At 71.1% G+C, this 108,988-nt stretch carries 126 protein-coding genes, 1 tRNA gene and 3 pseudogenes (1 of these 130 cut by a window edge); 45 read left to right on the forward strand and 85 right to left on the reverse strand.

Translation table 11 applies throughout. The features are described from left to right. The 32 genes from IE178_RS12325 to IE178_RS12480 all read right to left on the reverse strand — a co-directional run. A partial coding sequence (locus tag IE178_RS12325) for a hypothetical protein (protein WP_318279996.1) occupies positions 1-412 on the reverse strand: 412 nt, incomplete at its 3' end. Then, positions 412-678, reverse strand: a complete 267-nt coding sequence (locus IE178_RS12330; protein WP_193512263.1) for a hypothetical protein — start codon at positions 676-678, stop codon at positions 412-414. The genes IE178_RS12330 and IE178_RS12325, both read right to left, overlap by 1 nt. 2 nt (positions 679-680) lie before the next feature. Beyond that, complete coding sequence (locus IE178_RS12335; protein WP_193512264.1) at positions 681-1,475, reverse strand: peptidoglycan recognition protein family protein; 795 nt, start codon at positions 1,473-1,475, stop codon at positions 681-683. Positions 1,476-1,537: 62 nt separating this feature from the next. Next, entirely contained in the window at positions 1,538-2,035 is a 498-nt protein-coding gene (locus IE178_RS12340; RefSeq protein ID WP_193512265.1) for a hypothetical protein, read from the reverse strand. Positions 2,036-2,070: 35 nt separating this feature from the next. After that, positions 2,071-5,868 (reverse strand): hypothetical protein, encoded by a 3,798-nt coding sequence (locus tag IE178_RS12345; RefSeq protein WP_193512266.1) that lies wholly within the window; start codon positions 5,866-5,868, stop codon positions 2,071-2,073. Positions 5,869-5,878: 10 nt separating this feature from the next. Beyond that, positions 5,879-8,077: a phage tail protein gene (locus tag IE178_RS12350; protein WP_193512267.1), complete on the reverse strand. Its 2,199-nt coding sequence runs from the start codon at positions 8,075-8,077 to the stop codon at positions 5,879-5,881. Positions 8,078-8,237: 160 nt separating this feature from the next. Beyond that, entirely contained in the window at positions 8,238-8,735 is a 498-nt protein-coding gene (locus IE178_RS12355; protein WP_193512268.1) for a hypothetical protein, read from the reverse strand. Beyond that, on the reverse strand, positions 8,732-9,157 hold the full coding sequence (locus IE178_RS12360) for a phage tail tube protein (RefSeq protein WP_193512269.1): 426 nt from the start codon (positions 9,155-9,157) through the stop codon (positions 8,732-8,734). The genes IE178_RS12355 and IE178_RS12360 overlap by 4 nt, the downstream gene beginning before the upstream one ends. A 70-nt stretch (positions 9,158-9,227) precedes the next feature. Beyond that, a complete protein-coding gene (locus IE178_RS12365; RefSeq protein ID WP_193512270.1) occupies positions 9,228-9,650 on the reverse strand; it encodes a minor capsid protein in 423 nt (140 codons plus the stop codon). After that, positions 9,643-9,993 carry a minor capsid protein gene (locus IE178_RS12370; RefSeq protein WP_193512271.1) on the reverse strand — a complete coding sequence of 117 codons (351 nt, stop codon included), beginning with the start codon at positions 9,991-9,993 and terminating at the stop codon, positions 9,643-9,645. Before IE178_RS12370 ends, IE178_RS12365 begins: the two co-directional genes overlap by 8 nt. 10 nt (positions 9,994-10,003) lie before the next feature. After that, positions 10,004-10,333, reverse strand: coding sequence for a GAF domain-containing protein (locus IE178_RS12375; RefSeq protein WP_193512272.1), 330 nt, complete (start codon positions 10,331-10,333; stop codon positions 10,004-10,006). After that, positions 10,330-10,734 carry a hypothetical protein gene (locus tag IE178_RS12380; RefSeq protein WP_193512273.1) on the reverse strand — a complete coding sequence of 135 codons (405 nt, stop codon included), beginning with the start codon at positions 10,732-10,734 and terminating at the stop codon, positions 10,330-10,332. The genes IE178_RS12375 and IE178_RS12380 overlap by 4 nt, the downstream gene beginning before the upstream one ends. Positions 10,735-10,737: 3 nt before the next feature. Beyond that, positions 10,738-10,938, reverse strand: coding sequence for a hypothetical protein (locus IE178_RS12385; RefSeq protein ID WP_193512274.1), 201 nt, complete (start codon positions 10,936-10,938; stop codon positions 10,738-10,740). Continuing rightward, complete coding sequence (locus tag IE178_RS12390; protein ID WP_193512275.1) at positions 10,938-11,462, reverse strand: hypothetical protein; 525 nt, start codon at positions 11,460-11,462, stop codon at positions 10,938-10,940. The genes IE178_RS12385 and IE178_RS12390 overlap by 1 nt, the downstream gene beginning before the upstream one ends. 14 nt (positions 11,463-11,476) lie before the next feature. Further along, entirely contained in the window at positions 11,477-12,481 is a 1,005-nt protein-coding gene (locus IE178_RS12395) for a major capsid protein (RefSeq protein WP_193512276.1), read from the reverse strand. 15 nt (positions 12,482-12,496) lie between these two features. Then, on the reverse strand, positions 12,497-13,279 hold the full coding sequence (locus IE178_RS12400) for a hypothetical protein (RefSeq protein WP_193512277.1): 783 nt from the start codon (positions 13,277-13,279) through the stop codon (positions 12,497-12,499). Positions 13,280-13,342: 63 nt separating this feature from the next. Continuing rightward, complete coding sequence (locus tag IE178_RS12405; protein WP_193512278.1) at positions 13,343-14,539, reverse strand: DUF3560 domain-containing protein; 1,197 nt, start codon at positions 14,537-14,539, stop codon at positions 13,343-13,345. A gap of 21 nt (positions 14,540-14,560) precedes the next feature. Continuing rightward, a complete protein-coding gene (locus tag IE178_RS12410) occupies positions 14,561-15,703 on the reverse strand; it encodes a phage minor capsid protein (protein WP_193512279.1) in 1,143 nt (380 codons plus the stop codon). Continuing rightward, positions 15,663-17,192 carry a phage portal protein gene (locus IE178_RS12415; RefSeq protein WP_193512280.1) on the reverse strand — a complete coding sequence of 510 codons (1,530 nt, stop codon included), beginning with the start codon at positions 17,190-17,192 and terminating at the stop codon, positions 15,663-15,665. Before IE178_RS12415 ends, IE178_RS12410 begins: the two co-directional genes overlap by 41 nt. Further along, on the reverse strand, positions 17,179-17,382 hold the full coding sequence (locus IE178_RS12420; RefSeq protein WP_193512281.1) for a hypothetical protein: 204 nt from the start codon (positions 17,380-17,382) through the stop codon (positions 17,179-17,181). Before IE178_RS12420 ends, IE178_RS12415 begins: the two co-directional genes overlap by 14 nt. Continuing rightward, positions 17,382-18,665, reverse strand: a complete 1,284-nt coding sequence (locus IE178_RS12425) for a PBSX family phage terminase large subunit (protein ID WP_193512282.1) — start codon at positions 18,663-18,665, stop codon at positions 17,382-17,384. The genes IE178_RS12420 and IE178_RS12425 overlap by 1 nt, the downstream gene beginning before the upstream one ends. Continuing rightward, positions 18,655-19,185 (reverse strand): helix-turn-helix domain-containing protein, encoded by a 531-nt coding sequence (locus tag IE178_RS12430; protein ID WP_193512283.1) that lies wholly within the window; start codon positions 19,183-19,185, stop codon positions 18,655-18,657. Before IE178_RS12430 ends, IE178_RS12425 begins: the two co-directional genes overlap by 11 nt. An 18-nt stretch (positions 19,186-19,203) precedes the next feature. Further along, positions 19,204-19,374, reverse strand: a complete 171-nt coding sequence (locus IE178_RS12435; protein ID WP_193512284.1) for a DUF7218 family protein — start codon at positions 19,372-19,374, stop codon at positions 19,204-19,206. 300 nt (positions 19,375-19,674) lie between these two features. Then, positions 19,675-19,848 (reverse strand): hypothetical protein, encoded by a 174-nt coding sequence (locus tag IE178_RS12440; RefSeq protein WP_193512285.1) that lies wholly within the window; start codon positions 19,846-19,848, stop codon positions 19,675-19,677. A gap of 86 nt (positions 19,849-19,934) precedes the next feature. Next, positions 19,935-20,090, reverse strand: coding sequence for a hypothetical protein (locus tag IE178_RS12445; protein WP_193512286.1), 156 nt, complete (start codon positions 20,088-20,090; stop codon positions 19,935-19,937). Positions 20,091-20,215: 125 nt separating this feature from the next. Next, entirely contained in the window at positions 20,216-20,824 is a 609-nt protein-coding gene (locus IE178_RS12450; protein ID WP_193512287.1) for a hypothetical protein, read from the reverse strand. After that, positions 20,821-21,333: a hypothetical protein gene (locus IE178_RS12455; protein ID WP_193512288.1), complete on the reverse strand. Its 513-nt coding sequence runs from the start codon at positions 21,331-21,333 to the stop codon at positions 20,821-20,823. The genes IE178_RS12450 and IE178_RS12455 overlap by 4 nt, the downstream gene beginning before the upstream one ends. Next, positions 21,330-21,962, reverse strand: coding sequence for a hypothetical protein (locus IE178_RS12460; protein ID WP_318279997.1), 633 nt, complete (start codon positions 21,960-21,962; stop codon positions 21,330-21,332). Before IE178_RS12460 ends, IE178_RS12455 begins: the two co-directional genes overlap by 4 nt. Positions 21,963-22,127: 165 nt before the next feature. Then, a complete protein-coding gene (locus IE178_RS12465) occupies positions 22,128-23,240 on the reverse strand; it encodes a hypothetical protein (protein WP_193512289.1) in 1,113 nt (370 codons plus the stop codon). A gap of 67 nt (positions 23,241-23,307) precedes the next feature. Further along, positions 23,308-23,490, reverse strand: coding sequence for a hypothetical protein (locus IE178_RS12470; protein ID WP_193512290.1), 183 nt, complete (start codon positions 23,488-23,490; stop codon positions 23,308-23,310). Then, the gene (locus IE178_RS12475) at positions 23,490-23,669 is read right to left on the reverse strand and encodes a hypothetical protein (RefSeq protein WP_193512291.1); all 180 of its coding nucleotides are present in this window, start codon (positions 23,667-23,669) and stop codon (positions 23,490-23,492) included. The genes IE178_RS12470 and IE178_RS12475 overlap by 1 nt, the downstream gene beginning before the upstream one ends. Beyond that, positions 23,666-23,899 carry a hypothetical protein gene (locus tag IE178_RS12480; protein WP_193512292.1) on the reverse strand — a complete coding sequence of 78 codons (234 nt, stop codon included), beginning with the start codon at positions 23,897-23,899 and terminating at the stop codon, positions 23,666-23,668. The genes IE178_RS12475 and IE178_RS12480 overlap by 4 nt, the downstream gene beginning before the upstream one ends. Before the next feature lie 199 nt (positions 23,900-24,098). Here IE178_RS12480 and IE178_RS12485 point away from each other — a divergent pair, with 199 nt between their 5' ends. From IE178_RS12485 to IE178_RS12495, 3 genes are read left to right on the forward strand one after another with little or no spacing between them, the layout of a single operon-like run. Further along, positions 24,099-24,401 carry a hypothetical protein gene (locus IE178_RS12485; protein WP_318279998.1) on the forward strand — a complete coding sequence of 101 codons (303 nt, stop codon included), beginning with the start codon at positions 24,099-24,101 and terminating at the stop codon, positions 24,399-24,401. After that, on the forward strand, positions 24,394-24,861 hold the full coding sequence (locus IE178_RS12490; RefSeq protein WP_193512293.1) for a DUF6221 family protein: 468 nt from the start codon (positions 24,394-24,396) through the stop codon (positions 24,859-24,861). Before IE178_RS12485 ends, IE178_RS12490 begins: the two co-directional genes overlap by 8 nt. After that, positions 24,858-25,037, forward strand: coding sequence for a hypothetical protein (locus tag IE178_RS12495; protein WP_193512294.1), 180 nt, complete (start codon positions 24,858-24,860; stop codon positions 25,035-25,037). The genes IE178_RS12490 and IE178_RS12495 overlap by 4 nt, the downstream gene beginning before the upstream one ends. 108 nt (positions 25,038-25,145) lie before the next feature. On the opposite strand, the gene IE178_RS12500 is transcribed toward IE178_RS12495, so the two are convergent. The 23 genes from IE178_RS12500 to IE178_RS12605 all read right to left on the reverse strand — a co-directional run bounded on the left by IE178_RS12500 (position 25,146) and on the right by IE178_RS12605 (position 36,694). Next, positions 25,146-25,304, reverse strand: coding sequence for a hypothetical protein (locus tag IE178_RS12500; RefSeq protein ID WP_193512295.1), 159 nt, complete (start codon positions 25,302-25,304; stop codon positions 25,146-25,148). Further along, positions 25,301-26,017 carry a hypothetical protein gene (locus tag IE178_RS12505; protein WP_193512296.1) on the reverse strand — a complete coding sequence of 239 codons (717 nt, stop codon included), beginning with the start codon at positions 26,015-26,017 and terminating at the stop codon, positions 25,301-25,303. Before IE178_RS12505 ends, IE178_RS12500 begins: the two co-directional genes overlap by 4 nt. 96 nt (positions 26,018-26,113) lie before the next feature. After that, positions 26,114-26,368: a hypothetical protein gene (locus IE178_RS12510; RefSeq protein ID WP_193512297.1), complete on the reverse strand. Its 255-nt coding sequence runs from the start codon at positions 26,366-26,368 to the stop codon at positions 26,114-26,116. Then, positions 26,365-27,108: a hypothetical protein gene (locus IE178_RS12515; RefSeq protein WP_193512298.1), complete on the reverse strand. Its 744-nt coding sequence runs from the start codon at positions 27,106-27,108 to the stop codon at positions 26,365-26,367. The genes IE178_RS12510 and IE178_RS12515 overlap by 4 nt, the downstream gene beginning before the upstream one ends. Further along, positions 27,105-27,383, reverse strand: a complete 279-nt coding sequence (locus IE178_RS12520) for a hypothetical protein (protein WP_193512299.1) — start codon at positions 27,381-27,383, stop codon at positions 27,105-27,107. The genes IE178_RS12515 and IE178_RS12520 overlap by 4 nt, the downstream gene beginning before the upstream one ends. Next, positions 27,380-27,583, reverse strand: a complete 204-nt coding sequence (locus IE178_RS12525) for a hypothetical protein (protein WP_193512300.1) — start codon at positions 27,581-27,583, stop codon at positions 27,380-27,382. Before IE178_RS12525 ends, IE178_RS12520 begins: the two co-directional genes overlap by 4 nt. After that, positions 27,580-27,939, reverse strand: a complete 360-nt coding sequence (locus IE178_RS12530; protein WP_193512301.1) for a hypothetical protein — start codon at positions 27,937-27,939, stop codon at positions 27,580-27,582. The genes IE178_RS12525 and IE178_RS12530 overlap by 4 nt, the downstream gene beginning before the upstream one ends. A 384-nt stretch (positions 27,940-28,323) precedes the next feature. Next, complete coding sequence (locus tag IE178_RS12535) at positions 28,324-29,136, reverse strand: phosphoadenosine phosphosulfate reductase (RefSeq protein WP_318279999.1); 813 nt, start codon at positions 29,134-29,136, stop codon at positions 28,324-28,326. Continuing rightward, a complete protein-coding gene (locus IE178_RS12540) occupies positions 29,133-29,807 on the reverse strand; it encodes a zinc finger domain-containing protein (RefSeq protein ID WP_193512302.1) in 675 nt (224 codons plus the stop codon). The genes IE178_RS12535 and IE178_RS12540 overlap by 4 nt, the downstream gene beginning before the upstream one ends. Further along, a complete protein-coding gene (locus tag IE178_RS12545) occupies positions 29,804-30,667 on the reverse strand; it encodes a helix-turn-helix domain-containing protein (RefSeq protein ID WP_193512303.1) in 864 nt (287 codons plus the stop codon). Before IE178_RS12545 ends, IE178_RS12540 begins: the two co-directional genes overlap by 4 nt. Before the next feature lie 76 nt (positions 30,668-30,743). After that, a complete protein-coding gene (locus IE178_RS12550; protein ID WP_193512304.1) occupies positions 30,744-31,127 on the reverse strand; it encodes a hypothetical protein in 384 nt (127 codons plus the stop codon). After that, positions 31,127-31,333, reverse strand: a complete 207-nt coding sequence (locus tag IE178_RS12555; RefSeq protein WP_193512305.1) for a hypothetical protein — start codon at positions 31,331-31,333, stop codon at positions 31,127-31,129. The genes IE178_RS12550 and IE178_RS12555 overlap by 1 nt, the downstream gene beginning before the upstream one ends. Beyond that, positions 31,330-32,364 (reverse strand): DNA cytosine methyltransferase, encoded by a 1,035-nt coding sequence (locus IE178_RS12560; protein WP_193512306.1) that lies wholly within the window; start codon positions 32,362-32,364, stop codon positions 31,330-31,332. The genes IE178_RS12555 and IE178_RS12560 overlap by 4 nt, the downstream gene beginning before the upstream one ends. Beyond that, positions 32,361-32,573, reverse strand: a complete 213-nt coding sequence (locus tag IE178_RS12565; protein WP_193512307.1) for a hypothetical protein — start codon at positions 32,571-32,573, stop codon at positions 32,361-32,363. Before IE178_RS12565 ends, IE178_RS12560 begins: the two co-directional genes overlap by 4 nt. Next, positions 32,570-33,502: a hypothetical protein gene (locus IE178_RS12570; RefSeq protein WP_193512308.1), complete on the reverse strand. Its 933-nt coding sequence runs from the start codon at positions 33,500-33,502 to the stop codon at positions 32,570-32,572. The genes IE178_RS12565 and IE178_RS12570 overlap by 4 nt, the downstream gene beginning before the upstream one ends. Next, entirely contained in the window at positions 33,499-34,389 is an 891-nt protein-coding gene (locus IE178_RS12575; protein WP_193512309.1) for a PD-(D/E)XK nuclease-like domain-containing protein, read from the reverse strand. The genes IE178_RS12570 and IE178_RS12575 overlap by 4 nt, the downstream gene beginning before the upstream one ends. Next, the gene (locus tag IE178_RS12580; RefSeq protein ID WP_193512310.1) at positions 34,386-34,646 is read right to left on the reverse strand and encodes a hypothetical protein; all 261 of its coding nucleotides are present in this window, start codon (positions 34,644-34,646) and stop codon (positions 34,386-34,388) included. The genes IE178_RS12575 and IE178_RS12580 overlap by 4 nt, the downstream gene beginning before the upstream one ends. After that, the gene (locus tag IE178_RS35855) at positions 34,643-34,777 is read right to left on the reverse strand and encodes a hypothetical protein (RefSeq protein WP_318280000.1); all 135 of its coding nucleotides are present in this window, start codon (positions 34,775-34,777) and stop codon (positions 34,643-34,645) included. The genes IE178_RS12580 and IE178_RS35855 overlap by 4 nt, the downstream gene beginning before the upstream one ends. Beyond that, a complete protein-coding gene (locus IE178_RS12585; RefSeq protein WP_193512311.1) occupies positions 34,774-35,010 on the reverse strand; it encodes a hypothetical protein in 237 nt (78 codons plus the stop codon). The genes IE178_RS35855 and IE178_RS12585 overlap by 4 nt, the downstream gene beginning before the upstream one ends. After that, the gene (locus IE178_RS12590; protein WP_193512312.1) at positions 35,007-35,633 is read right to left on the reverse strand and encodes a hypothetical protein; all 627 of its coding nucleotides are present in this window, start codon (positions 35,631-35,633) and stop codon (positions 35,007-35,009) included. The genes IE178_RS12585 and IE178_RS12590 overlap by 4 nt, the downstream gene beginning before the upstream one ends. Beyond that, complete coding sequence (locus IE178_RS12595; protein ID WP_193512313.1) at positions 35,630-36,145, reverse strand: DUF6197 family protein; 516 nt, start codon at positions 36,143-36,145, stop codon at positions 35,630-35,632. The genes IE178_RS12590 and IE178_RS12595 overlap by 4 nt, the downstream gene beginning before the upstream one ends. 11 nt (positions 36,146-36,156) lie before the next feature. Further along, complete coding sequence (locus tag IE178_RS12600) at positions 36,157-36,396, reverse strand: hypothetical protein (protein WP_193512314.1); 240 nt, start codon at positions 36,394-36,396, stop codon at positions 36,157-36,159. Then, positions 36,380-36,694 carry a helix-turn-helix domain-containing protein gene (locus tag IE178_RS12605; protein ID WP_193512315.1) on the reverse strand — a complete coding sequence of 105 codons (315 nt, stop codon included), beginning with the start codon at positions 36,692-36,694 and terminating at the stop codon, positions 36,380-36,382. The genes IE178_RS12600 and IE178_RS12605 overlap by 17 nt, the downstream gene beginning before the upstream one ends. A 282-nt stretch (positions 36,695-36,976) precedes the next feature. Between IE178_RS12605 and IE178_RS12610 the strand changes: the two genes are divergently transcribed. From IE178_RS12610 to IE178_RS12620, 3 genes are all read left to right on the forward strand, one after another. After that, positions 36,977-37,351 (forward strand): helix-turn-helix domain-containing protein, encoded by a 375-nt coding sequence (locus IE178_RS12610; protein WP_318280002.1) that lies wholly within the window; start codon positions 36,977-36,979, stop codon positions 37,349-37,351. A gap of 209 nt (positions 37,352-37,560) precedes the next feature. Continuing rightward, positions 37,561-37,812, forward strand: coding sequence for a hypothetical protein (locus IE178_RS12615; RefSeq protein ID WP_193512317.1), 252 nt, complete (start codon positions 37,561-37,563; stop codon positions 37,810-37,812). A gap of 29 nt (positions 37,813-37,841) precedes the next feature. Beyond that, a complete protein-coding gene (locus IE178_RS12620) occupies positions 37,842-39,143 on the forward strand; it encodes a tyrosine-type recombinase/integrase (protein ID WP_318280003.1) in 1,302 nt (433 codons plus the stop codon). 476 nt (positions 39,144-39,619) lie between these two features. Here IE178_RS12620 and IE178_RS12625 read toward each other — a convergent pair whose 3' ends face one another. Continuing rightward, positions 39,620-39,988, reverse strand: coding sequence for a winged helix-turn-helix transcriptional regulator (locus IE178_RS12625; RefSeq protein WP_318280004.1), 369 nt, complete (start codon positions 39,986-39,988; stop codon positions 39,620-39,622). Positions 39,989-40,076: 88 nt separating this feature from the next. On the opposite strand from IE178_RS12625, the gene IE178_RS12630 reads away from it, so the two are divergent. Further along, a complete protein-coding gene (locus tag IE178_RS12630; RefSeq protein WP_193512318.1) occupies positions 40,077-41,654 on the forward strand; it encodes an MFS transporter in 1,578 nt (525 codons plus the stop codon). 262 nt (positions 41,655-41,916) lie between these two features. Here the strand turns inward: IE178_RS12630 and IE178_RS12635 are convergent, their stop codons facing one another. Next, positions 41,917-42,618, reverse strand: a complete 702-nt coding sequence (locus IE178_RS12635; protein ID WP_193512319.1) for a DUF5324 family protein — start codon at positions 42,616-42,618, stop codon at positions 41,917-41,919. Positions 42,619-42,956: 338 nt separating this feature from the next. On the opposite strand from IE178_RS12635, the gene IE178_RS12640 reads away from it, so the two are divergent. Then, on the forward strand, positions 42,957-43,484 hold the full coding sequence (locus IE178_RS12640; RefSeq protein ID WP_193512320.1) for a peptidylprolyl isomerase: 528 nt from the start codon (positions 42,957-42,959) through the stop codon (positions 43,482-43,484). Positions 43,485-43,589: 105 nt separating this feature from the next. Further along, positions 43,590-44,477: a rhomboid family intramembrane serine protease gene (locus IE178_RS12645; RefSeq protein ID WP_193512321.1), complete on the forward strand. Its 888-nt coding sequence runs from the start codon at positions 43,590-43,592 to the stop codon at positions 44,475-44,477. Positions 44,478-44,758: 281 nt separating this feature from the next. Here the strand turns inward: IE178_RS12645 and crgA are convergent, their stop codons facing one another. Beyond that, complete coding sequence (gene crgA / locus IE178_RS12650) at positions 44,759-45,013, reverse strand: cell division protein CrgA (RefSeq protein ID WP_142194295.1); 255 nt, start codon at positions 45,011-45,013, stop codon at positions 44,759-44,761. A gap of 141 nt (positions 45,014-45,154) precedes the next feature. Here crgA and IE178_RS12655 point away from each other — a divergent pair, with 141 nt between their 5' ends. The 5 genes from IE178_RS12655 to IE178_RS12675 all read left to right on the forward strand — a co-directional run bounded on the left by IE178_RS12655 (position 45,155) and on the right by IE178_RS12675 (position 48,873). Continuing rightward, entirely contained in the window at positions 45,155-45,934 is a 780-nt protein-coding gene (locus IE178_RS12655) for a DUF881 domain-containing protein (protein ID WP_193512322.1), read from the forward strand. A 237-nt stretch (positions 45,935-46,171) separates the two neighbouring features. After that, positions 46,172-46,333 (forward strand): hypothetical protein, encoded by a 162-nt coding sequence (locus tag IE178_RS12660; protein WP_184764307.1) that lies wholly within the window; start codon positions 46,172-46,174, stop codon positions 46,331-46,333. Next, complete coding sequence (locus IE178_RS12665) at positions 46,330-46,968, forward strand: aminodeoxychorismate/anthranilate synthase component II (protein WP_184764306.1); 639 nt, start codon at positions 46,330-46,332, stop codon at positions 46,966-46,968. The genes IE178_RS12660 and IE178_RS12665 overlap by 4 nt, the downstream gene beginning before the upstream one ends. Then, positions 46,965-48,104, forward strand: coding sequence for a class E sortase (locus IE178_RS12670; RefSeq protein WP_193512323.1), 1,140 nt, complete (start codon positions 46,965-46,967; stop codon positions 48,102-48,104). Before IE178_RS12665 ends, IE178_RS12670 begins: the two co-directional genes overlap by 4 nt. A 13-nt stretch (positions 48,105-48,117) precedes the next feature. Beyond that, positions 48,118-48,873, forward strand: a complete 756-nt coding sequence (locus IE178_RS12675; protein ID WP_184764304.1) for a class E sortase — start codon at positions 48,118-48,120, stop codon at positions 48,871-48,873. A 129-nt stretch (positions 48,874-49,002) separates the two neighbouring features. Here IE178_RS12675 and pknB read toward each other — a convergent pair whose 3' ends face one another. The 6 genes from pknB to IE178_RS12705 all read right to left on the reverse strand — a co-directional run bounded on the left by pknB (position 49,003) and on the right by IE178_RS12705 (position 57,187). Further along, complete coding sequence (gene pknB / locus IE178_RS12680) at positions 49,003-51,003, reverse strand: Stk1 family PASTA domain-containing Ser/Thr kinase (RefSeq protein WP_193512324.1); 2,001 nt, start codon at positions 51,001-51,003, stop codon at positions 49,003-49,005. 169 nt (positions 51,004-51,172) lie between these two features. After that, positions 51,173-52,645: a peptidoglycan D,D-transpeptidase FtsI family protein gene (locus IE178_RS12685; protein ID WP_193512325.1), complete on the reverse strand. Its 1,473-nt coding sequence runs from the start codon at positions 52,643-52,645 to the stop codon at positions 51,173-51,175. Next, entirely contained in the window at positions 52,642-54,090 is a 1,449-nt protein-coding gene (locus IE178_RS12690) for an FtsW/RodA/SpoVE family cell cycle protein (protein WP_184764301.1), read from the reverse strand. Before IE178_RS12690 ends, IE178_RS12685 begins: the two co-directional genes overlap by 4 nt. Before the next feature lie 27 nt (positions 54,091-54,117). Then, a complete protein-coding gene (locus IE178_RS12695) occupies positions 54,118-55,659 on the reverse strand; it encodes a Stp1/IreP family PP2C-type Ser/Thr phosphatase (protein WP_184764300.1) in 1,542 nt (513 codons plus the stop codon). A 141-nt stretch (positions 55,660-55,800) separates the two neighbouring features. Then, complete coding sequence (locus IE178_RS12700; protein ID WP_184764299.1) at positions 55,801-56,319, reverse strand: FHA domain-containing protein FhaB/FipA; 519 nt, start codon at positions 56,317-56,319, stop codon at positions 55,801-55,803. A 10-nt stretch (positions 56,320-56,329) separates the two neighbouring features. Further along, positions 56,330-57,187, reverse strand: coding sequence for an FHA domain-containing protein (locus IE178_RS12705; RefSeq protein WP_184764298.1), 858 nt, complete (start codon positions 57,185-57,187; stop codon positions 56,330-56,332). 516 nt (positions 57,188-57,703) lie between these two features. Here IE178_RS12705 and IE178_RS12710 point away from each other — a divergent pair. Beyond that, positions 57,704-57,787 (forward strand) — tRNA-Leu (locus IE178_RS12710). A 427-nt stretch (positions 57,788-58,214) separates the two neighbouring features. Here IE178_RS12710 and IE178_RS35860 read toward each other — a convergent pair. The 3 genes and pseudogenes from IE178_RS35860 to IE178_RS12720 form a co-directional block, all read right to left on the reverse strand. Beyond that, on the reverse strand, positions 58,215-58,754 hold the full coding sequence (locus IE178_RS35860; protein WP_318280005.1) for an NAD-dependent epimerase/dehydratase family protein: 540 nt from the start codon (positions 58,752-58,754) through the stop codon (positions 58,215-58,217). Positions 58,755-58,833: 79 nt separating this feature from the next. Continuing rightward, a pseudogene (locus IE178_RS35865) lies at positions 58,834-59,127 on the reverse strand (NAD-dependent epimerase/dehydratase family protein); the annotation flags it as partial. Then, entirely contained in the window at positions 59,124-60,095 is a 972-nt protein-coding gene (locus IE178_RS12720) for a ScbA/BarX family gamma-butyrolactone biosynthesis protein (protein WP_318280006.1), read from the reverse strand. The pseudogene IE178_RS35865 and the gene IE178_RS12720, both read right to left, overlap by 4 nt. Positions 60,096-60,318: 223 nt before the next feature. Here IE178_RS12720 and IE178_RS12725 point away from each other — a divergent pair, with 223 nt between their 5' ends. The 4 genes from IE178_RS12725 to IE178_RS12740 all read left to right on the forward strand — a co-directional run bounded on the left by IE178_RS12725 (position 60,319) and on the right by IE178_RS12740 (position 63,916). After that, the gene (locus IE178_RS12725; protein ID WP_184764295.1) at positions 60,319-60,972 is read left to right on the forward strand and encodes a ScbR family autoregulator-binding transcription factor; all 654 of its coding nucleotides are present in this window, start codon (positions 60,319-60,321) and stop codon (positions 60,970-60,972) included. A gap of 252 nt (positions 60,973-61,224) precedes the next feature. Next, positions 61,225-62,601: a DUF2252 domain-containing protein gene (locus IE178_RS12730; RefSeq protein WP_318280036.1), complete on the forward strand. Its 1,377-nt coding sequence runs from the start codon at positions 61,225-61,227 to the stop codon at positions 62,599-62,601. A 90-nt stretch (positions 62,602-62,691) separates the two neighbouring features. Further along, positions 62,692-63,534 (forward strand): J domain-containing protein, encoded by an 843-nt coding sequence (locus IE178_RS12735; protein ID WP_193512328.1) that lies wholly within the window; start codon positions 62,692-62,694, stop codon positions 63,532-63,534. A 52-nt stretch (positions 63,535-63,586) separates the two neighbouring features. Continuing rightward, on the forward strand, positions 63,587-63,916 hold the full coding sequence (locus tag IE178_RS12740) for a rhodanese-like domain-containing protein (RefSeq protein WP_184764480.1): 330 nt from the start codon (positions 63,587-63,589) through the stop codon (positions 63,914-63,916). A gap of 187 nt (positions 63,917-64,103) precedes the next feature. On the opposite strand, the gene IE178_RS12745 is transcribed toward IE178_RS12740, so the two are convergent. From IE178_RS12745 to paaA, 5 genes are read right to left on the reverse strand one after another with little or no spacing between them, the layout of a single operon-like run. After that, the gene (locus IE178_RS12745) at positions 64,104-65,162 is read right to left on the reverse strand and encodes a 2Fe-2S iron-sulfur cluster-binding protein (protein ID WP_193512329.1); all 1,059 of its coding nucleotides are present in this window, start codon (positions 65,160-65,162) and stop codon (positions 64,104-64,106) included. Next, positions 65,162-65,701: a 1,2-phenylacetyl-CoA epoxidase subunit PaaD gene (gene paaD, locus IE178_RS12750; protein WP_184764291.1), complete on the reverse strand. Its 540-nt coding sequence runs from the start codon at positions 65,699-65,701 to the stop codon at positions 65,162-65,164. Before paaD ends, IE178_RS12745 begins: the two co-directional genes overlap by 1 nt. Continuing rightward, positions 65,695-66,429: a 1,2-phenylacetyl-CoA epoxidase subunit PaaC gene (gene paaC / locus IE178_RS12755; protein ID WP_193512330.1), complete on the reverse strand. Its 735-nt coding sequence runs from the start codon at positions 66,427-66,429 to the stop codon at positions 65,695-65,697. Before paaC ends, paaD begins: the two co-directional genes overlap by 7 nt. After that, positions 66,426-66,713: a 1,2-phenylacetyl-CoA epoxidase subunit PaaB gene (gene paaB, locus IE178_RS12760; RefSeq protein ID WP_093764322.1), complete on the reverse strand. Its 288-nt coding sequence runs from the start codon at positions 66,711-66,713 to the stop codon at positions 66,426-66,428. Before paaB ends, paaC begins: the two co-directional genes overlap by 4 nt. Continuing rightward, a complete protein-coding gene (gene paaA / locus IE178_RS12765; protein ID WP_193512331.1) occupies positions 66,710-67,723 on the reverse strand; it encodes a 1,2-phenylacetyl-CoA epoxidase subunit PaaA in 1,014 nt (337 codons plus the stop codon). The genes paaB and paaA overlap by 4 nt, the downstream gene beginning before the upstream one ends. 312 nt (positions 67,724-68,035) lie before the next feature. Here paaA and IE178_RS12770 point away from each other — a divergent pair, with 312 nt between their 5' ends. From IE178_RS12770 to IE178_RS12780, 3 genes are all read left to right on the forward strand, one after another. Further along, entirely contained in the window at positions 68,036-68,959 is a 924-nt protein-coding gene (locus IE178_RS12770; RefSeq protein WP_193512332.1) for a DUF5819 family protein, read from the forward strand. After that, positions 68,956-70,308, forward strand: coding sequence for an HTTM domain-containing protein (locus tag IE178_RS12775; RefSeq protein ID WP_193512333.1), 1,353 nt, complete (start codon positions 68,956-68,958; stop codon positions 70,306-70,308). The genes IE178_RS12770 and IE178_RS12775 overlap by 4 nt, the downstream gene beginning before the upstream one ends. Before the next feature lie 115 nt (positions 70,309-70,423). Continuing rightward, positions 70,424-71,248 carry a TrmH family RNA methyltransferase gene (locus tag IE178_RS12780; RefSeq protein ID WP_438874376.1) on the forward strand — a complete coding sequence of 275 codons (825 nt, stop codon included), beginning with the start codon at positions 70,424-70,426 and terminating at the stop codon, positions 71,246-71,248. Positions 71,249-71,254: 6 nt separating this feature from the next. Here IE178_RS12780 and paaN read toward each other — a convergent pair whose 3' ends face one another. Continuing rightward, positions 71,255-72,946 (reverse strand): phenylacetic acid degradation protein PaaN, encoded by a 1,692-nt coding sequence (gene paaN, locus IE178_RS12785; protein WP_193512334.1) that lies wholly within the window; start codon positions 72,944-72,946, stop codon positions 71,255-71,257. 161 nt (positions 72,947-73,107) lie between these two features. Between paaN and IE178_RS12790 the strand changes: the two genes are divergently transcribed. Together IE178_RS12790 and IE178_RS12795 are read left to right on the forward strand one after the other, a co-directional pair. After that, on the forward strand, positions 73,108-74,622 hold the full coding sequence (locus IE178_RS12790) for a 3-hydroxyacyl-CoA dehydrogenase (RefSeq protein WP_193512335.1): 1,515 nt from the start codon (positions 73,108-73,110) through the stop codon (positions 74,620-74,622). After that, positions 74,619-75,209: a TetR/AcrR family transcriptional regulator gene (locus tag IE178_RS12795; protein WP_184764284.1), complete on the forward strand. Its 591-nt coding sequence runs from the start codon at positions 74,619-74,621 to the stop codon at positions 75,207-75,209. Before IE178_RS12790 ends, IE178_RS12795 begins: the two co-directional genes overlap by 4 nt. A 26-nt stretch (positions 75,210-75,235) precedes the next feature. Here IE178_RS12795 and IE178_RS12800 read toward each other — a convergent pair whose 3' ends face one another. Next, on the reverse strand, positions 75,236-75,721 hold the full coding sequence (locus IE178_RS12800) for an Lrp/AsnC family transcriptional regulator (RefSeq protein ID WP_184764478.1): 486 nt from the start codon (positions 75,719-75,721) through the stop codon (positions 75,236-75,238). 189 nt (positions 75,722-75,910) lie between these two features. Here IE178_RS12800 and pdhA (IE178_RS12805) point away from each other — a divergent pair, with 189 nt between their 5' ends. The 6 genes from pdhA (IE178_RS12805) (at position 75,911) to IE178_RS12830 (ending at position 83,408) form a co-directional block, all read left to right on the forward strand. Next, positions 75,911-77,053 (forward strand): pyruvate dehydrogenase (acetyl-transferring) E1 component subunit alpha, encoded by a 1,143-nt coding sequence (gene pdhA / locus IE178_RS12805; RefSeq protein ID WP_193512336.1) that lies wholly within the window; start codon positions 75,911-75,913, stop codon positions 77,051-77,053. Continuing rightward, entirely contained in the window at positions 77,050-78,054 is a 1,005-nt protein-coding gene (locus tag IE178_RS12810) for an alpha-ketoacid dehydrogenase subunit beta (RefSeq protein WP_193512337.1), read from the forward strand. The genes pdhA (IE178_RS12805) and IE178_RS12810 overlap by 4 nt, the downstream gene beginning before the upstream one ends. Beyond that, positions 78,054-79,574: a dihydrolipoamide acetyltransferase family protein gene (locus IE178_RS12815; protein ID WP_193512338.1), complete on the forward strand. Its 1,521-nt coding sequence runs from the start codon at positions 78,054-78,056 to the stop codon at positions 79,572-79,574. The genes IE178_RS12810 and IE178_RS12815 overlap by 1 nt, the downstream gene beginning before the upstream one ends. A gap of 356 nt (positions 79,575-79,930) precedes the next feature. Next, positions 79,931-80,914 carry an NTP transferase domain-containing protein gene (locus IE178_RS12820; RefSeq protein ID WP_193512339.1) on the forward strand — a complete coding sequence of 328 codons (984 nt, stop codon included), beginning with the start codon at positions 79,931-79,933 and terminating at the stop codon, positions 80,912-80,914. Beyond that, on the forward strand, positions 80,911-82,314 hold the full coding sequence (locus tag IE178_RS12825) for a molybdopterin molybdotransferase MoeA (protein WP_193512340.1): 1,404 nt from the start codon (positions 80,911-80,913) through the stop codon (positions 82,312-82,314). Before IE178_RS12820 ends, IE178_RS12825 begins: the two co-directional genes overlap by 4 nt. Further along, entirely contained in the window at positions 82,311-83,408 is a 1,098-nt protein-coding gene (locus IE178_RS12830) for a potassium channel family protein (protein ID WP_184764278.1), read from the forward strand. The genes IE178_RS12825 and IE178_RS12830 overlap by 4 nt, the downstream gene beginning before the upstream one ends. A gap of 174 nt (positions 83,409-83,582) precedes the next feature. Here IE178_RS12830 and IE178_RS12835 read toward each other — a convergent pair whose 3' ends face one another. Together IE178_RS12835 and IE178_RS12840 are read right to left on the reverse strand one after the other, a co-directional pair. Continuing rightward, the gene (locus tag IE178_RS12835; RefSeq protein WP_184764277.1) at positions 83,583-84,431 is read right to left on the reverse strand and encodes an ABC transporter permease; all 849 of its coding nucleotides are present in this window, start codon (positions 84,429-84,431) and stop codon (positions 83,583-83,585) included. Next, positions 84,428-85,456, reverse strand: coding sequence for an ATP-binding cassette domain-containing protein (locus tag IE178_RS12840; protein WP_193512341.1), 1,029 nt, complete (start codon positions 85,454-85,456; stop codon positions 84,428-84,430). The genes IE178_RS12835 and IE178_RS12840 overlap by 4 nt, the downstream gene beginning before the upstream one ends. Positions 85,457-85,582: 126 nt before the next feature. Here IE178_RS12840 and IE178_RS12845 point away from each other — a divergent pair, with 126 nt between their 5' ends. After that, complete coding sequence (locus IE178_RS12845) at positions 85,583-86,566, forward strand: NAD(P)H-quinone oxidoreductase (RefSeq protein ID WP_184764275.1); 984 nt, start codon at positions 85,583-85,585, stop codon at positions 86,564-86,566. 145 nt (positions 86,567-86,711) lie between these two features. On the opposite strand, the gene IE178_RS35870 is transcribed toward IE178_RS12845, so the two are convergent. Then, positions 86,712-87,044 carry a hypothetical protein gene (locus IE178_RS35870; RefSeq protein ID WP_318280009.1) on the reverse strand — a complete coding sequence of 111 codons (333 nt, stop codon included), beginning with the start codon at positions 87,042-87,044 and terminating at the stop codon, positions 86,712-86,714. Positions 87,045-87,138: 94 nt separating this feature from the next. Here IE178_RS35870 and IE178_RS35875 point away from each other — a divergent pair, with 94 nt between their 5' ends. Together IE178_RS35875 and IE178_RS12855 are read left to right on the forward strand one after the other, a co-directional pair. Next, entirely contained in the window at positions 87,139-87,414 is a 276-nt protein-coding gene (locus IE178_RS35875) for a hypothetical protein (protein WP_318280010.1), read from the forward strand. Between the two features lie 303 nt (positions 87,415-87,717). Further along, positions 87,718-88,257: a bacterial proteasome activator family protein gene (locus IE178_RS12855; protein ID WP_184764274.1), complete on the forward strand. Its 540-nt coding sequence runs from the start codon at positions 87,718-87,720 to the stop codon at positions 88,255-88,257. Between the two features lie 119 nt (positions 88,258-88,376). Here IE178_RS12855 and IE178_RS12860 read toward each other — a convergent pair whose 3' ends face one another. After that, positions 88,377-90,017, reverse strand: a complete 1,641-nt coding sequence (locus IE178_RS12860) for a protein kinase domain-containing protein (protein WP_193512343.1) — start codon at positions 90,015-90,017, stop codon at positions 88,377-88,379. Positions 90,018-90,375: 358 nt separating this feature from the next. On the opposite strand from IE178_RS12860, the gene IE178_RS12865 reads away from it, so the two are divergent. The 4 genes from IE178_RS12865 (at position 90,376) to IE178_RS12880 (ending at position 95,974) form a co-directional block, all read left to right on the forward strand. Then, positions 90,376-92,019, forward strand: a complete 1,644-nt coding sequence (locus tag IE178_RS12865) for a protein kinase domain-containing protein (RefSeq protein ID WP_184764272.1) — start codon at positions 90,376-90,378, stop codon at positions 92,017-92,019. Between the two features lie 350 nt (positions 92,020-92,369). Then, positions 92,370-93,575 (forward strand): pyruvate dehydrogenase (acetyl-transferring) E1 component subunit alpha, encoded by a 1,206-nt coding sequence (gene pdhA, locus IE178_RS12870; RefSeq protein WP_184764271.1) that lies wholly within the window; start codon positions 92,370-92,372, stop codon positions 93,573-93,575. 1 nt (position 93,576) lies between these two features. Beyond that, a complete protein-coding gene (locus IE178_RS12875; RefSeq protein ID WP_184764270.1) occupies positions 93,577-94,554 on the forward strand; it encodes an alpha-ketoacid dehydrogenase subunit beta in 978 nt (325 codons plus the stop codon). A 19-nt stretch (positions 94,555-94,573) separates the two neighbouring features. Then, the gene (locus tag IE178_RS12880) at positions 94,574-95,974 is read left to right on the forward strand and encodes a dihydrolipoamide acetyltransferase family protein (protein ID WP_193512487.1); all 1,401 of its coding nucleotides are present in this window, start codon (positions 94,574-94,576) and stop codon (positions 95,972-95,974) included. A 78-nt stretch (positions 95,975-96,052) separates the two neighbouring features. Here the strand turns inward: IE178_RS12880 and IE178_RS12885 are convergent. Together IE178_RS12885 and IE178_RS12890 are read right to left on the reverse strand one after the other, a co-directional pair. Next, a pseudogene (locus IE178_RS12885) lies at positions 96,053-97,030 on the reverse strand (BRO-N domain-containing protein). Positions 97,031-97,230: 200 nt separating this feature from the next. Further along, a complete protein-coding gene (locus tag IE178_RS12890) occupies positions 97,231-98,130 on the reverse strand; it encodes a D-alanyl-D-alanine carboxypeptidase family protein (protein ID WP_184764268.1) in 900 nt (299 codons plus the stop codon). A 194-nt stretch (positions 98,131-98,324) separates the two neighbouring features. Here IE178_RS12890 and IE178_RS12895 point away from each other — a divergent pair, with 194 nt between their 5' ends. Together IE178_RS12895 and IE178_RS12900 are read left to right on the forward strand one after the other, a co-directional pair. Next, positions 98,325-98,978, forward strand: a complete 654-nt coding sequence (locus IE178_RS12895) for a GntR family transcriptional regulator (RefSeq protein WP_193512344.1) — start codon at positions 98,325-98,327, stop codon at positions 98,976-98,978. Further along, positions 98,975-100,285, forward strand: a complete 1,311-nt coding sequence (locus tag IE178_RS12900; RefSeq protein WP_193512345.1) for an MFS transporter — start codon at positions 98,975-98,977, stop codon at positions 100,283-100,285. The genes IE178_RS12895 and IE178_RS12900 overlap by 4 nt, the downstream gene beginning before the upstream one ends. A 358-nt stretch (positions 100,286-100,643) precedes the next feature. Here the strand turns inward: IE178_RS12900 and IE178_RS12905 are convergent, their stop codons facing one another. Continuing rightward, complete coding sequence (locus tag IE178_RS12905; RefSeq protein ID WP_184764265.1) at positions 100,644-101,468, reverse strand: maleylpyruvate isomerase family mycothiol-dependent enzyme; 825 nt, start codon at positions 101,466-101,468, stop codon at positions 100,644-100,646. A gap of 182 nt (positions 101,469-101,650) precedes the next feature. On the opposite strand from IE178_RS12905, the gene IE178_RS12910 reads away from it, so the two are divergent. Further along, positions 101,651-102,445 (forward strand): carbon-nitrogen family hydrolase, encoded by a 795-nt coding sequence (locus tag IE178_RS12910; protein WP_193512346.1) that lies wholly within the window; start codon positions 101,651-101,653, stop codon positions 102,443-102,445. Positions 102,446-102,631: 186 nt separating this feature from the next. Here the strand turns inward: IE178_RS12910 and IE178_RS12915 are convergent, their stop codons facing one another. From IE178_RS12915 to IE178_RS12925, 3 genes are all read right to left on the reverse strand, one after another. After that, entirely contained in the window at positions 102,632-103,126 is a 495-nt protein-coding gene (locus IE178_RS12915) for an LURP-one-related/scramblase family protein (protein WP_184764263.1), read from the reverse strand. A gap of 130 nt (positions 103,127-103,256) precedes the next feature. Then, on the reverse strand, positions 103,257-103,508 hold the full coding sequence (locus tag IE178_RS12920; RefSeq protein WP_184764262.1) for a DUF6458 family protein: 252 nt from the start codon (positions 103,506-103,508) through the stop codon (positions 103,257-103,259). Between the two features lie 81 nt (positions 103,509-103,589). Further along, positions 103,590-104,888 (reverse strand): M18 family aminopeptidase, encoded by a 1,299-nt coding sequence (locus IE178_RS12925; protein ID WP_184764261.1) that lies wholly within the window; start codon positions 104,886-104,888, stop codon positions 103,590-103,592. Between the two features lie 49 nt (positions 104,889-104,937). Here IE178_RS12925 and IE178_RS35880 point away from each other — a divergent pair, with 49 nt between their 5' ends. Then, entirely contained in the window at positions 104,938-105,066 is a 129-nt protein-coding gene (locus tag IE178_RS35880; RefSeq protein WP_318280011.1) for a hypothetical protein, read from the forward strand. Between the two features lie 66 nt (positions 105,067-105,132). Here IE178_RS35880 and IE178_RS12930 read toward each other — a convergent pair whose 3' ends face one another. Then, positions 105,133-106,959, reverse strand: coding sequence for an acyl-CoA dehydrogenase (locus tag IE178_RS12930; RefSeq protein ID WP_184764260.1), 1,827 nt, complete (start codon positions 106,957-106,959; stop codon positions 105,133-105,135). 172 nt (positions 106,960-107,131) lie between these two features. Here IE178_RS12930 and IE178_RS12935 point away from each other — a divergent pair, with 172 nt between their 5' ends. The 4 genes and pseudogenes from IE178_RS12935 to IE178_RS12945 all read left to right on the forward strand — a co-directional run. Continuing rightward, positions 107,132-107,596 carry an SseB family protein gene (locus IE178_RS12935; protein WP_193512347.1) on the forward strand — a complete coding sequence of 155 codons (465 nt, stop codon included), beginning with the start codon at positions 107,132-107,134 and terminating at the stop codon, positions 107,594-107,596. Between the two features lie 128 nt (positions 107,597-107,724). Further along, positions 107,725-108,453, forward strand: a pseudogene (locus IE178_RS12940) (pirin family protein); the annotation flags it as partial. Positions 108,454-108,544: 91 nt separating this feature from the next. Then, positions 108,545-108,679 carry a hypothetical protein gene (locus IE178_RS35885; protein WP_318280012.1) on the forward strand — a complete coding sequence of 45 codons (135 nt, stop codon included), beginning with the start codon at positions 108,545-108,547 and terminating at the stop codon, positions 108,677-108,679. A 42-nt stretch (positions 108,680-108,721) separates the two neighbouring features. Beyond that, positions 108,722-108,988 carry the 5' portion of a hypothetical protein gene (locus IE178_RS12945; protein WP_193512348.1) on the forward strand. It continues 189 nt past the right edge of the window, so the window shows 267 of its 456 coding nt (coding positions 1-267); its start codon is at positions 108,722-108,724; its stop codon lies off the right edge, out of view.

The raw sequence follows: 108,988 nt of genomic DNA on the forward strand, positions 1-108,988 counted from the left end.
GGTCCCCGGGTGATCCGGTATCAGGCGGGACTCGTGATGCGCACCAGATCACCCCACAGTGCGATGTGATGTACCAGGCCCAGAGCCACAGGCCACGGGTGTAGCCGTCGACCAGGCCCGCCCAGCTGTAGGCGAACGCCCAGAGCGCCGGCGGAATGCTCGCAGCGACGAACCCCCAGCCGTCCCGGCCGAAGCGTACCCAGGCGCAGCAGAAGGTGATGCTGCCGCAGATGATCCACACCCACGCCCAGCAGCGCAGCGGGGCGAAGTGGACCAGCAGTCCAAGACCTGCCGACGAGGGCGGGTCGAAGATGAAGCTGGCGCCGAAGCACACCTTGCCGACGCCCATAAAGACGAGGAACGGCCCGCGGCGGCCCAGTCGTCGGGTGTGCCGCCGGGCCGCCGCACGCATCAGACGCTCGGCGCGGTCGAAGCGCTGTTCTTCGGGCCGATCAGGCGGGCCGCGATGCCCTTGACCAGGGTCACGACGGCGGCCAGTCCGGCAGTGCCGACACCCTCCCAGAAGGACACGCTGAGCATGTCTGCCGGGCCCGCGGCGAGGGCGACCGCGCCAGCCGCGCCGAGGAACGTCCAGACGATCCGCTCGATCAGGTCGACCGCGTAGGTGCGTCCGGTCTTCACGACGGTCTCGGCGCCGGGCAGATGCAGTTGGGACATGGTCAGGCTCCCTTCGTGACGGCCGCGCGCAGCTGCGCGACCTCGGTGCGGAGCGCCTCCACCTGGCGGAGGAGCTCTTCGGTGTTCTCGCGGGCGCGGCGGACGTGGCCGTAGCCGGAGCCGAGCGCCACGCTGGCGGCGATCTTCTTGTCCGACAGGCCCTTGTCCTCGGGCCAGGTCTCGGGCACCCAGTCGGGCAGGGGCACCTGGTCGGTGAGCTTCATGCCGGTCTCCTTCGGGGCTGTCGGGGCCGGTGCCGGTGTGTTGGTGCCCTTGGCGCGGGCGACGATCCCGGGGAACACCACCTCCCGGAACTGGCGGATGCGGGCCTTGCCGGGGCACGCCGTGCCGCTGGTCGACCACTCCCGGAACTGGCTGTGGTAGCCGAACCCGGGGTCGGAGTGGCTGCGGCAGATCCGCAACGGGATGTCGTGCCGCTCGTGGAGCCACACGCCGAGCCGGACCAACTGCTCGATCTGCTCCGACGTCCACGCGTCCGTCGCCGACGTGTTGGACGCGGTCTCGATGGACACCGCGCCAGTGCCGTCGGGCCGTCGGTTCGCGCCGGCGTTGGCGTCCGCGCGGGTCTCGGTGCCGATGTACTGGCCGATCGACCCGTCGTAGTCGAGGCCGAAGTGCGACTCGAGGTTGGTGCTGTCGCGCCAGTAGGCGTAGATCCGCTTCTCGTCCCACGGTGCAACCACCGAGTGGACGATGAACTGCGTGGGCCGGATCGCCGCCTGGGCGTCCGACTCCGGCTGCAGCTCCATGCGGGTGGCGCCGGGATACCAGGCCATGGGGCCTCCAGGTATGAGAAAGGCCCCGGCCGGGCGGCGCGGGGCGGAGGGGTGGAAGGGGGTCAAACGGCGGCCTCGTACTGGCCAGAGACGCGAATCGCATCACCACTGGCCCACGTCCACGGGGTGACCGCGTCAATCAGACCGACAGACGTTGCGGCGTAACCGCCAGCGAAACCCGTCGACCCGCCGGTCGTCTCCAGCTCCAGCGTCCCGGTGCTCGTCAGACGAGCACGCAGCGGAACACGGACCGACGACGGGGTGCCGCCGGTGGCACTGTCCTGCGCCTCCGCATGGCCTGCGATCAGCTGAGTGGCAGCCGCGGTAACCGGCAGGCTGAAACGCCAGTTGTCGGCGCTCCCACCACCGCCGAAGTTGGTCGCCGCCCCGAAACCGATCTCCAGCCGGAACCACACGGTTCGCGCGGCTTGCGCCCACCGTGCGGTGACCGACGCATCCCCGAAGCTGGGCGTGTTCACGCCCGTGGATGTGGTCCACACCGGAGTCCAGTCCTGCCAGGTCGGGGAGATGGACAGCAGCCGGTTCGCGGTGATGATCATTCCTGGCCGCCACGGCTCATACGCCACGGGTCCTCCTACAGGGCGAGTCGGGTCGGGTGGGCCAGCCGCACATCCGCGCCGGCGCTGTGTGCCTTCACGACGCCGTTGACGGAGCGCACGACGTGCATGGTCTGCGGGGACGTGATGGCGTAGTTGTCGACCAGGACGACCACGGGCAGCACGTTGGTCACGTCGGGCGAGAGGATCGACCGGATACCGATCTGCCCGGCCGCGGTCAGGCTGGTGTCCGTCACGCTGATCTGCCACGCGCTGGGCTCGGCCGCCGTCGCCAGCCACGCCTTCACCCGCAGCGTCGTCCCTTCCCCCTGGAACCGCACCCGCACGAACGTGCCGGCCGCGTGGGTAAGGCCCGTGGTGTAGGTGCCCAGCTGCGTCTCAGCACTGGCGACCCGCTTCCGGACCGACAGGATGACCGCCCCCGCAGCAGAGAACTGGAGCCGGGCCAGATACACGTTGTCGCCGTCCTGGTAGCGGGCAGCGAGCGCGGGATAGGCGCTGCCGCCGCTCATCAGCGCGTCCGTAGCGATCGACACGGCATGGTCGAAGTCGGCGCCCGGCTGAGGCAGGAGTGCGTACCGGGAGACGTTCAGGGAGCCGAGGGACATCCGGCCGTACCCGCCGCTCACGCTGAAGTCGGAGGCCGCGCCGCCGCTCGTCGCCCAGGCCTGCCCGGTGTCGGCTGCTCCCCAGCCGCTGGCCACGGTCCGGCCGAACACGTCGCTGGCAGCGTCGGTCACGGCTGTGACCGTGGCGACCTCCCCGCCCACAGTCACGTCGAACGGAAAGTCCGACGGGGAGCCGCCTGCCGCCCGGATCGTCAGCCGGTGCGCCCACAGCACATCGGTAGCGGGCGGGAAGTCGGCCACGGTCGGCGCCACGTTGGCAGTCACCGCCCCGGCCGGAGCGGTCGCGGTCATCTCAAACCACGTCCAGGTGTTCGCCTTCACGGGCTGGTCGTTGGCGGTGGTCGCCAGGTAGCCCACCGCGTCGAACCAGTTGACGTTCAGCGCCACCGACCGGGCCCGCGCGCACCGCAGCCAGCCGGACACCACATACGTCGCGCCGACCGTGACCGGAATCTGCTCGCTGCCCGCGTTCGGGAACTCGCTGACGCCGTCCGGTGTCAGCCGCATCACCCACCCGCCGGTGAACGGCGCGTCCCCCGCAGCCTCCACGCGCTCGATCGTCGCTCCGAACCCGGCCCAGCCGGTCAGGTCGACGGCGAAATCCGGGTTCGCGTTCAGGACCGGCTGGGCGGCGATCCACGCCGGGCCGTCCGTGACGCGCACAGGCAGCAGCTGGTCATCGGCGTCCACAGCCGCAGCCAGCTCGCTGCCGTCGGTGTCGACGCGCCCGTACACCGGATCCTCCACCACGCCCACATTCCACAGAGAACCGGGCGTGCAGTTGAACACGATGTCCCACTGGTACGGAGAGGCGAACGTCTCCTCGTAGCCCTGAACGATCAGCTCGATGTCCCCGGGCGCCACCCACAACGGCGGGTTCCGGATGACCATCTTGTCGCCGATGTCCACCGCGAGAATCTGGTCCAACAGCTCCGGGGGAGCCGTATGCACCATCACCCGCACCTGCGGATACCGGCGGCCCTCATAGGTGCCGTGATGCAGCCGCCAATACGCCTGTGGCTCCGCCTGGCTGTCCTCGTACAAATTCAGCGTCACCTGCGACGGGTACGGGCCCACACCGTCCGGCGGGGCCTGCACCGACAGCGGGCCCTCCTCGAGGACCGCCCGCCCGCTGGACCCGTTGGTACGGGTCACCGTGACGTCGTTCTCGGTGGCGTCATCATCGCCCGTCGGCTCCAGCGGCGGCGCCAGGCCCGGCTGGGTGTAGTCCAGCACCAGCGCCGGCGGCTGGTTGTACATCGTGCCGCGGCCCCGATAGCGCAGGGAAAGCCGCTCCCGGTCCTCATACAGGATGCCGCCGTCGGCGTCCGCCGCCTCCTCCAGCAAATCCAGAATGGGACTCGGCAGTTGCGGCCCGACCTGCTCCATGCCCGAGACGCGGCCGTGCACGGTGACGGGGTACGCCTCCTCCTCGGCCAGGCGCTGCATGCGCTCGCCCGCGGTCTCTCCCGCGAAAGCCTCGTCGGAGCCTTCGTAGATGGTGACGCCGGGCGCTGGGGCGGTGGTGCCGCCGACGTCGAACGCCGCGAGGTGGCCGATGGCCATACCCTGGAAGTCCGCGCCCCACGAGCCGCGGACGCCAGTGACCCGGCCTGGTGTGCCGGTCCAGGGAGCGAAGACGTACCACCACGTGCCGGTGATGACGTCCCGCCAGGCGAGGTTCACGCGCGCCTGCGACCCACTGACCGAGGAGAAAATCTGCAAGCGGTTCCACGCTCCGGTGAAGTCGCCGAGCCCGGCACCGGTGTGCTGGAACCACGCGACCACGGCATCGTCTCCGTCCAGCGCCTCCACCTTGATGGCGGTCGCGGACACGCGCGCCCGGACCTGGCGGACGCCGCCCGTGCCCGGGCTGAGCTGCACGGACAACAGGGTCTGCTCGGTCGTCGGCAACCTGTCGAGCTTGTACACCATCTCCACGTGCCAGCCGCCAGCCACAGCGCCCGGAACACTCCCACTCAGCGACGCCGCGTCGCTGAGCACGGGGAGAGGCTCGGAGCTGGGCAGAGAGCTGTCGGTCTGGAACTGCAACCCGGCCACCTTCAGAGGCGACCCCCCATCGAGGGCTGAGGCCGCCCGCGTGGCGGACGCCCCGTCCTCCATGGGCCAGTACGCCAACGGCCCCCCGGACGGGATACGGCGGCGCAGCGTCGACTGCAACGCCGAGCCCCCTCGGCGCAGGCGGCGCAGCACCCCGGCCGTGGTGGCCTCCACCCACGCGTGCGCGCCGGACGGGTGCCACCGCGCCGGGTAAGCGGCCAGCTCGTGCATCAAGCGCGTGCGCCGGTTCGTGACGGCTGCGGTGCCGTTCACCGTCCAGGGGCGGCCCGCACTGTCGACGAACGACCTGGTGCCGTCGGCCAGGCCGCGGAAGTCAGGGTTGGCGACCACGGGGCCGTCGATGCCGTTGCGGACCTCGGCCCGGTAGCAGCGCCCGGTCACCGCGCGACGGGTGACGGACGCGTCGATCTGCTCGGGGGCGATCATCAGGGGCGCGGTGCCGGCGAACACCGCCCACGTTCCGGCGACGGTGATGCCGTCGCCGGCCGTGGACCAGGGCCCGTCCAGGGAATCGGCCCAGTACACACGGAACGTGGCACCGCCCGCCCCGTTGTCGATGTCGACGGTGGCGCGCAGCGCGGCACGGCGCGGCAGGGCGGGCAGGTTGATGCTGGCCATGGGGCCGGTCATACCGTTACTCGACACGTGCAGGGTGAGCGTGCCGTCCTGCAGCCGCATGTTGTAGGAGCGGTTCCCGGCCGCGCCCCACTTGCCGATGAGCATCTGCGCACCCGAGGCGTACCAGTCGGCTTCGCCCTCCCACCTGATGTCCAGGTCTCCGGTGATGTCGAGGGCCGCAGTGTCTGGGGTGGAGGCGTTGTTCGCCGCAGTGCCGTCCAGTTCCAGCGCCGGCGTTCCCGCCTTGACGGACAGCCGGAAGGGCGTGTTGCGGCCGAACTGGCCGTAGTAGGGGCCCATCGGGTTGTCCGGGCTGAACTGGCCGGTCGTGTTGTTCAGCAGCGGCTGGAGACTGGACGGGTCCACACGCGACGCCTGGTCCTGCCGTCCGCGCCTGTGAACGAGCGCCTGCCGCTTCAGCAACTCGCCGGTGGCGTCCACCCACGTTCCGCCGATGGCCAGCTCCCCGCGCACGTCGAATGCCACCGTTTCCCCCTTACCGCTTCCTGCCGAATGCGGCCTGTACGTCGCCGCCGCCCTTGACCGCGACGGTCTCCCGGATGATGTGCGTCAGCAGGGCCTCGACCCGGCCGCCGGCCCCGTTCTGGACCTCCAGGACGATGCGCCGCTCCTGCGGCAGCGCACCCGCCATGGCAGCACCGGGCAGCGCGCTCACGCCTGCCCGCGCGTGACCGGGCAGCGCCAGCGGCGGCAGACCACCCATCACGCCGCCCATCTGGGCGCGCAGCTTCGGCAACTGGTCGGTGATACCGCGCTGGAACCCCTGGATCAGCGCCCGGCCGGAGTGCGTGGTGTAGCCGCTGCCGCTGAACGGGCCCTCCTTCGCGGGGCTGAAGGGGAAGAAGTTCCGTGCGGCACTGACCGCCGAAGACGCCGCATCCCGCACCGAGCCGATCATCGACTTGATGCCGTTAATGAAACCCCTGATCAGTGCCTGACCGGCGCCCCGCAGGAGCCCGCCCAAGTTGCCCAGGGCACTACGGGCCCGGCCCGGCAGGCCGCGCACCCACTGAACCGCCTCGGACAGCTTGCCCCGAATCGCGGAGACCAGCGCACGGCCTGCCTCCGATGCCCGCCCGCGCAGTGTGCCCGCGAGCCCGGACAGGGCTGACGACACCCGCCCAGGGACCCCGCGCACCCACGCGACGAGTTCGTTCCACTTCTGGATGGCCCAGTCCTTCGCCTGACCGAACCAGCGGCCAATCATGAAGGGGAGCCGATTGAACCACTGGACCTTGTCCATGATCCAGTCGACGGCCGTGCCGATCGCCGACCGTACGGCCGCCCACACGGCCTGTACGACGGTCCGGAACGTCTCCGACTTCTGGTAGGCGATCACCACCACGGCGATCAGGCCCACAATCAGGGCGATGATCAGGCCGATCGGGCTCGCCATCGTGATCGCCGACCACAGGGCCTGAGCAGCCGCCCACGCCCGCGTCGCCGCCGCCACGATCCGCGTGTACGTCCCGTACGCCATGACCGCGAGCTTGATGGCCGTGAAGCCGGCAGCGATCCCCAGCAGCACGTCAGGCGGGATCTTGTTGATCAGCTCGGCGAGCAGCAGCGCGACCTGCGCCGTGACCCCGATCAGCGGCGACAGAGCCACGAGCAGCTCCATCGCCGCGCCCGCGAGGGTGCCGAGGGTCTGCCCGCCCTCCCGGGCCAGGTCCAGGAACTGTGCGAAGCCTTCGCTGTCCTTGAGGCTGGCGCCCCAGTCAGCGAACGCCGCCGTCATGTCGACGAGGCCGCCCGTCACGCCGTCCGAAGCGGGCAGGAAGGCTTGCAGGAGGCCGCCGAAGCCGATCGCCAGGTTCTTGATGATCTCAAGGAAGTTTGCCAACGCGGGCCCGGCAGCCGCGGACATGTCCGCAGCCCACTCCTTGAACCCGGCGCTCTTCACCCCGGCCGAAACCTCGTCCAGGAACCCGCCAAACGCCTCCGCGGCCCCCTTCACGAACGGCGTCAGGGTCGGCAGGAGGTCCCGCAGGACCTGAATGCCCTTGGTGAAGACGGGCATCGTCGTGCCCGCGAGGCTGTCGGACCACGCCTGGTGATCCGTCTTCAGCCCCTGGAGCGCCATCGCGTACTCGCGGGTCGGAGCGGGCAGCCCCGCCAACTGCTGCTCGTACGCCGCGTCCGCATCCTTCGCGGCCTTCGTCGCCGAGGCCGCCTCACGCAGAGCCGCCTTGTACTCGTCGCCGCCCTTCGCAGCGAGGGCCTGAGCGGCGGCCTTCTTCCGCGTGGCCGTCTCGTGCGCCTTCTCCGCCTTCTCCGCCGCCGCCGACGACTCGGCGACCGCGTCCAGCTGCGGCTGTGCCGCCAGCGTGAAGGCCTTGACGGCGATCCCGGCCGCAGCCGCACCCGCAGCCAGCCCGCCAAGGGCTGCCCCAGCCGCCGTCACCGCCGGGATCCCCACCCCGACAGCGGCCAGCGCCAGGCCCACCTTCTTCACCGCCGGCGCGGCGGCCTCCGCGTGCGCGCGGATCCCGTCCCCGAGCCCCCGCCCGGCCGCCTCGCCCTCGGTGATGAACCGGCCGCGCAGGTCCCGCAGGCGTCCCTCGGTGTCGCGCTGGAGTCCGCGCATCCGCAGCTGCGCATTGCTGAGGCCGCGTACGAACCCCTCGTCGTCGGCCCGGATGAAGCCCACGAGTTCGCCGATCGTGAGGGCCATACGGTGCACCCCCCATCGGGCTGTTCAGTTGTGGATCAGCGGTGCAGGGCGGCCCGAATCTGCTCCGGGTCGTCGATTACGGTGACGAAGTCCTTCGAGACCTGCCGCCACACCGACTCCGGGGACAGCCCGGACAACAGGTTGTAGAAGGCGCGGCGGGTCAGGCGCGCGATGTCCTGCGGACCGAGCCGGTACTCCCGGCGGTAGTCCGCTTCGACCGCCCACCACCAGCGGCGGACCGCTTCGCGGGTGCGCCAGTTGCCCGCCTCGCCGCCCGGTTCGGCCCCTTCGGGCCCAGCGGTTTTCCCTCGCCGCCACCGGACCGCACCACCTCCAGCGCCTCCGCGAAGGTGAGGTCACGACCACCGGCCTGCGCCATCGCCCACGCCATCACGGTCTGGAGCTCCAGCATCCCCATGCCGTTGGCCATCCACTGGTCAAGAACGTCCTGGCCGAAGAGCAGCGCGAGCAGCTCGGCCAGATCCTCCTTCTCCTCGGAGTCGCGCAGCTCCTCGATGCGCTGCTCCATGACCATGGGGACGTCGGTCGGGACGCGCACCTCAATGCCACGGATGACCTCCGTACGGCCCCCGGACACCTCGGCCCAGAACGCATCCCACGTCTCGTGCCCCGCCTGGGGCTTGCGTGCAGGGCTCATACGACGATGGCCTCCTTGGTCTCCGCGCCGGAACGGGTGAACGTCGCGCTCCACGAGACCTTGTCGTTGTTCCCGCCGCCCTGGTCACCGAGGTTGACGCGGGCGTTCCACACGATCCACTCGGTGTCACCGTCGTAATGAAACCTGATCTTGATCAGGGACGCGTTCCCCAGCAGCTCGGAAGCGGCCTCGACACGCTGCTGTCCGGGGTCGGTGGAGTTGCGGATCCCTTCCAACTCCAGCTCCTTGCCGATCTGCATTTTCTGCGACTCGGCCTGACCCTGGGACGCGAAGGTGGTGGTGTCGGCGGTCTCCTCCTCGTGACTCTTGGAGAAGGTGTTGATGTCGCCGATCTCCAGCCACGTTGCCGGAGTCTCGGACTCGATCTCGAATACACAGTCGCGGGCGTTGTGCTGTGCCATGGGGCCCTCCTTCGGGCATGGGTGAGAGCCCGTACGCGCGCGGCGCCGGGCGAGGTGAGAGAGGGGGGGACTACACGCGGTGTGTGCTGACGTTGCGCACGTTCAGCCGGAAGTTGCACACGTGCTCGTGACGGCCGGTCGAGTCCTGCCCCATGTACGAGGGCGCGGCCTGGATCGCCACGGCCAGCTGTAGGAAGGTGCCGTCCGGCAGGGTAACCGGGCCGAGACCGTGCAGCTCGTCCCGGATCGCCGCGCACGTCGCGCGGGAGGGCCGCGGGTCCGTCCCCCCGCGAGTACGGACCTGAAGCGACACCTCGTCCCACCCGAGCTTCGAGTCGGATTCGGGGCCGCCGTACAGGGTCAGCGCGACCGCCTCGTCAGGGCGGCTGGGCATCGTCTCGATGAAGGCGTTCCCGGTGATGCCGTCGGGGTCGTAGGACAGCAGGCCGCGCGCCTCCAGGTGCTGGGCGATGCCGTCGAGTAGATCAGCCACGCAGCCACCTCCGCAGCGACACCTGCATCAGCCGCAGGACGACGTCCCGTTCGCTGTTCATGGGCGTTTCCAGGTACTTGGCCTGACGCCCCGGGAGGTGCTTCCAGGTCAGTTCCTCGTGCTGCCGGACCGCATACACCGTGTCGAACGTGATCGCGCCGTTCATGCCGTCCCGCACCACCCGGCCGGACCGCTCCAGCGTGCCCTCCTCCAACGGCACAATTCTGCGGGCCTCGCCGAGGACGTGCTCCAGGCCCCGCTGGAGCCCCTCCTCAGCGAGCCTGCGCCCGCGGGACGTCCATTGCCGGCGGCCGTCGAACCTGAACCGCGTGTACTGCGCCACTGCCGCCCCCTCACTCCATCTGCACTTCGAGGTGATCAGGGGTTGGCAGCCCGCCGCCGTCGATCGGTTCCGCACCGATGACCGTTGTCGTCCGGCCGTCGGGCAAGGTAACCCGGGACTCCGGCGGAAAGGCGTCGACTGCATCAAGGCCGGTGCGGAACGTGGCGGTGCTGGTGACCTCGTTGCCGTTCTGGTCCCGAACGACGCGGACACGTCGCTCCAGCAGGCCCTTCACGACCTCCTCCGGGCCGTACTGCTTCCCGTAGGCCGATGACCCGAGGTACGCCTCCACGGTCACCTCGTGCCGTTTCAGGAAGCCGGGGAAGGCGTAGCCGCTCACGTCCACACCACCTGTTCCAGGCTCAGCTCCGCGAGGATCTCGGCGGCCTCCGGGGTGAGGACGGTGTCGTCGGCGGTCGCCACCGGCGCGGACTGCCGCGAGAACGACAGGCCACCGGCGGAGATCGACGTCCACGGCGACGCGGCCGGGTCGGAGGCGTCAATGGACGCTGCCGCGTCCCGCGTCGCCCACACCTCCACCTGCGCGCACGTCGCGTCCCGGAACGCCTCCAGGACATCTGGGTCGGACGGGTAGCCGGACGCGTCCGTGTCGTACAGGGCCGCCTTCGTGGCCGCAGACACCAGACGAGAGGCCCGCGCCAGCAGCCGAGCAGCGTTCGCCGGGGCCGTCGTCCCGGTGTACGCCTCGTACTCCTCCACCGTGGCGAAGACGCGGGCCATCCGTCACGCCTCCTTCACGGGCGGCTTCGCCTTAGCGGTCGCCTGCGGCGTCGGCTCTGCGGCGGACGCCGTCTGCTGCTCGCTGTCCTCCACGCGCTTCCACTCCTTCGAGGCGGCGAGCTGCTGGTCCCGCGGGGATCCCTCCACCGTGATCACGGTCTCGGCCACCTCGTGGTCGTCGCCGCGGCGTTCGTACTTCGGCATCAGCCGTTCTCCTTCCGGCTGTACTGCTCGGCCAGCTGGTCGCGGGTGGCAGCCTCGGCGTCCTCCCGGGGCATGCCCTGCGAGACCGCGTAGTCCACCCACGTCGCCTTCGACGCGGAGCGGGCGGGCGGCTCCTGCCGGACCTCCGTCGCGGCCACCAGACCGTCACCGTCGGGGTTCTCCACCACCGGCGGCGCCCCGATGCCCGGAGCCACGACGAGCGGCCCGTGCGGGTTGGCCAGGCCGGCGTTCGACGGCGGAACGTCACCCGGCTGCGGGTCGACCGCCGCGTCCCGCAGCGGCGCCGTGTCCGGCACGTCCTGCACGAACCGCGGGTCGGGTACGTCCACCGTGCGCGCGGCGGGCGGGGTGTCGGTGTACGTCTCGCCGTCCACCGTGTAACCGGCGCCCTGGCAGTACGAGATGACCGCCGGGTCGTCGGTCTCCGCCACGCCGTCCTCGAAGTGGACGCCGCCCGGGCCGGTGCCGGTGAAACTGCGGTTGGGGCTTTCGATGCGTGCCATGGTCAGGCCTCCTGTCAGGCGCTCTTGATGTTCCGGAACACGCCCGCGGCCTTCGTCGCCTTCAGCACGACGGCCAGGGGGCCCATCTCGACCTCGCCGGTCTTCACGGCGCCCGCGCGCTCGAAGTCGGGCAGCCACGTCTGCACGAGGTCCCCGACGACGGAGACGCCGTGGAATCCGTCGAGGCCGTAGCGGACGGCGTACAGGTCACCGAGACCGGTGATGTTGCCGCCGGCACCGCCCGCGTCGGGGTCGCGCGTCACCAGCGGGATGACGTCCGTGTTGCTGCCGGCCTTGGTCTTCAGGTCGACCAGGGAGACGCCGTTGTAGCGCATGATCTCGCGGCCGAACGCGTCCTGCGTCTTGTCGTACTGGTCCGTCCACATGGCCAGCGCCTTGAAGAGGCTGAGGGTCTTGCGGTTGCCGTAGATGACATCCGGGGTCTCGTCCAGGGACGCGAGCCAGTCGTCCACGTGGCGCAGTGCGGCCATCGCGGTGGCCTTGTCGCCGATGGCCGTCCAGTCGACGTAGCCGGTGCTCTCGCCGTTGGAGAGGGGCAGGTACTCGGTGGATGTGCCGGTGAGGATCTTGCTGAGGCCGTCGAAGCCGTTGCTGTCGACGGCGGTGTCCCCGTTGATCACGGCGTCCGCGAACTTCGCGCGGGCGGCCTTGATCTTCTGGGACATGTTCAGGGCGACCGCGCCGGATGCCGCCGCACCGATCCGGGCGACCACACGGTCCACCTGGAAGGCGCCACCGAGCGGCTTGAGGTCCACGGTGTACCGCTGCGTGGTGACCTCGGTGGGCGTGTACTCGGAGTTGATCGCGCGGAAGTCGGCGCTGACCTGCGTGATGAGGCGCCGGTATCCGTACGTCAGGGTGTCGCCGCCGGTGGGCGAGACGACGTCGTCGAACGTCATCCGGTTGAGGATGTCCGACGACTTGGCGAACTCGTCGATGACCTGCACATCGACGTCGTCCGTCGCGTTGTTCTTCGCCTCCGCAAGGGTGACGGGCATGTGGTGCTCCTAGGGTCAGCCGCCGAGCTTGGCGGCGATGGCGTCGTGCAGTGAGGTGGGGCGGCGCTGGGTTCCGGGCCCGCCGGTGAAGTCGCCCCCGCCCCGCCGCGGCGCCAGGCCCGTGCGGAGCTTCGGGTTCGCGTCGAGGGCCTCCGTGATGGCGGCCTCGACCTCCTTGTTGAACGCCTCGGGTTTCGAGACGTCGATGCTGTCGATCTTGTCGCAGAACTTGCGGGAGTCGAGGAGGGCGTCCGCATCCGCGCCGAGCCGCAGCGCCGTCTTGTAGACGTGCAGCTCGATCGCCGCGGACGCGGCCTGCTCCTGCGCCGCGGTGAGCGACGTCTGCGACTGGGTGAGCTGACGGGTCAGTTCCTCCGGGGTCGGGGGCTTCTCGGCGTCCAGCCCGACCGCCTTGCTGATCGTGGCGAGCAGCTCCTGACGCGCCTCCTCAGCAGCGTTGGCCTTCGCCACCGTGCGGGACTTGCCGGCCTCCTCGCGGGCGTCCCGGATGACCTTCGCGACCGGCTCGGGCAGGGAGTCGACCTTGCCGTCCCACGAGAAGTTCGCCCACGGGTCCGATCCGGCCTGCGATCCGGTCTGTCCAGGCTGCTGTCCGCCCTGGTCACCGGGCGCCCCGGACAATTCGGATCCGCCGTCACCGGCCGCGCCGCTGCCGGATCCGGATCCGCCGCCGTCCCCTCCGTCGGCGTAGACGACGGGGGAGAAAGGGCCGTGACCGTAGGGGTGCGCCCATCCGGCACCGTCCAGGCGCACACGGGCAAGGGTCTTCTTGTGCATGCTGTGCCCTCCCGGGGCAACGAAGGGGCCCGCGCCAGGCGGGCCTTGATGTGGTGAACTCGGTCAGCGGACCGGAGGCAGGTTGCGTCGGCGGTTCTCACGCCGTAGGGCGCTCGCCACGTCGTAAAGCAGGCTCTTGTCCGGCCTGCTCATCGGGGTGCCGTTCTCTTCCACGGCCCTCGTCAGGGCCAGCACGAGCTGAAGGTTCCGGTTCACGTTCTCGTCACTCATGCGACGCAAGCGCATGCCCTCAACGCCCTCGGGCCGCTGTCCCATCATGAAAGAGCCCTGATGGGCTCCCCGGTTCAGCTTTCGGACCTCGTCCATGCCCTTCTGGACCGCTGCGTGCCGACGCTCGATCTCTCGTCGAACCGCTTCGTGTCGCAGGTCGTCCGCCCGGGTGCGGCCGGTGCTGGTGCTGCTGCCCGGACGGTAGGCCTCCTCGAACGCCTGAAGCTGGCCCATGTTCATCTTGGCCGTCTGGGCCTTGGTGGCCTCCAGCGTCCGTTCTTCCTCCGCCGTGAACCCGGCTGCCGCGCGCTGCTCGCCGTCGCTCTGCTGGCCCTTCGCAGGATCCGGCGTACCGGTGGCGGGTCGGTCGGCTCCCGGGTCGCTGCTCGTCTCGCCGTCGCGGGTACGGGAAAGAACCTTGTCGTAGGGGATGGACTTGTTGTCCATGCCCGCGTGCCCGCGGCTCACCGTGACCGACTTCGCGTTCGCCCGCACCACCTGATACGACTCGCCCGGCCGCCCCGCCCGGCCAATCTGGACGATGTCCCCGGCCTGGAAATCGCCCTTGCCCCACGGGCGGGACCGCGCGGCGCGCATCTCCGCGCCCTGTGCCTCTGCCTGCGCCGTCCGCACCTCTGCCTCTGCCCGCTTCGCCGTCTCCGTGGCAGCGATGGCGCGGCGCGTCCGCGAGTCCGCGCGGGACCGGTCGCGCAGCGCGGAGCGCTCGGAGTAGTGCCCAGTCAGGATCTTCTGTCCGCCCGCGAACCGGCCGTAGGCGTCAGATGCGGACTGGTTCGCCCGGTCGGCGCTCTCACGGGCCGCCGCAGCGCGCTTTTCAGCCGCCTGGACCCGGGCCCGAGCGCCGCGCACCTCGGGCGGCTCGGCGGGCCTCTTGCTCTTGTCCTTCCGCCCCTTCGCGGCCAGCTTCGCGAACGCCTTGCCGTGCTTCTTCCTGCCGATCCACGCGGCGAGCGCTTCCGGATCCCGCGCGCCCTCCCGGGCGAGCTTCGCGACGAACGCCTTACCCATCGTCAGCCTCCTCGGCAGCGGTTAGCGAGCGGCGCCGATCTGCTCGCGTGCTGGCTTGCGGCGTAGGTGTTCGTGCGCGGCAACGTGCTCGCGCTGCGCCTTCTGCCACTCGCGGACCTTCGCCCCGGCAGTCCGGCGCGCAGCGTCGTCCATGGCGGCGGCCTGTCGGCGCTTCCACCGCCGGATGTGCCGCTCGATCTCGCGTTGCCGCTGCGTGTCCTCGTAGGTAGTTCCTGGGGTGGAGTGGTCGGGTGGCCTGGTCGTCACCCCGGGCAGGTACGCCGAGAGGGAATGTCGACAGTTGGGGTGGAAGAGCCCGGCGGCCCGGGCCTCCAGGAGACTGCCGGCGACGTGTACGGGAACGATCCGGGGCCGCCGCCGTAGGCGCCCGGTCGTTTCTGTCAGGTGTTCCGCCTGTACCGTGTGCGGCCCGGACTGCCCGGACAGGGTGAGCGTCTCGCCCTCCCACGGCCGGCACACCTCGCACTCCAGCGGTGCGTTCGACACGATGACCAGGCCTACGCCGATCTCGGCGAGCGCATCGACGTGCCCCTCGATGGCGGCGCGGGCGGTGACGGACCGGACGGCCATCTCCGCGTACGAAGCCATGTCCCAGGAGCGGCCGGCCTTGTCGACAAAGCCGGTGATCCCGCGGTTCGCGAACTGGTCCAGGGCTCGTTGTGACGCCTGTCGGCGGGTGAGCCCACCCAGGAGGGTGGACGCGGATACGCGGGAGGTGATCGACCGGTAGACGTCGACCACGACCCGGGTGATCCGCGCGTACACGGGCCGGGTGTCCTCCGCCAGGGATGCGGCGAGCCGGTCCACGGCGGGGGCATTCGGCAGGGCGTCGCGGGCGGCCAGCTCCCGGCCGATGTCCAGCGCGCCCAGCTCCGCAACGGCGGCCTGACGGCCCCGGTTGTATGCCTCCACCAGCGCGCGCCGCACGGCCCCGTCGGTGTCCTGCTGGAGCGCCTGGGCCACGGTCTCCACGGCCTCGCGCAGGTTGCCGATGGCGGCGAGCTTCAGCTCAGCCCACCGGGGCGACTCGATGTCGGCTGCGAGCGCCGCGGCCAGCTTCTCCAAGAGCGCGGCCTCGGCATCCTGGTAGAGCTGGGCTACCTCATGCGCGAGGTTCTCCGCCATCGCTGGGGACACCGGCATTCGGCACCCCCTCGCCCTCGGCTCCGGTCTCGGTGGGGTCGTTGACGAGCTTCCCGGTCTCCTTCAGGATCCGTTCCGTCTCCTTGCGAACCGCGGTGTCGTCAAGATCCGGGGAGCGCATCCGCACCTTCGCCTCGGTGCTGATGGCCTCCGCCTGCGTGAGCAGCGCGAGGGTCTCCGCCGTGCTCTTGGGGTCCTCGCTCACGGAGTCCCCGAATTCGATCTTCGGGCGCTCCGGTTCGATGCGCGAGAAACCGAGCTGTCGATCCATCATCAACTGGACTTCGAGCATGTCGGCGAGGACCGGGCCCCAGTATCGGGCCTTCTTGTCCCGCGTGATCATCGACTTCCGCTCGCGGGCGACCACCTCGGTCGCGGTGACCGCGGCGTCCCCGTCCATGCCGAACGACTGCGCTGAGTACCCGGCCAGCTTCACCGCCTGCCGAACGATCGCCTCTGCGGTCCGCTGGTGCTCGTCCACCCTGATCAGGAACTGGTTTTGGGTGATCGACTCGCCGGACGTCGGGGGCGCATTGATCGCGGCCACGACCTCCTGATCCAGGTCGAACGTCGCGCCGAGGCCGGGCCCAGCGCTGTTGAGGTAGCCGGACGGGACGATCAGCCGGGCCTTCGCGAGCCGGATGTCCCGCAGCCACGACGTCCAGACCTCGTCCAGGGCGTGGAACAGGTGGTGTACGCCCTGGTAGTCGGAGCGGCCGAGCGGGGAGCGGCGGTCCTGCCGGTCCGGCCCCATGTTCCGCACGTAGCCGGCCGTCAGACGGTTGATGCCCGTCACGATGGTCTGTCCGTCGCCGCCCGGGGTGAGGGAATCGACGAGATCCGCGGTGGCCGGGTCCTCGGTGAGCGGCACCGCCCGGCCCAGGTTGGTCGTCGTGCCCTCGTACAGGGCGTGCAGGATGCGGCCGGACTCGTGCCGCTCCAGGTGCCGCAGTACGCGGACGCCGTCGGCGGCGACCTCCCGCCAGAACGTGACCGCGGTCAGGATGCCGCTGGACCACTCGGGGACGGCCGTGTCGGCGTGGTGCACAGTGAGGAGCGCCCGCTGGGCCAGGTCGGCGTTCCAGGTGACGCGCAGGTACGCACCGCGCAGCGCGGCGGCGACCTCGGCGGCCTCCAGCAGCGTGTTCGCGAGCCCGCCCGCTTCGGCCAGCTCCTCCAGCCGTTCCTGGGTCGCTGAGGTCTCCGTGGTGAGCGTCGGCGGCTCGGAGAACAGCAGATCGGCCGAGGTGGTGGCGATGTCTCCGGGCAGTGGGATGTGAAGTGAGTGGTCCGGGGCGTCGAGTCGCTTCGGTCGCTCCCAGAACCGCAGGAACCTGCCGGTCTCCGTGATCTCGGCACTCTTGGGCTGGTAGATGCGGCGGATCCGGTCCCGGTCCCCGGAGTACCAGGCGTCATCCACGGCCATGGACGCGAGGGGCCCGGCCATCTCCGGGGGCGGCCACGGCACGCCGTTCTCAGGCAGGGGCATCGGGCGTGTCCTCCTGCTCTGTGGCGTCGTCCACGGCACGCTCGAGCATGTCTGGCACGTGGTCGTCGGCCCGGCCGAAGTCGGTTTCCATGGCCTCGGTCGACAGGTCGACGGTGGCGTGCCCGATCAGCTGCTCCTCGCCCTTCTCCCCGACCCGCATGAACACCGGAAGCCTCACAGTCATGGGCATCAGGCAGCCTCCTGGTAGTCGATGAGGCCGCGCCACTCGTGCGCGGTGGAGTGAAGTGCGTAGCGCAGGGCGTCCGCAGAGTGGTCGTCCATCTTCAGCGGCTTGTCCTCGCCGCGCTCGGCGGCCTTCTCGTCCCACGCGTAGCCCGGTAGTTCGCCGAGCAGACCCGTGCAGGATCGATGGATCCGCAGGAGTCCGGATCCGAGGGCGACGCCGACGGACCGGATTCCGTCCAACACGTCGTTGACGGCCGGCGCGATGTTCGGCACCCGCTCCGTCCACAGCTGGTTCATGAACGATGCGGCGGACGGGTCCACGAAGATCCACTCAGGGCGGACGCCGCGCGCTGCGCCGTGCTCGCCCGGCCGCCGGACGCCGGCCAGCCACTCGCGGACGTTGCGGCTGTACTCCGCATCCGTGAGCTGCCGCAGCGCCGTCGCGGAGTCGTGCCGGTACTCCGACACGGCGTAGAGCCGGTTGTCCTCGCCGTGCCCGATTAGTACTGCGGCGAAGGGGTTGACGGTGCCGTAGTCGATGCCGACTGCGGTCCAGCGGCGCATGTACGGCAGGAGATCCACCACGTGGCGGGTCTCGTCGAACATGTCGTAGACGCTGCCCTGCGCCAGGCACCACTCGCCGAGGATGAACCGCCGGTACCACAGGCCGGTGTACTGCGCCTTCAGCCGCGCGACGAACCCCGGGTCCAAGGAGGGGTTGTCGTCGAGGGTGAAGTGCCAGTTCGTCAGGCCCACCTCGGCGCCGCGGAGGATGAACTCCTTGCGGAGCCAGTGGAACGGCCCGTCCGGGTTGGTCGTGGCGAGCAGCCGGGACTGTGAGCCGACGCGGAGCCGGGACAGCAGCATCATCCAGAACGCGTGTGGCAGGAGCGTCGCCTCGTCGACGTAGGCGAGCGCGATCGTCGCACCGCGGATGCGGCCTTCGGCGCGGGCGTCGGACGCGCCGACGAGGTGGACGGTACGGCCCAGGATCGTCGCGGTGGTCGCTCCGGTCGTGTGGTGGACGTGCCCAGCGAGCGGCCCGAAGAGGTGCTTCGACTGCAACGGGTCGATCAGGTTCCGCTCGATCGTGTTCAAGCTGCGGCCCACGACGACGACCAGGCCGTGATCCGGCGCGGCCACGAGCGCGATCAGGAACGCCAGCAAGCTGGCGATGGTTTTCCCAGAGGACACCGCGCCGGACCAGAGCCCTATGGGGGCGTGCTGTGCCTCCACGATGCTGCGGATCTGCTTCGGCGACAGGGGCAGCGGGACGTCACGGAGCATCACCCGCCCCCTCGTTCATGGCGGTGTACGCCGCAGTGAGGCCGGCGGCCAGCTGCCCCAGCATGCTCTTCGCGTCGTCTACGCCGTTGCTGGAGTCGAGCGCTTCGAGCTTCAGGGCCTGGTTCGCGGCCACGGTGGACGCCTGGATCAAGTTCCGGACGTCCTGGGTGGGGAGGTCGTCGGCGCGGTAGCGGACCACCTTGCCGATGCTCACCTCCGTGATGTTGTGCTCTTCGCGGTCGAGGCGGTCGAGGTGCTTGTGCGCCTGTTCGTAGTACCGCTCCATGAGGGCGGCACGGCGCGCCTTGGCGTCGATGACGCGGGCCTGCGTGGCGACGGCGGTCATGGTGCGGTCGAACGTGACGGGCGGGTCCAACTCGTCGGCGATGGTGCTGATTGTGCGCGGGGAGCGCTTCAGTTCCCGGGCGATGGCGTTGCGGCCGAGGCCTTGCGCGGCGAGGCGGCGGACGGCTTCGCGGTCCTCGTCGGTGACCGGGCGTTTGTCCTTGTTGACGGCCACGGGGTCACCTCCTGCCGGCTACTTCCTGCGGCGGGTGCGCGCTGCCTTCTTCGCCATGCGGCTGCGGCCGGCCTTCGTCTTGCCCGCGTTGGCGATCTTCGCGGCTTTCTTCTTGCTCATGCCCTGTGCTCTGAGGGCCTCGTAGGCGTCGACTCGTCCGGAGGTGATGCCGCGCTTCTTGCTGGCCATGAGGGCCTCCAAGAGGGTGGCCCGCGCAGGGCGAGCGCCAGCAGCAACCCGCACGTCGTGAGCGAAGGGTTGGCCCTGCGCGGGAGTCTGGGGGAATGCGGACGGCCCCCGCGGGTGGGTGCGGGGGCCGTGTGTCGCGATCGTGTCCGGGCACGCCGGACGTGGGGCCAGGATGCGGCATGATCGGCTGGAACGTCAAGCGCGGTTGAGGTTCGTGGGTGTGGCTGGGCCCCACCGCCGGGGGAACTTCGCGGTGGGGCCCAGAGCATCGACGGTACGACGCGGGTCTGACAGCGGGAGCTACTGGCGTGCGCGCTTCCGCTGCGCCTCGGTCTCCTCGTTCATGCGCTGCGCCTGCGTCGGCGGGAAGTAGCCGCCGCGCTTCTCCTGGTAGTGGGTGGCGTCCTTCTGCAGCTGCTCCTCGGTCATCGCGGCGCGCAGCTCGGCTTGGGGGATGGATCGGCGGAAGGCCATGATGGGCACTCCTGTCTCGTGATCGGGATGGGGCCGGGGCGGCCGGTAGCTGGCAGGCGCGGGCCGCCCCGGGGTCAGTGGACGGGCTACTTGCTGTCGTCGTCGGGCAGTTCGGCGAGGAGCTCAGCCCGGGTGGTGGGGCCCTCCAGGAGGGCGTGGACGGTGAGTTCGGCGGCCCGGTCGACGTCGCCGTCGTCCATGGCCTGCCGGACTTCCTTGGCGCGGTCCTTCATGAATCCCATGGGGATCTCCTTCGGTATGGGGCGGAACCGGGGCGGCCGGACAGCCGCTCCGGGGCTGTAGTCAGGCCGTAGTTCGGCCCGTAGTTGGGGTGTAGTTCCGCAGGTCAGAACAGATGTAGTCGGGGTTACGCGGCGTCCTGGGCGACAGCGGCAGGAGAGGGGCTCACGAGGCTCTCCAGGTCGTCCCGGTGGACGCCCACGGTGACCCCCAGACCGCGCACTCGGACGCGGGCCCGGACGGGGATGTCCCACCGCTCTAGATGAGCCCGGAACTCGGCCACCTCCAGGCCCTCGAACATGCCGTGCGCCTGGGCGTGTGCGAGGAGGTCTCGGAGGTGGACTCCCTGCCGGTCCCCGATCTGCCGCCAGATCCACTCCAGGGTGGCCTCGCGGACGTCGGGGCGCGGGGTGTCGGCCGGCTGCTCCGCGGGGGTCTCACCGGGCCCTTCGGTCGGCTCCTCGACGGCGAGGCGTCCGGCCCGCCAGGCGGCGGCCGTCCACGCGGTGGTGAGGAGCCACATCAGGGCGGGCAGGGCGCGCACGATCCGGGCGAACATGTACGCACCGAAGAGGAGCAGCGCGAGCCGCACCAGGATGCCGAGGGCGGCGCGCCAGCCAGTGAGATCGTCGCGGCGGCCCCGCGCGCACCAGGCCGCCGCCCGCGCGCCGATGCGGCGGACGAGGGCGCTGGAGCCGGTGGCGATCCGGTCGGCGGGGCGGGCGAGGCGGCTCACAGGATCCCCGCTCCCTGCACTGCTGCGACCACACCGTCACCCGCAGCGTTGAGGGCGGCGGGCAGCCAGGCGAGCGCGCCGGCCACGCCCGCGGTGAGCAGCAGCACGGACCCGACGAATGCCCCACCCACGATGCGCTTCTTGTCCTTCTTGCCTGCGGCTTTGTACGAGAGGACGACGAGGAACACCGCGAGGACCGCGACGACGGCGCCGGTAGCCCCGAGCCCGGTGAGCTGGCCCGTGGTCAGCCCGCTGCCGGAGGTGGTGCCGGTGGCCGCGGCCCCAGCTCGTTCGCCGGTGCCGTTGGCGACGGTGCCGGTGCGGGAGTGGGCCCAGCCGAGGATGCCGCCGGGGCAGGCCGCGGCGCACGCGGCGCCCCCGAAGCCTTTCCCGAACGCGGCGAGCTGGCCCATTTCGCGGTTGCCGGTCCACCACGGGTAGAGGTTGGCGACCAGGACGAGGAGGGCGGCGAGGAGGCCGCCGAGGGTGAGTGTGGACGTGGCGTTCACAGGTCGACTCCGGTGAGCAGCAGGATCGGGTCCCACCAGTGCAGGACGCCGAAGGCGCCCAGCGAGGCGGTGACGAGGAGGAAGCGGGGCAGCGCGCGACCGGTGCGCCGGTCGAGGACCCACGCGGCGGTGACCGCGACGGTGGCGATGACGTAGGCGGCTTCGATACCGGCTTCGGTGCGGGCCTGGTGGACGGTGTGCGACCACGCGCCGACGGGGCTGTCACCGCCCATCCAGGGCGTCACGGCGGCGAGGAGCGCACCGGCCATCCGCCAGGTGGCGAGCCGGTCCCACAGACGGGCCCACAGGCCGGGTTCCGGCTCGGGCTCCGGGACCGGGACGGGCGGCACGAGGGTGACGCGGACCTCGATCGGGCCGGGCGGCGGCGGGGGCCCGGGCCACGGCGGTGGTGGAGCGGGCGGGGCCGGGGGCGGCGGGGGCGGCATCCGCCAGGGCGGCGCCTCGCCGGGCTCCGGGGAGCGGGCGGGGAGCGGGGCGCCGGCGGGGATGATCCGGGACGGGGTGATGGGGCGGTCGGGCACGGGTGACTCCTGGTGGCCGAGAGGGCGGGCGCCGAGACGGCGCAGGTAGTAGCGGGTGCGCAGCTCCTGGCCGTCGGGGCCGGTCATGCGACGTCCTCGCGGGTCGGGTGGGCAGGTCGGGGTCTGCTCGCCGGGTCTGCACGGGTGCTGCTCGCCGGGTCGCTCGCCGGGCCTGTGGACTGCTTCCGGCAGTCGCAGCGAGGGCCAGAACCGGGGTGGTGCTGGCGCTCACTGGTGGTGCCGGATGCCGGGCTACTCGCCCGCGGGGGTGGGCTCTTCCTTGGCCAGCAGGGCGGCCCAGGCGCGGCGTACGCGCTCCTCGCTGCCGACGAACCGGCCGTTGCGGAAGTCGTCACGGGCCTGTCGGTAGGAGCGGGGCGGGTCGTCGGTGTAGCGCAGGTGCCGCAGGACGACGTCGAGCTGCGTGTCGGTGAGGGGCTCGCCCGGCACGGGGGTCGGCACGCCCGCGACGGCGGCGAGGTCGGCGAGCGTGACGGGGTGTACCGACGGGGTGTCGGCCGTGCCGGTCGCGGTGTCGGCGGGGGTGCTGGCCTGCGTGTCGGTGTCCGTCACGGGGTGCGGGACGGCCGTGCCGAGGGCGGGCTCCGGGGCCGTGATGGCGGCGGGTGCCGGGTCGGCGGCGGGACGGCCTGTGCCGGTGGGCAGGGCGGGTGTGCCGGGGGTCGTGACGGCGAGAGTCAGCGTGCGTGCCGCGAACGCTGCAGCCTTCTCGCCGTGCTTCTTGTCGGCCTTCCGGAGCCGTTCCTCCGCCGTCGCGCGGGCCTTGGCAATCCGGGCCTCCCCTTTCGTCAGAGTCTCGGCGCGGGCGATCTGCCGGGCCATCTCGCCGAGGTGGCCGGCGGTCTCGGTGACGACGTCGGTGACTGCGGTCGTACGGAGGTGGCGGGCGGTGGCGGCGGCGAGGGCGCGGGCGTTGCGGTCGGCGGCGTCCTGGGCGGCGATGGCGTCGGCGGTGGCCGGGTCGGCGAGGACGTGGGCGGCGAAGATCCGCAGGCCCATGAAGAGGGCGGCGGCCAGGGGCACGAACGCGAACACGCGCGCGTGGCCCAGGACGAGCAGGGTGCCGGTGGAGACGCCGACCGCGACCAGGGACAGGCCGAGCATCACGGCCATGCCGATGCGGGAGCGCTGCCGGATCGCGGCCTCCGACATGCGCAGGGCGCCGATCCAGAGGGCGTCGTAGACGAGGGCAATGGACCATCCGGCGATCTGGCCGGCGGTGCCGTGGAGGCCGAGGAGGGGGCCGAGCTGGCCGCCGACGGTGACGGCAACGAGGGTAAGTGCGGCGAGGGTGAGGAGGGTCTCGACGGCGGCGAACGGATTGAGGCGGCGGAGGCGGTCCATCGGTGTCCTTTCTGGGGTGGCCGGGCCCCGTGGGGGGATGGTCACGGGGCCCGGCCGGTCTGGTGGGTCAGCGAGTGCGGCGGCGTTCGGCCTGCTCCCATGCCTCCGCCTGGCGGGCGGTCTTGGCGATGGAGCGGCGGTGGCTTTCGCGGCGCTTGCGTGCGGCCTTCTCGCTGGCGGACTCGCGGCCGGCGTATTTCTCGGCGGCGCGCTGGTGGTCGTTGCCGAGGAGGCGGTCGAGGAAGCCCATCAGCTGCCGTCCTTCCAGCCGAGGCGGCGGCGGATGTCGGGAGCGTCGGCGTAGTCCTGCTGGCATGCGGCGGGGGTCGCGGGCTCGGCCATGACGGTGCTGGGGCGCGGGGTGAGGTCCGGCTCCTCGGAGGGCGTGTAGGCCGGGGTGAGGGCGGGGTCGGTCTGCTGCTCGCTCATGCGGTCACCGCCGAACCGATACGGAGGTCGAGGCCGCGGCGGTCGCGGCGCGCCATGGAGTCGGCGTTCGCCGCGGCGTTGGCGTCGGAGGCTGCGCGCAGGTCGCGGCAGGGGGCGCAGCGGGCGAGGTGGTGCTGCTCGCTGGCCTGGATGTAAAGCTCGCCGATGGCCGGCGGGGTCGGGCGCGTGGGGGTGGGCTGGCGGGTGGGCAGGTCGGTACGCTCGGGCACGGATCCGCTCCTTCGTCGTGGTTGTGGGTGGGTCCAGCCCCCGGTCGGCAGGGTCGAAGCTCCGACCGGGGGCCTTGTGTTGCAGGGGAACCGGCGCGGCTCCCCACGGCTCAGCACGTTAGACCCTAGGGTCTATGCGATGCAAGACCCTAGGGTCTAGAGTCGTGTTGTCGCGCTCCACGGCACGGAGGGAGCGTCAGTGGACGAGCAGGTCGAGGAGGTGCGTCGACTCTTGGAGGCCATCGAGCGTCTGGAGCAGATGCAGGACGACGAGGCGTGCGCCAAGGCGGTTACGCAGGTACTCGATACCTGGCCGGACCATCACGCGCGCCTGCGTGAGCTGCGGCAGGCCCGGGTTCAGCGGATGAAGGACTCGGGGATGACGTGGCAGCAGATCGGCGATGTGCTGGGGGTGCATGCGACGCGGGCGCAGCAGATCGCGAAGGGGCTGCGTGGCACGAAGCGGCCGGCGAAGAAGGACGCGGAGGCGCAGGATGGTTGATCTGGTGGAGTGGTTGCGTGCTCAGCTCGACGAGGACGAGCGGATCGCGCGGGCGGCAGGTGGAGCCTCGTGGGAGGAACTCCCGGTCAGTGGCTGGGTGCACACCACGCCTCTGCCTGCGTCCGAGTGGCAACCGCCGGGATACGACCACCACGTGGCATCCGCCCCGTTGGTCGAGGACCGGGCGCACATCGTGACGCATGATCCGGCGCGGGTGCTGCGCGAGATCGACGCCAAGCGGCAGTTGCTGAATGACCACCCCATCGTGCCGCGCACCATCGAGCCGACCGTTATCAACGGCGAGGAGATCGGCGGCCCACACTTCCCGTTCGGCTGCCAGAACTGCCACGCCGTGCACGACACGAGCGAGGTGTACGGGTTCGGGTACTGCTTCACGGTGAAGGTGCTCGCTCTGCCGTACGCGGACCGGCCCGGCTACCGCGAGGAGTGGCGGCCGTGAGGATCAACGAAGCGATCGCCGAGACGCTCGACGCGATCGGCGACGATCCCGACTACGAGACCGCCCGGCGCCTCCTCGCTGACGCCGAGCGCGCTCTCACTTCGGGCACGACCGCTGAGGCGACGGAGCTGCTGGACCTGGCGCTCGCCGAGGTGGACGAGGTCTGCCCGCTGTAGCCTGCGCACGACGTAGCCCCCGTCTCAGTGTGATCGAGACGGGGGCTTCCCCATGCCCGGGCCTACGGCGTACGGTCAGCGTGCATCACCGGGAGGGGCACCATCCCGTCACGGCCCGCCGCGCCTTGAAGGGTGGCGGGCCAGATGCGGATACCGAGCCTCCAGCGCTTCAAGGCGGGCCTTCTCCCGCAGGTAGCCGCGGCGAGCGTTCACCAGCGCTGCCACGCTGATCATCAGGGACAGGACGCTCAGGACCGTAGCCATCATGCCGCCACTGTCCCACCAGTCCAGGTCCGGCCGCAGTCGGTGCAGTGCGCGGCCGGGGCTGCGCCGGCCCCGCCGTGCATCTGGAGTCGGCCGCCGCAGTCGGGGCACGGGTGGGCTATCACGGCGGTGCGCGCGGCGATGTCGAGGGCGTTTTCCACGCGCGTGCAGGCGTCGGCGGCGACGGTGGCGATCAGGCGTGCCTCGCGGTCGGGCAACGGCCGGAACGGGCCGCCAGCGCCGCGCACCCGGGCGAGGAGCCACAGCGCGGTGTGGGGGGCGGTGTGGCGTCCTCCGTACCGCCAGCGTCGCGGGTCGGCCGCATCGGCGAGCGCGAGCTTGTCGCGGCGGGCGCGGTCGGCGGCCGGCCACGACCGTGGGGCACCGGACATGGGGGAGCGCTGGACGACGGCGGCCACCTGGTCCCCGGTCGCGGTGAGGCTGGTCTCCACGGTGCGCATGGTGTCGAGGATCTCGACGCGGAGCGGCGGCCGTGTGGCGCCAACCTGCTGCGGGTCGCGGTCGAGGAACTGCCGGGTGTAGGCGGCCTGCCAGCGCGCGGCCTCGGCCAGCTCGGCGTCCGCCTCGTCGAGGGCGCGGAGGTAGTCGGTCATGCGGCCGGCGGGCGGCCAGCTGCTGGTGCCGGTCGACGCGAGGGCGTCTTGGAGGTCGGTCCAGCGGAGGGCGACGGTGCGGAGGTGTTCGGCGGTGGTCATCGTGGGCGCTCCTGTGGTGCGTGGCGGTACGGTGATTCCGCCTGTGGGGCGTGCCTGGTCTGGGGAGATCGAGGGCGCGCCCCTTCGTCGTGGTGCTCAGTGGCGGCGCTGGGGCGGGCGGTAGGGGGTCTGCCAGGCGGGCCGGTCCGTGCGCGTGGGCTTGCCGTCGGCGTCGATCAGGCCTGCGTCCTGGAGTTGGCGGCCGAGGTCGGCGAACGCCTTCGCCGCGGCCTGCACCTGGGGGATGAGCGCGCGGGCGAACCGGTCGATGGCGGCGTGGACTTCGGCGGCGTTGCGGAGCAGCTGCTCCCGCTGCTCCTCGGTCAGCTGGGGGGCGAGGGGCTCGGTCATGACGGCTCCGTGGTGGGCTGCTCGGCGGGCGGGAGGATCGCGTCGTGCAGTTCGACGAGGCGGGCGTCCCACCAGCGGGACATGGGCGTGCCGAGGGGCGGCGGGCCGGCCTTCACCCACCGCTCGTACAGGTCGATGACGCGGCTGACGTCCTGCTCGGCGGACTGGTGGAGGGCGGCGAAGACGCGGGTGGTGGTCTCCAGCTCGGTCGCCTCCGTCGTGGGCTGCTCGGTGCCGTCGAGGGCGGCGCGAATGCGGGCGGCGGTGTCCTGCTGGCTGGCGGTCCAGGGCGCGCCGGCCTCGATGAGCGCGGCGACTCGACGCACGCGGTCGAGGGCGGCCTGCGCCCGAGCGCGTTCGGCCTCGGACCGGTTGGACGTCGCGTGTGCCACCTGGAGGAGGTCCTCGGCCTGCTTGGCGCGGGTGCGCGCGGTGTCGGCCTCCCGCATCTCCGTCTCGACGTGCTGCCGCAGGAGGGCGGCCTCGTCGGTGGTGAGCACACCGCGGCTGGCGCGGGACAGCAGGACGAGGAGGGTGTCGCGGCGGGTGGTGCGCAGCTGCTCCTCGTCGTCGGCGGCCAGGGCGGCGCGGAAGCCTGCCTCGGTGCCGTCGGCCAGGGTGTGTGGTTCGGCGGTGGGCGTCGCGCGCTGGTCGGTGAGGCGTCGGAGCTGCGTCGTCAGGGCGTCGACAGCGCGGGCGAGGTGGCGGAGGTCGCCAGCGGACGGGGGCAGAGGGCTCACTGCGCCTCCCCGTTGATCGCGCGGGCCACGGCCAGGGCGTGCGGGGACGGGGCGCCGGGGCCGGTGGTGAGAAACGCGGACCGCCCATCGGGGTCGTCGCGGAACACCTCGTCGGCAGCGCGGATACCGCACTCGTAGTGGTGGGCAGCGTGCTCCAGCCACTCGGAAAGCGGCTCGGTGAAGTCGAGGCCGGACACCGCGCACAGCTCGGGCTGGCGGATGGGGTTGCGGAGGAGGAAGGCGGCGCGCCGCAGCTCCTCGGCGGGCGTGGTCACAGGGTCTGGTCCTTCCGGGGGTCGTCGGGGGTGTCGAAGTCGAGGGCGAGGAGGACGGCGTTGTACCGGGCGGTTTCGGCGCGGATGGCGGCTTCGTCGCAGCGGGCGCATGCCCAGGTTCGGCGTGGTGCGGGTCGCATGCGGTAGCCGATGCTTCCGCCGGCGGCGAGGGCGAGGAGGACGGCGAGGGTGAGTGTCACGGCTGCGCCCCGTCCTGCCGCGCCCCGACGGCGGTCGGCGTGGCGCGGGGGCTGCTCGCTGCCTGCTCCGGGTGACAGATCGTGTTGCCGCCCGGGGCGTGGACCCACCAGACGGCGAGGGTGCCGGTCACGCGGAGGATGGTCTTGCCGCAGTGCGCGCAGTGCTCCGGCTGCGTCTCGGCGGGCTGTGTCTCCTCGGCCAGGCGGCGCAGCTCGGCCCGACGCAGCACCTCGTCCCGGTGTCGGTCGATCAGGGCCTGCGCCTCGTGCCGGTCCTCGCCAGCCTTCCGCAGCAGGACGTACAGCTCCGCCTCGGCTTCGCGGCCCGAGCTGGCGGTGGTGGTGTGGTCGGTCATGGTTCTCCGTTCGGTGGTGGCGGCAGGGAAGCGGCTGTACGGCCGTGTGCGGGCCTTGCAGGGGTGCGGTGGCGTCTCTGTGCGCGAGGGCGGGCGGAACCGGATGGCGCGGCCGTCAGGCGGCGTCTGGCTGGGTTGTGGGGATGAGGCGGAGGTGTCGGGTGCGTTTGTGTTCGGCTTGTTCGCTGGGGTCGTGCCAGCCGTTGAGGGCGGCGGTTAGGTCGGCGAGGTGCTGGGCTTGTTCTTCGGTGGTCCAGGGCTCTGTGTGGGGCTTGGGCGGTGTGGGGGGCTGTGCGTGGCCGAAGGTGCCGGTGGGCCACTGTTCGGCCATGAGGCGGGCGTACGGGGTCACGTGTGCTCCCGTGGGGCGGTTGGCTGGGCTGGTCAGGTGAAGCAGTAGCCGCTGTCACAGGCGCCGTCGGCCTCGTCGAACATCGGCAAGAGGTCGACGCCGTCGGGGATCGCCTCGCGCAGTGGGCGGGCGAAGCGGGTGAGGTAGACGTGGTCCTTGCCCAGCTCGTCACGCCGCCGGTTCAGCAGGTCTTCGAGCTGGCACGCCTTCTCGAACTCGGCTGGCTGCTCGCGGCGCATGTCGTGCCAGGTCTCCGGCCGGTGGAACGGGCAGAAGAAGCAGCTGGACTTGGGCGGCACTGGCAGGCCGGCGTCGCGGATGATGCGGGCGCAGTCGGTGCGGCGCAGGCCGAGGTCGAGCAGCGGGTAGACGATCTCTTCGTGAGGTTCGATCTTGCGGTTGTTCGCGCGGTGGATCTCGTCGAGGCTGATGCCGATACCGATCGTGGCGGGGCGGGCCGCGGTGGCGCCGCGCCGCTTCAGTTCCTTGGCGATGACCTTGATCTTGAAGTCGGCGGTGCAGTTGCGGGTGCCGGGTGCGCCGTTGGACATGCGCACCGGGATGGGCAGCGAGCGGGAGCCTGCGCGGGTGAGACGGCCCATGAGCGTCTCGGTGGTCCCGTCGCGCTTCACGCGGTCGAGGACGGCCAGCTCTATGCCGTGCTCGGCGGCGTAGGGGCGGGCGTACTCGTTGACGTAGCGGAGGGTTGCCGGGTTTTCGCTGTCGTCTCCGACGTTGGCCATCAGGAACGTCGGGAAGTCGATGCGGCCTTGTGCGGCGAGGACGAGGAGGGCGGTGGATTGGACGCCGCCGCCGTAGCTGATGGAGCGCAGTTCGGTGGTCATGCGCTGGTCCTTTCCGGGTCGGTGGTGGCGGCGGTCTCGGTGCGGCTGGGGTGGGGTTCGGTGAGGCGGTGGCGTCCGTGGCGGCGGCTGGGGCGTTGGCAGGGTTGGCCGGGTGCGGCGCGGCAGGTGTGGACGGGGCAGGCGACGGCGAGGGCGTCGGGCTGTCCGGTCTGTGCGGCTTGGAGGCGGGCGGCGGCGATGGGCCGGTAGGGAGCGAGGGCGGTGCGGGTCTCGGTGGTGAGGTAGTCGCCGAGCTGCGCGACGCGGCGGACCGCTTCGGCGGCGGCGGGTCCAGCCGTGATGGCGCGGACCTCGGCGGGGGGCTGCTGGCCGTAGACGACGGCCTGCCGCTGCTCGCGGAGGGCGGTGAGGTAGCCGGGCACGTCGTCGGGGTCCAGGCCGGGCTGGGGCTCGAAGGTGCCGACGTCGCGGTTCATGCGGTCGCGGACGACGGCCTGCCAGCGGGTGGCGATCTCGGCGGGGAGGATCGGCCACGTGGAGGTGGCGTAGTGCTGCTGCGCGGCGTGGAGGGCGAAGTCCGGGGGGACGTCGGCGAGGATGCCGGCCCACATCTGGATCTGTGCGCGCATCTCGATGGGGTCTTCGCGGCGGACGCGGGGGTCGGCGAGGGCGATCTGCGCGAGGAGCTGAGGGATCTCGGCGGGCTTCATGCGGTGTCTCCCTGGCGGAGTTCTTCGGCGATGGCGGCCATCTGGGCGACGTAGTTGGCGGCGGCGGAGGGCGGGCCGACGGGGCGGGGGCCGGTGTAGGCGGTGGGGGCTTGGACGCCGGTCCAGCCGCGGAGGAAGTACTTGGCGCTGTAGGGCTGGTTCTTGGCGGCCTGCCAGGCGCGGGCGGCGTGGTCGATGAGGGCGGGTACGCCGGCGCGGCGTACGGCGTCGCGGAGGTCGATCCACTCGGCGGCGCTGAAGCTCCAGGCGACGCTCATGCCGCGGGCTTCCATGGCGTCGATGAGGGGCTGCACCTCTCCTCGTCCGGAGAGGGCTACGGCGGCGCCGGTGGGGGGGACCGGAACGGAACTACTGGAACTACTGGAACTACTGGGGGCAGCTCCTGCCCTAGCTCCGGTCACCAGCTGCCCTAGCTCTAGGGCATCTCCTGCCCCAGCCTGGGGCGCCTCGTGCCCTAGCTTTTCGGGGGCTAGGGCGTCTGCTGCCCTAGGCTGGGGCAGGAGCTGCCCTAGCTCAATCCCGTCTGAATCGGGCACCGCCAGGCCCTTGGGGATCTTGAGCGTGTACCGCGTCCGCTCCTTCTTCACCCGCGCGGCAGCAGCCGACGGGCGGTCGCGCTGGAGCCAGCCGCCGCCCTCCAGCGTGTCGAGGTGCTTGCGGACGGAGGCGCGGGCCATGCCGGTCGCGTCCTCCAGCGCCGTCAGGGACGGCTGCAAGTGGTCGGGAATCCTGCCGGTCCGGACGTCGGCCCACGTGGCGACGGTGAGCGCCAGCAGACGCGACAGCGACGGCAGTTCGCTGCTGCGGACCGCTCGCTCGTACTGGAACCGGCTTGGCATGTGTGGCTTCTCTCTTCGGCGGGTCGCCCGGGGCGGGGGTTGTGTGGCACCCCGCCCCGGGGCCGTACAGGGGTGGTCAGAGGTTGCGGAGGACGACCTTCGACAGAGCCATGACGAAGTGGTCGCGGTCGGCGTCGGCCATGTCCGGGTGGAAGGCGAAGTGCAGGCGGATGCGGGGCCGGTCGCCGTCGCCGGGGTCCACGCCGAGCTGCAGGGTGTGGCCGTCGGGCTCGAGGCCGTCGGCGCCGAGGCTGACGGCCCACTCGGACACGTCGGCCGCGCCGTCAAGCAGGGTCACGATCTGGTCGCACGCCTCGTCGATGGCCTCAGAGTCGGCTTTCCCACCCCACTTCCTCTGTACGGCCGGGCGGATCGCGTCGTCCGCGTTGGCGGAAGCGATGGCGAGCAGGCGGGCGGCCTCGGCGCGGATGTCGTCGTCGGTGTACGGGCGGTCGCTCATCAGGTCTGTCCGTTCTTGTGGTTGTGGTCCGCGGCCTGGACGGCGCGGTAGGTGTAGATGGCGCGGGGTCCCGGAGCCGGTGCCGGTAGGCCCTTCGCGGCCCACGGGGCGTGCGCGTCGCACTTCCAGCCGGTGGCGTAGAAGCGGACCGGGCCGTCGTGGTCGTCGCGGGGGATGTCGCACGGCTCCGGAACCCCGCCGGTCACGCGGCGCTCGCCGTCTCGGCCTGCCGGACCGGGATGCCGGTCGCCGCGGACACGATGTGCGCGGCGAACCGCGACGGCACCGCGTTGCCGATCTGGCGGGAGACCTGGCCCTTGTTGCCGTGGAACGGGTAGCCCTGCCGGAACGTCTGGAGGCGGGCGCCTTCCTCGGGCGACAGGTTCAGGTGTCCCTCGGTCTGCTTGCCGCCGACGTGGCCGACGGTCCCGGACACGGTGGGCGCCGGCTTCCGCCAGGCCCAGTGCTTGCGGTTGGCCATCGCCGCGCGCATCGCCCGGCGGGTGGCGTTACCGAACGGCTCGGAACCGCCAGTTTCGGTGCCGCCGCCGGTGACGGTGGGCGCGGGCCGGTCGGTGTAGCCCCAGCCCAGGGCCTCGGCCATGGTTATCCAGCGCGGCAGGTCGTCCCCGAACAGGCCGGCGGCTCCGTGCTCGCTGTGTGTCGGCGTGGGTGCGGTGACGGGCCGGACGCCTGAGGCGATGAGGATCGCGCGGCGCCGCGTCTGCGGGACGCCGTAGTCGGCCGCGTTCAGCACGCCGACCCACACGCTGTAGCCCCAGCTGCGCAGCACGGCGGCGATCTGCTGGAACAGCGGGAGGACGTCCGGGACTTCCTCCAGGCACATCCACTCCGGGCGCAGGTCGTACAGCCAGCGCATCGGCTCGGCGGCGAGCAGCGACCGCTTGTCCCGGCACTGCGAGAGGAGAGCGGCGCGAGTGTCGCGGCCGTGCGCGAGATCGTGGACGGCCTGGTGCACGAGCGGCTGGTCGGCCAGCCCGCCGCGCTTCCCGGCCCGCGACCACGCCTGGCACGGAGGCGAGGCAATCAGGCCCTTGGCACGGCCGGCGAACGGCGCGGTGGGGTAGGCGGCCACGTCGGTCTGGATGGTGGGGTGCCCGGCGGCGTGGGCGGTGCGGCAGGCGGCCGTGTCCCACTCCAGACCGATGTCGGTGAGGGCGAGGAGGCGCAGGCCCTCGGACCAGCCGCGGGGGCCGGCGAACAGGTCGACGATCATCGGGGCACCGCCGTGGGGGTGGTGCACTGGCAGGCGCAGCAGGTGCGGGTACCGTTCGCGTCGTAGCGGTGTAGGTGCTCGGTCTGCTCGTCGGGGCACCAGCCGATGTCGTACACGCCGACCGTGCGACGGGTGACGTACCAGCGGGACAGCAGCGCGAGGCCGCTGAGCGACAGCAGGAGCGCGAGGGCGCCGAGGGCGATCGTCACGACGTCGCCCCCGTCCCCGGCTGACGCGCGGCCGGCCACTGCCCGGTGCCCTCGGCGGCGGGCGCCTGCTGCTCGGGCTGCGGCGCGCTGGCGGGCGCCTGCTCGGCGTGCTGCTGGGTGATCTCAGCGACGGTGACCCGCTTCTGCGGGAACTCCTCCTCGATCGTCACCTCACCGCGGCGAATCGACTCCGAGATGATGGACAACTGGCCGAGGTCGAGGTTCGTCCACTTCCCGGACGGGCGGCCGGACCGGTTCTCCTCCAGCTGCTCGACCGTGACGCCGAGGCCCTCGAAGTGGGCGATGCAGTCGGCGATGCGCTGCGCGAGGGGCTTGTCTCCCTGCCCGCGCTCGACGGTGTTGGTCGCGATCTCCTTCGCCTGCTCGCGGAACCAGTCCGGGAGCACGGAGAAGATCATTTCTCGCAGGCGGCGGGCGCCGTTGTTCGAGTTGTTCTCGTAGACGTCCCGCGGGTCCTCCAGACGCGTGCCGCCGCTGTCCTTCGTCCAGCGGGTGTGCGGCACGATGAACGTCGTGGAGGCGCGCTCGTTGGTCTCCAGGTCCCACGCCCACGCCTGCATCTCGGATTCGCCGTTGGCGTCGTCGCGGCGCAGCTCGTGAACGCCGTAGTGCAGGTTGGTCCAGCAGCGGGCCAGCTCCTTGGCGAACTGGATCGTCTCGCCGGACACCTGCGAGGAGCCGCGACGGAAGCGGAAGAACGAGCGGACGGCGAGGCTGTGCTGAGCGAAGCCCATGCGCATCTTCGCGACGGCCTGGGCCTCGTTCCGCGGGAACTGGCGGGCCACGATGACGGCGGCCTGGACCTCGGCGACCGCGCGGGACTGCTCGACCGCGGTGCCCTGCCCGACGAACGCGGGAGCCGGGGCGGCGGGGACGGCGAACTGATCGGTGGTGGCGGGGTAGTTCACAGGTACTCCAGGGAATCGCGGGTCTCGGCCCAGCCGGGCAGGGAGAGGGGCACCACGTCGTCGCTGTAGCCGGGCCAGTGGCCGGTAGCGGTGCAGTGCGCGAAGGTTTCGAGGGCGCGCCGGTTGCGGGCGGCGCCGATCCGCCGGGAGGTGGCGTTCACCTCGATGACGGTGATCACGTACGGGGCGGTCTTCTCCTGGCAGACGAAGACGAACGCGGCGTCGTCGTCGGCGATGCCGAGGGCGCGGCAGGCGGACCGGTACCAGTCGTCTTGCTGGTGGTAGCCGTACTCCTCGATGTCCTTGGCGAGCTTCTCGGGGTTCGCCGAGCGGCACGTCTTGTAGTCGGGGATGATCAGCCGCCCGGAGCGGGGGTTCGGCAGCCAGTCGAGGCGGGCCCGGCGCATCACGCTCGTACGGTCGTCGCGCCAGAACAGGGACCGCTCCGGGGTGCCGCGCTCGGGGTCGAACAGCAGGGAGGCGACGGGGTGGCGGCGCAGGGCGTCCGCCATGTCGTGCACCTGCTGGTACTCGGCGGGCTTCAGCGGGATCTCGCCAGCGGCGCGGGCGTCGGCCACGTCGGCCTTCGCGGCCTTCGTGGTCCACATCTCGTGCTCGATCTTCCGGAGCGTGGGCCCGTTGCCGAGGACGAGCTTGTGGGCGGCGTTGCCGATGTCCCACACCTTCTTGGGCGGCTGCGGGTTGTCCTGCTCGTACCGGAAGATGGCCGGGCAGGAGGGGGGCAGCAGCTTCCGTGCGCCGCTGGAGGAGAGGGCGTACCGGTGGGAGTGGTACTCCTCGTTCGTCATGTCGTGAATGCCGGGCTCGGTAATGGGGGGCGGGCCGGCGGCCGGGGCCTGAGCCCCGGCCTGCGCGACGGTCGTCACAGGGCGCCGTCCTTCCTGGTGTTCGTGGTGGCTCGGGTCAGCAGTGCGACCGCGGCTCGGAGACCGGCGATGAAACGGGGGTCCTCGGTGAAGTCGGCGTCGCAGGCGGCGTCTTCCACCAGCGCGGCGCCCTCGGCGAGGACCTCGGCGCGGTGCGCGTCGGCCAGCTGCTCGGCGTGGTCGACGTCGGACAGGGTGGCGATCCCGCCGTGGCTGTCCTCGGACAGGGCGGCGATGATCTGACGGCGGGCGCTCACGACGTCCCCCCGTCCTGCTGCAGCAGCCTCCGGTACGCCCACGGGCGGCCCGTGTCCGCGTAGGCGACCTCGTCCGCGACGTCCATCACGTCGTCGGGCTCGGACTCGGCGTCGTACGTCTGCGGGCTCATCGGGCGCCTCCCTGCGGCAGCCGCAGGTGCCAGGCCAGGACCACCAGCCACGCGGCCAGGTGAAGCCGGGCCTGCTGCGTGGCGTGCCCGGCGGCGTCGAGCGCCGGGGCCACCGGCAGGTGCGGCAGGTGGACGTCCCGGTCGGCGTAGCGGACGGCGAGCCAGAGGAGGGGGAGGGTGGCGGTGCCGATGGCGGCGGCGGTCAGCCACTCGCCGGTAGTCGCGGCGTTCACTGGGCACCGCCCGTCTGCTGCGTCTCGCAGCCGGGGCAGTCGTCCACATGCTCGGGGTCGTCGCTGCCGTCGGCCACGACGTGCGCGTCCTCGTCGGGGGTGAGGGTGCGGACGGCGTGACGCATCCCGGGCCCGTCCTCGGACACCGGACCGGTCGTGTCGAGCCGGTACAACTTCCGGAACAACGACAGCCGCAGCGCACTGAACGTCGTCACCGGCGCACCCCGCCCGTCCCGCTCGCGCTTGTCGAACGCGACGCCGGGCTCGTCGTCGCCGGCCTTCTGCCAGACGCGGGTCACGGTCACCCAGGCGCCCGGGCGATCAACGCTCCAGTACTTCTCACCGACGGACACCGGGCGCTCGGCGTCCGCCTGGCCGGTGAGGGCGTAGGCGATGGGGTCCTCATCGACCGGCCGCTCGTACTCGGCGAGCCGGGCCTCCAGCTCGGCGACGCGGGCCCGCAGCTTTCGCCGGCCGCGCTTCGCCGAAGCCAGCGCCAACCGCAGCCGGGCCGTCCCCTCCGCGTCGTACTTCGCGAGCAGCCTCTCCACCAGGCCCTTCGGGTCGGAGCTGTCGGCGAAGTAGCCGCGCAACGCACTCCCGATCACGTCCCGGGTACTCATGCCGACACCTCGCACGCGTCCGCAGCCGCCTCCAACACCGCGACCGCCGACTCCGTCGTGCGCGACTCCACGTCACCCCACGCGTCGACGTGCGCCTCCAGGTCGAAGATCCCGCCGAACAGCGGCCCCTCCCCGTCGACCTCCAACCGCAGCGCCAACGTGCCGATCGCCTGATCCGCGATCAGCGACGTCCGGTGCGGGTCACCCGTCGTCGCGCACTTCAGCGCCGCCACGATGCTCATGGGCCGCAGGAAGTGCGGGATGCACATCTCCCGGTCGAACGCGTCCGGGACGAAGTCGCCCTTGTACAGGCCGTTCGACGCGATCAGCCGAGCCGCCGCCCGGAACACGCCCGGGACAGTCGTCGGCCGCGCCTGCGGCGACTCATGCAGCGGAAGAACCCCGCTGCTCCTCTGCAACAATGTGGCCATCGGTGGCCTCTCTTTCTCTGGTTGTAGGGGCGCCGAGTCGGGGGTCGCCAGGCCGGGAAGTCGGGCGGCCCTTCGGCGCATCTAGGGGTGGGTCAGGAGGCGGCGGCCATCTGGTCCTGCTCGGCCATCCACGCCTTCACGGCGGTCAGGTCGAAGCGGCGGACTTCCTTCTTCTGGCCGGTCGTCCTGAGCCGCTCCACCGGCATTCCGTCCTCGATCCACCGCAGGACGGTCCAGTCCGAGACCTGGTAGTAGGTCTCCAGCTCGGGCTGGGTCAGGAGGGGGAGCAGGCCGGCCGGGAGGGGGACGCGGCGGTCACTCTTCGTCGGCATCAGGGGTTGACCTTTCGATTCTCGAAATCGAAGATTCGGGCATGGCAAAGAGGTCCTGGAGGGGTGCGTTCGTCCTCCGGTGCAGCGCCTCGGCGACGAGCCAGGCCGTTGTCCACTCGCAGCGGTCGCGTGCGGTCTCGCCCTGCCCCGTTATGCGGCCCACGGTGGCGGGGCTGACGCCCTTGCCGGTGGGGTCGACTTCCTTCGTCGCCTCGGCGAGCTCCGGGCCCGAGAGTCCGGCCCGCTCCATGGCATCTCTGAGGGGCTTGCCGTCGCGCTTCCGGTGCAGTTTGGGCATGGGGACCTCGTGCCTTGGCTGGTTCGCGCCCCGGTTGGGGTGCTTCGATATTTCTACTCTCGAAATCGAAGGCAGTCAACTAGGCGTTCCGAGTGGTGCCGAGTGGTGCCGAGCGCAGGGGGGTTTCATTCGCCGGAGCCGGGGCATTCGGGCGGACGGCCCATGGCGGTGGCATACGCCGCGCACAACGGCGCGTGACAAGGGGGTCGCGCGCCGCTAAGTTTTGCGCCAAGCTTCTACTTTTACTTGCGAAAAGTAGAAGGTCAGGGCACCCTTACGCGTGTGACGACACCCGAGCCTGCCACGCCTGCCGAAGGGGAGACCTTCGCGCAGATCCTCGCCGCGCTGAAAGACCACTACGGCGTCAGCGACAGCGAGGTGGCACGGCGCATCGGCGCCCACGTCTCCACGGTCAACAACTGGGCCCACGGCAAGGCCAGCCCTCGGCCGGCCGCCCTGCGGGCACTCGCCCGCGAGTTCCCCCGGTTCGGCGAGGAGCGGCTGTTCGCGTCGGTCGGGAAGAGGGCGCCCGCCCCGCTTTCCCCTGACAAGCGGACGGCCGTCCTCGAAGTGTTCGACCGGCTCACCGAGGAGCAGCAGGAAATGCTGTTGATCCAGGCCAGCGCCGTGGCGGACACCAACGACCGCCAGCCCTGACGATCCACTCGCGATCCGCGTACAACCATCGCGGCGTCTCAAGGGTCTCCGTTAAACGGCTCAGTGACCCCCTGTCAGGATGCATGCGGTTTCCGCCACCAAGTGGTCGCAAATTTGACCACTCACAGGTACGGTCAGTAACGCGCTTGACGTCCTCCCCCGTCAGCCACACCACGCCACACCTGTAACCGTGATCGGGGAGTGTGCCCATGTGCATTCGGGTCCAGTACGCGCCGCGCTGCGAGATCAACGACCCGTGGGACGCCGCCAGGAATCTGATCCTCATCCCGGCCAATCTCGGCGCCACAGTTCTTTTCACCCTTCACGCGATACGGGCCGTCCTGCACGCAATGGACGTACAGCAGCCCGACTTTGGGGCACGCTGCTGGTGCGGAGAGAGCATCGCCCTCCCCGCACCCAGCCAGCAGCGACAGAACGAGGTGATGGACCTTGGCGCGTAAGACGCAGGCCCCGAAGGCGAGGGGGCGGCATGCCGCGTAGGGCCATGAACAACCCCCGCCAGATGCGCTCGAAGTCGTGCGGGTGCCAGCTGTGCATGGAGGCGTACCCGCCCGAGCAGCACGGCGACCGCAAGCGCCGGCGGGACTGCCAAGGAAGCTGGCAGGCCCGCTACCGGGACGCCAACGGCCAGCAGAAGGCGAAGAACTTCCCCCGCAAGAAGGAGGCTGACGCCTTCCTGGACGAGGTCCGCGGATCCGTCCGGCAGGGTACCTACCTCGACCCCAAGCGCGGCGAGATCACCCTCACCGCGTGGTGGGAGCAGTGGTGGCCGGCCAACGAGCCGACCCGGCCCACCACCCGGAACCGGAAACTCTCCTCGTGGCGCGTCCACATCGAGCCGAAGTGGGGGAAGCGCAAGCTCAACTCCCTCACCTACCTGGAGATTCAGGCGTGGCTCGCCCAGGAGGTCAAGGGGCACGCGACGCAGACGAAAGTCCTGGAGCTGCTGCGGATGCTGCTCCGGGACGCCGTACGGGACCAGCGCATCCAGTTCAACCCGGCGGACAACGTCACCAAGACGACCAGCCCGCCGGTGAAGCACCCGGAAGACCTTCGGCCGCCGACGCTGGAACAGTACGAGCTGGTGCGTGAGCAACTGCCCATCTGGTATCGGCCGCTCGTGGATTTCGCCCAGGAGACCGGGATGCGGTGGGGCGAGTACACCGGCCTGCGCCGGCGGTACGTCGACCTGGAGGCCGACACGGTCGAGGTGAGGGAAATTGTCATCGACGACCGGGGCACCCCCGTGCGGCAGGGTCTGCCGAAGACGTCGGCCGGTGTCCGAACGGTACCGCTCACGCCGAAGGCGAAGGAGGCGCTTCTGGTCATGCTGGACCGGCTGGACCCGTCCGCGGCTGAGACGGACGTGGAGGACGGCCTCCACCCCGAGGAACTCCTCTTCCGGGGGCCGCTTGCCGGAGAGACTCGGAGGGCCCAGGACGGCGCCGTACAGCTGACCGGGGTCCTGCGTGGCCGGAACTTCCGCCGCCTGTGGATTCCCGCAATCAAGGCCGCAGGGATCGCCCGCATGGTGCGGAGCCCGGAGACGGGGCGGAAGGAGTGGTGGCCGCGAATGCACGACTACCGGCACGCGCTCGCCTCCCGGCTGCACGAGGCCGGCATGCCGGAGGCGGACGTCCAGTACATCCTCGGGCAGGAGCGGGGCGGCCGGGTCACGTGGCTCTACACGCACCGCAGCGACGAGGCGGTGGCCAACTTCCGTGAGGCCATGGGCGGCAGCGGTGGCCGGCACCTGCGGGCCGTTTCGTGACCGCTCACGGGGCCGGAATCCACATCCAATCCACAACGACCCCACGGAAACGCTCGGAACCACTCGGCACGGCTCGCTGAGAACCGACTCACCTCAGTTGACCTGCACTCGGAGCGACCCGGAACCACTCGGAATCACTCACCCTGCGGGGTAGGTGATTTTGCATGGCAGATGTCAGGGGTTCGACTCCCCTAGGCTCCACCGGTAAACGCCCTCTGAACTGCGGAAACGTGGTTCAGAGGGCGTTGTCGCGCGTACGTGGTCCGCGCGTGTGCGCAGCACGGGGGAAGGGCGGGCGGTATTTCGGGGTCCTTGGTGCCCCCTACGCCCGCCGAGAGGGAGCTGCCCCACAGGCCGATACCTCCGACTGCGGCGACGGCACATCGGCAGACCCGCCGAGTCCGGTCCGGGCCACGCGGCCCGTGCCTCGTGTACGACGAGATCCGCACGACGCGGTGACGTGGGCTTCGTCCTGCTCACGCAGTCGGGCGGGGGCCGGACAGCGGGTCCTCACGGCGCACCGTCTCGCGGTACCAGCGACCCCATGTGTCCAACTGTTCCGTGAGGGAGTCCAGGCTGTGCCCGACGTCGGTCAGCGTGTACTCGACCCGCGGCGGAACCTCCCGGTACACGGTCCGCCTCACCAGGCCATCGGCCTCCAGTTCCCTCAGCTGACGGGTCAGCATGCGCTGGGTGATGGCCGGAATCGTGCGCTTCAGTTCGCCGAAGCGGTGTGTCCCCGACACCAGCTGCTTGAGGATGGCCAGTTTCCAACGGCCCCCGAGAACCTCCATGGCGAACTCGATCGCGCAGTAATCCGGCGCGTCTTCGACGCTGGAACGCACAGCTGACCTCCATGGGTATACGGAGCGGTACTAGGGGACATGAAAGACCGTACTTGTCGCCCGCGTCGGTACGTACTGGACTGAGCTCATGGTGAGCAGGGAGGCGTCGGTACCGGAGCGCGCATCGAAGAAGGCACCACAGAGACCATCCGAGGACTCGACGGGGCAGCGGTGGCTGGTTCTGGCCGTGGTGTCGGGCAGCCTGTTGCTCTGCGGTATCGACCTCACTGTGCTGCACGTCGCCGTACCGAGCATGAACCGGGACCTCCAGCCCAGCGCCGCGCAGTTGCTCTGGATCGTCGATGTGTACTCGCTGGCGCTCGCCGCCCTGCTCGTCACCTGCGGCACGCTGGGGGACCGCATCGGTCGGCGTCGCATGGTGCTGAGCGGCTTCTTCACCTTCGGCCTCGCCTCCGCCGCGTGCGCCTTCTCGACGTCGACCGCGCAACTCATCGCCTCACGCGCAGCACTCGGCGCGGGCGCGGCGATGATCATGGCCTCCACGGTGGCGATCATCAGGGTCGTGTTCACGGACGACCGCGAGCGGGCCTTCGCCATCGGTGTGTGGACCTCCGCGCACAGCGTGGGAGCGACGATCGGGCCGCTGGTCGGCGGGCTGGTCACCGAGAGGTGGGGCTGGGGCGCCGTCTTCCTGGTCAACGTTCCCGTGATCCTCGTCATCCTGGCCGTCGGCGCCCGCGTCATCCCGGAGTCGAGGAACCCCGTCCCGCGTCGCTGGGACCTGGTCGGCGTGGTGCTGTCCGTCGCCGGCTTGGCAGGCGTGGTGTACGCGCTCAAGCAGGCCGGTGAGCACGCGGGGGTGAACGCCGCCGTCCTCGTCACGGCCGTTGGCGGGACCGCACTGCTGTACGCCTTCGTACGCCGTCAGCGACGCCTCGCGGAGCCGCTGCTGGACTTCTCCCTCTTCGGCGAACGCCGCTTCAGCACCGCCACCCTGTGCGTCATCGGCTGCTTCGGCAGCTATGTCGCCCTGCTCTTCTTCCTCACCCAGTGGCTGCAACAGGTGGGCGGTTACTCACCGTTGCACGCCGGACTCTCGTTGATGCCCCTGGCCGCCGCCAACGCCGTCGGTGCGATCACGGCGCCCTGGGCGGCGAACCGGTGGGGCAACCGCTGGGCTCTCACCGGAGCACTCTCCCTCTTCGCCGCCGCTTTCGCCGCCATCGCCGTCGTCGGCGACACCGCCCACTACGGCATGCTCCTCTTGCCCCTGCTCGGCGCGGGATACGGCGCCGGTATCGTGATGACCCTGGGCGCCGACTCCATCATGAGCGCCGCACAGCCCGAGCGCTCCGGAGAAGCGGCCGCCATCCAGGAGACGTCCTTCGAACTCGGCGCGGGCCTCGGCGTGGCCGTCCTCGGAACCGTGCTGACCGCCGTCTACCGCACCGGCCTGCCCGCGGTACCAGGCCTCGGACCGGACGAACGCGCCACCGCCGAGGAGTCGTTCGCCGCAGCCGAGGATCTCGTGACACAGCTGCCGTCCCACACCGCGGACGCCGTGCTGCACGCCACCCAGCAGGCCTACGACCGCGGTTTCACGGCCGTAGCGTTGATCGCGTCGGCCGGCCTCGTCGTCACCGCGTTCATGGCAGCCGTCTTGCTGCGCCCACGTGAGGCGGGGAAGCGCGCTGTCGAGGACTGACGGACGCGCCGGCCGGGCAGGCGCCTCAGCGACAGAGGGCGGCTGCCGGCTTCACACGGCGTCGCCACGGTCGATCCGAAGACGTACGGGGGCTGTGAGGTGTCCGCCGTCGACCTCAACCGCTGAGTGGCTGGGCGTCACACTCGTCCGGCGCCCACCTGCGGAAACGCGGCGGGAGCTGTTCTGTTTCACGTGAAACGGCGCGGTGGGACAGGAGACACTCACGTCTCCTGTCCCACCGCGCCGTTGGTGCTCCGGCGGGTCAGGGTGATTCGTCGCGCCGGGAGGCCTCCTCGTCGGCCTCCTTGGCCTCGACCTCGCGATCGAGCGTGGACCGGTCACTGCCGTCCACCGACGTCAGCTGGGTTGACCCCGAGACATCCGTCGCGGCGGGCGGCTCCACCAGCCAGTCCGGATTGGCCTGCTTGTCCCACCACTTCCAGGCAGCGAAGGCACCTCCCGCCACGGCGCCCAGCATCAGGACCATCTTCGCGGCACGGCCGGCCCTCGCCCGCCGTTGCTGCCTGCGGACCAGCTTCTGGATCTGTTGGGCCGAGACCTCACCGCGCAGCGCTGCCAGTGCGGCCGCGCCGCGGGCCGCGGCCTCTTCCTTCGCGGGGCCGGCGGCGGCCACCGCCTGCTCGATCCTCGGCCGGGAGTAGTCCGCCGCCTGCCGAGCGGCCTGGCGGGTGAGGTCGGCGGCCTGATGGGCTGCCTTGTCGACCTTCGGCGGCACACGCGTCCGGGCCTGCTCCAGATACGGCTGGACATGGGCCCCGTACTGGACGCGGGCCTGGCCGGCGGCCTGCGTCACCTTGGGCGCCAGCCGTACGCGGGCCTCCTGTGCGTAGTGCGCGGCCCTGACCTTGGCCGTGTCGGCGTAGGGCGCCACCGCTTCCGCGGCGTGCAGCACGCTGTCCTTCGCCGAACCGGTCGCGGCGCGCACGCTGTCGATGCGGGTCACGGTTCCTCCTCCTCGGTGGCCTACGGTATTTCGACTTTCCACCCTTTTACGGATCATGCCTGTCGCCTCGCCATGGGGCATGCGCGGACGGGCATACGGGTGCCGATGGAATTGATCGATGGCGATATCGGGTGCAATCACGGATGAACCAGGGGCAACGGGAGCTTGTCGTCGACAATGCCACGGATCGCCGCCATACGTCCCAATCTTCGAGCGACTCGGCCCGTTTTCTGCAAGCGAAACAGCCCGGTTGCCCTCCAGTGAACGGGCGCCGGGCGACTGAACGCCCCGTCCGTGCGAGGATCAGGGCATCACGGAAAGACAACGGAAGGCACATCGTGGCTGAGCAGCTCAACGCCACCCTGAAGACCAATCACGGCGACATCGAGGTCCGGCTCTTCCCGAACCACGCGCCCGTCACGGTCAAGAACTTCGTCGAGCTCGCCAAGGGCGAGCGGGAGTGGACGCACCCGCAGACCGGCAAGAAGTCCACGGACAAGCTCTACGACGGCACGGTCTTCCACCGGGTGATCAGTGGCTTCATGATCCAGGGCGGTGACCCGCTGGGCAACGGCACCGGGGGTCCCGGCTACCAGTTCGAGGACGAGTTCCACCCGGACCTGCGCTTCGACAAGCCCTACCTGCTGGCGATGGCCAACGCCGGCCCGGGCACCAACGGCTCGCAGTTCTTCATCACCGTCGCCCCGACGGCGTGGCTGAACCGCAAGCACACCATCTTCGGTGAGGTCGTCGACCCCGCCAGCCAGAAGGTGATCGACACCATCGTGTCCACGCAGACCAACCCGCGCACCGACCGTCCGGTGAACGACGTGGTGATCGAGTCGGTCGAGATTCGCGAGGGCTGAGCACCTCGTCCCCGGGAGCGCCAAGGCCCTCGGAGGGAACCAAACGCCCCGCTCATCCGTAAGGATGGGCGGGGCGGGGCTTTTCCACACGACCTAGGGGATCCCATGGACGACCAGGCAGCCGGCAGCCCGCAAGACGCCCGGAGCGTCCCGGTCTGCTATCGCCACCCGGACCGTGAGACCGGGATCCGCTGCACCCGGTGCGAGCGTCCGATCTGCCCCGAGTGCATGGTCAACGCCTCGGTCGGTTTCCAGTGTCCGGAGTGCGTCAGCGGCGGCACGGGCACGGGACACGCGCCCGACGCCGCCATGCCCCGCACGATCGCCGGCGGCACCATCGCAGCCGACCCCCGCCTGCTGACCAAGGTCCTCCTCGGGATCAACATCGCGGTGTTCATCGCCGTGCACATCCGGCCGTCACTGCTGCGCGACCTCTACCTCATCGGTGAGTGGCCGCCGAAGCCGTTCCTGCCGACCGAGGGAGTGGCCGAGGGCGAGTGGTACCGCCTGGTCACCTCGATGTTCACGCACGAGGAAATCTGGCACATCGGCTTCAACATGCTCAGCCTGTGGTGGCTCGGCGGACCACTGGAACAGGCCCTCGGCCGCGCCCGCTATCTCACCCTCTACCTGATCTCGGGTCTGGCGGGCAGCGCGCTGACCTATCTGCTGGCCTCGGGGACCACGGCCTCGCTCGGCGCGTCCGGCGCCATCTTCGGACTGTTCGGCGCGACCGCCGTACTGATGCGCCGACTCCGCTACGACATGCGGCCGATCATCGCCCTGCTCGTGATCAACCTGATCTTCACCTTCGGCTGGAGCAACATCGCCTGGCAGGCCCACATCGGAGGGCTCGTCGCCGGTGTCGTGATCGGGTACGCCATGGTCCACGCACCGCGTGAACGACGGGCACTCGTGCAGTACGGCACGTGTGCGCTCGTGCTGGCTCTGGTCGTCCTGATGACCCTGCTGAGGACGGCGCAGCTCACCTGAGCGCTGAGTTTGTCCACAGCGTGTGGCGGATCTTGTGCACCCTGTGCGCAAACATCTGTGCCCTCGGTGACTGGTCTGCGTTTGTGCAGGTCAGGAGGGGGGTGAACAGGCTTTCGGTTGCCGGTGCTTCTGTCACACCGGCGTCAACCTTCGAAGGGTTATCCACAGATCGTTGTTTGTTTTCCCCATGTGGACAAGGGCTGTGGATAACTCAGGGGATAACCCTGCCCAGAGCTGATGGACAGCTCTGGGCAGAGCAAGCGCTCACCGTGCGGCGACCGCTACTTCCACTGCGTCGAGACGCCGAATCCGGCGGCGATGAACCCGAAGCCCACCACGATGTTCCAGTTCCCCAGAGCATCGAGGGGCAGTGAGCCGTCGGTGACGTAGAAGACCACGATCCAGGCCAGGCCGATGAGGAACAGAGCGAGCATCACCGGCGCGACCCAGGCGCGGTTGGTCAGCTTCAGGGCCGTCGCCTGCTTCGCGGGCGGCGGCGTGTAGTCGGCCTTCTTGCGGATACGTGACTTCGGCACGAGGGTCTCTCCTGTCGATGCGCTGCGTGGCCGCGCAGGGAACTGGGTCGGGCTCGGGGCAGCGTACAAGGGGACTCTGAGTGCTCCCCCGGGCGTCCGTTAGCGTAGTGCTTCCGCGGCGCCGAAGGAGATAAGGGTACGTTGAGCAATTCTGCCGACTTCCCCGGGATGAGATCCAGTCCTGCCCGCCGACGCCGTCTCCGGCCCGTGCGGATCCTCACCGCGGGTGTGTTCGCTCTCGCGGGACTCATCTTCTTCACCAGCTTCGACACGGCCAAGGGCACCAACATCCGCACGGACGACTCGCTGCTGAAGCTCTCCGACCTGATCCACGAGCGCAGCCGCAAGAACGGCGAGCTCGACGAATCCAACGGCGCGTTGCGCAAGGACATAGAGGCTCTCGCCGAGCGGGACGACGGCAGCACCAAGGCGGAGGACGACAAGCTCGCCGAACTGGAGAAGCGCGCCGGTACCCAGAAGCTCAAGGGCGAGGCGATCACGGTCACCCTCAACGACGCTCCGCCGGACGCCACGGCCAAGCTCCCCGGCTATCCCGAGCCGCAGCCCGACTATCTGGTCATCCATCAGCAGGACCTCCAGGCCGTGGTGAACGCGATGTGGCAGGGCGGCGCCGAGGGCATCAAGGTCATGGACCAGCGGCTGATCTCCACCAGCGCCGTGCGCTGCGTGGGCAACACCCTGATCCTCCAGGGCCGCGTCTACTCACCGCCGTACAAGATCACGGCGGTCGGGGATCCGGAGAAGCTGAAGAAGGCGCTCGCGGCCTCGCCGGCGATCCAGAACTACATGGTGTACGTCAATGTCTACGGGCTCGGCTGGAAGGTCGAGGACAACGGGCCGGTGACGCTGCCCGGCTACTCGGGAACCGTGGACCTGCACTACGCCAAGCCCATCGAGTAGGAGCCGTACGTGAAGGGAAGCCCGCCGCGATCACGTACCGACCGTGTTCCTGGTTTCACGTGGAACAAGCCCGGACATCGAGGCGATCGGCCCTGAGCCACGTACCCGTGGGTACTCGCGGCCGGTCCCGTCCGGCCCCCACGGAGCCTGTGGAGGCCGGGAAACCGGAGGCGTCGCGCCGTTAGTCTGTTGGCGTACGGCGTGGGTCTGGTGCCGTGGTACGACGGAAGGGACGGCATGTACAGCTGGATCTGGCGGCATCTGCCGGGGAACGGATGGGTGAGGGCACTCATCTCACTCGTGCTGATCATCGCCGTGGTCTACATCCTCTTCCAGTACGTCTTTCCGTGGGCCGAGCCGCTGCTGCCCTTCAACGATGTGACGGTGGACAACCAGTGAGCGCGCGCATTCTCGTCGTCGACAACTACGACAGCTTCGTCTTCAACCTGGTCCAGTACCTGTACCAGCTGGGCGCCGAGTGCGAGGTCCTGCGCAACGACGAGGTCTCCACGGGACATGCCCAGGACGGTTTCGACGGGGTGCTGCTGTCCCCGGGCCCCGGCACCCCCGAGGAGGCCGGCGTCTGCGTGGACATGGTGCGGCACTGCGCGTCCACCGGCGTGCCGGTCTTCGGCGTCTGCCTCGGCATGCAGTCGATGCAGGTGGCGTACGGGGGTGTCGTGGACCGTGCGCCCGAGCTGCTGCACGGCAAGACCTCGCCGGTGGAGCACGGGGGCAAGGGGGTCTTCGCGGGCCTGCCCTCCCCGTTCACGGCGACCCGCTACCACTCGCTGGCCGCCGAGCCGGCCACGGTGCCGGCGGAGCTGGAGGTCACGGCCAGGACGCCGGACGGCATCGTGATGGGGCTGAGGCACCGTGAACTGCTGGTCGAGGGCGTGCAGTTCCATCCCGAGTCGGTGCTGACCGAGCACGGGCACCGGATGCTGGCCAACTGGCTGGTGGAGTGCGGCGACGAGGGCGCGGTGGCGAGGTCGGCGGGGCTCGCCCCGGTGGTGGGCAGGGCCACGGCGTGACCGCGCTGCGCCCCGAGCGTGAGTCCGGCGCGGACGCCTACGGCGGCGCCGGCGACCAGGGCACCTCGTACGGCGGGCAGCCGTACGGGGAGCCGGGTGCGTTCGGGGACGGCTGGTACGACAGCGCGGCGCCCGACCCCGACCCCGATCCCTACGGCGGGGCCTCCGACAGCACCGCGTTTCTGCCGCCGGTCGACGACGAGACCGTGGCGCTGCGTGTCCCCGAGCCACCGGAGCGAGGGACGCGTGAGGCGTCCGCATCGGCTGCCGCGGTGGTGTCGGGCGGCCGGGCGGCCCGCAGGAAGGCCGCCAGGAAGCGTCACGGGCGCCGTGGAGGCTCTCACAAGGCCGCGGGGGCCACCGGGGCGGCGGAGGGCCGCGAGGGGGCGTCACAGGCGTCTGAGGGCGCGTCCAGGGCGCCGCTGTCCCGCGTCGAGGCGCGCCGGCAGGCGCGGGCCCGCAAGGCGAGCCCGGCGGTCGTCGCGAGCCGGGCGATCGGCGAGGTGTTCATCACCACCGGTGTGCTGATGCTGTTGTTCGTCACGTACCAGCTGTGGTGGACGAACGTGCGGGCACACGCGCAGGCCGGCAAGGAGGCCAGCGACCTCCAGAACGACTGGGCGAGCGGCGAGCGGAAGCCGGGGGCGTTCGAGCCGGGTCAGGGCTTCGCGCTGCTGCACATCCCCAAGCTGGACGTGGTGGTGCCGATCGCGGAGGGCATCGACAGCAAGAGGGTGCTCGACCGGGGCATGGTGGGCCACTACGCGGAGGGCGCGCTGAAGACGGCGATGCCGGACGCGAAGACCGGCAACTTCGGACTCGCGGGCCACCGCAACACGCACGGCGAGCCCTTCCGGTACGTCAACCGGCTGGAGCCGGGTGACCCGATCGTCGTGGAGACGCAGAACGAGTACTTCGTCTACAAGATGGCGTCGATGCTGCCGGTGACGTCGCCGAGCAACGTCAGTGTCCTCGAGCCGGTCCCCAAGGGCTCGGGTTTCACCGGGCCCGGCCGCTACATCACGCTGACCACCTGCACGCCGGAGTTCACCAGCAAGTACCGCCTGATCGTCTGGGGCAAGATGGTCGAGGAACGGCCGCGCAGCAAGGGCAAGCCGGATGCGCTCGTCAGTTAAGGGCAGTGGAAACGTGGCAGCGACCGCCGACGACACCGAAGATCACACCGACACGCCCGCGTCCTCACCGCCTCCGGCGCGACGCCGTCTGGGGCCGGTGGCGATGGTGGTCAGCTTCTTCGGGGAACTCCTCATCACCGCGGGCCTGGTGCTCGCCCTGTTCGTCGCCTACTCGCTGTGGTGGACGAACGTCGTCGCGGACCGTACGGCGGCCAAACAGGCCGACGAGGTGCGGGACAACTGGGCCAAGGGGTCCGACGGCGACGGCCCCGTCTCCTTCGACACCAAGGACGGCATCGGCTTCCTGCACGTGCCCGCGATGAGCGGTGACGAGATCCTCGTCGAGAAGGGCACGTCGATGAAGGTCCTCAACGACGGCGTCGCCGGCTACTACACGGACCCCGTGAAGGCGGCCCTGCCGACGTCCGGCAAGGAGGGCAACTTCTCCCTGGCGGCCCACCGGGACGGGCACGGTGCGAAGTTCCACGGCATCCACAAGATCGAGAAGGGCGACCCGATCGTCTTCGAGACGAAGGACAAGTGGTACGTCTACAAGACCTTCGCGATCCTTCCCGAGACGTCGAAGTACAACGTCGACGTCCTCTCGAAGATCCCGAAGGAGTCCGGCAGGAAGAAGGCCGGCCACTACATCACGCTGACCACCTGCACGCCGGTGTACACGAGCACGTACCGCTACATCGTCTGGGGCGAGCTGGTCCGCACGGAGAAGGTCGACAGCGACCGGACCCCGCCGGAGGAGCTGCGCTGACCGGGGTCGGCGGAGCGGTCCTTCCCCCCCAACCGATCAACGAGCTGTGGCCCGCGATGAAGAAGCCCCGGCCCCCTCCGGAAGAGGGTGCCGGGGCTCTTGTCGTGCGGGTTCTACGGGGCAGTCGCCCTAGCCGCCGGTGAGGCCGCCGAAGATGCCGCCGTCGCCTCCGCCGTTGCCGCCGTTGCCACCCTGGTCCGCGGTGAACAGGCCGACCTCCGAGCCCTTCTGGACCTGGGTGCCCTGCGGCGGGTTGGAGCCGAAGACGCGCGAGTTGGGATTCTGCGAGCCGGCGACGTTGCCGACCTTCAGCCCGGCCTCCTGGATCATCCGCTGGGCGTCCTTGAGGCTCTGGCCGTTGATGTTCGGGACCGCGACCTGCTCGTTCGCCTTGGCCTTGCCGATCACGATCTGCACCTGGGAGTTCTTGTCGACCTGCGTGTTCGCCGCCGGCGTGGTGCGGATGACCCTGCCGACCAGGTTCGGGTCGTCGGTCTCTTCCTCGGTGCAGTTGCCCACGAGTTCGTTGGCCGTCATCTGGGCCTTGGCCTCGTCACACGTCTTGTTGATGACGTCCGGGACGGTGGACTTGGCTTCCGCCTTGGCGATGGTGAGGGTGATGGTGGTGCCCTTCTCCACCTCCTCGCCGAGACCCGGGTCCTGCTTGAGGACGGTGCCGGGTGCCTCGGCGTTCACCTCCTCCTTGACCTCCACGACGAACTCGTACTTGTCACCTTCCAGCTCGGCCTTGGCGTCCTGGAGGCTGTCGCCCACGACGCTCGGCACCGCGACCTTGGGCGCCCCGGTGGAGACCACCAGGTTGACGGTGAAGTCCTTCTCGACCTTGGTGCCCGCGGCGGGGTCCTGGTCGCAGATCTTGCCCTTGCTCTGGTCCTCGCAGGGCTTCTCTACGAAGGCGAGCTTCACATCGCCGTTGACGGCGAGTTTCTGCGCGTCGTCCTTGGTCTCGCCGATGAAATTCGGGGTCGGGACGGTGCCATTCCCCACGCCGCCGTTGCCGCTGATGGCCCAGCGGCCGATCAGGATCGCGCCGATGAGGACGAGGACACCTGCCACGACCAGCAATATCGTCGAGGTGTTGTTCTTCTTCGGCGGGCGCCGGCGGCTCTGGCGTTCGTCGTAGCCGTAGCCGCCGTCGTCCGGGTTCATGGGCGGCATCATCGAGGTCGCCGCCCCGGCGCCGGCGTCCGGGCGCAGTGCCGTCGTCGGCTGGTCGTCCGGGTAGCCGCCGTAGCCGACCGCGCCCAGGGCGGCGGTCGCCGCGACGGGCTGGCCGTCGAGGCAGGCCTCGATGTCGGCGCGCATCTCATCGGCCGACTGGTACCGGTAGTCGGGGTCCTTGACCAGCGCCTTCAGCACGATCGCGTCCATCTCGGGCGTGATCTCGGGGTCGAAGACGCTCGGCGCCTGCGGTTCCTCCCGTACGTGCTGGTAGGCGACCGCGACCGGGGAGTCGCCCACGAAGGGCGGCCGGACGGTCAGCAGCTCGTACAGCAGGCAGCCGGTGGAGTACAGGTCGGAACGCGCGTCGACCTGCTCGCCCTTGGCCTGCTCCGGCGAGAGGTACTGCGCGGTGCCGATGACGGCCGCGGTCTGCGTCATCGTCATGCCGGAGTCGCCCATCGCGCGGGCGATGCCGAAGTCCATCACCTTGACCTGGCCGTTGCGCGTCAGCATGACGTTGGCGGGCTTGATGTCGCGGTGGACGATGCCGGCTCTGTGCGAGTACTCCAGCGCCTGGAGGATGCCGATGGTCATCTCCAGCGTCCGCTCCGGCAGCAGCTTGCGGCCGCTGTGCAGAAGCTCACGGAGCGTGGAGCCGTCGACGTACTCCATGACGATGTACGGGATGGAGACCCCGTCGATGTAGTCCTCGCCCGTGTCGTAGACCGCGACGATCGCGGGATGGTTGAGCGAGGCGGCCGACTGGGCCTCCCGGCGGAAACGGGCCTGGAAGGACGGGTCGCGCGCGAGATCGGCGCGCAACGTCTTCACCGCCACGGTGCGGCCGAGCCGGGAGTCATGCGCGAGGTAGACCTCGGCCATGCCACCGCGACCGAGCACCTGGCCCAGTTCGTACCGGCCGCCGAGGCGACGCGGCTCTTCCATAGCTACCTACCAGCCCTCTCCGTCGGTCCCGGGCGGCACACGTGTGCCGCCGGAGGCTGCCGTCCGGGCCTACCGTACCCGGCTCGCTTTGTGTGACCTGGCCAAGTACGTCAGCCGATACAGGACCGGTACCGCAACGTGCACCGATGTGAGGCAGACGTGAGCGGGGTCACTGCTTGCCCTTGACGACCGCCTCCATCACGCTCTTGGCGATCGGCGCGGCGAGACCGCCGCCGGAGATGTCGTCGCGCACGGCGTTCTCGTCCTCGATCACGACCGCCACGGCCACCGGTGAGCTGCCGTCGCTGTTCTTGGCGTAGGAGATGAACCATGCGTAGGGGTTCTCGCTGTTGTCCACACCGTGCTGGGCGGTGCCGGTCTTGCCGCCGACGGTGACGCCGGGGATACGGGCGTTGGTTCCCGTGCCCTTCTCGACGACCGTTTCCATCATGGACTGGAGGATCTGCGCGTTCTTCGCCGACATCGGCTTGCTCATCTCCTCCGGGTCCGTCTTCTCGATGGTGTCGAGGCTGGGGGCCTGGAGTTCGTCGACCATGTACGGCTTCATCAGCGTGCCGTTGTTGGCGACGGCGGCGGAGACCATGGCCATCTGCAGCGGGGTGGCGGCGGTGTTGAACTGGCCGATGGAGGACAGGGCGACCTCGGAGGGGGCCATGTCCTCGGAGAAGACCGAGGCGCTGGAGCGGACCGGGACGAACTGCTCCTCGGTGAAGCCGAACTTCTTGGCCATCTCGAGCATCTTGTCGTTGCCGAGGTCGGAGCCGACCTTACCGAAGACGGTGTTGCAGGACACCCGCAGCGCCTCGCGCAGGGTGGCGTCCTCGCAGGGGAGGTCACCCTCGTTCTTCAGCTCGGTGGTGGTGCCGGGCATGGTCCACGGCAGCGGCGTTTCGGTGTTCTGGTCCGCGTCCTCGTACAGCCCGTTCTCCAGCGCGGCCGCCGCGGTGAGGACCTTGAAGGTGGAGCCGGGCGGGTAGACCTCGCGCAGTGCCCGGTTGAGCATCGGGTCGTTCGGGTTGTCCTTCTTCTGCAGCTTGTTCCATGCCTCGGCGTCCGAGGCGCCGTTACCGGCGATCGTGGACGGGTCGTACGACGGGAAGGAGGCCAGCGCCAGTATCTTGCCGGTGGACGGCTCGAGCGCGACGACGGAGCCCTTGCCGCCCTGCTTCTTCAGCCCCTCGTAGGCGGCCCTCTGCGCGGCGGCGTTGAGCGTGGTGACGACGTTGCCGCCCTCCTTGTTCTTCCCCGTCAGCATGTCGAGCGTATTGCGGAAGAAGAGGCGGTCGTCGTTGCCGGTGAGGATGCCGTCCTCGATGGACTCCAGCTGGTTGGCGCCGAAGGCCTGCGAGACGAAGCCGGTGACCGGCGCCCACATGGCGCCGTCCTTGTAGGTGCGCTTGTACTGGAAGTCGCCCTTGGTGGTCGTGTGCCCGGTGATCGGTTCACCGCCCACGATGATGTCGCCGCGCGGGGAGGCGTACCGCTCGATGGCGACGCGGCGGTTGTGCTCGTCGGTCCTCAGCCCGTCGGCCTGGACGTACTGCAGCCAGTTGTCCCGGATGAGCAGGGCGAGGATGAGCAGGCCGCAGAAGATCGCGACCCGGCGCAGGGGCTTGTTCACGGGCGGACCACCTGGGTCATCTCGACGTCGGGGTTGGTGGCGGGGGCGGGCGCCGGACGGCGGGCGGTGTCGCTGATTCTGAGCAGGATGCCGATCAGCGCCCAGTTGGCGATGACGGAGGAACCGCCGTACGCCAGGAAGGGCATCGTCATACCGGTCAGCGGGATCAGGCCCATGACGCCGCCGGCGACGACGAAGACCTGGAGCGCGAAGGCGCCGGACAGGCCGATGGCGAGCAGCTTGCCGAACGGGTCGCGGGCGGCGAGGGAGGTGCGCACGCCGCGCTCCACGATCAGCGCGTAGAGCAGGAGCAGCGCCATGACGCCGGCCAGGCCCAGCTCCTCGCCGAAGGTGGCGAGGATGAAGTCGGAGTTGGCGGCGAAGCCGATGAGGTCGGAGTGGCCCTGGCCCCAGCCGGTGCCCAGGGTGCCGCCGGAGCCGAAGGCCCACAGGGCCTGCATGGCCTGCTCGGAGTGGACGATGCCGTCGACGACCCCGGCGCGGCTGAGCTCGAACTCGTGCATCGGGTCGAGCCACGCCTGCACACGTGTCTGGATGTGGGGCTCGAAGCTTGCCACGCCGACGGCGCCGACCGCGGACATCAGCAGACCGAAGACGATCCAGCTGGTCCGTTCGGTGGCTACGTACAGCATGATCACGAACATGCCGAAGAAGAGGAGCGAGGTGCCGAGGTCGGTTTCGAAGACCAGGATCAGGATGGAGATGATCCAGACGACGATGATCGGACCGAGGTCGCGGCCGCGGGGCAGGTAGAGCCCCATGAAGCGGCGGCTGGCGAGGGCCAGGGCGTCGCGTTTGACCATGAGGTAGCCCGCGAAGAAGACCGCGAGGACGATCTTGGCGAACTCGCCGGGCTGGAGGGTGCCGAGACCGGGGATCTTGATCCAGATCTTGGCGCCGTAGACATTGTGGCCGAGGCCCGGGACCAGCGGCAGGAGCAGCAGGATCAGCGCGCCGGCCATGGAGATGTAGGTGTAGCGCTGCAGGACGCGGTGGTCCTTGAGGAAGAACAGTACGGCCATGAACAGGGCGACGCCGAGCGCGGAGTACATCAGCTGGCGCGGCGCGGCCTCGACGAACGTGCTGCTCGCCTGCAGTCGCTTCGACTGGTCCAGGCGCCAGATGGCAACCAGGCCGATGCCGTTGAGCAGGGTGGCCAGCGGCAGCATCAGCGGGTCCGCGTACGGCGCGAACTTCCGTACGGCGAGGTGGCCGACGCCTGCCATCAGGCCGAGGCCCAGGCCGTAGCTCAGCAGCCCGGTGGGCATCTCGTCGTTGAGGGCGAGCCCTACGTTGGCGTAGGCGAAGACCGGGATGACGACGGCGAACACCAGGAGCGCGAGCTCGGTGTTGCGGCGGCTGGGTGCGCCGATCGCACCGATCGTGGACGTGTGCTGCGTCGACGGGTTGGTAGTACTGCTCATCGTGTGACAGGGCCTCTCACGGCTTGCCTACTGCTTACCGCACAGCGAGACGACCTTCTGCTCCTCCTCCGAGAGGCTGGGGCCGGGGCTGGGAGTGGGTGCGGTCGTGGACGGGGGCGTGGACTGCTCCGGGGCCTTCGTCGAGCCCGACGGGTTGGGCGTCGGCGAGGCCTTGGACGTGAAGGAGGCGGGTGTGGTTCCCGTGGTGCCTCCGGCCTCGCCCTCACCGGTCTTGGCGTTCTTCTCGCTCTCGGCGGCGCGCCGCGCGGCCTGCTTCTCGCACGCGGAGGCCTGCACCGACAGTTCCTCGATCTTCTCCCGGGCGCCGTACAGATCGCCTTCGGCGATGGTCGCCTCGACCAGCTTCTGCTGGTAGGGCGGCAGGTACTTCAGTTCGATCTCGGGGTGGTCCTTCTCGACCTTCGAGAGCGAGACCCAGGCCAGGTCCTGGTTGATGCCCCGGTACAGCGCGACGTGTCCGTCGTTGGTGCCGACGTAGTACTGCGTCTGGGTCCAGCGCCAGCCGCCGTACATGCCGCCGCCGATGACGGCGAGCGCCAGCAGGCTGTACACGGACCTCTTGAGCCACCTGCGGTCCTTGCCGGGCTTGACGAAGTCGTCGTCGGCGTAGCCGAAGCCGTCGGTGGGGATGAAGCCGGTGATGTCGCCGCTGCCGGGCGGGCCGAACTCGCCCCCGCCGCCCTCCTGGCGCCGGCGGCCCAGACCGGAGGCGCGGCCGGCCGGGGTCTGCATGATGCCGTTGTCGTGGAGCTGGTTCTGGTTCTCGGCGACGGCGCCCACCACGACCGGGGTGTCGGACAGCTGCCCGGCGAGGGTGTCACCGGTGTCGAGGTCCAGGACGTCGGCCACGATCACGGTGATGTTGTCGGGGCCGCCGCCGCGCAGGGCCAGCTCGATCAGGTTCTGTACCGTCTCCTCGGGGCCCTGGTAGCTGGCCAGGGCGTCCTCGAGGGTCTGGTGCGAGACCACGCCAGACAGGCCGTCTGAGCAGATCAGGTACCGGTCGCCGGCCCGCACCTCGCGGATGGACAGGTCGGGTTCGACGTGTTCGCCGCTGCCGAGGGCCCGCATGAGCAGGGACCGCTGCGGGTGGGTGGTGGCCTCCTCCTCGGTGATCCGGCCCTCGTCGACCAGGCGCTGCACCCAGGTGTGGTCCTGGGTGATCTGGGTGAGGACGCCGTCGCGCAGGAGGTAGGCGCGGGAGTCGCCGACGTGCACCATGCCGAGCCGCTGACCGGTCCACAGCAGGGCGGTCAGGGTGGTGCCCATGCCCTCGAGCTGGGGGTCCTCCTCGACCATCATGCGCAGCTGGTCGTTGGCCCGCTGGACGGCCGTGCCGAGCGAGGTGAGCAGGTCGGAGCCGGGGACGTCGTCGTCGAGCGCGACGATGGTGGAGATCGCCTCGGAGGAGGCGACCTCGCCGGCGGCGGCGCCGCCCATGCCGTCGGCGATGGCGAGCAGGCGCGGACCGGCGTAACCGGAGTCCTCGTTGCCCTCCCGGATCATCCCCTTGTGCGATCCGGCGGCGAAGCGCAGGGACAGACTCATGCGCACCTCGCCTGTCGGCTCCGGGTACAGCCGGTCGTGTCGAGCCACACTGCCCACCCTCCGGTCGGGAGCGCGCCGGGATCCTGGGTGGGGACCCCCACTGCGTGCTCGCTCCGCTCGCGCTCATTCATTGGTGTAGCACTACTTCCGCAGCTCGATGACGGTCTTGCCGATGCGGATCGGTGCGCCCAGCGAAATCGGTGTGGGGGTCGTCAGCCGGGTCCGGTCCAGGTAGGTGCCGTTGGTGGAGCCCAGGTCCTCGACGATCCACTGGCCGTCGCGGTCCGGGTAGATCCTGGCATGGCGGCTGGAGGCGTAGTCGTCGTCCAGCACGATCGTGCTGTCGTGCGCCCGGCCCAGCGTGATGGTCTGGCCCTGGAGGGCGACGGTGGTGCCGGTGAGGGTGCCCTCGGTCACGACCAGCTTGGTGGGGGTGTTACGGCCGCGGCGGCCGCCGCCGGACTGCTGGCGCTGCTGCTGCGGCGGCGGCGCTGCTTGACGGGCGGCCTGCTGCTGCCGGCCGGCGTCCCGTCGGGAACCGCGCTGGGTGACGCGCGTTCCGAACAGGTCACTCCGGATGACCTGCACGGCCACGATCACGAACAGCCACAGAACGGCCAGAAAACCCAGCCGCATGACCGTGAGGGTCAGCTCTGACATTGCCCCCGCTTCACCCTTCGGCTTGCCTATAGATAACGGTGGTGCTGCCCACGACGATCCGCGAGCCGTCGCGGAGCGTAGCGCGGGTGGTGTGCTGCCCGTCCACCACGATGCCGTTGGTGGAGCCCAGATCCTGGATCGTCGAGGGCGTTCCGGTCCGGATCTCGCAGTGCCGGCGGGAGACGCCGGGGTCGTCGATCCGCACGTCGGCCTCGGTGCTGCGGCCCATCACCAGGGTGGCGCGGGAGATCTGGTGACGGGTGCCGTTGATCTCGATCCAGTAGCGGGTGCGTCCGCCGGGCGCGGGAGCGGCGGGGGGCCGCTGGCCGGCCGCGGGCTGCGGGTAGCCGTAACCGCCGGGGCGGCCGCCGGGCGGCGGCGCGGGCGGCATGGGCGGGGCGCCCGCGGGTGCGGCCGGCGGGTAGCCGTAGCCACCGGGGCGGCCGGCCGGCGGGGCACCGGCGGGGCCCGCGGCTCCGGGGGCCTGGCCGGCGGAGGAGGCGAGCGTACGGCTGCGCACCCGGTACAGGCCGGTGTCGAGGTCCTCGGCCTTCTCCAGGTTCACCTTGATGGGACCCATGAAGGTGTAGCGCTGCTGCTTGGCGTAGTCGCGCACCATGCCGGCGAGCTCGTCACCGAGCTGGCCGGAGTACGGGCTGAGGCGCTCGAAGTCCGGGGTGCTCAGTTCGACGATGAAGTCATTGGGTACGACGGTGCGGTCGCGGTTCCAGATGGTGGCGTTGTTGTCGCATTCCCGCTGGAGCGCTCCCGCGATCTCCACGGGCTGCACCTCGGACTTGAACACCTTGGCGAAGGTGCCGTTGACCAGACCTTCGAGACGCTGCTCGAACTTCTTCAGGACTCCCATGGGGCACCTCCTCCGTCGCTGCCGTCCTGTGTACTGCCCAGTGCACCGTTTCGTGCACCGCTTACCTGGTACTGCTTACTGATCGTATCCACGCGCCGGTCGATCGGCTGGTTCCCCCTGTCCGCCCGGCCGACAGGTGTCGCCGCCTGACGAAGTTCCCACCGGGGCTCCCCTTCGAACTCCTTCGGCCGTGCTCGTGCGCGTCGTTCTGCCATGGATCGTAGAGGGGGCCGCAGACCAGTGTCCCGCACCCGGCTGTGGACTCGGTCCGGCTCCTGGGGAGACGGGGGCCACCGGTACGAGGTTGATACGTGAAGCGGTCACCGCCGCTGCACAGGGGGCCGGGGGAGGTGGCCCGGGGGGTTAACGGGCCGGTGGGGGGCGGTCGGTGCCGGTCGGGGGCGGTCCGGGCGGTGGTGGGGAAAGGGATGTGAATCCACCCCGACCAGCGTGCTAATGTTCTGGGTGTCGGAAGGCGCAAGACCCCAAAGGGCAGGCCCGGAAGACACACCCAATGCGCGGGTGGCGGAATAGGCAGACGCGCTGGATTCAGGTTCCAGTGCCCGCAAGGGCGTGGGGGTTCAACTCCCCCCTCGCGCACACCGTCGAACGGGCGGCATCCATCGGATGCCGCCCGTTTCGCATGCTCGTTTCGCCGACCCGTTTCCCGTGCCCGGGCAGGTGAGCTGGCGGGGTGGCGTGTGAGGAACATCTCATGATCCTTTTCGCCGTGGAGCGGTGTGATGTTCGGCCGCGGCGGAGCCCGGAGGCGCATGCCGAGGGGCGGGGGCGGTCTTGACCCCGTGAGCCGGCCGGCCGGCACCGCCCTCTGCCGTGGAGGGCGGCGAGGCCGCGCGCCTGCGGCCGATCCCTCCGACCGCCGCGCGCCCGGCGGGGTCAGGGCTCCCCGCACTCCGGCCAGGTTCGGTGCGGCGACGGCCAGGCCGAGGACCGCGCCGGCCGTGACCACCGTCAGTGCCGCCGACCGCAAGCGCCCTCACCGACCGGTCGGCTTCGTGCGCGGGCGTCAGCCACCCGTCACATACGAGCGGTACCAGGGCGCCGAGCGCGCGAAGGTACGGGCGAAGCCCTCACCCGGTGAGCAGTCCAGGTCCTTCCAGAAGGCGTCGTCCGCGAACCAGTGGTCCGCGGTGAGCAGATCGAGGTAATGCAGCGCGCGCGGGGACTCGGCGGCCCGGGCGCGGGCGGTTGCCACGTCCACCGCCGCGCCTTCGCCGGGCCGCTCCACCCGTTCGCACACGGCCGCGAGCAACTCCATGGCCGGAACGGGGTCCGGGTGGCCGACGTAGTGGGCGCCCGGACCGTGGTGCGGGGACAGCGCCGCCGCGACGACCGCCCGGCCCAGGGTGTCGACGTCGATCATCGAGTGGCGTGCCGCACAGCCGGTGACGGTCGCGGACACCTCCCGCAGCAGCCTCACCAGCCCGGGGACCACCCAGCGGTCGCCCTCCCCGTGGACCAGATGAGGGCGCAGCACCAGGCCACCCGCGTCGAGGACATGGCGCTCGGCCGCGGCTGGTGGCCGAGACGGGTGCGATCGGGGCATCGCCGGGCCGTACGCCGTGGAAGGGGCCCCGGCCGTGGACGGCGGCGGTGCTCACGTACACGATCCGGCGCACCCCGCTCCGCACGGCCTCCTCCACGAGGGCTTTCGTGCCGAGGTCGTTGACCGCCGCGACGGACTCCGGATCGCCGCCCACGCGGGAGGCGCAGTGGACGAGGACGTCGACGCCGGCGCAGCTGCCATGGAGGGTGCGGGGTTCGGCCAGGTCGCCGGGTACCGTCCCGGCGTCCGGCCGTTCGCGCGACGTACGACGGGACAGCGACCGGACGCGGACGTCGGGGCGCCTGCGGGCCGCTGCCGCGACCCGGCTGCCGATGAAGCCCGTCGCGCCGGTGATCAGGAGGCCGACGGTCACGGCAGCGACCGGACCGGGGCCGGGGGCGCGCAGGTGAGGGTGGCGGCGAAGACGGGTTCGTCGTCCTGGCGTCCGGACACCCGTACCGTCACCCCGTCGTCGTCCTTGTCGAGCACCTCGGTGTCGATGAAGCAGGGTCTGTCGAGTTCGGCGTAGCGGCTGAAGGAGACGGACAGGTCGGAGGGCAGGAACGGCCGTCGGCCGGACGCGGCGGTCGCGGCCTGGCGGGCCGCCTCGAACAGGACCATGCCGGGGACGTGGTCGTTGGGCCGGGGGAAGAGCACCGGGTGGTTGGTGTGCAGCCGCAGCAGCCAGGTGCCGGTCCGGTCGGCGGGGGCGAGGACGACGTCCTCCGCGCGGTGCCGTCCCGTGAGTTCGGGCGGGACAGGTGCCGGCAGCGGTGGCGGGGCCCCCTGGGTGGCCACGTGCCGCTGCCGCAGGCGGCGGTAGGCGGCCGGTGAGGTGCAGCCCATGCCGCCGGTACCCCGGGCGACGAGTCGTCCCGCGCGGTGGAACTCCATCGTCGTCCGCATGCCGTTCAGGCCGCGGCCCCGGCGGCGGACCTCGGAACAGACGACGTCGACGATGACGGGCTCGGCCGCGTCCGCGAGCAGGAGCCGGGCCGGGTCGGCGGATATCTCCAGGTCCCGCATGACGAAGTGGGTGTCGGCGGGGGCGCCGAACTCGGCGTGGGCGAGGGCCATCGAGGTCTGGCGCAACGTTTCGCCGACGATCATCGGATCCTGGTGGCGGTCGTCGACGGCGCCGAAGAAGGCGTGGTCGGCGGGCCAGTGGGCGGTGACCCGGAAGCGGACGTCGGAGAGGCGGACCCATGCGACCGCGAAGACGTCCTGTGCGCGGGAGCGGTGGGCGAGTTCCGTTGTGACGCGGGTGCGGGCGCCCGGCTTCCCGGCGGCGTTCGCGGGGGTGCCACGCTGCCCGGTCTGATCCCTTATGGGTGCGCACAAGGGCTGCGGCGGCGGCATGAGGAACCCCCGGGATCGGCAATCTGGCTCCGGTCGGCTCGCACTAAGATACGGACAAGACGGTTTTTTTCCAAGGTGATCCACATCGCCGGAGACCGGCCCACGCGCCTCGCACAGCACGACAGACCGCACGGCGACTTCACGGTGGCTCAACGGTGACTGCACGGTGCGACCCACGAGATCCACGCAGATCAGGAGGCACCCGATGGCGCGACAGGAGCGCGCGATCCGCACCCGGCGAACGATTCTGAAGGCGGCCGCGGCCGTCTTCGACGAACGCGGCTACACCTCGGCGACCATCGGGGAGATCCTGGAGCGGGCCGGGGTCACCAAGGGCGCGCTGTACTTCCACTTCAGCTCCAAGGAGGAACTGGCGCTCGGCGTGTTCGAGGAGCAGCTGGCGATCTCCTTGCCGCCCCAGTCCAGCAAGCTGCAGGAACTCGTCGACTCCGGCCTGGTGCTGGCGCTGCGGCTGCGGACCGAGCCGCTGGTGCGGGCGAGCGTCGGGCTCGCCCTGGACCAGGGGGCGTTGGGGCTGGACCGCACTCCGGCGTTCGGCATGTGGATCGACCAGATCACCCGGATACTGGCCGAGGCGAAGACGGGGGGCGAGCTGCTGCCGCACGTCGACGCCACGGAGACGGCGGAAGTGCTGGTGGCGAGCTTCTCGGGCGTGCAGCTCCTGTCGCAGCTGCGCTGCCAGCGGCGGGACCTGGAGCACCGGGTCGTCGTGCTGTTGCACCACATGCTGCCGGGCATCGCCGTACCCGCGGTGCTGGCCCGGCTGGACATCTCGCCCGACCGCGCCGGGGGGCTGCTCGCCGAGGGGCGGTCGTTGCCGGTGGCCGAGGCGAGGTGAACCGCCGCCCTGGCGACCTCGTTTTCCACAGGGCGCGAGTTGTCCACAGGGTCTGACGCGTTTCGGCCACCGGCTGTACGGTCGGCACGGTCGATATCGGACGCGTGTGTACGGCACGCAAGTACGGGGGAGGCGGTTGCCGTGACCGAGGTCGTGGCCGGGCAGACCGGGACCGGTGGGACTGGAGGGTCCGCTGGTTCGACGGAAACCGATGGGTCCGCCGGGGCCGGTGGTGCCGGCCGTGCGCGGCGGCTGCCGCGAGTGCCCGGATTCGCCGAGTGGCCGGGCGCCGGCAGCCCCAGGGAGGAGGGCAAGGCCCTGCGCAGGCAGGTCCCGCGCAGCGCCCACGCCACCCTCGACCTGGACGCCACGCGACCCGACGCCGTCAGCGCCGTCGAGGAGTCCAGCCGCGGCCGGCTGCCCGAGCTCGCCCCCCTCCGGGTGGGCCGGATGGCGGCGACACCGTTCGCCTTCCTCCGAGGATCGGCGGGCCTCATGGCGTACGACCTGGCCCGCACCCCCATGACGCGGATCGGCGCCCAGATCTGCGGTGACGCCCACGCGGCCAACTTCGGCCTCTACGGCGACGCGCGCGGCGGACTGGTCATCGACCTGAACGACTTCGACGAGACGGTGCGCGGCCCCTGGGAGTGGGACCTCAAGCGGCTCGCCGCCTCGCTGGTGCTCGCCGGGCGGGAGGCCGGCGCGGACGAGGACACCTGCCGTGCGGCGGCCCGCGACACGGTGGGCGCCTACCGCCGCACCATGCGGCTGCTGTCCAAGCTGCCGACGCTGGACGCGTGGAACGCCATCGCGGACGAGGAGCTGGTCTCCCACACCGACGCCCACGACCTGCTGGGCACCCTGGAGCGGGTCTCCGAGAAGGCCCGCTCCAACACCAGCGGCCGTTTCGCGGCCAAGTCGACCGAGGCGACGGAGGACGGCGGGCGCCGTTTCGTCGACGCGCCGCCGGTCCTGCGCCGGATACCGGACGACGAGGCCGCCGCGGTGGCCTCCTCACTGGAGGAGTACCTCGGCACGCTCCCGCCCGACCGCCTCCCGCTGCTGGCCCGGCACGCGGTGCACGACGTGGCGTTCCGCGTCGTCGGCACCGGCAGCGTCGGCACCCGCTCGTACGTCGTGCTGCTCCTCGATCACCGGGGCGAGCCCCTCGTCCTCCAGGTGAAGGAGGCCCGCCCCTCGGCGCTGGTGCCCCATCTGCGGACGGCCGGCTTCGAGGCCCCGGAGGCCGGGCACGAGGGCAGGCGCGTGGTCGAGGGCCAGAAGCGGATGCAGGTGATAAGCGACAGCCTGCTGGGCTGGACGACGGTCGACGGGCGCCCCTTCCAGGTGCGCCAGTTCCGCAACCGCAAGGGCAGCGTCGACCCGGCGGCACTGGCCGCCGACCAGATCGACGACTACGCCCGGATGACCGGTGCCCTGCTCGCCCGCGCCCACTCCCACAGCGCCGACCCCCGCGGCATCGCCGGTTACTGCGGCAAGAACGACGAACTGGACGAGGCGGTGGCGGCGTTCGCCGTCGCCTACGCCGACCGTACGGAGGCGGACCACGCGGACCTGGTGACAGCGGTGCGGTCGGGACGGATCGCGGCGGAGACGGGGGTGTGAGCGAGCATCCGGGGGAGGCGCGCGGGCCTGGTCCGGGGTGTGCCGCCGGGGCGGACCATGGGGCCCGGGCGGGTGGCCTACGCTGTCCGGGTGACGACCTCGGAAGGTGAGCAGGGTGGCGGCGGCGCCGGTGCGGAGCGGACGCCCGGCGGTGGTGGTGCGGCGCGGCCCGAGGAGCGGCTGGAGCAGGCCGTACGCGCGGCCGAGCAGGCGCTGATCGAGTTCGAGATCGCCGTGGAGACCTTCCGCGTCGAGGTCGAGAACTTCTCCCGGCTGCACGAACAGAAACTCGGCCCGGTGTACGCCCGCCTGGAGGAGCTCGACGCCCGGATCCTGGAGGCCAGGGCCGCCCGCAGCGACGATCCCGAGGACCGGCGCCGGGCCGACGAGGCGCGCGCCGGGCTGATGCCGATCCCCGGTGTCGAGGCGCTGATGAACGGCTGGATGGACAGCGACGGCCTCTTCCCGGAGGCCACGGCCATGCTCACGGATCAGCCGGTCCGGCCCCCGCAGCGGGTGCGGCCCAGCGAGGAGGCCCGCAAGCTCTACCGCGACCTCGCCCGCAAGGCCCACCCGGACCTGGCACAGGAGGACAAGGAGCGCGCCCGTCGCGAGGAGTTCATCACCCGTGTCAACGCCGCCTACGCCCGTGGCAACGAGGCCGAGCTGCGTGAACTCGCCGAGGAGTGGGCCGCAGGACCGGAGCTGAAGCGCGTCCCGAGCGCGGGCGAGGAGCTCTACGCACGCCTCGAATGGCTCTCCCGGCGCAAGGAACTGCTCACGTTGGTCGCCAGGGAGCTCGAGGACAGTGCCATCGGCTCGATGCTCCGCCTTGCCCCGGACGACCCCGACGCGCTTCTCGACGAGATCGCCGAGCAGCTGCGGGCCCAGGTGACCGAACGTGAGGCGGAGCTGGCGGCGCTGCTGGCCTGAACCGGGGGCCGCCCCGTCGGGTAGCGTCGGGGGCATGAGTTTTGGAGCTGGTGTGCCCACGGTCCAGGTCGCGGACCTCAAGGACGGCGACTTCCTGCTGGACGTCCGCGAGGACGACGAGTGGAAGGCCGGTCACGCCGAAGGGGCGCTGCACATCCCCATCAGTGAGTTCGTGGCCCGCTACGGCGAGCTGACCGAGGCCGCCCCGCAGGACGGCCGGGTGCATGTGATCTGCCGTTCCGGCGGACGGTCTGCCCAGGTCACGATGTATCTGGCCCAGCAGGGCATCGACGCCGTGAATGTGGACGGCGGCATGCAGGTGTGGGAGTCCGCCGGCCGCCCCGTCGTCACCGACGACGGGCAGCAGGGTCACGTCCTGTAGCGATTTCCCGCGGACGGCCTCCCGCCGCGAGCCGACGTCCTCCCGCGGGCGCCCGCGCGCTCGGCCCGTCCGCCCGGTGCGCGGCCCGGCAGGTCCGTCCCCTGCGGCCCTGGGTGTGTCGACCGCACCGGGGCGGGCAGGAAGCCGGTCCGGGCCCGCCGGGACCCGGCCGGGCGCCGGGGTGTCCCTACCGGTCGAAGTCCAGCTCCACCCTTTCCGTCACCGGGTGCGACTGGCAGGCCAGGACATAGCCCGACTCCGTCTCCTCCGCCTCCAGCGCGAAGTTGCGGTCCATGCGCACCTCACCCGAGACGAGGAAGGCGCGGCAGGTCCCGCACACCCCGCCCTTGCAGGCGTAGGGGGCGTCGGGCCGGTTGCGCAGCACCGTCTCCAGGAGGGACTCGCCGTCCTGGACGGGCCAGCTGCCACCGCGTCCGTCGAGCCGGGCGGTGACCGTGCTGTGCGCGGGGGCGGGTGCCGTGGAGACGGGCGCCGAGCCGGCGTCCACGTGGAAGATCTCCTCATGGATGCGGGAGCGGGCGACCCCCAGACCGCGCAGCGCCCGCTCGGCGCCCTCCACCAGGCCGTACGGCCCGCACAGGAACCAGCCGTCCACCTGCTCCACGGGCAGCAGCACCGGCAGCAGTCCGGTCAGCCGCTCCCGGTCCAGCCGCCCGGACGGCAGCCCCGCCTGCTGCTCCTCCCGGGAGAGCGCGGTCACCAGCTGGAACCGCTCGGGGTAGCGGTCCTTCAGGTCGGCGACCTCCTCCAGGAACATCGTCGAGGCGGTCGTCCGGTCGCTGCGGATCAGACAGAACCGGGCCCCGGGCTCGCGGGCGAGCAGGGTCGAGACGATCGACAGGACCGGGGTGATGCCGCTGCCGCCGACGATCGCCGCGTACAGGCCGGGCGCCGGAGGGAGCGTGAAGCGGCCGGCCGGGGTCATCACCTCCAGCTCGTCGCCCAGGTCGATCTCCTTGAGCGCGTACGTGGAGAAGGCGCCGCCCTCGACCAGCCGTACGCCGACCCGGAGGGTGCTCGGCGCCTCGTCATGAGGGGCGGGGGAACAGATGGAGTAGGTGCGCCGGATCTCCGCGCCGTCGGCGGTGCGCCGCAGGGCCAGGTGCTGGCCGGGGGTGTACCGGTACTCCTCGCGCAGGTGCGGGGGAACGGTGAGGGTGAGGGCGACGGAGTCGTCGGTGAGCCGGTCGACCGCGGCCACCCGGAGCCGGTGGAAGCGGGCCATCACAACTCCTTGAAGTGGTCGAACGGTTCGCGGCAGGTCAGGCAGCGGCGCAGCGCCTTGCACGCGGTGGACGAGAAACGGCTGAGCAGTTCGGTGTCGGCGGACCCGCAGTGCGGGCAGCGCACGGGAGCCAGGCCGTCCTCGGCCTGGCCGTCGCGGGTGCGCGTCGGACCCAGCTCCACCCGGACCGGCCCGGAGGCCTCCCGTACACGCGGCGGGGCGATGCCGAACTCCCGCAGTTTGCGCCGTCCTTCGTCCGTGATGTCGTCGGTCGACCAGGCGGGCGCGAGCACCGTGCGCACGGTGACCTCGCGCACTCCGTGCTCGCGCAGGACCCGCTCGATGTCCACGCTCATCGCCTCGATGGCCGGGCAGCCGGTGTACGTCGGGGTCAGCTCGACCTCGACGGTGCCGGCCCCGCGCGTGTGCACCGCGCGCACCACACCCAGTTCGCGCAGGGTCAGCACGGGCAGTTCGGGGTCGGGCACCGAACCGGCGAGCTCGAGGAGTTCCGCCTCCAGCGGGGTGGTGGTCACCATGTCGCCCCCGGGTGGCTGCGGTGCAGGTGCTGCATTTCGGCGAGCATGCGGCCGAAGGGCTCGGTGTGCAGGCCCTGACGGCCCGCGCCGGCCGCCCATGCTCCCGTGCGCGAGCCGTCGGGCACGGTCAGCGTGGCCCGGCCCAGTGTCTCGGTGACGCGCTCCAGCCAGGCCGTCTCCAGGGCCGCCCGGTCGACGTCGAGGCCCTCGACCGGCTGGAACATCTCGCCGGTGTAGCGCCACAGCGCGTCCACGGCCCGCTGCGTCCGCCGGTGGCTCTCGTCGGTGCCGTCGCCGAGCCGCAGCGTCCACTGCTCGGCGTGGTCGAGGTGGTAGGCGGTCTCCTTGACGGCCTTGCCGGCCAGGGGGGCGAACGGCCCGTCCCCGGACGCCAGTTCGGCGTACAGGAGGTACTGGTGGGCGGAGAAGTACAGCTGCCGGACGATGGTGTGCGCGAAGTCGCCGTTCGGCTGTTCCACCAGCTGGAGGTTGCGGAAGGCGCGCTCCTCGCGCAGGTAGGCCAGCTCGTCCTCGTCGCCGGCCATCGACAGCAGCACCCGGGCCTGGCCCAGCAGGTCCAGCGCGATGTTGGCGAGGGCGACCTCCTCCTCCAGCACGGGAGCGTGGCCGGCCCACTCGCCCAGGCGGTGGGAGAGCACCAGCGCGTCGTCACCGAGGGCCAGGGCGGCCGTCGTGTGGGCGGTGTCCTTGGCGGGTGTCGTCGTCACAGGTGCTGCACCCCCTCGGGGATCTCGTAGAACGTCGGGTGCCGGTAGGGCTTGTCCGCGGCCGGTTCGAAGAACGGGTCCTTCTCGTCGGGCGAGGAGGCGGTGATCGCGGACGACGGCACGACCCAGATCGAGACGCCCTCGCCGCGCCGGGTGTACAGGTCGCGGGCGTTGCGCAGGGCGAGCTCCGCGTCCGGTGCGTGCAGGCTGCCGGCGTGGGTGTGGGACAGTCCCCGGCGCGAGCGCACGAAGACCTCCCACAGCGGCCAGTCGGTGTGGGTCATGCTCGCGTCGCTCCTGTCTCGCCGTTGGTGTGCTTGGCCGCGTGGGCCGCTGCCGCCTCCCTGACCCAGGCGCCCTCCTCATGGGCCTGCCTGCGCCGGGTCAGCCGCTGTTCGTTGCACGGGCCGTTGCCCTTGAGGACGTCCCAGAACTCCGTCCAGTCGATCGCGCCGAAGTCGTGGTGCCCGCGCTCCTCGTTCCACCGCAGGTCGGGGTCGGGGAGGGTGAGGCCGAGCGATGCGGCCTGGGGGACGCAGATGTCCACGAAGCGCTGGCGCAGCTCGTCGTTGGAGTGCCGCTTGATCTTCCAGGCCATCGACTGCGCGGAGTGCTGGGACTCGTCGTCCGGCGGGCCGAACATCATCAGCGACGGCCACCACCAGCGGTCCACCGCGTCCTGCGCCATCGCGTGCTGCTCCGGGGTGCCGCGGCTGAGGGCCAGCAGCAGCTCGTAGCCCTGGCGCTGGTGGAAGGACTCCTCCTTGCAGATGCGGACCATGGCGCGCGCGTACGGGCCGTAGGAGCATCGGCACAGGGGCACCTGGTTGGTGATCGCGGCGCCGTCCACGAGCCAGCCGATCGCTCCGACGTCCGCCCAGGTCAGCGTGGGGTAGTTGAAGATCGAGGAGTACTTCTGGCGGCCGGAGTGCAGCTTGTCGAGCAGCTCGTCGCGGCCGACGCCGAGGGTCTCGGCGGCGCTGTAGAGATACAGGCCGTGCCCGGCCTCGTCCTGCACCTTGGCCATCAGGATCGCCTTGCGGCGCAGTGAGGGCGCACGGGTGATCCAGTTCGCCTCGGGCTGCATGCCGATGATCTCGGAGTGCGCGTGCTGGGCGATCTGCCGGACGAGCGTGGCCCGGTAGGCGTCCGGCATCCAGTCGCGCGGCTCGATCCGCTCGTCGGCGGCGACGGCCGCGTCGAAGGCGCGCTCGTGGCCGGCGGTGTCACCGGCACCGTCCCGTACGTCGTACGTCTGGCTGCCGGCCGTATCGCGGGCGGCTGCTGTCGCCATGGGGTCCCCCTCGACCTGGATGCTTCCCGGAGCACGCTCCCGACCGATCGTTCGGTTCGTGCGATTCCATGGTGTGACGGGCGCCGTGAGGTGTCAACCGCTGTGGATAACCTGCCGGGATCGCCCGTGGACAACGGCGCTCGGGCCGCGGATGTGGCGACGGCCACGGGACCGGGGGCCGGACGGGCTGGGCCTGTGGGGCCTGTGCTGAGTACCGTTCCGTGCGACGCGGCGGAGCGGTCGCGCGGGGACGGGCGAGTCGTCCTCGCGGCCGGGAGTGGGCAGCGACACCTCATCGGGGAACGGGGCGGAATGAACGCGTACGACAAGGGCTCGAACGCCCGGCACGGGCCTGCCGGGCAGGGCGTGCCCGACCCGCGCCCCGAGCTGCCCGATCCCGCCGTCCCGGCCGACACTCCGGGACCCCGGATTCCTCCCCCCGATCCCGCCGTCCCGGCCGCTCCTCCAGGGCCCCGGAATCCTGTGCCCGGCCCCGGCGGCCCGGCGGACCGCCCACCCGAGCCGCGCTCCCCGGCCGCCGACGGCACCGGGACCGGCGCATCCGTCCCCGGCCCGCCGGCCGAGCCCGGTACCGGGGTGGCCGCCCTCTCCCTGCGTTACCGGATCGGCGCCGCGGTGGCGCTCGCGGTCGTCGCGGCCGGGGTCTGTGTGCACCTCGGCATGACGTTTCTGCATGTCGCGCCCTCGAACACGGTCAGCAAGGAGCACGCCGAGACGATCGAGAGCTGGATCTATCCGGAGTTCGAGCAGAACTGGAAGCTGTTCGCGCCGAACCCGTTGCAGCAGAACATCGCCGTCCAGGTGCGCGCCGAGGTCCGCACGGCGGACGGGGAGGCGCGGACCACCGGCTGGTACGACCTGTCCGCGCAGGACGGCCGGGCCATCGACGGCAACCTGCTGCCCAGCCACACCCAGCAGAACGAACTGCGTCGTGCCTGGGACTTCTTCGTCTCGACCCACGACAACGACAACCGCCCGGTGGGCCTGCGCGGAGCGCTGTCCGAGGCGTACATACGCCGGATCGTGGCGCTGCGCCTCCACCGGGTCGACGCGGCCGGTCCCGGCGGTGTCGTCGACCGCGTCCAGGTCCGTTCGCGGACCGCCAACGTGCCGCCGCCGCAGTGGAGCCGGGAGCACATCTCCACCACGCCCGTCTACCGCACCTTGCCCTGGTGGTACCTGCCCGCGGACGAGGCCCGGGGAGGCGTCGGGTGAACCGCTTCTCCCTGACCTTCTCCCGTGTGATCGCCCGCGTCACCGACGCCGCGCTCGGCCCCCATCAGACGGCCGTCATCCGCATCGGCTTCAGCCTGACCTGGCTGCTGTTCCTGCTGCGCGAGTTCCCCCACCGCCAGGAGCTGTACGGCCCCGACGGGCCCTGGGGCTGGGATCTCGCCGAGCAGCTGGTCGCGACGAACGACAGCTTCACCGTGCTGCTCTGGTCGGACGGCCAGGGCTGGTTCGAGGCCGTCTACGCGCTCGCCGTGCTGTGGAGCCTCCTGCTGCTGCTCGGCTGGCGCACCCGCACCATGTCGGTGCTCTTCATGGTGGGCGTGCTGGCGCTGCAGAACCGCAGCGTCTTCATGGGTGACGGCGGCGACAACGTCCTGCACCTGATGTCGATCTACCTGGTGTTCACGCGCTGCGGCCAGGTCTGGTCCCTGGACGCACGGCGCGCGCGGCGCGCGGCCGCGGCACGCGCGCGTGGAGAGCGGTCGCGCGACCGGGTCGGGCCCGCGCTGTGGGGTGTCCTGGGGCTGTCGCTGCTCCTGGCGACGCCGGCCGGCCGGATGGACGGCGACTGGTTCATACCGGCGCTGCTGTGGACCGTATGGCTCGCGCAGGGCCTGTGGTGGCTGGTCGGGCGCCGCGCGGGAACCGGGCAGCCGCGGATCCTGCTGGACGTCGTCGCCAACATCGTGCACAACGGCGCGCTGTTCGTGATCATGGCCGAGGCGTGTCTGATCTACGCCACGGCCGGCTGGTACAAGGTCCAGGGCTCCCGCTGGCAGGACGGCACCGCGGTCTACTACCCGCTGCACCTGGAGTACTTCTCCCCCTGGCCCGCCCTCGCGGACCTGCTGTCGGCCAGCGGCACCATGGTGATGCTGGTGACCTATGCGACGGTCGCCATGCAGGTCGCCTTCCCGTTCACGCTGATCAACCGGCGGGTCAAGAACGTGCTGCTCACGTTCATGATCATCGAACACGCGGTGATCGCCGTCGTGCTCGGGCTGCCCTTCTTCTTCCCGTTCACGCTGATCAACCGGCGGGTCAAGAACGTGCTGCTCACGTTCATGATCATCGAACACGCGGTGATCGCCGTCGTGCTCGGGCTGCCCTTCTTCTCCCTGGCGATGATCGCGGCCGACTCGGTCTTCCTGCCGACGTCCTTCCTGCGCCGCCTGGGCGGCCTGGCGGCACGCGCGTGGGGACGGCTGCGCCCGCGCGGCGGCGGTGCGTTCGTTCCGGAGCAGCGGTCCCCTGGCGGCGGCGGTCCTGTCGGCAAGGACCCGGTGGAGGCGGCCCCCGCACGTGGCGGAGCGCCGAGCCCGCGCACGTAGGCTGCTCACCATGAGCGACCCCGACCGTACCGCCGGACCCGAGAGGCTGACCGGACCCGAGAGGCCGGCAGGGCCCGAGACGCGGGCAGGATCCGAGGGGCCGACCGGGCTTGGGATGCGGGCAGGATCCGAGGCGTCGGCCGGATCCGGTGTGCCGGCCGGATCCGGTGTGCCGGCCGGCCCTCGGTCCCCGGCCGACGTCGTGTCCGCCTGGCACCGTCTGACCGGCACCGCCGTCCTGCTCGACGGGTTCCACGCCCTCAAGCACGCCGTGCGCTTCGGGGCCGAGGTGGAGGTGGCGCTCGCCGCGGACCGGGCCGCCGCGCTCGCGCTCGCCGGCGAACTGGCCCCGGACGTACGGGACACGCTGGCGGCGCTGCTGACCGAGGTGCCCCACGCGACGTACGCCGCCCTCGTGCCGCGCCCGCATCCGACCGCGGTGGCCGCCTTGGCCGTACGACCCTCCCGCGCGGGCAACCTCCAGAAGCTGGCGCACACCCCGCGCACCGCCCCCGTGGTCGTCCTGGACAACCCGCGCAACCTCGGCAACGCCGGGGCGGTGATCCGGCTGGCCGCCGGTTTCGGGGCGACCGGGGTCGTCACCACCGGCACCCTCGACCCCTGGCACCCCACGGTCGTGCGCGGCGGGGCGGGGCTGCACTTCGCCACCGCCGTGGAGCGGACGGCCGTCGAGGAACTGCCGCCCGGCCCGGTCTTCGCGCTCGACCCCGAGGGCGAGGACATCCGCTCGCTGAAGCTGCCGGACGACGCGCTGCTCGCCTTCGGCTCCGAGCGCAGCGGACTCTCGGCCGAGCTGCGCGAGCGGGCCGACCATCTGGTGGCGCTGCCGATGCGCCCCCAGGTCTCCAGCTACAACCTCGCCACCAGCGTGGCCATGACGCTGTACCACTGGAGCGCCACCGGGGGCGCGATCGGCTGAACGTGCCTACGCCTCCCGGCGCACCTCGACCACCCGGAAGCGGCCGGCCACGAAGGCGCCGTCGCACAGAGCGGCATTGGCCGCCGGGTTGCCGCCGGAGCCGTGGAAGTCGGAGAAGGCGGCCGTCTGGTTGACGTACACCCCGCCGGTCAGGTTCAGGGAGAGCTGGGCGGCCTCCTCCAGGCAGACCTCCCGCACCATCTCCTCGACCTCGGCGGAGGTGGTGTACGCGCCGACCGTCATGGCGCCCTTCTCGCGGACGGTGCGCCGCAGCAGGTCCGCCGCGTCGGCGGCCGAGTCGACGGCGACGGCGAAGGAGACCGGGCCGAAGCACTCGCTCATGTAAGCGGCCTCGGCGTCCGGCTTGGCGCCGTCGAGCTTCACGATCACCGGGGTGCGCACCACCGCGCCCGGGAACTCGGGGTTGGCGATCTCACGGGAGGCGAGGGCGACCTCGCCGAGCCCGGCGGCGGCCTCCAGGCGGGCCTTGACGTCCGGGTTGACGATCGCGCCCAGCAGCGCGTTCGCACGGGCGTCGTCGCCGAGCAGTGTGTCGACCGCCTTCGCCAGGTCGGCGGTGACCTCGTCGAAGGACTTGGGGCCCTCGTCGGTGGTGATGCCGCCGCGCGGGATGAGCAGGTTCTGCGGGGTGGTGCACATCTGGCCGCTGTACAGCGACAGGGAGAAGGCCAGGTTGGCCAGCATCCCCTTGTAGTCGCCGGTCGACTCCATGATCACCGTGTTGACGCCGGCCTTCTCGGTGTACACCTGCGCCTGGCGGGCGTTGGCCTCCAGCCAGTCGCCGAACTCCGTCGAGCCGGTGTAGTCGATGATCCGGATCTCCGGGCGGGTGGCCAGCGTCTTGGCGATGCCCTCGCCGGGCCGCTCGGCGGCCAGCGCCACCAGATTGGGGTCGAAGCCGGTCTCGGCGAGCACCTGGCGGGCGACCTGCACGGTGAGCGCGAGCGGCAGTACCGCGCGGGGGTGCGGCTTGACCAGGACCGCGTTGCCGGTGGCCAGGGAGGCGAACAGGCCCGGGTAGCCGTTCCACGTCGGGAAGGTGTTGCAGCCGATGACCAGGCCGATACCGCGCGGCACCGGGGTGAACCGCTTGGTCAGCGCGAGCGGGTCGCGCTTGCCCTGCGGCTTGGTCCACTCCGCGGTGTCGGGCGTGCGGACCTGCTCCGCGTACGCGTAGGCCACCGCCTCCATGCCGCGGTCCTGCGCGTGCGGTCCGCCCGCCTGGAACGCCATCATGAAGGCCTGCCCGGAGGTGTGCATCACCGCCTGGGCGAACTCCATCGTCCGGTCGCTGATCCGCTGGAGGATCTCCAGACAGACCACCGCGCGGGTCTGCGCGCCCGCGTCCCGCCAGGCCCGCATCCCGGCCTTCATGGCGGGCAGCAGTTCGTCGAGGTCCGCGTGCGGGTAGCTCACGCCCAGCTCGATGCCGTACGGGGAGGTCTCGCCCTCGACCCAGCCGTCGGTGCCGGGCTGGCCGAGGTCGAGGCGGGTGCCGGACAGGGCGTCGAAGGCGGCCTTGCCCGCCGCCGTGTCCAGGCTGCCGTTCTCCCCGTAGGCCTTGGGGTGCTCGGGGTGCGGGGACCAGTACGCGCGCGTGCGGATCGCTTCCAGCGCTTGATCCAGGGTCGGACGGTGCCGGGCGAGCAGCTCGTGCGCGGTGAGTTCGGCGGCCATGCGGGACCAACTCCTCGTCTCAGGAACTCTTCGTCGAGCTCATGGACCTGTGCGGAAACGTAGTCAGGAATGGGCGGTCAGAGTTAGAGTAACCGAACGATCGGTCGGGACAAGGGGGTCCGCCGCATCTGTGGAAAACCCCGTGCGGGAGGATCGCGCACATGACAGCACTCGACCTCAGCAGCCCCGTGGCCGTCGTCGGCACCGGCACCATGGGCCAGGGAATCGCCCAGGTCGCGCTGGTCGCGGGCCATCCCGTGCGGCTGTACGACGTCGCCCCGGGCCGCGCCCGTCAAGCGGCCGACGCGATCGGCGCGCGGCTCGACCGGCTCGTGGAGAAGGAGCGGCTCACCACCGACGAGCGGGACGCCGCGCGCGCCCGCCTGCTGCCCGTCGACGAGCTCACCGCCCTCGCCGAGTGCGCCCTGGTGGTCGAGGCCGTCCTGGAACGCCTCGACGTCAAGCAGGAGCTGTTCCGCGCGCTGGAGGACATCGTCTCCGACGACTGCCTGCTCGCCACCAACACCTCCTCCCTGTCCGTCACCGCGATCGGCGGCGCCCTGCGCGTCCCCGGCCGCTTCGTGGGCCTGCACTTCTTCAACCCCGCGCCGCTGCTGCCGCTCGTCGAGGTCGTCTCCGGGTTCGCCACCGACGTCACCCACGCCACGCGCGCGTACGAGACGGCCCGCGCGTGGGGCAAGACGCCGGTCGCCTGCGCCGACACCCCCGGCTTCATCGTCAACCGCATCGCCCGGCCCTTCTACGCCGAGGCCTTCACGGTGTACGAGTCCCAGGGCGCCGACCCGGCCACCATCGACGCGGTCCTGCGCGAGTCGGGCGGTTTCCGGATGGGTGCCTTCGAGCTGACCGACCTCATCGGGCAGGACGTCAACGAGTCCGTCACCCACTCGGTGTGGCAGTCCTTCTTCCAGGACGTGCGCTTCACTCCTTCCCTGGTCCAGCGCCGGCTGGTCGAGTCGGGCCGCCTGGGCCGCAAGAGCGGCCGGGGCTGGTACGACTACGGGGACGGCGCCGAGCGCCCCGAGCCGCACACCGCCGAGCAGGCCGAGCCGCCCGCGTACGTGGTCGCCGAGGGCGGTCTGGGGCCCGCCTCGGAGCTGCTCGCCCTGATCCGTGAGGCCGGGATCCAGGTGCGCGAGGAGGACGAGGACAACGGCACCCGCCTGGTGCTGCCCAGCGGCGGCCAGCTGGTCCTCGCCGACGGCCAGACCTCCGTGGAGTTCCGCGACGTCGTCTACTTCGACCTCGCCCTCGACTACCGCACGGCCACGCGCATCGCCCTGTCCCACTCCCAGGACACCTCCCCGCGGACCGTCGCCGAGGCCACCGGCCTGTTCCAGGCGCTCGGGAAGAAGGTCAGCGTCATCGGGGACGTCCCCGGCATGATCGTCGCGCGTACGGTGGCACGGATCATCGACCTGGCGCACGACGCCGTCGCCAAGGGCGTGGCCACCGAGGAGGACATCGACACCGCGATGCGCCTGGGCGTCAACTACCCGCTGGGCCCCCTGGAGTGGAGCCGGCGGCTCGGTGGAACCTGGGCCTGCTCGCTGCTGGACAACCTGTACGAGTGCGAACCGTCCGGCCGCTACGCGCCGTCCCTCGCGCTGTACCGCCACGCCTACGCCTCCAACAAGCGGGAGGACACCCCATGACCACCGCCAGGCGCGACACCTACACCCCGGAGACGCTGCTGTCCGTCGCCGTGCGGGTGTTCAACGAGCGCGGCTACGACGGCACCTCCATGGAGCACCTGTCCAGGGCGGCGGGCATCTCCAAGTCGTCGATCTACCACCACGTGGCCGGCAAGGAGGAGTTGCTGCGCCGCGCGGTGAGCCGGGCGCTGGACGGGCTCTTCGGCATCCTCGACGAGGAGCACGCGCGCGTGGGGCGGGCCGCCGAGCGGCTGGAGTACGTCGTCCGGCGGATGGTCGAGGTGCTGATCGCCGAGCTGCCGTACGTGACGCTGCTGCTCCGCGTGCGCGGCAACACGGACACCGAGCGGTGGGCACTGGAGCGTCGGCGCGAGTTCGACCACCGGGTGGCCGCGCTGCTGAAGGCCGCGGCGGCCGACGGGGACGTGCGCGAGGACATAGACGTGCGCCTGGTGACCCGGCTGGTCTTCGGGATGATCAACTCGATCGTGGAGTGGTACCGGCCGGACGGGCGCGGCATGAACGAGCGCGAGGTGGCCGACGCGGTGGCGCAGCTGGCGCTCGGAGGACTGCGCAAGGCCGTCTGAGGCCGTCCCGGCACGCCCCGGGCTGCTCAGCCCTGCGGCTCCAGGTCCTCCTCCTCGAACACCAGCAGGGTGCGCGTGCTGAGCACCTCGGGAATCGCCTGGAGCCGGGTGAGCACCAGTTCGCGCAACGCCCGGTTGTCGGGCGTGTGCACCAGCAGCAGGACGTCGAAGTCACCGCCCACGAGGGCGATGTGCGAGGCGCCGGGGAGCTGTCGGAGCTGCTCGCGGACGGTGCGCCAGGAGTTCTGGACGATCTTCAGGGTGATGTACGCGGACGTCCCGTGACCGGCCCGCTCGTGGTTGACGCGGGCCCCGAAGCCGCGGATGACGCCGTCCTCGACGAGCCGGTTGATCCGAGCGTAGGCGTTCGCGCGGGAGACGTGGACCCGCTCGGCGACGGAGCGTATGGACGCGCGGCCGTCCGCCTGGAGCATCCGCAGGATGTCCTGGTCGATGGCGTCCAGGGGCCGTGCGGGCGGAAGCGGTCCGATCCCCTCGGGGCCCTCGGCCATTTGTTCAGATGCCACCCGCCCCCGCCTCTCCGCCATGGACGTCCTGCATCCATCTCAGGCTGTGGAGAACCGTTTGTCCACAGCCTGGTGCCACCCGTAGCCAAAATGTGCCGACGACCGAACAATCGGTTGGTGAGGCGCGTCACAGACGCCGCGCCTCCGTCACACGTCCCACGAGGAGGTGCCGTCATGACGGTCATGGAGCAGCGGGGAGCCTACCGGCCGACCCCGCCGCCCGCCTGGCAGCCCCGTACCGACCCCGCGCCGCTGCTGCCCGACGCGGAGCCGTACCGCGTGCTCGGCACCGAGGCGGCCGCCAAGGCCGACCCGGAGCTGCTGCGCCGGCTGTACGCGGAGCTGGTGAAGGGCCGCCGCTACAACGCGCAGGCCACCGCCCTCACCAAGCAGGGCCGTCTGGCGGTCTACCCCTCCAGCACCGGCCAGGAGGCGTGCGAGGTCGCCGCCGCGCTCGTGCTCGAGGAGCGCGACTGGCTGTTTCCGAGCTACCGCGACACGCTCGCGGTCGTCGCGCGCGGTGTGGACCCGGTCGAGGCCCTCACCCTGCTGCGCGGCGACTGGCACACCGGCTACGACCCCCACGAGCACCGGGTCGCGCCGCTGAGCACCCCGCTGGCCACCCAGTTGCCGCACGCCGTCGGTCTCGCCCACGCCGCCCGCCTCAAGGGCGACGACGTGGTCGCGCTCGCCATGGTCGGCGACGGCGGCACCAGCGAGGGCGACTTCCACGAGGCGCTGAACTTCGCCGCCGTCTGGCGGGCCCCGGTGGTCTTCCTCGTCCAGAACAACGGCTTCGCGATCTCCGTACCGCTCGCCAAGCAGACCGCGGCACCGTCGCTGGCCCACAAGGCCGTCGGCTACGGCATGCCCGGCCGGCTGGTCGACGGCAACGACGCGGCCGCCGTGCACGAGGTCCTGGCGGACGCCGTGCGCCGCGCACGCGCGGGCGGCGGTCCGACCCTGGTCGAGGCGATCACGTACCGCGTGGAGGCCCACACCAACGCCGACGACGCGACCCGCTACCGCGGCGACGCCGAGGTGGAGACCTGGAAGCGGCACGACCCGATCGCGCTGCTGGAGCAGGAGCTGACCGGGCGCGGCCTGCTCGACGAGACCGGCGCCGAAGCCGTCCGCCAGGACGCCGAGACCATGGCCGCCTCCCTGCGCGCCCACATGAACCAGGACCCCGCGCTCGACCCCATGGACCTCTTCGCCCACGTCTACGCCGAGCCCACCCCCCAGCTGCTGGAGCAGCGGGAGCAGCTGCGGGCCGAGCTGGCGGCCGAGGCCGAGTCGGAAGGGGCGCAGCGATGACCACCGTCGCCGTCAGGCCGGCCACCATGGCGCAGGCGCTCACGCGCGCGCTGCGCGACGCCATGGCCGCCGACCCGTCCGTGCACGTCATGGGCGAGGACGTCGGCACCCTCGGCGGTGTCTTCCGGGTCACCGACGGACTCGCCAAGGAGTTCGGCGAGGACCGCTGCACGGACACGCCGCTGGCCGAGGCGGGCATCCTCGGCACGGCCGTCGGCATGGCCATGTACGGGCTGCGCCCGGTCGTCGAGATGCAGTTCGACGCGTTCGCCTACCCGGCGTTCGAGCAGCTCGTCTCGCACGTCGCGAAGATGCGCAACCGCACGCGCGGGAAGATGCCCCTGCCGCTCACCATCCGCGTCCCCTACGGCGGCGGCATCGGCGGTGTCGAGCACCACAGCGACTCCTCCGAGGCGTACTACATGGCGACTCCGGGGCTCCATGTCGTCACGCCCGCGACCGTCGCGGACGCCTACGGGCTGCTGCGCGCCGCCATCGCCTCGGACGATCCGGTCGTCTTCCTGGAGCCCAAGCGGCTGTACTGGTCGAAGGACTCCTGGAACCCGGAGGAGCCGGCGACCGTTGAACCGATAGGCCGTGCGGTGGTGCGGCGCTCCGGCCGGAGCGCCACGCTCATCACCTACGGGCCGTCCGTTCCCGTCTGCATGGAGGCGGCCGAGGCGGCCCGGGCCGAGGGCTGGGACCTCGAAGTGGTCGATCTGCGCTCCCTGGTGCCGTTCGACGACGAGACGGTGTGCGCCTCGGTGCGGCGGACGGGACGCGCGGTCGTCGTCCACGAGTCGGGTGGCTTCGGCGGCCCGGGCGGGGAGATCGCGGCCCGGGTCACGGAGCGCTGCTTCCACCACCTGGAGGCGCCGGTGCTGCGTGTGGCCGGGTTCGACCTGCCGTACCCGCCGCCGATGCTGGAGCGCCACCACCTGCCCGGAGTGGACCGGATCCTGGACGCCGTGGGGCGTCTGCAATGGGAGGCCGACAGCTGATGGCACAGGTGCTGGAGTTCAAACTGCCCGACCTCGGTGAAGGGCTCACCGAGGCGGAGATCGTGCGCTGGCTGGTCGAGGTCGGCGACGTCGTCGCCGTGGACCAGCCGGTCGTCGAGGTCGAGACGGCCAAGGCGATGGTGGAGGTGCCCTGCCCCTACGGCGGTGTCGTCACGGCCCGCTTCGGCGCGGAGGGCACCGAGCTGCCCGTCGGCGCTCCGCTGCTGACGGTGGCGGTGGGGGAGTCCGCGGAGGGCCGTCCGGGCGGGGGCGCGAGCGCCGCTGCCGCCGAGGGCGCGCGCGGCCAGGGCTCGGCGGCCGAGGGCTCCGGCAACGTCCTGGTCGGATACGGCACCTCACAGGCACCGGCCCGCCGCCGCCGGATACGCCCGGCGGAGCCCGCGTCTGCCGCGTCTGCCGCACCTGCCGCACCCACCGCGAACGGACGACTCAGGCCGACCGTCGAGACGCGGGAGACAGCTGAGACCAGGGGGACACCTGGGACGCCGGAGACGAGGGGAGCGCCGAACACCCCGCAGACGCCGGGCGGCACCGGGGCGACGGGGAGCACCGGTGTGCCGTCCCGCACCCCGGGGGCAGCGGACGGCCCCGTCCCCGTGATCTCCCCCCTGGTGCGCAGGCTGGCCCGGCAGAACGGCCTGGACCTGAGGGAGATGACCGGCTCCGGGCCCGACGGGCTGATCCTCCGGGCGGACGTGGAGTACGCGCTGCGTGCCGCCGCCGTTCAGGGCCGTACGGCCGGCGAACCGCGGACGCATGTGGCCCGGGCGGGCGCGCCGACAGCGGCCGGCGCCACGACGGGCACCCCGGCCGTCACCCGGGTCCCCCTCAAGGGCATCCGTGGTGCCGTCGCCGACAAGCTCTCCCGCAGCCGCACCGAGATACCGGACGCGACCTGCTGGGTGGACGCCGACGCGACCGAACTGATGCGGACCCGGGCGGCGATGAACGCGGCCGGCGGGCCGAAGATCTCCGTCCTCGCCCTGCTGGCCCGGATCTGCACCGCCGCGCTGGCCCGTTTCCCCGAGCTCAACTCCTCGGTGGACACCGGGGCCAGGGAGGTCGTCCAGTACGGCGACGTGCACCTCGGCTTCGCCGCGCAGACGGACCGGGGACTCGTCGTCCCCGTCGTCCGGGACGCGCACGCGCGGGACGCGGAGTCGCTCACGGCGGAGTTCGCCCGGCTGACCGAGGCGGCCCGGGCCGGGGCACTGGCGCCCGCGGAACTCACCGGCGGCACCTTCACGTTGAACAACTACGGCGTCTTCGGCGTCGACGGTTCCACGCCGATCATCAATCACCCCGAGGCCGCCATGCTCGGCGTCGGCCGCATCGTCCCCAAGCCGTGGGTGCACGAGGGCGAGCTGGCGGTGCGGCAGGTCGTGCAGCTATCGCTCACCTTCGACCACCGGGTCTGCGACGGTGGCACGGCAGGCGGCTTCCTGCGGTACGTGGCGGACTGCGTGGAGCAGCCGGCGGTGCTGCTGCGGACGCTCTGAGTCCGCGCCGGGGTTCCGGTCGCGTTCCCCCGATGCGGTCCCGCTGAGTCCACGATGCCGTCCCGCCGAGTCCCCGGTGTGGTTCGGCTGGTTCACGGTGTGTCCCGGTTGAGTCCACGATGCGGTCCCGCCGAGTCCCCGGTGTGGTTCGGCTGGTTCACGGTGTGTCCCGGTTGAGTCCACGATGCCGTCCCGCCGAGTCCCCGGTGTGGTTCGGCTGGTTCACGGTGTGTCCCGGCTGAGTCCACGATGCGGTCCAGGCGAGTCCACGGTGGCGTCCCGTTGCGTCCCGTCCTCGCCGAGCGTGCCCGTGCCCCCGCGTTCCCTGTGATCGCGGCGGCACGCATACTCGGGGGGTGACCGAGTATCAACCACCCGGTGATCCCTCGGGTGATCCCCCCGGTGGCCTCCACGCCGCGTACGACGCCGTCGTGCTCGCCGGTGGCGCCGCCCGGCGGCTCGGGGGCGCGGACAAGCCCGCGGTGCGTGTGGGCGGGCGGGCGCTGCTCGACCGGGTGCTCGCGGCCTGCGCCGGCGCCCGGGCCACGGTGGTCGTCGCCGGCCCACGCCCCACCGCACGGCCCGTGACCTGGGCCCGCGAGGACCCCCCGGGCGGCGGACCCCTGGCCGCGCTCGACGCCGGGCTCCGGCACACCACGGCCGACCAGGTCGTCCTGCTCTCCGCCGACCTGCCGTTCCTCCACCGCCGCACCGTCGAGGCGCTGTTGACGTCGCTTGGCAGCGGCACGGCCGACGGTGTGCTGCTGACCGACTCCGGCGGCCGGGACCAGCCCCTCGTGGCCGCTTACCGCACCGCGCCCCTGCGCCGTGAACTGACCGCGCTCACCGACCGGCACGGCGACCTGACCGGCCTGCCCCTGCGCCGTCTGACCGCCGCGCTCGATCTCACCCGCTTCTCCGACCCGGTGGCGGCCTTCGACTGCGACACCTGGGACGACATCGCCACCGCCAGGGCACGTATCAGGGAGCATGGACACGTGTTGGAAGAATGGATCTCCGCAGTCAAGGACGAGCTGGGCATCGACCTGGACGTCGACACCGCCGTGCTGCTCGACCTCGCCCGCGACGCCGCCCACGGTGTGGCCAGGCCCGCCGCACCGCTGACCACTTTCCTCGTCGGTTACGCGGCCGCCCGTGCGGGCGGCGACCGGGACGCCGTCGCCGAGGCGACCCGCAAGGCCGCGGCGCTGGCCCGGCGCTGGGCGGACGAGGACACCCGGCCCGCCACGTCGCCCGACGCCCCGCCCGGTGATCCCGGCGCCCCGTCCGGTGATGTCGCGCCCGACGCGACACCCGACACCCGCCCGGACGCCGGATGACCGCGCATGTCAGACGGGCCGACGAGGACGCCGATGACCTCGACGTCGAGGAGGCACTCGCCCTCGTGAAAGAACTCCCCGACCGCACCCCCGGCCCCCGGACCCCTGCCCCCTCGCCCCACGACCGGTCCCCCGAGGAGGAGCGTTCCGGCGCCCACCGCCACCACCACGCCACGGCCTGGACCGAGGCCCGCGCCATCGCCGGACGCGCCCCCCGCCACGGCACAGGCAGCCGCACCGGCTATCTGACCCCGGTCGCGGTGCCCCTCGCCTCCGCCCTGGGCCTGACCCTGGCCGCCCCCCTCACCGCCCTCACCGATCTGCCCTCCTTCGACACCTCCGCGATGGACGGCTGGGCGGTCTCCGGCCCCGGCCCCTGGGACGTTCGGGACAAGGGTGTTCTCGCCGGGCACGGCGAGCACGCGCCGCTCACCGACGGCGAGGCCGTCAGGATCGCCACCGGTGCCCGTATCCCCTCGGACACCACCGCCGTTCTCCGCAGCGAGCACGGTCGCATGGACGACATGGGCCGTCTGCACGCCACCGCCGCCACCCGGCCGCCGCACACGGTCACCCATGGCCAGGACATCCGGCCCCGCGGCCAGGAGTGCCGCAGCGGCGACCAGCTGCTGGCCGCGGGCACCCCGGTCAGCCCGCCCGTCCTGGGCATGGCCGCCGCAGCCGGGTACGACACACTCAGCGTCGTCCCCCGTCCCCGCGCCGATGTCTTCGTCCTCGGCGACGAGTTGCTCGGCGAGGGGCTGCCGCACGACGGGCTGATCCGGGACGCGCTCGGCCCGCTGCTGCCGCCGTGGCTGCGCGCACTCGGTGCCGAGGTCACCGCAGTCCGCCGGGTCGGCGACGACGAGCAGGCGCTGTACGAGGCGATCACGACCTCCGACGCCGATGTCGTCGTCACCACCGGCGGCACCGCCGCCGGCCCGGTCGACCATGTGCACCCCACGCTGCGCCGCATCGGCGCCGAACTCCTCGTGGACGGCGTCCAGGTACGCCCCGGCCACCCCATGCTCCTGGCCCGCACCAAGGAGGACCAGCACCTCGTCGGCCTGCCCGGCAACCCTCTCGCCGCCGTCTCCGGCCTGCTCACCCTCGCCGAGCCCCTGCTGCGCACCCTGGCGGCCCGCCCCGCACCTGAGCCGTACACACTGCCGCTGCGGGACGCGGTGCAGGGTCACCCGTACGACACCCGGCTGATCCCCGTCGCCGTGCGGGGCGAGCGGGCGCTGCCGTTGCTCTACAACGGCCCGGCCATGCTGCGCGGCATCGCGGCGGCCGACGCGCTCGCGGTCGTTCCTCCAGGGGGCGCACGGCCCGGAGAGGAGGCGGCACTGCTCGACCTTCCCTGGGCGTCCGGGGGTATCGGGGTGTGTTTCACGTGAAACTTCCGGGCCAGGACGCCATCGCTCGCCAGGCGGACGAACATCTGGTGACTCATCGGGTGAAACTCCCGAGGAAGATGGTGGAGCATCCGATCCGCCAGGTCGCCAAACGGCTGTCGATGGCCCTGGTGGTGCTCGTGGTGACGGCGTTCGTCGTGTACGCCGACCGCGACGGTTACAACGACAACTCCGATGGATCCATCGATCTCCTCGACGCGTTCTACTATGCGACCGTCACCCTTTCCACCACGGGGTACGGAGACATCACGCCGGTCAGTGACGGCGCCCGGCTCACCAATATCTTCGTCATCACGCCGTTGCGCGTGCTGTTCCTGATCATCCTGGTCGGCACCACCCTCGAGGCCCTCACCGAACGCACCCGGGAGGAGTGGCGACTGAACCGATGGAGGTCCGCGTTGCGCGATCACACTGTTGTCGTCGGATTCGGCACCAAGGGCAGGTCCGCCATCAAGACGGTCTGTGCGACAGGGCTGGCGAAGGAACGGGTCGTGGTGGTCGACCCCAGCGCGAAGGCGATCGAGGCGGCCACGGCGGACGGCTACGCCGGCGTCATAGGGGACGCCACGCGCAGCGAGGTGCTGAAGCGGGCCGAGGTGCACCGGGCCCGGCAGATCATCATCGCGACGCAGCGCGACGACACGGCCGTCCTCGTGACGCTGACGGCGCGCCAGCTCAACCGGGGTGCGAAGATCGTGGCCGCGGTGCGCGAGGAGGAGAACTCCCCACTGCTGAAGCAGTCAGGTGCCGACGCGGTCATCACCAGCGCCAGCGCTGCCGGGCGACTGCTCGGGCTCTCCGTGCTCAGCCCTTCGGCCGGCATGGTCATGGAGGACCTGATCCAGCAGGGTTCCGGGCTCGACATCGTCGAGCGGCCGGTCATAAAGGCCGAGGTGGGCAAGGCCCCCCGAGAGACGAGCGACCTGGTGGTGAGCGTCGTACGCGGGCACCGGGTACTCGGCTACGACGATCCGGACGTCGGGACGCTGGAGCTGACGGACCGGTTGATCACGATCGTGCGGGCGACGCCGGGCGCGCAGGTCGCGCCCGACTTCCGGCCGCTCCCCCGGAGCTGATGCTCTGCGGGGCACCGGCTCCCCCGGAGTCCGTGCCCCGCGGGCGCCGCATCCCCTCCCCGGAGTCCATGCCCCGCACCCCTGCATCCCCTTCCCGGACATGCCGTGACTCGCATCCCCCGGAGCTGGTGCTCTCCGGGCGCCCGCGTTCCCGGAGTCGTCGCCCCACAGGGGCTACTTGCGGTTGTACAACCGCATCGTGATCGGCCCGAAGACCGCCACGAACAGTCCGGACCAGCCCAGCGTCCAGGCGATCTCGTCGGCCGGCCAGTCGCCCGCCATCAGCCCGCGCACCGCGGACGCGAGGTGGGTGACGGGGCTGTTGTTGACGAACGCCTGGAGCCAGCCCGGCATGGTGCGCGGGTCCACGAAGACGTTGGACAGGAAGGTGAGCGGGAAGATCACCATCATGCTGACGCCCATCACCGACTTCTCGGTGCGCAGCATCAGTCCGAACATCGTCCAGATCCACGAGAAGGCGAACGAGAACAGCACCAGCAGCGCGATCCCGACGAGCACTCCGGCGACGCCGCCGTCGGCGCGGTAGCCGAGGATCATGCCGACGGTCAGCATCACGACCGAGGCGATGGTGTAGCGCAGGGCGTCGCCGAGCAGATAGCCGACCATCGTCGACGGCCGCCAGATCGGCAGGCTGCGGAACCGGTCGAAGACACCCTTCTCGATGTCCGTGTTGACCGAGACGCCGGTGTACATCGTGATCATCACGACCGACATCACCAGGATGCCCGGCAGCAGGAACTGGATGTACTCCTTCGGTGACCCGGCCAGCGCCCCGCCGAACAGGTACGTGTACATCAGCACCATCATGATCGGGAACGCCGTGACGTCGAAGAGCTGCTCCGGCACATGCTTGATCTTCAGGATGGCGCGCCAGCCGAAGGTCAGCGAGGCCGACCAGGCGCTGGGGCGCGGCGGGCGTTCCTCGGCGACCAGCAGTTCGGCGAGGGAGTCCGTGCGCACCGGGGCGAGTTCGCCGCTCTCGGTGGTGGTCGTGGTGCTCATGCGGCCACCTCGTCCTTCGGGTCGCGGGAGGTGTCCGAGCCGGACCGGGGCTGTTGTGTGTCGTGGCCGGTGAGGGCCAGGAACACCTCGTCCAGGCTGGGCTGGCCGAGTGAGAAGTTGTCGACGGTGATACCGCCACGGGCCAGTGCGCTCAGTGCGCGGGCCGCCTGCTCGGCGGCGGTGTCGTTGCCCGCGGCCGTGGTGAGGCGGGCGGTCAGCGCCACCGGGTCGGCCTCCGTCTGCACCTGCGCGTCGAGGGCGCGGCGCAGCAGGTCGGCGGCGAGTGGCCGCTGCCCCGGATCCCGCAGCCGCAGATGGACGGATCCGGCTCCGACGGACGCCTTCAGCTCGCCCTTGGTGCCCTCGGCGATCACCTTGCCCCGGTCGATGACGGCGATCCGGGACGCCAGCTGATCGGCCTCGTCCAGATACTGCGTGGTCAGCAGCACCGTCGTGCCCTGGGCGACGACCGCGCGCACGATGTCCCACACCTGGTTGCGGCTGCGCGGGTCAAGACCGGTGGTCGGCTCGTCGAGGAACAGCAGGTCGGGGGTGTTCAGGATGGACGCGGCGATGTCGATACGGCGCCGCATGCCGCCCGAGTAGTGCTTGACCTGCTTCCCGGCCGCGTCCGTGAGGCCGAAGGCCTCCAGGAGCTGCGCGGCCCGGGTGCGGGCGGGCGGCTTGCGGTGGCCGAGGAGCCGGGCCAGCAGGACCAGGTTCTCCGTGCCGGTGAGGTCCTCGTCCACGGACGCGTACTGGCCGGTGAGGCTCACCCGGCCGCGCACCTCGTCGGCCTCGCGCACGATGTCGTGCCCGAAGACATGGGCTTCGCCGCTGTCGGGGCGCAGCAGCGTGGCGAGCATTCTCACGGTGGTGGTCTTGCCGGCGCCGTTCGGTCCGAGGACTCCGTACACGGTGCCGGCCGGCACGGCGAGATCGACTCCGTCGACGGCCCGCGTCCCACCGAAGGTTTTGACCAGGCCCGCGGTCTCGATCGCCAGGCCGGACGTCTGCGTGCTCATGCTTCGGGTCCTTCCGCGTGCTTGGGCTACGCATGGGGGGACTTTCACCGTCGCGCAAACTCATCGCTCCCGCACATGGGCTTCCGTCGGCCCGGAGCGGCCCCTCGCGGGGGTACCGTCCCCTTCATGTATGCGATCACGATTCCCGAACCCGGTGGGCCCGAGGCGCTGGTGTGGGACGAGGTCCCCGATCCCGTGGCCGGCGAGGGCGAGGTCCTGGTCGAGGTGGTGGCCGGTGCCGTCAACCGGGCCGATCTCCTCCAGCGTCAGGGCTTCTACAACCCTCCGCCCGGCGCGTCTCCCTACCCCGGCCTCGAATGCTCCGGGCGGATCGCCGCCCTCGGTCCCGGGGTGAGCGGATGGGCCGTCGGCGACGAGGTCTGCGCGCTGCTCACCGGCGGCGGCTACGCCGAGAAGGTGGCCGTTCCGGCCGGGCAGCTGCTGCCCGTCCCCCAAGGGCTCACCATCGACCAGGCCGCGGCGCTGCCGGAGGTCGTCTGTACGGTCTGGTCGAACGTCTTCATGATCGCCCACCTCCGCCCCGGCGAGACCCTCCTCGTGCACGGCGGCTCCAGCGGCATCGGCACCATGGCGATCCAGCTAGCCAAGGCCGTCGGCGCGAAGGTCGCCGTCACGGCGGGCACCAAGGAGAAACTGGACCGCTGCGCCGAACTGGGCGCGGACATCCTGATCAACTACCGGGAGCAGGACTTCGTCGCCGAGCTGAAGCAGGCCACCGACGGGGCCGGCGCGGACGTCATCCTCGACAACATGGGCGCCAAGTACCTGGACCGCAACGTCCGGGCCCTCGCCGTCAACGGCCGGCTCGCGATCATCGGCATGCAGGGCGGCGTCAAGGGGGAGCTGAACATCGGCGCCCTCCTCGGCAAGCGCGCCGCCATCAGCGCGACCACGTTGCGCGCCCGGCCGGCGGCGGAGAAGGCCGCGATCGTGGCGGCGGTACGGGAACACGTCTGGCCGCTCGTCTCCGGCGGCCACGTCCGCCCTGTCATCGACCGTGAGATCCCGATGCCGGACGCGGCCACCGCCCACCGGGTCGTGGAGGACAGCAGCCACATCGGCAAGGTGCTGCTGGTGACACCGCGCTGAGCCAATCCCCCGTCCCGGCGGCGCGGCCGTCGGGACGGGGCGCCCGTCGTCCCCGCGGGAGACGGTGACGTGCGGCATCGTGGCCGTGATGGTGGTCGGGGTGCTCTCCGCGGAGGCCGACCGCATCCCGCGGCCGGGGTCAGGTTCAGGGCATGCCGCCGCCCTGGCGCATCCGCAGTGCGACGAAGGCCAGGCCCAGACCCAGCCCGATGAGTACCAGGCCGCTGCCGAGCGGCAGGATGCGCAGAACGGGCTCGACGGCGGGCTGGGCGCCCGTGACCGCGTCCGGCGCGACCGACCGCGACGGCGTGGCGGACGTCGGCGCCGCCTCCTGCCACGCCGGTGTCTCCGCGACGGTGTCGGCCTCACCGGGCGCCCGGGACACGGGCCCGACGTCGCCGGGGCGCGGCACTTCGGTCACACCGCCGGTGCCCACGTCCCCGTCGTCCGCCTCGCCCCGCCCCTCCCGCTCACGCATCCGGGCGCCGCGCGACTCGTCCTCCGCCGCCTCGTGCCGCCCGGGCCGCTCCCGGCCCTCACCCGGCCGGCTCCCGGCCCGGGACGGCCTCTCGGTGGGCGACGACGAGGGCGACGACGAGGGGGACGACGAGGGCGACGACGTGGGCGACGACGAGACGGAGGCCGAGGGGGCAGGCGAGCGGTACGCGGACCGGGGAACACCCAAGCCGGGACCGTGCGCGGCACCGGTCCGGGCCCCGGACGGGGAGCCGTCACCGTCAGCGGGCGACGGCCGGGACGAACCCGGGGCGCTCCACGCGCCACCGCCGCTCCACATCCCACCGGCGCTCCTCACACCACCCCCGTCCGGCGCTCCCTGTGCCCCGTAGGCCACAGCCGTACCGAAGGGTGCCGCCGCAGGGCCGTACGGCATCACCGCCGCCCCCGCCGCCAGAACAACCGTCGCCCCCACTACACGCAGCCATGGAGTCACGGAGGTGACCTCCCGCGCCGACCGGTGCTCGGTCACACCGTCGGCAAGATGGGCCGGATGGACGCCCAACAGCCTGGCATTCCCCCACATCCCCTGCATGTCGGATACGGCCGTCGGGCTGACCCTTCGTCCCCGGCCCCGTCAGCCGGTTTCGGGGGCACCACCGAAGTGGACCCCTGGCGTGGGGGACAATGGCGGCATGGAGATGCCGAGGAACGAACGATCGCCGGAGAATCCGCAGATCCTGGTCGTCGGCCAGGACGGCATGGCGCTCGGCGGCGGCACCGGGGACGAGGACTCCCGCGAGACCCCGCTGACGGAGCAGGTCGAGCAGCCGGCGAAGGTCATGCGGATCGGCAGCATGATCAAGCAACTGCTGGAGGAGGTGCGAGCGGCTCCCCTGGACGAGGCCAGCCGGGTGCGGCTCAAGGAGATCCACCACAGTTCGGTGAAGGAACTGGAGGACGGCCTGGCCCCGGAGCTGGTCGAGGAGCTGGAGCGGCTCTCCTTGCCCTTCACGGACGAGGCGACCCCGAGCGACGCCGAACTGCGGATCGCCCAGGCCCAGTTGGTGGGCTGGCTGGAGGGCCTCTTCCACGGCATCCAGACCACGCTCTTCGCCCAGCAGATGGCCGCGCGGGCCCAGCTGGAACAGATGCGCCGTGCCCTCCCCCCGGGTGTCGGCGACGGCCAGGAGGACCCCCAGATGGGCGGTCGCTCGGGCGGCCCGTACCTGTAAGCGCCCGACCGCACCACCGTCCCACCGCATCACCGTCCCGCTGTCCGCACCGAGCAGCACGAAGGGGCCCGGCATCACCTGCCGGGCCCCTTCGTCGTCCCGTCATGTACGCCCGAGGGTCAGGACGGGGGGTTGCCCGTCGACACCTTGAACGTGATCTCCGGCATGTTCTCGGGGTCGACGTCCGTGCCGGCCGGCGGGAACTGGTCCCGGACGGAGCCCTCGCCGTAGGTGTTCTCGTCCACCTTGACGATCTTGAAGTCGCCCCAGCCGGCGGCCTGAAGGCACTCCTTCACCGACCCGATGTACTTGAACTTGAAGTTGGGGAGCCGGATCTTGTCGGGGTCGTTGTACGACTCCTGCGGCTCCTCGCACTCCTCCTTGTCGATCTCCTTCGACGTGTCGGGCCCGCGGTAGTCCGCCGCCTTGCTCGCCGACGCCGATGCCGGGGCGCCGCCTCCGCCGGCCTGCGGGTCCTCCTTGTCGCCGTTCATCATCAGGGCCGTGATCAGGCCGCCGACGGCGATGAGGGAGACGACGACCGAACCGATGATCACCGACTTGTTCCGGCCGCCACCGCCCGAACCGCCCGGCGCCGGGGTCTGGGGCGTGATGTTGTACGGCGGCGGGGTCGACGGACCCTGCTGCGGGGAGTACGCCGACGGGCCGGGCGTCGGGTAGCCGCCCTGCTGCGGATAGCCGTACGCCGGGGACGGCGCCGGTGTGCCGTACGGGTGCTGATGCGGCGTCGGCTGGTACGGCGTCTGCACGTTGCCCGTGGGCGCCGGGGTCGCCTGGTCGACCGGCGGGAACACCGCGGATCCGACGCCCGCGCCGCTTGGCGCCTGCGAGCCGGGGACGATGCTCGGCGGGGCCGCGTGGAAGGACTGCGCCACCCGCAGGCACTCCCCGCGCATGGCCTCCGCGCTGGGGAAACGCTCGTTCGGATTCTTCTTCAGCGCGCGGGTGATCAGCGCGTCCACGGCCGGCGGCAGCGCACGGTTGATGGAGGACGCGGTCGGCGGCTCCTCCTGCACGTGCGCGTACGCGATGGCCAGCGGCGAGTCCGCGTCGAACGGCAGCCGCCCGGTGACCAGCTGGAACAGCATGATGCCGACCGAGTACAGGTCGGAGCGCGCGTCCACGCCGCGGCCGAGGGCCTGCTCCGGCGAGAGGTACTGCGGGGTGCCGACGACCATGCCGGTCTGTGTCATCGACGTCACACCGGACTGCATGGCGCGGGCGATGCCGAAGTCCATCACCTTGACCACGCCGCGCTTGGTCATCATCACGTTGCCCGGCTTGATGTCCCGGTGGACCAGCCCCATCTCGTGGCTGATCTCCAGGGCCGCCAGCACGTCCGCGGTGATCTTCAGCGCCTTGTCGGCGGGCATCGCGCCCTGCTGCCGTACGTCCTCGTCGAGCAGGGACCCCAGCGGGCGGCCCTCGACGTACTCCATGACGATGTACGGCGTCGTCATGCCGTCCACATCGTCCTCGCCGGTGTCGAAGACCGACACGATGTTGGTGTGCGTGAGCTTCGCCACGGACTGGGCCTCGCGGCGGAAGCGCTCACGGAAGGCCTGTTCCCGGCCGAGTTCCGTGTGCAACGTCTTGATCGCGACCTGGCGGTCGAGCACGCTGTCGTAGGCGAGGTGCACCGACGCCATGCCGCCCTGGCCGAGCAGGTCCCGCAGTTGGTACCGTCCGCCGGCGAGCGCCCGCCCCGCGTACTGGCCCTGTGCGCCGTCGTGGCTCATCTTCCGCGTCCCCCGTAGCCTCTCCGGCGCCGCCGTCCGTGACTTCTCCGTCGACCGCTTCGGCGTAGATCCATTGTGCGATTCCCGGCCAAGTCTGCCCGAGGGCACTGACACGTCAAGCGCGGTGCCCGTTCCGTGACCGTACGCGAAAGAAGCGTCGCGGAAGCGTTACAGGGGTCGTGCGACCGGTACACCGAATTTGCACGACAGTACGGAGTGAGGGTTTCATGGCCGGTCCGTCTCGTGCCGGTCCTGGCAGCCCGTCTCGGACCGGAGGCCCCCGCGAAGGCTGTAGCGTGGCCGACGGAGACCGTAACAACACCGCGCGCACCGCGGGCAGAAACGACGGCGAGGACTGATGGCACAGCAGCAGCGCGCTCAGGGCCCGTCCGACCCCGAGGCGACTGGCGGCGGCATCTCGGACGCGCCGGACAACTGGGGCAACGGCGGACTTGTCGGCGACGGCCGGTACCGGCTGACCCACCGGCTCGGCCGGGGCGGCATGGCCGAGGTGTTCGCCGCCGAGGACGTACGCCTCGGGCGCACGGTCGCCGTCAAGCTGCTCCGTTCCGACCTCGCCGAGGACCCGGTGTCCAAGGCGCGCTTCACGCGTGAGGCGCAGTCGGTGGCCGGTCTCAACCACCACGCCATCGTCGCCGTGTACGACTCCGGCGAGGACGTCGTCGGCGGCCAGTCCGTGCCGTACATCGTGATGGAGCTGGTCGAGGGCCGCACCATCCGTGACCTGCTGATGAACGCCGAGGCCCCGGGCCCCGAGCAGGCGCTGATCATCGTCTCCGGTGTCCTGGAGGCGCTCGCCTACTCGCACCAGCACGGCATCGTGCACCGCGACATCAAGCCGGCCAACGTCATCATCACGCACAACGGCGCCGTGAAGGTGATGGACTTCGGCATCGCCCGCGCGCTGCACGGCGCGTCCACGACGATGACGCAGACCGGCATGGTCATGGGCACCCCGCAGTACCTCTCCCCGGAGCAGGCGCTCGGCAAGGCCGTCGACCACCGCTCCGACCTGTACGCCACCGGCTGCCTGATGTACGAGCTGCTGGCGCTGCGGCCCCCGTTCACCGGTGAGACGCCGCTGTCGGTGGTCTACCAGCACGTGCAGGACATCCCCACGCCTCCGTCGGAGGCGTCGGACGCCTGCCCGCCGGAGCTGGACGGGCTGGTCATGCGCTCCCTCGCCAAGGAGCCCGACGACCGTTTCCAGACGGCCGAGGAGATGCGCGGGCTGATCCAGTACGCGCTGCAGATGCTCTACGAGCAGGGCGGTCACACCGGCACCTGGAACACCGGCCCGGTGCACATGCACGAGGGCCGGCACACCCCCGCGGCGGGCTTCGCGGGCACGACCGCGATGCCGCACCCGGACGCCTCCAGCACGGCGGCCATCCCGCAGCCGATCCTGCCCGCCGGGTACGGCGGCGGGGACGACGGCGGTTTCGAGGGTGACGGCAACCGGGGCAGCGGGCGCGGCAGGCTGTGGGTCCTCGCGGTGCTCGCGGTGATCGCCATCGCGGCGGGTGTCGCCCTGGCGCTCAACAAGGGCGGCGGGGACGGAGACGGAGGCGGGCCCACCGCGCCGCCGACCGCCACGCAGTCCACCGAGGACGAGAAGTCCAGCGAGAGCCCGAGCGACGAGGCGACCGAGGAGACGACCGACCCGGGCACGGAGACCGGCACCGACCCGGGTACGGGATCGGGCGGGAACTGGGACCAGACGTACACGCCGTCCGAGACGCCGTCGCATACGCAGACGGAGGAGCCGAGCGACGTGCCGACCGCCACTCAGCCGACCGGTACGGGCGGCACGGACACCGGTGGGACGGAAACGGGCGGCACCGACGCGGGCGGCACGGACGTCGGCGGTACGGACGCGGGTGGTACGGACGCCGGTGGCACCGACGCGGGCGGCACCGACGCCGGCGGTGCGGACGCGGGCGGTGCGGACGCCGGAACCTCCGTCGGGAGCGTGGGCTGATCCGCCCCTCCGCGCCGCGGCCCCCGCGCGGGGGCCGCGGAACTCGGCTCTTCCCGTGCCCGGGTCACCCGGGATAACGTGCCGTTGCTCCGGCCTCCTGCAAGGCTGTGACCAGCGCGCCTTCCCGTCTTCCTCGATTTACTTGGATATCCAAGCAAAATCGCAGGTCAGGAGGGGTTTCACAGAAATGTGGAGCACTGGGTACCGTGCCTATTGCAGGGCGCTCGCCGGGGCACCTGTCACGCCTGTTCCCGGTCGAGTGGCACACACCCCGTGCCCGGTGGTCGAGAACAGGTGAGCCGCACTGGCCTACCGGCAACCCCGGGGGCCGGACCGACGGAGGAGCACACGTGACCGTGGAGAGCACTGCCGCGCGCACACCGCGACGCAGCGCCGGAACGAAGGCCGGCACCACCGGCACCAAGCGCACCAGCAGCACCACCAAAAAGGCGACCGGCGCCAGGAAGAGCACCGAGCCCGCCCTCGTCCAGCTGCTGACGCCGGAGGGCAAGCGCGTCAAGAACGCCGAGTTCGACGGTTACGTCGACGGCATCACCGCCGAGGAGCTGCGCGGCCTGTACCGCGACATGGTGCTCACCCGCCGCTTCGACGCCGAGGCAACCTCCCTGCAGCGCCAGGGCGAGCTGGGCCTGTGGGCCTCGCTGCTCGGTCAGGAGGCGGCGCAGATCGGTTCCGGCCGGGCCCTGCGCGACGACGACTACGTCTTCCCGACCTACCGTGAACACGGCGTCGCCTGGTGCCGCGGGGTGGACCCGACCAACCTGCTCGGCATGTTCCGCGGCGTGAACAACGGCGGCTGGGACCCGAACGGCAACAACTTCCACCTGTACACGATCGTCATCGGCTCCCAGGCCCTGCATGCCACGGGGTACGCGATGGGCGTCGCCAAGGACGGCGCGGACAGCGCGGTGATCGCCTACTTCGGCGACGGCGCCTCCAGCCAGGGCGACGTGGCCGAGGCCTTCACCTTCTCCGCGGTCTACAACGCCCCGGTCGTGTTCTTCTGCCAGAACAACCAGTGGGCGATCTCCGAGCCGACCGAGAAGCAGTCCCGCGTGCCGCTGTACCAGCGCGCGCAGGGCTACGGTTTCCCGGGCGTGCGCGTGGACGGCAACGACGTCCTGGCCAACCTGGCCGTCACCAAGTGGGCCCTGGAGCGGGCCCGCGCCGGTGAGGGCCCGACCCTGGTCGAGGCGTTCACGTACCGCATGGGCGCGCACACCACCTCCGACGACCCCACCCGCTACCGCCACGACGACGAGCGGGCCGCCTGGGAGGCCAAGGACCCGATCCTGCGCCTCCGCCGCTACCTGGAGGTCTCAAACCACGCGGACGAGGGATTCTTCGCGGAACTGGAGACCGAGAGCGAGGCGTTGGGCAAACGAGTGCGCGAAGCGGTCCGTGCCATGCCGGACCCGGACCACTTCGCCATCTTCGAGAACGTGTACGCGGACGGTCACGCGCTCGTGGACGAGGAGCGGGCGCAGTTCGCCGCCTACCAGGCGTCGTTCGCGGACGCAGACGGGGGTAAGTGAGATGGCGGAGAAGATGGCCCTGGCCAAGGCGATCAACGAGTCGCTGCGGCGTGCCCTGGACGCGGACCCCAAGGTCCTCGTCATGGGCGAGGACGTCGGCAAGCTCGGCGGCGTGTTCCGGGTGACGGACGGGCTGCAGAAGGACTTCGGTGAGAGCCGTGTCATCGACACCCCGCTCGCCGAGTCGGGCATCGTCGGCACGGCGATCGGCCTGGCCCTGCGCGGCTACCGCCCGGTGGTGGAGATCCAGTTCGACGGCTTCGTCTTCCCGGCGTACGACCAGATCGTCACGCAGCTCGCGAAGATGCACGCCCGCTCGCTGGGCAAGGTCAAACTCCCCGTCGTCGTGCGCATCCCCTACGGCGGCGGCATCGGCGCGGTGGAGCACCACTCGGAGTCCCCGGAGTCACTGTTCGCGCATGTCGCGGGCCTGAAGATCGTCAGCCCCTCCAACGCGTCGGACGCGTACTGGATGATGCAGCAGGCCGTCCAGAGCGACGACCCGGTGATCTTCTTCGAGCCCAAGCGGCGCTACTGGGACAAGGCCGAGGTCGACACCGAGGCGATCCCGGGCCCGCTGCACGCCGCGCGCGTGGTGCGCGAGGGCACGGACCTGACGCTGGTGGCCTACGGCCCGATGGTGAAGCTCTGCCAGGAGGCCGCCGACGCGGCGGCCGAGGAGGGCCGCTCCCTGGAGGTCCTCGACCTGCGGTCGGTCTCCCCGATCGACTTCGACTCGATCCAGGCGTCGGTGGAGAAGACGCGCCGTCTGGTCGTCGTCCACGAGGCACCGGTGTTCTTCGGTTCCGGCGCGGAGATCGCCGCGCGGATCACGGAGCGCTGCTTCTACCACCTGGAGGCACCTGTGCTGCGGGTGGGCGGCTACCACGCCCCGTACCCGCCGGCCCGCCTGGAGGAGTCCTACCTCCCGGACCTGGACCGGGTGCTCGATGCCGTCGACCGCTCGCTGGCGTACTGAGGAGAGGGTCGTGACGACGATGACGAACGCGTCCGTACGCGAGTTCAAGATGCCGGACGTGGGCGAGGGCCTCACCGAGGCCGAGATCCTCAAGTGGTACGTACAGCCTGGTGACACGGTCACCGACGGCCAGGTGGTCTGCGAGGTCGAGACGGCGAAGGCGGCCGTCGAACTGCCCATCCCCTACGACGGTGTGGTGCGCGAGCTGCACTTCCCCGAGGGCACCACGGTCGACGTGGGCACGTCCATCATCGCGGTGGACGTCACCGGCGGCGCGGCCCCGGCGACGGAGGCGCCCGCACCGGCCGCCGAGCCGGAGCGGGCGCCCGAGGAGCCGGCGGCCGAGCCCCCGGCCCGCCAGCCGGTCCTGGTCGGCTACGGCGTGGCGACGTCCTCCACGCGCCGCCGCCCCCGCAAGCCGGCGGCCCCGGACGCCGCGGCCCAGCAGGTGGTGGCGGCCGTCCAGCAGGAGCTGAACGGCCACGGCCCGGCCCCGGTCCCGGTGGCGGGGGCCCCGCGCCCGCTGGCCAAGCCTCCGGTGCGCAAGCTGGCGAAGGACCTGGGCGTCGACCTGGCCACGGTCACCCCGACCGGCCCGGACGGCATCATCACCCGCGAGGACGTCCACGCGGCGGTGGCGGTCCCACCGCAGGCCGTCCCGGAGGCTCCCGCGGCCGTACCGGCCCCGGCCCCTGCCGCGCCGGCGTCGTACGACACCACCCGCGAGACGCGTATCCCGGTCAAGGGGGTCCGCAAGGCGACGGCGGCGGCGATGGTCGGCTCGGCGTTCACCGCGCCGCACGTCACCGAGTTCGTGACGGTGGACGTGACGCGCACGATGAAGCTGGTCGAGGAGCTCAAGCAGGACAAGGAGTTCACGGGTCTGCGCGTGAACCCGCTCCTGCTGATCGCCAAGGCCCTGCTGGTCGCGATCAGGCGCAACCCCGACATCAACGCCTCGTGGGACGAGGCGGCCCAGGAGATCGTGGTCAAGCACTACGTCAACCTGGGCATCGCGGCGGCGACCCCGCGCGGGCTGATCGTCCCGAACATCAAGGACGCCCACGCCAAGACGCTGCCGGAACTGGCCGGGTCCCTGGGTGAACTGGTGTCCACGGCCCGCGAGGGCAAGACGTCCCCGGCGGCGATGCAGGGTGGCACGGTGACGATCACCAACGTCGGCGTCTTCGGCGTCGACACGGGCACGCCGATCCTCAACCCCGGCGAGTCCGCGATCCTCGCGGTCGGTGCGATCAAGCCCCAGCCGTGGGTCCACAAGGGCAAGGTGAAGCCCCGCCAGGTCACCACGCTGGCCCTCTCCTTCGACCACCGCCTGGTCGACGGCGAACTGGGCTCCAAGGTCCTGGCCGACGTGGCCGCGATCCTGGAACAGCCGAAGCGGTTGATCAGCTGGGCGTGAGGGACACGAACCGGGTAGGTGCATGACGGGAGGGGCGCCGCAAGTTGGAGTTGCGACGCCCCTCCTGTCGTGCCGGGCTCAGACCTGGTGCAGCACGTACACCGGGGCCCCGTCCTCGGCCCCGCCCCGCGAGGAAATGCAGGCGTGCTCGCGCAGCAGCCGCAGGCATTCGTTGACGCGGCGCACGGAAAGCCCCGTACGGGCGGCGATCGATTCCAGCGGCTCGGACAGCTCACCCTTTTCGACGAGCACCGGGGCGATGACCACGGCCACCGCTCACACGTCCTCCGTCACGGACAACCGCTGCCGCCAATCGGCCAGCACCGATTCCGTGGTGGGCAGCGCAGTGAAGGGGCCAGGGGGTGTCCGACGCTTGAGGACGAGGGTGTCGAACCTGTCCGCGATGCGTTCCAAGGCCCGGACCATGGCCTGTTGCACGGCGAGGGTGGCCTGTTGTGTGGCCAGCATGTCCCTCTGCATGGCCACCATCTCCTTTTGCAAAGCGATCGATGCACGCTGCCCGTTCGCCAGCTCCTCATCCAGCTGAAGGTTGTGCGCCTCCAGTCGGACGATGGCCTCGGCGACCTGTTCCGGCATGGCGTAGGCGATGGGGGCACCAGGTCCGGCAGGTTGCACCTCGGCCTCGGCCAAGGTGTAGTGACCCTCCCGCTGAACGGTCTCGATCACCTCTGCCACCCACTGCTTGAAAGGCGCGCAGGCCGGTTTCGTGCAGGCGTTGACGAGCAGGATCAAACCTTGGAGATCGATGAGTTGCAGGTCTCGTCGCCAGCTCCTACCTGCGGGAATGCTGAGACAGTGACTTCCAGTCACTGTCTCGAGACTGTCTCGGTGGTCCTCCGGGACATGGTCGAGGAGTGCCTTTCGGGGTGTGGTGTAGCCCAGCCGCTTGCAGACGTCCACCGCCGGGAACCAGTGGCTTCCGTCGGGCATGGTCAGTCTCCGGACCCGTTCTCCGGTCGCCGCGTACACGAAGTCGCTGATGTCGATCGCCCCATGCCGTTCGGCGGAGTGGGGCTGCTTGCTCGGTTCGTTCATGTGAACCACCTCCGCCGCGGAACGTAGAGCGGGGCGGAGTGCATATGCCAGCCGGATCGAGAATGTTCACGACTGCGAGCGAAGATGATCGAAAACCGCTGTACCGGCTGGTGGGAGTGTGTACGGCGGCCGGTGGTGGGGTGAGAGAAGGGGAAAGGGGCCCACGGAGGACTGTGGGCCCCTTTCGTGTGTTCCCCGTGTCAGAGCTTGCCGAAGCCGTAGCCCATGAGCGCCTTCGCGTCCTTCTCGCGCTGGGCGGCGGAGGACGAGGCCAGGACCGTGCCGATGACGGTCTTGCCGTTGCGGGTCGCGGCGAAGACCAGGCAGTACTTGGCCTCCGGACCGGAGCCGGTCTTCACGCCGATCGTGCCGCTGTAGTTGCTGAGCAGCGTGTTCGTGTTGGTCCACGGCGCCATCGTGCGGGTGCCGCCCGTCTTGGTGACGGTCTTCGCCGTGTACTTCTTCGTCTTCACGATCGAGCGGAACGTGGAGCTCTTCATCGCGCTGCTCGCGATCTTCGTCAGATCGCGCGGCGTCGAGTAGTTCTTGCCGTTGCCGATGCCGTCGAACGAGTCGAAGCTGGTGTTCTTCAGGCCCAGCTTCTTCGCCTCCGCGTTCATCTTGCCGATGAACGACTTCACGCGGGCGGACCGCGTCGTACCCGAGCCGAACTTGTCCGCGAGCGCGTACGCCGCGTCGCAGCCGGACGGCAGCATCAGCCCGTACAGCAACTGGCGCACGGTGACCTTGTCGCCGACGATCAGGCGGGCCGACGAGGCGTTGTGCTTCACGATGTAGTCGCTGTAGGCCATCTGGATGGTGACCTTGGCGTCCAGGTTCAGGTTCTTCTGCGCCAGCACGACCTTCGCGGTCATGATCTTCGTCGTCGAACCGGTCGAGCGACGCGTGTCCGCCGCCTTGGTGTAGAGCGACTTTCCGTTCCCGTTGTTCATCACGTAGCCGCCCTTGGCGACGATCGTGGGTGCGGCGGCGGCCTGCGCGGGCGCCGCGTAGAGGGCTCCGGACGCGAGCACGGCGCCGGTGGTCACGGCGACGCCGACGGCTCTGCGGAGACGGATGACCTGAATGCCGGTATTCAAGTGAGGTACCCCGATTGTGTTGAATGCCCCAGTGGTGCGGCAGAGTTGAGGTGCGGCCGACAGAGGGGCCGCATCTGTCTGACTCGTGCCGTCGGCGAAGGGTTGTACGTGGGGCGGGTGACTTCACCGCGTGCGTACGGTCCGCATCGTGGACGGACGCTTCCACGCGTACGTGTTGTATCTATCCTGTCGGCATGAGTCTGGCCGCCGTGAAGCAACCCCCCGCCGCAGACCGCGTCTACACCCACGTCAAGCAGGGCGTCCTGGACCGCCGTTACGAGGGCGGGACGCTGCTCACCGAGGGCGAGCTGGCGGAGGCCGTGGGGGTCTCGCGGACCCCCGTGCGGGAGGCGCTGCTGCGGCTGGAGGCCGAAGGGCTGATCAGGCTCTACCCGAAGAAGGGCGCCCTCGTCCTGCCGGTCTCCGCGCAGGAGATCGCCGACGTCGTGGAGACACGGCTGCTCGTCGAGGAGCATGCCGCGAGGAAGGCCGTACCCGCGTCGCCCGTACTCATCGAGCGACTGGAGCAGTTGCTCGCGCGGCAGAAGGAACAGGCCGCCGCCGGGGACTTCGCCGCGGCCGCCGTCGCCGACCGGTGCTTCCACGCCGAGATCGTCCGCAGCGGCGGCAACGAGATCCTGTCCCGCCTCTACGACCAGCTCCGCGACCGCCAGCTGCGGATGGGCGTCGCCGTGATGCACTCCCATCCCGACCGCATCGCCAAGACCCTCGCCGAGCACGACGAGATCCTTCAGGCGCTGCGCTCCGGCGACCCGGAGGCGGCCGTCGCCGTCGTCCACCGGCACATCGGCTGGTTCTCCCACCTGGCCCGGGGCGAGGTGCGATGAGCGCCGCGCGTACGGATACCGGCAGCCTGCCCGGGGATCCACCCGGCGGACGACGCGCCCTCGCCGTGTGGGGCATCGGCGTCTCGGTCTACTTCGTCGCCGTCATCTTCCGCACGTCCCTGGGCGTGGCCGGCCTCGACGCCGCGGACCGCTTCGACGTCAACGCCTCCGCCCTGTCCACCTTCTCCATCCTCCAGCTGCTGGTCTACGCGGGCATGCAGATACCCGTGGGGTTGCTGGTCGACCGGCTCGGCACCAAGAAGGTGCTGGGCATCGGCGTCGTGCTGTTCACGGCCGGACAGCTCGGCTTCGCGTTCTCCCCGTCGTACGGCATGGCGCTCGCCTCGCGCGCGCTGCTCGGCTGCGGGGACGCGATGACGTTCATCAGCGTGCTGCGGCTGGGCACCCGCTGGTTCCCGGCCCGGCGCGGGCCGCTGGTCGCGCAGATGGCGGGGCTGGTCGGCATGGCGGGCAACCTCGTCTCCACGCTGGTCCTCGCCCGGTTGCTGCACGGCGTCGGCTGGACGGCGGCGTTCGCGGGCAGCGCGTTCGCCGGGGTCGTGGTGTTCGTGCTGCTGGTGCTGTTCCTCAGGGACCACCCCGAGGGGCACGAACCGGAACCCGTCCCGCACCTGGGGGCCACGTACGTACGCCGGCAGATCGCCGCGTCCTGGCGGGAGCCGGGGACGCGGCTCGGGCTGTGGGTGCACTTCACCACCCAGTTCCCGGCGATGGTGTTCCTGCTGCTGTGGGGCATGCCGTTCCTGGTCGAGGCGCAGGGGCTGTCCCGGGCGGTCGCCGGTGAGCTGCTCACCCTCGTCGTGCTGTCCAACATGGCCTTCGGGCTCGTGTACGGCCAGATCGTGGCCCGGCACCACGGGGCGCGGCTGCCGCTGGCGCTCGGGACGGTGGGCGCGACGGCGTTGCTGTGGGCCGTGACGCTGGCCTATCCGGCCGATACGGCGCCGATGTGGCTGCTGGTGGTGCTGTGCGGGGTGCTGGGCGCCTGCGGGCCGGCGTCGATGATCGGCTTCGACTTCGCGCGGCCCGCCAATCCGCCGGAGCGGCAGGGCACGGCGTCCGGGATCACCAACATGGGTGGCTTCGTCGCCTCCATGACCACGCTGTTCGCGATCGGTGTGCTGCTGGACGCCACCGGGGACGACTACACCGTCGCCTTCTCCGCGGTGTTCGTGCTCCAGGCGCTGGGTGTCACCCAGATCCTGCGGTTGCGCAGGCGGGCGGCGCGCAGGGAGCGGGAGCGGTTGGTTGCGAGCCGGGTGTCCTCGGTGCACGTGCCGGTGTAGGGACCGGTGCGCGGCCGGTCCCCGGAGAAAGAGGCGGACGACGATTCCGCACGCGCCGGGCACGGCGAGGGCGGCGAGTCGGCGGGCCCTCGCCCCGGCCCTCGAGCCGTGGGACGAGGGCCGGGGCGAGGTCTTCGGACGGCTGACCCGCCGGTGGGTGGTGAGCCGGGCACCCGACCGGATGGATCCGGGCCCCGGGGAACGGTCGTCCGCGGGCGAAGATCGTCTGCGGGGAACGCTCATCGCGGGGACAGTCGTCCCCGAGGAACGGTCGTCCGCGGGGAACGCTCGTCGCGGGGACGATCGTCCGCGGGCCACGGTTGTCCGAGGGGAACGGTTGTCCGAGGGGAACGGTCGTCTACTTCGTCACCGCGAAGTGCCGCAGGATCGCCGCGGTCAGCTCCGGGTCGCCCTCCGTCTTCACCCGGTCCGCCACCGCCTCCCACGTCACCCGGCCGCAGGCCAGGCGGACGTAGGTCTCCCAGTCGAGGGCGAGGGTGGCGGCGGGGCCGAGCGCCGGTGCCGTCTCCAGGGTGCCGCGGCCCTGGATGTCGACGCGGATCGTGCGCAGGAACTCCACCGGGCCGTGGACGTCGATGACCACGGCCGAGCTGCGCGGCGCCTGCGCGTCCTCGGCCACCACGCGTGGCAGCTCGGCGAGCAGCACGTCACGGGCGATGTGCGCGCCGGGGGAGTCGAGGTTGCCCGGCCGGCCGAGGGCCGTGCGCAGATCCTGCTCGTGCGCCCACACGTCGAACGCGTGCCGGCGCATGGACTCCTCCAGCGTGAGCTCCGTGCCGAGCGGGCCGCGCACCGTGGCGCCCGGGGCGCGGTTCTCGTTCCGCAGCTGGCGGTTGCGGCGGATGATCATGAGCTCCAGCTCGGAGGTCATCTCCGGCGCCGTGTGGTGGCGGCGCACGTCGACCTGCATCTCCATGTAACGCTGGTGGTCGTTGGTGACGTGGAACAGATCGCGCGGCAGCGTGTGGATGGGGCGCGGGTCGCCGTACATCTCGGAGTCCAGGCCGATCACATGCGACACCACGTCACGGACCGACCAGCCCGGGCACGGCGTGCGCCGGTTCCAGTCGGCCTCCGGGAGCCGCTGCACCAGCTCGGATATCGCCTCGATCGAGTGCGTCCAGGCGTCGGCGTAGGGCTGGAGGGTGGGATGCAGACTCACGGAACGGGACCCCTCGGCGGTCGGTACACGGGCAAGTGGTGGCGGCGGTGCCAGTGGGCGATGGCTGCACTCGGCGGGTGTCTTGGGACGCTAAGTTACGCTGCTGTGTGGCACCCCGGCAGTGCTTTCGTGTGACGATCGTAGGCCCGTGTGCGCGGGTCGAATGCCAGGACGGTGGTAGTGTGCGCGCCTCTTTGCTCCAAGTAGCCGTGAACGAGGGCGAATCGGTCGTGGCGCGTCGACGCCGGGTCGCCGGGTGGGTACGGGATCAGGCCGGGTCCGATCTGGTCGTGCTGCCGGAGCTGTGGACCACGGGCGCCTTCGCCTACGAGGAGTTCGGCAGCGAGGCGGAACCACTCGAAGGCCCGACCTACGAGGCGATGGCCGAGGCCGCGAACGACGCGGGCGTGTGGCTGCACGCGGGCTCCGTCCCGGAGCGTGACCCGGACGGGTCGCTCTACAACACCTCGCTCGTCTTCTCCCCCTCCGGTGCTCTGGCCGCCGCCTACCGCAAGATCCACCGCTTCGGTTTCGACAAGGGCGAGGCCGTGCTGATGGGAGCGGGAGACGAGCTGGTGACGGTCCGTCTGCCGCACACCGTCCTCGGTGTGGCGACCTGTTACGACCTCCGTTTCCCCGAACTGTTCCGCGGTCTCGTGGACGCCGGCGCCGAGACCCTCGTCGTCCCGGCGGGCTGGCCGGAGCGCCGCCGGTCCCACTGGACGCTGCTGGCTCAGGCGCGGGCGGTGGAGAACCAGGCGTTCGTCCTCGCGTGTGGAACGGCCGGGACGCACGCCGGAGTTCCACAGGCGGGTCACTCGATCGTGGTCGATCCCTGGGGCGAGGTGCTGGCGGAGGCGGGCCCCGGCGAGCAGGTCCTCACGGTCGACTTCGACCCCACGACGGTGGCGGGCACCCGCGAACGCTTCCCGGCCCTCAAGGACCGCGTTCTGGGTTTGGACCGCCCGCGCGGCTGACGCCCGCGTTCTGGGTTTGGACCGCCCGCGCGGCTGACGCCCGCGTCCTGGGCCTGGACCGCCCGCGCCGCTGACGCCCGCGTCCTGGGCCTGGACCGCCCGCGCCGCTGACGCCCTTCGGTTCCGTCCGCGCCGCTGAGCCTCCGGGTCCCGTCCGCGCCGCCGACGCCCTCCGGCCCTCGCCCGCTACTCCTCCCGCTCCTTCTCCGCCAGGTGGATCACGCACACGGCCACCGCGATCAGCAGCGCCGGGTCCGCGTCCTCCCGTACGACGTCGACGCCGTACGTCTCCCGGACGTGCAGCCACCGCCGGGAGATCACGGCGAGCAGCTCACCGTCGTACTCGACGGCGAACTCCCGGTCGAGGATCCGGCCGCTGACGTCGAGTTCGGTGCTGCCGTCCGCCAGGGACACCCGGTAGTGGTTGCGCAGCAGCGACAGCCGCTTGCGGCGGATCGTCGCCAGCGGCTCACCGCCCCGCTCGATCACCATGGTGTCCCGCAGGGCGAACATCTTCTGACGGATGTCGATGAGGACACGGCCCTCGGTGTCCTTCAGCTCGAAGGTGTCCCGCAGCCGCATGGCCTTGCCGTCGACGAGGAAGACCCCGTTGCCGTGGTCGTCCTCGATCCAGTAGTCGTCCCCGATGCCGAGGATCCGGTCGCGCACAAGAAATCTCATGCCACCAGGGCTTCCCCGCGACCCGCCCCGGGACGCCACCACTGGGCCGGGCGGCTGACCGGCCCACAGACGGCGAGGGCGCGGGAGAGCGGCTCTCCCGCGCCCGTGGTGGTGCGCGCCCGGTGCCCGGTCAGACCCCGTACCCGTCGCTGTAGCCGTCGCGGGTGTGGGTGTGGCGGGTGTCGTCGACGACCGGGGTGGCGGGTGGTACGACGACCCGCCGACGCCGGGCGATGCTGCTGAAGGTCGCGACGCCGATCAAACCGACGATCATGAAGATGATGCCGACCAGGTCAAGGTTGACACCCTGCATGTCCCAGTCGGTCGCGAACGTGAGGATTGCTCCCACGGCGATGAGGATGATGCATCCGCCGAGGCCCATGAGTGTCGCCTCCCTGTCCGGTGGTTCCGGTCGCCACCGGGTACCCGGGCGGGCGGTCCTCATGCGTCGTGGCGGAGCCGACTAGCCGTCGAGGAACGCCACCAGCGCGTTCGCCAGCAGGAACGGGTCCTGCGCGCCGCACAGTTCGCGGGCGCTGTGCATCGACAGGATGGCCACGCCGATGTCGACGGTCCGGATGCCGTGCCGGGCCGCGGTGATCGGGCCGATGGTGGTGCCGCACGGCATCGCGTTGTTGGAGACGAAGGACTGGAAGGGGACGTTCGCCCTCTCGCAGGCCGCCGCGAACACCGCCCGGCCCGAACCGTCCGTGGCGTACCGGTTGTTGACGTTCACCTTGAGAATGGGGCCGCCGTCGACGCGCGGGTGGTGCGTCGGGTCGTGCCGCTCCGCGTAGTTGGGGTGGACGGCGTGCCCGGTGTCGGAGGAGAGGCAGACGGTGCCGGCGAAGGCACGGGCCCGGTCCTCGTACGAGCCTGCGCGCGCGAACACCGAGCGCTCCAGGACGCTGCCGAGCAGGGGGCCGTCGGCGCCGGTGTCGGACTGGGAGCCGTTCTCCTCGTGGTCGAAGGCGGCGAGGACCGGGATGCGGGACAGGTCGGCGCCCCGGTTCGCCACCGCGGCGAGCGCGGCCGCGCCGGCGTGCACGGACAGCAGGTTGTCCATGCGCGGGCCGGCCACCAGCTCGCGGTCGCGGCCCAGGTAGGCGGGCGGTTCGACGGAGTGCACCATCAGGTCCCAGCCGGTGACCTCGCCGGACGGGATGCCGGAGGTCTCCTCCAGGAAGGCGATGAGGTCGCCGTCGCGCACGTCGTCGCCCATGCCCCAGACGGGCTGCATGTGCCGCTGCTTGTCGAGCTTCAGGCCGTCGGCGTTGACCGAGCGGTCCAGGTGGATGGCGAGCTGGGGGACTCGCAGCAGGGGCCGGTCGACGTTGACCAGGCGGGTGGAGCCGTCGCGCAGGGACAGCCGGCCGGCCAGGCCCAGGTCGCGGTCGAGCCAGGAGTTGAGCAGCGGACCGCCGTAGATCTCCACGGCCACCTGGCGCCAGCCGTGCGCGCCGCTGTCGGGCCGGGGCTTCACGCGCAGGTTCGGGGAGTCGGTGTGGGCGCCGACGATCCGGAAGGGGGTGTGCGCGGCAGCGCCCTCGGGGACGTACCAGGCGATGATCGCACCGCCGCGCAGCACGTACTTGCCGCCGGCCGTCCCGTCCCAGACGTCCGTCTCCGCGACCTGCCGGAAGCCCGCCTTCTCCAGCCGCTCGGCGGCGTTCGCCACGGCGTGGTACGGCGTGGGGCTCGCCGCGAGGAAGGACATGAGGTCGTCGGTGTGGCCGCGATCGAAGCGGGGGGGTTCGCTCATGGGGTTCACCTTAATGACGGCGGTGTCCTCCCCGGCGTCCAGTCGGGCGGTGGGGCATGCCGTCGCGCACCTGGGGGACGTGGTCGTGGAGCACCTGCGGGACGGCCTCGACGGAGGCGTCGTCGACGTGGTCGGGGCACGCCCGGGGAGCCGGCCCACCGTCCGCCGTGGGCGCTGAGCATACGAGCGGCCCGCCCCCGGTGTGGGAACGGGCCGTCCGTGCGGGTGAGCCGGGACAGAACACCTAGAACGCGGCCTCGTCCAGCTCCATCAGGTCCAGCTCGACGCCCTCGGCGATCTTGCGGGCCAGGGTGACGCCGGGCAGGACGTTGGCCGCGAAGAACTTCGCCGCGGCGATCTTGCCCGTGTAGAACGCCTTGTCCTTGGCGGAGGCCGTCTGGAGCTTCTCGGCGGCGATCGCCGCGCCCTTGAGGAGCAGGTGGCCGACGATCACGTCGCCGGAGGCCATCAGCAGGCGGGTGGTGTTCAGGCCCACCTTGTAGATGTTCTTGACGTCCTGCTCGGTGGCGGCGAGGTCGGTGAGCATCAGGCCGACGATGGCCTCCAGCTCGACGGCCGCCTTGGCCAGGTGCTCGCGGGCGCCGGCCAGCTCCTCGCCGCCGGTGCCCAGGGCGAGGAACTTCTTGATGTCCTCGGCGAGGGAGTTCAGGGCCGCGCCCTGGTTGCGGACGATCTTCCGGAAGAAGAAGTCCTGGCCCTGGATCGCCGTGGTGCCCTCGTACAGGGTGTCGATCTTGGAGTCGCGGATGTACTGCTCGATCGGGTACTCCTGCAGGAAGCCGGAGCCGCCGAAGGTCTGCAGCGACTGGGCGAGCTGCTCGTATCCCTTCTCGGAGCCGTAGCCCTTGACGATGGGCAGGAGGAGGTCGTTGAGCGCGTGCTCGGCCTTGGCGTCCTCGCCGTTCGCCTCCTTCACCGCGATCGTGTCCTGGACGGATGCCGTGTAGAGCACGAGGGCGCGCATGCCCTCCGCGTACGCCTTCTGCGTCATCAGCGAGCGGCGCACGTCGGGGTGGTGCGTGATGGTGACCTTGGGCGCGGTCTTGTCCATGAAGTTCGCCAGGTCGGGGCCCTGGACGCGCTCCTTGGCGTATTCGAGGGCGTTCAGGTAGCCCGTCGAGAGCGTGGAGATCGCCTTCGTGCCGACCATCATGCGGGCGAACTCGATGATGCGGAACATCTGGCGGATGCCGTCGTGCTTGTCACCGATCAGCCAGCCCTTGGCGGGGTGCCGGTCGCCGAAGGTCATCTCGCAGGTGTTGGAGGCCTTCAGGCCCATCTTGTGCTCGACGTTGGTGGCGTAGACGCCGTTGCGCTCGCCCAGCTCGCCGGTCTCGACGTCGAAGAGGTACTTCGGGACGAGGAAGAGGGACAGGCCCTTGGTGCCGGGTCCGGCGCCCTCGGGACGGGCGAGCACGTAGTGGAGGATGTTCTCCGACATGTCGTGTTCACCGGAGGTGATGAACCGCTTCACGCCCTCGATGTGCCAGGAGCCGTCCTCCTGCTGCACGGCCTTGGTGCGGCCGGCGCCCACGTCCGAGCCGGCGTCCGGCTCGGTGAGGACCATCGTCGAGCCCCACTGCTTCTCGACGGCGATCCGGGCGATCCTCTTCTGAACCTCGTTGCCCTCGTCGTGGAGGATCCCGGCGAAGGCCGGACCGGAGGAGTACATCCACACGGCCGGGTTGGCGCCCAGGATCAGCTCGGCGTACGCCCAGATCAGCGAGGGCGGAGCGGTGGTGCCGCCGATGGCCTCGGGCAGGCCCAGGCGCCAGTACTCGGAGTCCATGAAGGCCTGGTAGCTCTTCTTGAAGGAGGCCGGGACCGGCGCGGTGCTGGTCTCCGGGTCGAAGACCGGCGGGTTGCGGTCGGCGTCGGTGAAGGACTCCGCCAGCTCGTTCTCCGCGAGCCGGGTCAGCTCGTCGAGGATGCTCTTCGCGGTCTCGGTGTCCATCTCCTCGAACGGGCCCGTGCCGTACAGCTTGTCGCGCCCGAGTACCTCGAAGAGGTTGAACTCGATGTCGCGGAGATTCGACTTGTAGTGCCCCATGGCGACGGCTCCGTTAGAGAGGGATCGGCGAGGCACTGACTCCTCGCAACTGATTCACGTGATTCGCGTACCGACAAGTAGCTACGATGATGCTACCCGTCGGTAATAAGAAGCAACCCCGATCGGGACATCTGTGACCCAGCCCTCCCGTCGGGTCAGTAGTCTGTGCGGCATGTACGGCTACGACCAGAGCACAGGGGCACAGCAGGGTTACGTCCCGCCGCAGCAGCAGATGCCGGGCGGGTACGGGCAGCAGGCGCCGCTGTATCCCGAGCCGTCCGTGCCCTCGCTCGCCGACGCGGTGCGCGCGTTCACCACGGGGCAGATGGCGGCCGAGGACTTCCAGCAGGTCTTCGCCACGTCCAAGGTGTACTGCCCGCGCGGCGACAACCCCGGGTTCCTCGCCCTGCACAACACCCAGCAGCCGGTGATCCCGATGTTCACCTCGCTGAAGGAGCTGCGGCGGTACGCGGGCAAGGAGTCCAAGTACTTCGTGATCACCGGCGCCGAGGTGATCGACCTGCTGCCGACCGGCTACGGCTTCGTGCTGGACATGGAGGGCGAGCACCGGATGGTGTTCGACGCGAAGGCCGTGGAGCAGATGGTCGAGTTCGCGATGCGCCGTATGTACGGATAGGTGCCGCGAGCGGGGCCGGCCGGCCCGCCCGCACGCAGAGCCCGGAGGGAATGCCCTCCGGGCTTTCTCTGTTCGGAGTGGCAGGAAGTTCAATGCTCAACTAAAGTGGTCGTAACCGAGGAGGTACCACGTACATCATCGACGGGATCTTCGACCACCAGGACTCCAACGGCGGTGGCGGCACCATCACCAACGGCGACACCCAGTGGATGACGGCCGGCGCGGGCCTGCTGCACATCGAGGCGCCGCCGGAGCACCTGGTCGTCTCGGGCGGCCTGTTCCACGGGCTCCAGCTGTGGGTGAACCTCCCGGCCAAGGACAAGATGATGGCCCCCCGCTACCAGGACATCCGCAGTGGCAGCGTCCAGCTGCTCACCTCCCCCGACGGCGGCGCGCTGCTGCGCGTCATCGCCGGTGAGCTGGACGGCCATGACGGTCCGGGCATCACGCACACGCCGATCACGATGGTGCACGCGACGCTGGCGCCCGGCGCGGAGATCACCCTGCCCTGGCGGGAGGACTTCAACGGCCTCGCGTACGTGATGGCCGGACGCGGGTCGGTCGGTGCCGAGCGCCGCCCGGTCCACCTGGGGCAGACGGCCGTCTTCGGCGCGGGTTCCTCGCTGACCGTCCGCGCGGACGAGAAGCAGGACTCGCACACCCCGGACCTGGAGGTCGTGCTGCTCGGCGGCAAGCCGATCCGCGAGCCGATGGCCCACTACGGCCCGTTCGTGATGAACACCCGCGACGAGCTCCAGCAGGCCTTCGAGGACTTCCAGAAGGGCCGGCTCGGAACGGTCCCGGCCGTGCACGGGATGTCCGAGGGCGGACCCGCGGTCGGCAACGACGGCGCCTGAAGACTGCCCGGACCCGGCAGTGATCCCGGCCGCGTACGGACACGATGATGTCCGTACGCGGCCGGAGTGCCGAGGAGAGGGAGGGGCGCCGATGGGCGAGCGCCGGGTACGGAAGATGCTGCGGCAGATGGAGAGCGGGGAGCCCGTACGGGTCACCAGCGCCATGGCGACCACGACGAAGCTCGCCCGGTTCGCCGCCATGGCCCAGAAGTTCGGGTACGAGTAAGCGGATGTACGGCAGGGCGGCGGGCCGCAGGGCAACCAGTACGTGATCCTGATCGTGCCCGACCCCGCTCCCGAGGCCCGCGCGCGGGCCTCGCGGAACCGGGCGCGCTATCCGGGGGCCGCCGACGGCGGCGAGCTGCCGCGCCTCGCGCCCGAGGCGGTCGAGCTGCTCAAGGCCCGCATCACGTTCGACATCACCACCATGTACACCGACAGGCAGCTGATCCTGCTCACGGCTTCCTGCGCCGTTCCGCTGGCCCTGACCATCGGCTTCGCCCTCGACTCCGGCGCCACGGCCGTGGGCCTCGCC

It is taken from the genome of Streptomyces griseoloalbus (assembly GCA_014650015.1).
GTDB lineage: Bacteria > Actinomycetota > Actinomycetes > Streptomycetales > Streptomycetaceae > Streptomyces > Streptomyces griseoloalbus.

Bases quoted from the DNA above. Each gene is read 5' to 3' on its own strand.
- IE178_RS12330 (WP_193512263.1), bottom strand. From the start codon at position 678: ATGTCCCAACTGCATCTGCCCGGCGCCGAGACCGTCGTGAAGACCGGA.
- IE178_RS12335 (WP_193512264.1), bottom strand. From the start codon at position 1,475: ATGGCCTGGTATCCCGGCGCCACCCGCATGGAGCTGCAGCCGGAGTCG.
- IE178_RS12340 (WP_193512265.1), bottom strand. From the start codon at position 2,035: ATGATCATCACCGCGAACCGGCTGCTGTCCATCTCCCCGACCTGGCAG.
- IE178_RS12350 (WP_193512267.1), bottom strand. From the start codon at position 8,077: ATGGCCCTCACGATCGGCGAACTCGTGGGCTTCATCCGGGCCGACGAC.
- IE178_RS12355 (WP_193512268.1), bottom strand. From the start codon at position 8,735: ATGAGCCCTGCACGCAAGCCCCAGGCGGGGCACGAGACGTGGGATGCG.
- IE178_RS12360 (WP_193512269.1), bottom strand. From the start codon at position 9,157: ATGGCACAGCACAACGCCCGCGACTGTGTATTCGAGATCGAGTCCGAG.
- IE178_RS12380 (WP_193512273.1), bottom strand. From the start codon at position 10,734: ATGGCCCGCGTCTTCGCCACGGTGGAGGAGTACGAGGCGTACACCGGG.
- IE178_RS12385 (WP_193512274.1), bottom strand. From the start codon at position 10,938: ATGCCGAAGTACGAACGCCGCGGCGACGACCACGAGGTGGCCGAGACC.
- IE178_RS12390 (WP_193512275.1), bottom strand. From the start codon at position 11,462: ATGGCACGCATCGAAAGCCCCAACCGCAGTTTCACCGGCACCGGCCCG.
- IE178_RS12395 (WP_193512276.1), bottom strand. From the start codon at position 12,481: ATGCCCGTCACCCTTGCGGAGGCGAAGAACAACGCGACGGACGACGTC.
- IE178_RS12400 (WP_193512277.1), bottom strand. From the start codon at position 13,279: ATGCACAAGAAGACCCTTGCCCGTGTGCGCCTGGACGGTGCCGGATGG.
- IE178_RS12405 (WP_193512278.1), bottom strand. From the start codon at position 14,539: ATGGGTAAGGCGTTCGTCGCGAAGCTCGCCCGGGAGGGCGCGCGGGAT.
- IE178_RS12410 (WP_193512279.1), bottom strand. From the start codon at position 15,703: ATGCCGGTGTCCCCAGCGATGGCGGAGAACCTCGCGCATGAGGTAGCC.
- IE178_RS12415 (WP_193512280.1), bottom strand. From the start codon at position 17,192: ATGCCCCTGCCTGAGAACGGCGTGCCGTGGCCGCCCCCGGAGATGGCC.
- IE178_RS12420 (WP_193512281.1), bottom strand. From the start codon at position 17,382: ATGCCCATGACTGTGAGGCTTCCGGTGTTCATGCGGGTCGGGGAGAAG.
- IE178_RS12425 (WP_193512282.1), bottom strand. From the start codon at position 18,665: ATGCTCCGTGACGTCCCGCTGCCCCTGTCGCCGAAGCAGATCCGCAGC.
- IE178_RS12435 (WP_193512284.1), bottom strand. From the start codon at position 19,374: ATGGCCAGCAAGAAGCGCGGCATCACCTCCGGACGAGTCGACGCCTAC.
- IE178_RS12440 (WP_193512285.1), bottom strand. From the start codon at position 19,848: ATGGCCTTCCGCCGATCCATCCCCCAAGCCGAGCTGCGCGCCGCGATG.
- IE178_RS12445 (WP_193512286.1), bottom strand. From the start codon at position 20,090: ATGGGATTCATGAAGGACCGCGCCAAGGAAGTCCGGCAGGCCATGGAC.
- IE178_RS12460 (WP_318279997.1), bottom strand. From the start codon at position 21,962: ATGACCGGCCCCGACGGCCAGGAGCTGCGCACCCGCTACTACCTGCGC.
- IE178_RS12465 (WP_193512289.1), bottom strand. From the start codon at position 23,240: ATGGACCGCCTCCGCCGCCTCAATCCGTTCGCCGCCGTCGAGACCCTC.
- IE178_RS12470 (WP_193512290.1), bottom strand. From the start codon at position 23,490: ATGGGCTTCCTCGACCGCCTCCTCGGCAACGACCACCAGCGCGCCGCC.
- IE178_RS12475 (WP_193512291.1), bottom strand. From the start codon at position 23,669: ATGAGCGAGCAGCAGACCGACCCCGCCCTCACCCCGGCCTACACGCCC.
- IE178_RS12490 (WP_193512293.1), top strand. From the start codon at position 24,394: ATGGTTGATCTGGTGGAGTGGTTGCGTGCTCAGCTCGACGAGGACGAG.
- IE178_RS12500 (WP_193512295.1), bottom strand. From the start codon at position 25,304: ATGATGGCTACGGTCCTGAGCGTCCTGTCCCTGATGATCAGCGTGGCA.
- IE178_RS12505 (WP_193512296.1), bottom strand. From the start codon at position 26,017: ATGACCACCGCCGAACACCTCCGCACCGTCGCCCTCCGCTGGACCGAC.
- IE178_RS12510 (WP_193512297.1), bottom strand. From the start codon at position 26,368: ATGACCGAGCCCCTCGCCCCCCAGCTGACCGAGGAGCAGCGGGAGCAG.
- IE178_RS12530 (WP_193512301.1), bottom strand. From the start codon at position 27,939: ATGACCGACCACACCACCACCGCCAGCTCGGGCCGCGAAGCCGAGGCG.
- IE178_RS12535 (WP_318279999.1), bottom strand. From the start codon at position 29,136: ATGACCACCGAACTGCGCTCCATCAGCTACGGCGGCGGCGTCCAATCC.
- IE178_RS12540 (WP_193512302.1), bottom strand. From the start codon at position 29,807: ATGAAGCCCGCCGAGATCCCTCAGCTCCTCGCGCAGATCGCCCTCGCC.
- IE178_RS12545 (WP_193512303.1), bottom strand. From the start codon at position 30,667: ATGCCAAGCCGGTTCCAGTACGAGCGAGCGGTCCGCAGCAGCGAACTG.
- IE178_RS12550 (WP_193512304.1), bottom strand. From the start codon at position 31,127: ATGAGCGACCGCCCGTACACCGACGACGACATCCGCGCCGAGGCCGCC.
- IE178_RS12560 (WP_193512306.1), bottom strand. From the start codon at position 32,364: ATGATCGTCGACCTGTTCGCCGGCCCCCGCGGCTGGTCCGAGGGCCTG.
- IE178_RS35855 (WP_318280000.1), bottom strand. From the start codon at position 34,777: ATGAGCCCGCAGACGTACGACGCCGAGTCCGAGCCCGACGACGTGATG.
- IE178_RS12590 (WP_193512312.1), bottom strand. From the start codon at position 35,633: ATGAGTACCCGGGACGTGATCGGGAGTGCGTTGCGCGGCTACTTCGCC.
- IE178_RS12595 (WP_193512313.1), bottom strand. From the start codon at position 36,145: ATGCGCCGAAGGGCCGCCCGACTTCCCGGCCTGGCGACCCCCGACTCG.
- IE178_RS12600 (WP_193512314.1), bottom strand. From the start codon at position 36,396: ATGCCGACGAAGAGTGACCGCCGCGTCCCCCTCCCGGCCGGCCTGCTC.
- IE178_RS12605 (WP_193512315.1), bottom strand. From the start codon at position 36,694: ATGCCCAAACTGCACCGGAAGCGCGACGGCAAGCCCCTCAGAGATGCC.
- IE178_RS12615 (WP_193512317.1), top strand. From the start codon at position 37,561: ATGTGCATTCGGGTCCAGTACGCGCCGCGCTGCGAGATCAACGACCCG.
- IE178_RS12620 (WP_318280003.1), top strand. From the start codon at position 37,842: ATGCCGCGTAGGGCCATGAACAACCCCCGCCAGATGCGCTCGAAGTCG.
- IE178_RS12630 (WP_193512318.1), top strand. From the start codon at position 40,077: ATGGTGAGCAGGGAGGCGTCGGTACCGGAGCGCGCATCGAAGAAGGCA.
- IE178_RS12645 (WP_193512321.1), top strand. From the start codon at position 43,590: ATGGACGACCAGGCAGCCGGCAGCCCGCAAGACGCCCGGAGCGTCCCG.
- IE178_RS12660 (WP_184764307.1), top strand. From the start codon at position 46,172: ATGTACAGCTGGATCTGGCGGCATCTGCCGGGGAACGGATGGGTGAGG.
- pknB (WP_193512324.1), bottom strand. From the start codon at position 51,003: ATGGAAGAGCCGCGTCGCCTCGGCGGCCGGTACGAACTGGGCCAGGTG.
- IE178_RS12690 (WP_184764301.1), bottom strand. From the start codon at position 54,090: ATGAGCAGTACTACCAACCCGTCGACGCAGCACACGTCCACGATCGGT.
- IE178_RS12695 (WP_184764300.1), bottom strand. From the start codon at position 55,659: ATGAGTCTGTCCCTGCGCTTCGCCGCCGGATCGCACAAGGGGATGATC.
- IE178_RS12700 (WP_184764299.1), bottom strand. From the start codon at position 56,319: ATGTCAGAGCTGACCCTCACGGTCATGCGGCTGGGTTTTCTGGCCGTT.
- IE178_RS12705 (WP_184764298.1), bottom strand. From the start codon at position 57,187: ATGGGAGTCCTGAAGAAGTTCGAGCAGCGTCTCGAAGGTCTGGTCAAC.
- IE178_RS35860 (WP_318280005.1), bottom strand. From the start codon at position 58,754: ATGCCCCGATCGCACCCGTCTCGGCCACCAGCCGCGGCCGAGCGCCAT.
- IE178_RS12725 (WP_184764295.1), top strand. From the start codon at position 60,319: ATGGCGCGACAGGAGCGCGCGATCCGCACCCGGCGAACGATTCTGAAG.
- IE178_RS12745 (WP_193512329.1), bottom strand. From the start codon at position 65,162: ATGGCCCGCTTCCACCGGCTCCGGGTGGCCGCGGTCGACCGGCTCACC.
- paaD (WP_184764291.1), bottom strand. From the start codon at position 65,701: ATGGTGACCACCACCCCGCTGGAGGCGGAACTCCTCGAGCTCGCCGGT.
- paaB (WP_093764322.1), bottom strand. From the start codon at position 66,713: ATGACCCACACCGACTGGCCGCTGTGGGAGGTCTTCGTGCGCTCGCGC.
- paaA (WP_193512331.1), bottom strand. From the start codon at position 67,723: ATGGCGACAGCAGCCGCCCGCGATACGGCCGGCAGCCAGACGTACGAC.
- IE178_RS12770 (WP_193512332.1), top strand. From the start codon at position 68,036: ATGAACGCGTACGACAAGGGCTCGAACGCCCGGCACGGGCCTGCCGGG.
- IE178_RS12780 (WP_438874376.1), top strand. From the start codon at position 70,424: ATGCGGGCAGGATCCGAGGCGTCGGCCGGATCCGGTGTGCCGGCCGGA.
- paaN (WP_193512334.1), bottom strand. From the start codon at position 72,946: ATGGCCGCCGAACTCACCGCGCACGAGCTGCTCGCCCGGCACCGTCCG.
- IE178_RS12790 (WP_193512335.1), top strand. From the start codon at position 73,108: ATGACAGCACTCGACCTCAGCAGCCCCGTGGCCGTCGTCGGCACCGGC.
- IE178_RS12795 (WP_184764284.1), top strand. From the start codon at position 74,619: ATGACCACCGCCAGGCGCGACACCTACACCCCGGAGACGCTGCTGTCC.
- IE178_RS12800 (WP_184764478.1), bottom strand. From the start codon at position 75,721: ATGGCCGAGGGCCCCGAGGGGATCGGACCGCTTCCGCCCGCACGGCCC.
- pdhA (WP_193512336.1), top strand. From the start codon at position 75,911: ATGACGGTCATGGAGCAGCGGGGAGCCTACCGGCCGACCCCGCCGCCC.
- IE178_RS12810 (WP_193512337.1), top strand. From the start codon at position 77,050: ATGACCACCGTCGCCGTCAGGCCGGCCACCATGGCGCAGGCGCTCACG.
- IE178_RS12815 (WP_193512338.1), top strand. From the start codon at position 78,054: ATGGCACAGGTGCTGGAGTTCAAACTGCCCGACCTCGGTGAAGGGCTC.
- IE178_RS12825 (WP_193512340.1), top strand. From the start codon at position 80,911: ATGACCGCGCATGTCAGACGGGCCGACGAGGACGCCGATGACCTCGAC.
- IE178_RS12835 (WP_184764277.1), bottom strand. From the start codon at position 84,431: ATGAGCACCACGACCACCACCGAGAGCGGCGAACTCGCCCCGGTGCGC.
- IE178_RS12840 (WP_193512341.1), bottom strand. From the start codon at position 85,456: ATGAGCACGCAGACGTCCGGCCTGGCGATCGAGACCGCGGGCCTGGTC.
- IE178_RS12845 (WP_184764275.1), top strand. From the start codon at position 85,583: ATGTATGCGATCACGATTCCCGAACCCGGTGGGCCCGAGGCGCTGGTG.
- IE178_RS35870 (WP_318280009.1), bottom strand. From the start codon at position 87,044: ATGCGTGAGCGGGAGGGGCGGGGCGAGGCGGACGACGGGGACGTGGGC.
- IE178_RS12855 (WP_184764274.1), top strand. From the start codon at position 87,718: ATGGAGATGCCGAGGAACGAACGATCGCCGGAGAATCCGCAGATCCTG.
- IE178_RS12860 (WP_193512343.1), bottom strand. From the start codon at position 90,017: ATGAGCCACGACGGCGCACAGGGCCAGTACGCGGGGCGGGCGCTCGCC.
- IE178_RS12865 (WP_184764272.1), top strand. From the start codon at position 90,376: ATGGCACAGCAGCAGCGCGCTCAGGGCCCGTCCGACCCCGAGGCGACT.
- IE178_RS12875 (WP_184764270.1), top strand. From the start codon at position 93,577: ATGGCGGAGAAGATGGCCCTGGCCAAGGCGATCAACGAGTCGCTGCGG.
- IE178_RS12880 (WP_193512487.1), top strand. From the start codon at position 94,574: ATGACGAACGCGTCCGTACGCGAGTTCAAGATGCCGGACGTGGGCGAG.
- IE178_RS12895 (WP_193512344.1), top strand. From the start codon at position 98,325: ATGAGTCTGGCCGCCGTGAAGCAACCCCCCGCCGCAGACCGCGTCTAC.
- IE178_RS12900 (WP_193512345.1), top strand. From the start codon at position 98,975: ATGAGCGCCGCGCGTACGGATACCGGCAGCCTGCCCGGGGATCCACCC.
- IE178_RS12915 (WP_184764263.1), bottom strand. From the start codon at position 103,126: ATGAGATTTCTTGTGCGCGACCGGATCCTCGGCATCGGGGACGACTAC.
- IE178_RS12920 (WP_184764262.1), bottom strand. From the start codon at position 103,508: ATGGGCCTCGGCGGATGCATCATCCTCATCGCCGTGGGAGCAATCCTC.
- IE178_RS12925 (WP_184764261.1), bottom strand. From the start codon at position 104,888: ATGAGCGAACCCCCCCGCTTCGATCGCGGCCACACCGACGACCTCATG.
- IE178_RS12930 (WP_184764260.1), bottom strand. From the start codon at position 106,959: ATGGGGCACTACAAGTCGAATCTCCGCGACATCGAGTTCAACCTCTTC.
- IE178_RS12935 (WP_193512347.1), top strand. From the start codon at position 107,132: ATGTACGGCTACGACCAGAGCACAGGGGCACAGCAGGGTTACGTCCCG.
- IE178_RS35885 (WP_318280012.1), top strand. From the start codon at position 108,545: ATGGGCGAGCGCCGGGTACGGAAGATGCTGCGGCAGATGGAGAGCGGG.